The 115,343-nt window shown below is 44.8% G+C and carries 113 protein-coding genes (1 of these 113 running past the window's edge); 89 read left to right on the forward strand and 24 right to left on the reverse strand.

Translation table 11 applies throughout. The annotated features are described in order from the left end of the window. Both BLW60_RS16695 and BLW60_RS03515 read left to right on the forward strand, forming a co-directional pair. Positions 1 to 1,779: dockerin type I domain-containing protein (locus BLW60_RS16695; RefSeq protein ID WP_242872822.1), on the forward strand; the 1,779-nt coding region annotated here is incomplete at its 5' end. A gap of 26 nt (positions 1,780 to 1,805) precedes the next feature. Next, positions 1,806 to 2,645 (forward strand): dockerin type I domain-containing protein, encoded by an 840-nt coding sequence (locus BLW60_RS03515; RefSeq protein ID WP_074714511.1) that lies wholly within the window; start codon positions 1,806 to 1,808, stop codon positions 2,643 to 2,645. 210 nt (positions 2,646 to 2,855) lie between these two features. On the opposite strand, the gene BLW60_RS03520 is transcribed toward BLW60_RS03515, so the two are convergent. Continuing rightward, a complete protein-coding gene (locus BLW60_RS03520; protein ID WP_074714512.1) occupies positions 2,856 to 3,485 on the reverse strand; it encodes a metallophosphoesterase family protein in 630 nt (209 codons plus the stop codon). 100 nt (positions 3,486 to 3,585) lie between these two features. Next, positions 3,586 to 4,206, reverse strand: coding sequence for a hypothetical protein (locus tag BLW60_RS03525; RefSeq protein WP_074714513.1), 621 nt, complete (start codon positions 4,204 to 4,206; stop codon positions 3,586 to 3,588). Positions 4,207 to 4,421: 215 nt separating this feature from the next. Here BLW60_RS03525 and BLW60_RS03530 point away from each other — a divergent pair, with 215 nt between their 5' ends. Continuing rightward, complete coding sequence (locus BLW60_RS03530; protein WP_074714514.1) at positions 4,422 to 4,856, forward strand: RrF2 family transcriptional regulator; 435 nt, start codon at positions 4,422 to 4,424, stop codon at positions 4,854 to 4,856. 65 nt (positions 4,857 to 4,921) lie between these two features. Here the strand turns inward: BLW60_RS03530 and cysK are convergent, their stop codons facing one another. Beyond that, the gene (gene cysK / locus BLW60_RS03535) at positions 4,922 to 5,848 is read right to left on the reverse strand and encodes a cysteine synthase A (protein ID WP_074714515.1); all 927 of its coding nucleotides are present in this window, start codon (positions 5,846 to 5,848) and stop codon (positions 4,922 to 4,924) included. A 244-nt stretch (positions 5,849 to 6,092) separates the two neighbouring features. Beyond that, complete coding sequence (locus BLW60_RS03540) at positions 6,093 to 6,983, reverse strand: hypothetical protein (RefSeq protein WP_074714516.1); 891 nt, start codon at positions 6,981 to 6,983, stop codon at positions 6,093 to 6,095. Positions 6,984 to 7,427: 444 nt separating this feature from the next. On the opposite strand from BLW60_RS03540, the gene BLW60_RS03545 reads away from it, so the two are divergent. The 23 genes from BLW60_RS03545 (at position 7,428) to BLW60_RS03660 (ending at position 28,707) form a co-directional block, all read left to right on the forward strand. Further along, complete coding sequence (locus BLW60_RS03545) at positions 7,428 to 9,497, forward strand: cellulase family glycosylhydrolase (protein ID WP_074714517.1); 2,070 nt, start codon at positions 7,428 to 7,430, stop codon at positions 9,495 to 9,497. Positions 9,498 to 9,575: 78 nt separating this feature from the next. Beyond that, the gene (locus BLW60_RS03550) at positions 9,576 to 10,691 is read left to right on the forward strand and encodes a hypothetical protein (protein ID WP_074714518.1); all 1,116 of its coding nucleotides are present in this window, start codon (positions 9,576 to 9,578) and stop codon (positions 10,689 to 10,691) included. Between the two features lie 123 nt (positions 10,692 to 10,814). After that, a complete protein-coding gene (locus BLW60_RS17120) occupies positions 10,815 to 12,404 on the forward strand; it encodes a GDSL-type esterase/lipase family protein (protein WP_081348106.1) in 1,590 nt (529 codons plus the stop codon). A gap of 56 nt (positions 12,405 to 12,460) precedes the next feature. Continuing rightward, positions 12,461 to 13,378, forward strand: a complete 918-nt coding sequence (locus tag BLW60_RS03565; RefSeq protein ID WP_074714519.1) for a diacylglycerol/lipid kinase family protein — start codon at positions 12,461 to 12,463, stop codon at positions 13,376 to 13,378. 2 nt (positions 13,379 to 13,380) lie between these two features. Next, positions 13,381 to 14,364: a DNA polymerase III subunit gene (locus BLW60_RS03570; protein WP_074714520.1), complete on the forward strand. Its 984-nt coding sequence runs from the start codon at positions 13,381 to 13,383 to the stop codon at positions 14,362 to 14,364. Positions 14,365 to 14,384: 20 nt separating this feature from the next. Further along, entirely contained in the window at positions 14,385 to 15,248 is an 864-nt protein-coding gene (locus BLW60_RS03575; RefSeq protein WP_074714521.1) for a PSP1 domain-containing protein, read from the forward strand. A gap of 2 nt (positions 15,249 to 15,250) precedes the next feature. Further along, a complete protein-coding gene (locus BLW60_RS03580; RefSeq protein WP_074714522.1) occupies positions 15,251 to 15,874 on the forward strand; it encodes an epoxyqueuosine reductase QueH in 624 nt (207 codons plus the stop codon). A 213-nt stretch (positions 15,875 to 16,087) separates the two neighbouring features. Beyond that, positions 16,088 to 16,552, forward strand: a complete 465-nt coding sequence (locus tag BLW60_RS03585) for a GNAT family N-acetyltransferase (protein WP_074714523.1) — start codon at positions 16,088 to 16,090, stop codon at positions 16,550 to 16,552. 174 nt (positions 16,553 to 16,726) lie between these two features. Further along, entirely contained in the window at positions 16,727 to 16,957 is a 231-nt protein-coding gene (locus BLW60_RS03590) for a hypothetical protein (RefSeq protein ID WP_074714524.1), read from the forward strand. Between the two features lie 22 nt (positions 16,958 to 16,979). Further along, entirely contained in the window at positions 16,980 to 17,456 is a 477-nt protein-coding gene (gene ybaK / locus BLW60_RS03595) for a Cys-tRNA(Pro) deacylase (RefSeq protein ID WP_074714525.1), read from the forward strand. Positions 17,457 to 17,489: 33 nt separating this feature from the next. Next, positions 17,490 to 19,274 (forward strand): sensor domain-containing diguanylate cyclase, encoded by a 1,785-nt coding sequence (locus BLW60_RS03600; protein ID WP_074714526.1) that lies wholly within the window; start codon positions 17,490 to 17,492, stop codon positions 19,272 to 19,274. A gap of 132 nt (positions 19,275 to 19,406) precedes the next feature. After that, on the forward strand, positions 19,407 to 19,934 hold the full coding sequence (locus BLW60_RS03605; RefSeq protein ID WP_074714527.1) for a hypothetical protein: 528 nt from the start codon (positions 19,407 to 19,409) through the stop codon (positions 19,932 to 19,934). A 212-nt stretch (positions 19,935 to 20,146) separates the two neighbouring features. Further along, positions 20,147 to 20,572, forward strand: a complete 426-nt coding sequence (locus BLW60_RS03610) for an Hsp20/alpha crystallin family protein (protein ID WP_074714528.1) — start codon at positions 20,147 to 20,149, stop codon at positions 20,570 to 20,572. A 331-nt stretch (positions 20,573 to 20,903) separates the two neighbouring features. Further along, positions 20,904 to 21,725, forward strand: a complete 822-nt coding sequence (locus tag BLW60_RS03615; protein WP_175460878.1) for an HAD family hydrolase — start codon at positions 20,904 to 20,906, stop codon at positions 21,723 to 21,725. A 156-nt stretch (positions 21,726 to 21,881) separates the two neighbouring features. Next, a complete protein-coding gene (iorA, locus tag BLW60_RS03620) occupies positions 21,882 to 23,612 on the forward strand; it encodes an indolepyruvate ferredoxin oxidoreductase subunit alpha (protein ID WP_074714530.1) in 1,731 nt (576 codons plus the stop codon). A 114-nt stretch (positions 23,613 to 23,726) separates the two neighbouring features. Further along, positions 23,727 to 23,954, forward strand: coding sequence for a hypothetical protein (locus BLW60_RS03625; RefSeq protein WP_074714531.1), 228 nt, complete (start codon positions 23,727 to 23,729; stop codon positions 23,952 to 23,954). After that, a complete protein-coding gene (locus BLW60_RS03630; protein WP_074714532.1) occupies positions 23,932 to 24,327 on the forward strand; it encodes a hypothetical protein in 396 nt (131 codons plus the stop codon). Before BLW60_RS03625 ends, BLW60_RS03630 begins: the two co-directional genes overlap by 23 nt. Before the next feature lie 27 nt (positions 24,328 to 24,354). Then, a complete protein-coding gene (locus BLW60_RS03635) occupies positions 24,355 to 25,305 on the forward strand; it encodes a hypothetical protein (protein WP_074714533.1) in 951 nt (316 codons plus the stop codon). Between the two features lie 28 nt (positions 25,306 to 25,333). Further along, positions 25,334 to 25,909 carry an indolepyruvate oxidoreductase subunit beta gene (locus BLW60_RS03640; protein ID WP_074714534.1) on the forward strand — a complete coding sequence of 192 codons (576 nt, stop codon included), beginning with the start codon at positions 25,334 to 25,336 and terminating at the stop codon, positions 25,907 to 25,909. A 155-nt stretch (positions 25,910 to 26,064) separates the two neighbouring features. Next, positions 26,065 to 27,372 (forward strand): phenylacetate--CoA ligase family protein, encoded by a 1,308-nt coding sequence (locus BLW60_RS03645; RefSeq protein WP_074714535.1) that lies wholly within the window; start codon positions 26,065 to 26,067, stop codon positions 27,370 to 27,372. Between the two features lie 67 nt (positions 27,373 to 27,439). Next, entirely contained in the window at positions 27,440 to 27,664 is a 225-nt protein-coding gene (locus BLW60_RS03650; protein ID WP_072951881.1) for a hypothetical protein, read from the forward strand. A gap of 49 nt (positions 27,665 to 27,713) precedes the next feature. After that, entirely contained in the window at positions 27,714 to 28,148 is a 435-nt protein-coding gene (locus tag BLW60_RS03655) for an amino acid-binding protein (protein WP_074714536.1), read from the forward strand. Between the two features lie 124 nt (positions 28,149 to 28,272). Further along, the gene (locus BLW60_RS03660) at positions 28,273 to 28,707 is read left to right on the forward strand and encodes a zinc ribbon domain-containing protein (protein ID WP_074714537.1); all 435 of its coding nucleotides are present in this window, start codon (positions 28,273 to 28,275) and stop codon (positions 28,705 to 28,707) included. On the opposite strand, the gene BLW60_RS03665 is transcribed toward BLW60_RS03660, so the two are convergent. Then, positions 28,708 to 29,124: a putative ABC transporter permease gene (locus BLW60_RS03665; protein ID WP_074714538.1), complete on the reverse strand. Its 417-nt coding sequence runs from the start codon at positions 29,122 to 29,124 to the stop codon at positions 28,708 to 28,710. Between the two features lie 72 nt (positions 29,125 to 29,196). Here BLW60_RS03665 and malQ point away from each other — a divergent pair, with 72 nt between their 5' ends. From malQ to BLW60_RS03695, 6 genes are all read left to right on the forward strand, one after another. Further along, positions 29,197 to 30,669: a 4-alpha-glucanotransferase gene (gene malQ, locus BLW60_RS03670; RefSeq protein ID WP_074714539.1), complete on the forward strand. Its 1,473-nt coding sequence runs from the start codon at positions 29,197 to 29,199 to the stop codon at positions 30,667 to 30,669. Positions 30,670 to 31,016: 347 nt separating this feature from the next. Continuing rightward, positions 31,017 to 31,511 carry a hypothetical protein gene (locus BLW60_RS03675; protein WP_074714540.1) on the forward strand — a complete coding sequence of 165 codons (495 nt, stop codon included), beginning with the start codon at positions 31,017 to 31,019 and terminating at the stop codon, positions 31,509 to 31,511. A 310-nt stretch (positions 31,512 to 31,821) separates the two neighbouring features. Continuing rightward, the gene (locus tag BLW60_RS03680; RefSeq protein ID WP_074714541.1) at positions 31,822 to 32,208 is read left to right on the forward strand and encodes a hypothetical protein; all 387 of its coding nucleotides are present in this window, start codon (positions 31,822 to 31,824) and stop codon (positions 32,206 to 32,208) included. A gap of 373 nt (positions 32,209 to 32,581) precedes the next feature. After that, entirely contained in the window at positions 32,582 to 32,788 is a 207-nt protein-coding gene (locus BLW60_RS03685) for a helix-turn-helix transcriptional regulator (RefSeq protein ID WP_028516074.1), read from the forward strand. 11 nt (positions 32,789 to 32,799) lie between these two features. Beyond that, complete coding sequence (locus BLW60_RS03690) at positions 32,800 to 33,231, forward strand: hypothetical protein (protein ID WP_074714542.1); 432 nt, start codon at positions 32,800 to 32,802, stop codon at positions 33,229 to 33,231. A 20-nt stretch (positions 33,232 to 33,251) separates the two neighbouring features. After that, positions 33,252 to 33,677: a DUF2178 domain-containing protein gene (locus BLW60_RS03695; protein ID WP_074714543.1), complete on the forward strand. Its 426-nt coding sequence runs from the start codon at positions 33,252 to 33,254 to the stop codon at positions 33,675 to 33,677. A 552-nt stretch (positions 33,678 to 34,229) separates the two neighbouring features. On the opposite strand, the gene nifJ is transcribed toward BLW60_RS03695, so the two are convergent. Together nifJ and BLW60_RS03705 are read right to left on the reverse strand one after the other, a co-directional pair. Further along, a complete protein-coding gene (gene nifJ / locus BLW60_RS03700; RefSeq protein ID WP_074714848.1) occupies positions 34,230 to 37,757 on the reverse strand; it encodes a pyruvate:ferredoxin (flavodoxin) oxidoreductase in 3,528 nt (1,175 codons plus the stop codon). Between the two features lie 673 nt (positions 37,758 to 38,430). Next, positions 38,431 to 38,871, reverse strand: coding sequence for a SpoVA/SpoVAEb family sporulation membrane protein (locus BLW60_RS03705; protein WP_074714544.1), 441 nt, complete (start codon positions 38,869 to 38,871; stop codon positions 38,431 to 38,433). A gap of 151 nt (positions 38,872 to 39,022) precedes the next feature. Between BLW60_RS03705 and BLW60_RS03710 the strand changes: the two genes are divergently transcribed. Next, complete coding sequence (locus BLW60_RS03710) at positions 39,023 to 39,301, forward strand: sporulation transcriptional regulator SpoIIID (protein WP_074714545.1); 279 nt, start codon at positions 39,023 to 39,025, stop codon at positions 39,299 to 39,301. Between the two features lie 124 nt (positions 39,302 to 39,425). Here the strand turns inward: BLW60_RS03710 and BLW60_RS03715 are convergent, their stop codons facing one another. From BLW60_RS03715 to BLW60_RS03730, 4 genes are read right to left on the reverse strand one after another with little or no spacing between them, the layout of a single operon-like run. Then, on the reverse strand, positions 39,426 to 40,796 hold the full coding sequence (locus BLW60_RS03715; protein WP_074714546.1) for a DUF4340 domain-containing protein: 1,371 nt from the start codon (positions 40,794 to 40,796) through the stop codon (positions 39,426 to 39,428). Then, positions 40,796 to 42,301: a GldG family protein gene (locus BLW60_RS03720; protein ID WP_074714547.1), complete on the reverse strand. Its 1,506-nt coding sequence runs from the start codon at positions 42,299 to 42,301 to the stop codon at positions 40,796 to 40,798. Before BLW60_RS03720 ends, BLW60_RS03715 begins: the two co-directional genes overlap by 1 nt. Before the next feature lie 6 nt (positions 42,302 to 42,307). Beyond that, entirely contained in the window at positions 42,308 to 43,042 is a 735-nt protein-coding gene (locus BLW60_RS03725) for an ABC transporter permease (protein ID WP_074714548.1), read from the reverse strand. Position 43,043: 1 nt separating this feature from the next. Continuing rightward, positions 43,044 to 44,063: an ABC transporter ATP-binding protein gene (locus tag BLW60_RS03730; protein ID WP_074714549.1), complete on the reverse strand. Its 1,020-nt coding sequence runs from the start codon at positions 44,061 to 44,063 to the stop codon at positions 43,044 to 43,046. A 567-nt stretch (positions 44,064 to 44,630) separates the two neighbouring features. On the opposite strand from BLW60_RS03730, the gene BLW60_RS03735 reads away from it, so the two are divergent. The 16 genes from BLW60_RS03735 (at position 44,631) to spoVM (ending at position 61,085) form a co-directional block, all read left to right on the forward strand. Beyond that, entirely contained in the window at positions 44,631 to 47,219 is a 2,589-nt protein-coding gene (locus BLW60_RS03735; protein WP_074714550.1) for a glycoside hydrolase family 48 protein, read from the forward strand. Positions 47,220 to 47,449: 230 nt separating this feature from the next. Then, positions 47,450 to 48,328 (forward strand): YicC/YloC family endoribonuclease, encoded by an 879-nt coding sequence (locus tag BLW60_RS03740; RefSeq protein WP_074714551.1) that lies wholly within the window; start codon positions 47,450 to 47,452, stop codon positions 48,326 to 48,328. A gap of 6 nt (positions 48,329 to 48,334) precedes the next feature. Beyond that, the gene (locus BLW60_RS03745; RefSeq protein WP_028518629.1) at positions 48,335 to 48,592 is read left to right on the forward strand and encodes a DUF370 domain-containing protein; all 258 of its coding nucleotides are present in this window, start codon (positions 48,335 to 48,337) and stop codon (positions 48,590 to 48,592) included. Then, the gene (gene gmk / locus BLW60_RS03750; RefSeq protein ID WP_074714552.1) at positions 48,585 to 49,190 is read left to right on the forward strand and encodes a guanylate kinase; all 606 of its coding nucleotides are present in this window, start codon (positions 48,585 to 48,587) and stop codon (positions 49,188 to 49,190) included. The genes BLW60_RS03745 and gmk overlap by 8 nt, the downstream gene beginning before the upstream one ends. Beyond that, positions 49,183 to 49,392 (forward strand): DNA-directed RNA polymerase subunit omega, encoded by a 210-nt coding sequence (gene rpoZ, locus BLW60_RS03755; protein ID WP_074714553.1) that lies wholly within the window; start codon positions 49,183 to 49,185, stop codon positions 49,390 to 49,392. The genes gmk and rpoZ overlap by 8 nt, the downstream gene beginning before the upstream one ends. Then, positions 49,392 to 51,842: a replication restart helicase PriA gene (gene priA, locus BLW60_RS03760; RefSeq protein WP_074714554.1), complete on the forward strand. Its 2,451-nt coding sequence runs from the start codon at positions 49,392 to 49,394 to the stop codon at positions 51,840 to 51,842. The genes rpoZ and priA overlap by 1 nt, the downstream gene beginning before the upstream one ends. Before the next feature lie 17 nt (positions 51,843 to 51,859). Next, positions 51,860 to 52,330: a peptide deformylase gene (def, locus tag BLW60_RS03765; protein WP_074714555.1), complete on the forward strand. Its 471-nt coding sequence runs from the start codon at positions 51,860 to 51,862 to the stop codon at positions 52,328 to 52,330. Beyond that, entirely contained in the window at positions 52,327 to 53,256 is a 930-nt protein-coding gene (gene fmt / locus BLW60_RS03770; protein WP_074714556.1) for a methionyl-tRNA formyltransferase, read from the forward strand. The genes def and fmt overlap by 4 nt, the downstream gene beginning before the upstream one ends. 10 nt (positions 53,257 to 53,266) lie before the next feature. Beyond that, positions 53,267 to 53,941 (forward strand): zinc metallopeptidase, encoded by a 675-nt coding sequence (locus BLW60_RS03775; RefSeq protein ID WP_074714557.1) that lies wholly within the window; start codon positions 53,267 to 53,269, stop codon positions 53,939 to 53,941. Next, positions 53,941 to 55,233 (forward strand): 16S rRNA (cytosine(967)-C(5))-methyltransferase RsmB, encoded by a 1,293-nt coding sequence (rsmB, locus tag BLW60_RS03780; RefSeq protein WP_074714558.1) that lies wholly within the window; start codon positions 53,941 to 53,943, stop codon positions 55,231 to 55,233. Before BLW60_RS03775 ends, rsmB begins: the two co-directional genes overlap by 1 nt. A gap of 9 nt (positions 55,234 to 55,242) precedes the next feature. Next, positions 55,243 to 56,301, forward strand: coding sequence for a dual-specificity RNA methyltransferase RlmN (gene rlmN, locus BLW60_RS03785; protein WP_074714559.1), 1,059 nt, complete (start codon positions 55,243 to 55,245; stop codon positions 56,299 to 56,301). Continuing rightward, complete coding sequence (locus BLW60_RS03790) at positions 56,298 to 57,026, forward strand: Stp1/IreP family PP2C-type Ser/Thr phosphatase (RefSeq protein WP_074714560.1); 729 nt, start codon at positions 56,298 to 56,300, stop codon at positions 57,024 to 57,026. Before rlmN ends, BLW60_RS03790 begins: the two co-directional genes overlap by 4 nt. A 16-nt stretch (positions 57,027 to 57,042) precedes the next feature. After that, positions 57,043 to 59,433 carry a Stk1 family PASTA domain-containing Ser/Thr kinase gene (pknB, locus tag BLW60_RS16190; RefSeq protein ID WP_081348107.1) on the forward strand — a complete coding sequence of 797 codons (2,391 nt, stop codon included), beginning with the start codon at positions 57,043 to 57,045 and terminating at the stop codon, positions 59,431 to 59,433. Next, on the forward strand, positions 59,433 to 60,308 hold the full coding sequence (gene rsgA / locus BLW60_RS03815; RefSeq protein ID WP_074714561.1) for a ribosome small subunit-dependent GTPase A: 876 nt from the start codon (positions 59,433 to 59,435) through the stop codon (positions 60,306 to 60,308). Before pknB ends, rsgA begins: the two co-directional genes overlap by 1 nt. Further along, on the forward strand, positions 60,305 to 60,946 hold the full coding sequence (locus tag BLW60_RS03820; RefSeq protein WP_074714562.1) for a thiamine diphosphokinase: 642 nt from the start codon (positions 60,305 to 60,307) through the stop codon (positions 60,944 to 60,946). The genes rsgA and BLW60_RS03820 overlap by 4 nt, the downstream gene beginning before the upstream one ends. A 55-nt stretch (positions 60,947 to 61,001) precedes the next feature. Next, positions 61,002 to 61,085, forward strand: a complete 84-nt coding sequence (gene spoVM / locus BLW60_RS17375; protein WP_367267445.1) for a stage V sporulation protein SpoVM — start codon at positions 61,002 to 61,004, stop codon at positions 61,083 to 61,085. A 146-nt stretch (positions 61,086 to 61,231) separates the two neighbouring features. On the opposite strand, the gene BLW60_RS03825 is transcribed toward spoVM, so the two are convergent. From BLW60_RS03825 to BLW60_RS03855, 7 genes are all read right to left on the reverse strand, one after another. Next, entirely contained in the window at positions 61,232 to 62,548 is a 1,317-nt protein-coding gene (locus BLW60_RS03825; RefSeq protein WP_175460879.1) for an ABC transporter permease, read from the reverse strand. 14 nt (positions 62,549 to 62,562) lie between these two features. After that, positions 62,563 to 63,759 carry a transglutaminase domain-containing protein gene (locus BLW60_RS03830; protein WP_074714563.1) on the reverse strand — a complete coding sequence of 399 codons (1,197 nt, stop codon included), beginning with the start codon at positions 63,757 to 63,759 and terminating at the stop codon, positions 62,563 to 62,565. Positions 63,760 to 63,784: 25 nt separating this feature from the next. Next, the gene (locus BLW60_RS16195) at positions 63,785 to 64,975 is read right to left on the reverse strand and encodes a dockerin type I domain-containing protein (protein ID WP_081348108.1); all 1,191 of its coding nucleotides are present in this window, start codon (positions 64,973 to 64,975) and stop codon (positions 63,785 to 63,787) included. A gap of 66 nt (positions 64,976 to 65,041) precedes the next feature. After that, on the reverse strand, positions 65,042 to 66,319 hold the full coding sequence (locus tag BLW60_RS03840) for an adenylosuccinate synthase (protein ID WP_074714564.1): 1,278 nt from the start codon (positions 66,317 to 66,319) through the stop codon (positions 65,042 to 65,044). Positions 66,320 to 66,486: 167 nt separating this feature from the next. Beyond that, entirely contained in the window at positions 66,487 to 67,863 is a 1,377-nt protein-coding gene (locus tag BLW60_RS03845; RefSeq protein ID WP_074714565.1) for a GGDEF domain-containing protein, read from the reverse strand. A gap of 235 nt (positions 67,864 to 68,098) precedes the next feature. Continuing rightward, positions 68,099 to 68,980, reverse strand: a complete 882-nt coding sequence (locus BLW60_RS03850; protein WP_074714566.1) for a hypothetical protein — start codon at positions 68,978 to 68,980, stop codon at positions 68,099 to 68,101. A gap of 40 nt (positions 68,981 to 69,020) precedes the next feature. Beyond that, entirely contained in the window at positions 69,021 to 69,866 is an 846-nt protein-coding gene (locus tag BLW60_RS03855) for a ComEC/Rec2 family competence protein (RefSeq protein WP_074714567.1), read from the reverse strand. A gap of 198 nt (positions 69,867 to 70,064) precedes the next feature. Between BLW60_RS03855 and miaB the strand changes: the two genes are divergently transcribed. The 28 genes from miaB to BLW60_RS03995 all read left to right on the forward strand — a co-directional run bounded on the left by miaB (position 70,065) and on the right by BLW60_RS03995 (position 96,237). Beyond that, positions 70,065 to 71,441, forward strand: a complete 1,377-nt coding sequence (miaB, locus tag BLW60_RS03860; RefSeq protein ID WP_074714568.1) for a tRNA (N6-isopentenyl adenosine(37)-C2)-methylthiotransferase MiaB — start codon at positions 70,065 to 70,067, stop codon at positions 71,439 to 71,441. Between the two features lie 3 nt (positions 71,442 to 71,444). Next, positions 71,445 to 72,251 carry a hypothetical protein gene (locus BLW60_RS03865; protein WP_074714569.1) on the forward strand — a complete coding sequence of 269 codons (807 nt, stop codon included), beginning with the start codon at positions 71,445 to 71,447 and terminating at the stop codon, positions 72,249 to 72,251. A 2-nt stretch (positions 72,252 to 72,253) separates the two neighbouring features. Continuing rightward, positions 72,254 to 73,033, forward strand: coding sequence for a hypothetical protein (locus tag BLW60_RS03870; protein WP_074714570.1), 780 nt, complete (start codon positions 72,254 to 72,256; stop codon positions 73,031 to 73,033). A gap of 36 nt (positions 73,034 to 73,069) precedes the next feature. Next, positions 73,070 to 73,477 carry a YlbF/YmcA family competence regulator gene (locus tag BLW60_RS03875; protein ID WP_074714571.1) on the forward strand — a complete coding sequence of 136 codons (408 nt, stop codon included), beginning with the start codon at positions 73,070 to 73,072 and terminating at the stop codon, positions 73,475 to 73,477. 9 nt (positions 73,478 to 73,486) lie between these two features. Next, positions 73,487 to 74,095: a hypothetical protein gene (locus BLW60_RS03880; RefSeq protein WP_074714572.1), complete on the forward strand. Its 609-nt coding sequence runs from the start codon at positions 73,487 to 73,489 to the stop codon at positions 74,093 to 74,095. Positions 74,096 to 74,139: 44 nt separating this feature from the next. Beyond that, a complete protein-coding gene (gene mutS, locus BLW60_RS03885; RefSeq protein ID WP_074714573.1) occupies positions 74,140 to 76,758 on the forward strand; it encodes a DNA mismatch repair protein MutS in 2,619 nt (872 codons plus the stop codon). A gap of 162 nt (positions 76,759 to 76,920) precedes the next feature. Continuing rightward, positions 76,921 to 77,541, forward strand: coding sequence for a hypothetical protein (locus BLW60_RS03890; RefSeq protein WP_074714574.1), 621 nt, complete (start codon positions 76,921 to 76,923; stop codon positions 77,539 to 77,541). Between the two features lie 31 nt (positions 77,542 to 77,572). Next, positions 77,573 to 79,615 carry a DNA mismatch repair endonuclease MutL gene (mutL, locus tag BLW60_RS03895; protein WP_074714575.1) on the forward strand — a complete coding sequence of 681 codons (2,043 nt, stop codon included), beginning with the start codon at positions 77,573 to 77,575 and terminating at the stop codon, positions 79,613 to 79,615. 9 nt (positions 79,616 to 79,624) lie between these two features. Then, positions 79,625 to 80,317: a hypothetical protein gene (locus tag BLW60_RS03900; protein WP_074714576.1), complete on the forward strand. Its 693-nt coding sequence runs from the start codon at positions 79,625 to 79,627 to the stop codon at positions 80,315 to 80,317. Then, positions 80,301 to 81,254 (forward strand): tRNA (adenosine(37)-N6)-dimethylallyltransferase MiaA, encoded by a 954-nt coding sequence (miaA, locus tag BLW60_RS03905; RefSeq protein ID WP_074714577.1) that lies wholly within the window; start codon positions 80,301 to 80,303, stop codon positions 81,252 to 81,254. Before BLW60_RS03900 ends, miaA begins: the two co-directional genes overlap by 17 nt. Positions 81,255 to 81,352: 98 nt before the next feature. Next, positions 81,353 to 81,592, forward strand: a complete 240-nt coding sequence (hfq, locus tag BLW60_RS03910; protein ID WP_072951924.1) for an RNA chaperone Hfq — start codon at positions 81,353 to 81,355, stop codon at positions 81,590 to 81,592. Positions 81,593 to 81,603: 11 nt separating this feature from the next. Further along, positions 81,604 to 82,866: a biotin/lipoyl attachment domain-containing protein gene (locus tag BLW60_RS03915; protein ID WP_074714578.1), complete on the forward strand. Its 1,263-nt coding sequence runs from the start codon at positions 81,604 to 81,606 to the stop codon at positions 82,864 to 82,866. Then, positions 82,856 to 83,548 (forward strand): YggS family pyridoxal phosphate-dependent enzyme, encoded by a 693-nt coding sequence (locus BLW60_RS03920; protein ID WP_074714579.1) that lies wholly within the window; start codon positions 82,856 to 82,858, stop codon positions 83,546 to 83,548. Before BLW60_RS03915 ends, BLW60_RS03920 begins: the two co-directional genes overlap by 11 nt. 97 nt (positions 83,549 to 83,645) lie before the next feature. Continuing rightward, positions 83,646 to 84,116, forward strand: a complete 471-nt coding sequence (locus BLW60_RS03925; RefSeq protein ID WP_028518661.1) for a cell division protein SepF — start codon at positions 83,646 to 83,648, stop codon at positions 84,114 to 84,116. Beyond that, a complete protein-coding gene (locus BLW60_RS03930; protein WP_074714580.1) occupies positions 84,116 to 84,874 on the forward strand; it encodes a YlmH family RNA-binding protein in 759 nt (252 codons plus the stop codon). Before BLW60_RS03925 ends, BLW60_RS03930 begins: the two co-directional genes overlap by 1 nt. Positions 84,875 to 84,886: 12 nt before the next feature. After that, complete coding sequence (locus BLW60_RS03935) at positions 84,887 to 85,447, forward strand: DivIVA domain-containing protein (protein WP_074714581.1); 561 nt, start codon at positions 84,887 to 84,889, stop codon at positions 85,445 to 85,447. Positions 85,448 to 85,508: 61 nt separating this feature from the next. Further along, a complete protein-coding gene (gene ileS, locus BLW60_RS03940) occupies positions 85,509 to 88,286 on the forward strand; it encodes an isoleucine--tRNA ligase (RefSeq protein ID WP_074714582.1) in 2,778 nt (925 codons plus the stop codon). Between the two features lie 68 nt (positions 88,287 to 88,354). Further along, a complete protein-coding gene (gene lspA, locus BLW60_RS03945) occupies positions 88,355 to 88,864 on the forward strand; it encodes a signal peptidase II (RefSeq protein WP_081348109.1) in 510 nt (169 codons plus the stop codon). Beyond that, positions 88,857 to 89,771 carry an RluA family pseudouridine synthase gene (locus BLW60_RS03950; RefSeq protein ID WP_074714583.1) on the forward strand — a complete coding sequence of 305 codons (915 nt, stop codon included), beginning with the start codon at positions 88,857 to 88,859 and terminating at the stop codon, positions 89,769 to 89,771. The genes lspA and BLW60_RS03950 overlap by 8 nt, the downstream gene beginning before the upstream one ends. Positions 89,772 to 89,782: 11 nt before the next feature. Further along, positions 89,783 to 90,604, forward strand: coding sequence for a Cof-type HAD-IIB family hydrolase (locus tag BLW60_RS03955; protein WP_074714584.1), 822 nt, complete (start codon positions 89,783 to 89,785; stop codon positions 90,602 to 90,604). A 4-nt stretch (positions 90,605 to 90,608) separates the two neighbouring features. Then, positions 90,609 to 90,929: a hypothetical protein gene (locus BLW60_RS03960; RefSeq protein WP_074714585.1), complete on the forward strand. Its 321-nt coding sequence runs from the start codon at positions 90,609 to 90,611 to the stop codon at positions 90,927 to 90,929. A gap of 256 nt (positions 90,930 to 91,185) precedes the next feature. After that, entirely contained in the window at positions 91,186 to 92,025 is an 840-nt protein-coding gene (locus BLW60_RS03965) for a transketolase (RefSeq protein ID WP_028518669.1), read from the forward strand. A gap of 5 nt (positions 92,026 to 92,030) precedes the next feature. After that, the gene (locus BLW60_RS03970) at positions 92,031 to 92,975 is read left to right on the forward strand and encodes a transketolase family protein (protein ID WP_074714586.1); all 945 of its coding nucleotides are present in this window, start codon (positions 92,031 to 92,033) and stop codon (positions 92,973 to 92,975) included. 207 nt (positions 92,976 to 93,182) lie between these two features. Continuing rightward, on the forward strand, positions 93,183 to 93,569 hold the full coding sequence (locus BLW60_RS03975; RefSeq protein WP_074714587.1) for a hypothetical protein: 387 nt from the start codon (positions 93,183 to 93,185) through the stop codon (positions 93,567 to 93,569). Between the two features lie 27 nt (positions 93,570 to 93,596). Continuing rightward, positions 93,597 to 93,983 carry a hypothetical protein gene (locus tag BLW60_RS03980; protein WP_074714588.1) on the forward strand — a complete coding sequence of 129 codons (387 nt, stop codon included), beginning with the start codon at positions 93,597 to 93,599 and terminating at the stop codon, positions 93,981 to 93,983. Between the two features lie 315 nt (positions 93,984 to 94,298). Next, positions 94,299 to 94,814 carry a 50S ribosomal protein L10 gene (gene rplJ, locus BLW60_RS03985; protein ID WP_074714589.1) on the forward strand — a complete coding sequence of 172 codons (516 nt, stop codon included), beginning with the start codon at positions 94,299 to 94,301 and terminating at the stop codon, positions 94,812 to 94,814. A 95-nt stretch (positions 94,815 to 94,909) separates the two neighbouring features. Further along, positions 94,910 to 95,284 (forward strand): 50S ribosomal protein L7/L12, encoded by a 375-nt coding sequence (gene rplL / locus BLW60_RS03990; protein WP_019679085.1) that lies wholly within the window; start codon positions 94,910 to 94,912, stop codon positions 95,282 to 95,284. Between the two features lie 209 nt (positions 95,285 to 95,493). Then, the gene (locus tag BLW60_RS03995; RefSeq protein ID WP_074714590.1) at positions 95,494 to 96,237 is read left to right on the forward strand and encodes a CAP domain-containing protein; all 744 of its coding nucleotides are present in this window, start codon (positions 95,494 to 95,496) and stop codon (positions 96,235 to 96,237) included. Between the two features lie 37 nt (positions 96,238 to 96,274). On the opposite strand, the gene grcA3 is transcribed toward BLW60_RS03995, so the two are convergent. The 4 genes from grcA3 to BLW60_RS04015 all read right to left on the reverse strand — a co-directional run bounded on the left by grcA3 (position 96,275) and on the right by BLW60_RS04015 (position 100,414). Further along, positions 96,275 to 96,514, reverse strand: coding sequence for an autonomous glycyl radical cofactor GrcA3 (gene grcA3 / locus BLW60_RS04000; protein WP_019679089.1), 240 nt, complete (start codon positions 96,512 to 96,514; stop codon positions 96,275 to 96,277). Between the two features lie 91 nt (positions 96,515 to 96,605). Next, positions 96,606 to 96,824 carry a hypothetical protein gene (locus BLW60_RS04005; protein ID WP_074714591.1) on the reverse strand — a complete coding sequence of 73 codons (219 nt, stop codon included), beginning with the start codon at positions 96,822 to 96,824 and terminating at the stop codon, positions 96,606 to 96,608. Then, complete coding sequence (gene pflB, locus BLW60_RS04010) at positions 96,821 to 98,929, reverse strand: formate C-acetyltransferase (protein WP_074714592.1); 2,109 nt, start codon at positions 98,927 to 98,929, stop codon at positions 96,821 to 96,823. Before pflB ends, BLW60_RS04005 begins: the two co-directional genes overlap by 4 nt. 282 nt (positions 98,930 to 99,211) lie before the next feature. After that, complete coding sequence (locus BLW60_RS04015; protein ID WP_207645906.1) at positions 99,212 to 100,414, reverse strand: AI-2E family transporter; 1,203 nt, start codon at positions 100,412 to 100,414, stop codon at positions 99,212 to 99,214. A gap of 207 nt (positions 100,415 to 100,621) precedes the next feature. Here BLW60_RS04015 and BLW60_RS04020 point away from each other — a divergent pair, with 207 nt between their 5' ends. The 7 genes from BLW60_RS04020 (at position 100,622) to BLW60_RS04050 (ending at position 106,421) form a co-directional block, all read left to right on the forward strand. After that, positions 100,622 to 101,359 carry a vWA domain-containing protein gene (locus BLW60_RS04020; protein ID WP_074714594.1) on the forward strand — a complete coding sequence of 246 codons (738 nt, stop codon included), beginning with the start codon at positions 100,622 to 100,624 and terminating at the stop codon, positions 101,357 to 101,359. Between the two features lie 9 nt (positions 101,360 to 101,368). Next, complete coding sequence (locus BLW60_RS04025; protein ID WP_074714595.1) at positions 101,369 to 102,391, forward strand: PP2C family serine/threonine-protein phosphatase; 1,023 nt, start codon at positions 101,369 to 101,371, stop codon at positions 102,389 to 102,391. 234 nt (positions 102,392 to 102,625) lie between these two features. Beyond that, positions 102,626 to 103,969, forward strand: a complete 1,344-nt coding sequence (locus tag BLW60_RS04030; protein ID WP_074714596.1) for a hypothetical protein — start codon at positions 102,626 to 102,628, stop codon at positions 103,967 to 103,969. A gap of 210 nt (positions 103,970 to 104,179) precedes the next feature. After that, positions 104,180 to 104,413: a hypothetical protein gene (locus tag BLW60_RS04035; RefSeq protein WP_074714597.1), complete on the forward strand. Its 234-nt coding sequence runs from the start codon at positions 104,180 to 104,182 to the stop codon at positions 104,411 to 104,413. Continuing rightward, entirely contained in the window at positions 104,391 to 104,699 is a 309-nt protein-coding gene (locus BLW60_RS04040; protein WP_242872823.1) for an RNA polymerase sigma factor, read from the forward strand. The genes BLW60_RS04035 and BLW60_RS04040 overlap by 23 nt, the downstream gene beginning before the upstream one ends. A 10-nt stretch (positions 104,700 to 104,709) precedes the next feature. After that, positions 104,710 to 106,041 (forward strand): aminotransferase class I/II-fold pyridoxal phosphate-dependent enzyme, encoded by a 1,332-nt coding sequence (locus BLW60_RS04045; protein ID WP_074714599.1) that lies wholly within the window; start codon positions 104,710 to 104,712, stop codon positions 106,039 to 106,041. A 68-nt stretch (positions 106,042 to 106,109) separates the two neighbouring features. Next, entirely contained in the window at positions 106,110 to 106,421 is a 312-nt protein-coding gene (locus BLW60_RS04050; protein ID WP_242872824.1) for a DUF1292 domain-containing protein, read from the forward strand. A gap of 138 nt (positions 106,422 to 106,559) precedes the next feature. Here BLW60_RS04050 and BLW60_RS04055 read toward each other — a convergent pair whose 3' ends face one another. Both BLW60_RS04055 and pfkB read right to left on the reverse strand, forming a co-directional pair. Further along, complete coding sequence (locus BLW60_RS04055; protein WP_074714600.1) at positions 106,560 to 108,476, reverse strand: fructose-1,6-bisphosphatase; 1,917 nt, start codon at positions 108,474 to 108,476, stop codon at positions 106,560 to 106,562. 13 nt (positions 108,477 to 108,489) lie between these two features. Beyond that, entirely contained in the window at positions 108,490 to 109,389 is a 900-nt protein-coding gene (gene pfkB, locus BLW60_RS04060; RefSeq protein ID WP_074714601.1) for a 1-phosphofructokinase, read from the reverse strand. Positions 109,390 to 109,851: 462 nt separating this feature from the next. Between pfkB and BLW60_RS04065 the strand changes: the two genes are divergently transcribed. From BLW60_RS04065 to BLW60_RS04085, 5 genes are all read left to right on the forward strand, one after another. Continuing rightward, positions 109,852 to 111,240: an O-antigen ligase family protein gene (locus BLW60_RS04065; protein ID WP_074714602.1), complete on the forward strand. Its 1,389-nt coding sequence runs from the start codon at positions 109,852 to 109,854 to the stop codon at positions 111,238 to 111,240. Positions 111,241 to 111,265: 25 nt separating this feature from the next. Beyond that, a complete protein-coding gene (locus tag BLW60_RS04070) occupies positions 111,266 to 111,976 on the forward strand; it encodes a DUF4422 domain-containing protein (RefSeq protein ID WP_431768006.1) in 711 nt (236 codons plus the stop codon). Between the two features lie 119 nt (positions 111,977 to 112,095). Then, a complete protein-coding gene (locus BLW60_RS04075) occupies positions 112,096 to 112,992 on the forward strand; it encodes a glycosyltransferase family 2 protein (RefSeq protein ID WP_074714603.1) in 897 nt (298 codons plus the stop codon). 450 nt (positions 112,993 to 113,442) lie between these two features. After that, positions 113,443 to 114,567, forward strand: coding sequence for a glycosyltransferase family 4 protein (locus BLW60_RS04080; RefSeq protein ID WP_074714604.1), 1,125 nt, complete (start codon positions 113,443 to 113,445; stop codon positions 114,565 to 114,567). Positions 114,568 to 114,608: 41 nt separating this feature from the next. Continuing rightward, a protein-coding gene (locus tag BLW60_RS04085; protein ID WP_074714605.1) for a phospho-sugar mutase crosses the window boundary here: on the forward strand, positions 114,609 to 115,343 show its 5' portion. The gene runs 924 nt beyond the window's last position; the window shows 735 of its 1,659 coding nt (coding positions 1-735); its start codon is at positions 114,609 to 114,611; its stop codon lies beyond the right edge, outside the window.

Raw genomic sequence — 115,343 nt, forward strand, 5'->3', positions numbered from 1 at the left:
ACAAAGAAGACAACTTCAACTACAACTGTTAAGCCTACAGAAACAACAAAGAAGACTACTTCTGCAACAACTGTTAAGCCTACAGAAACTACTAAAATGACCACTTCTGTTACAATTGTAAAGTCTACCGAAACTACAAAGGAGTCAACTTCTACTTCTTTGTCATCGACTACAACAAAAACAGAGACAACAACAACTTCGACTTCAAAGACAACAAATACAACTACAACATTATCAAATACCACATCTACACAGACAGCAGGTACAACTTCCACAACTACAACATCTACAGTAACAACAACTTCAAAGCCTGTTGAGACAACTTCAACATCAACTACAACAGCTGCACAGTCAACAGAAACAACAAAGAAGACAACTTCAACTACAACTTTAGAGCCGACATCGGTAACTACTACAGATGTAACAACTACCGATCGTTCATACTGGACAGGTCCTAACGACTATGAGCTTACAACTTCCACAACAACTGTTAAGCCAACAGAAACAACAAAGAAGATAACTTCTATTGCAACTGCTGTGACCTCATCACAGACAACAACTACTACAATTACTGCCACAACAACTACATCTGATCCTCACGCACCATTTGCCAAGACAATAACAGGCGTTTTTGATCGCCTTGATTACAATGTTATCTGCATGACTGACGGCAGCCGTTATTCCTTTGTAACATCAGGCGTTCCGTCAGATGTTCTTGAGACACTTCATTCTCTGAAAAAAGGCGACAACATAAAGATAGAATGTATGATGACTGCACGCTGGAGCATAGTTATAACATCAATAGAAAGCATTGAAATAATTCCGTCTGCAACAACTACTACAGCTAAATCGACTGCCACAACTACAACTACAACAACAGTAACTTCTTCTAAGCCAACAGAGACTACAAAGAAGACGACTTCTACAACAACTGTAAAGCCAACAGAGACTACAAAGAAGACAACTTCTACAACAATTGTAAAGCCAACAGAGACTACAAAGAAGACAACTACTTCAACAATTGTAAAGCCAACAGAAACTACAAAGAAGACTACTTCTGCAACATCAACAAACACTACAACATGGATGATCTATACAACAACAACTACTGCTGCGATCACATCAACTACATCAACTTCAAAAACATCAATTGCATCTACTACTACAACTGCAAAGCCCGTAACAACAACTACTACAACAGAATTACCTACACTGACAACATCATCAACTTCAACAACAAATACAACAACTACTGCTACGATCACATCAACTACATCAACTTCAAAAACATCAATTGAATCTACTACTACAACTGCAAAGCCTGTAACAACAACTACTACAACAGAATTACCTACGCTGACAACATCATCAACTTCAACAACAACAAATACAACTACTACAACAACGATCATATCAACTACATCAACTTCAAAAACATCTATCGCATCTACTTCCAAAACAACTGTGACATCAACATCTACATCAACTGCAACAACAACACAGACAACTACAACAACACCTGACACAGGCAAGAGATATAAGCTCGGCGATCCTAACGGTGACGGTCTTATAGACTCAGTTGACGCTTCTGCAATACTGAAGATATATGCAAGATTATCTACTAACAGCTCAGAGCCTACAGAAAAGGAAAAGGCAACCAGTGATGTAAATAATGACGGACTTATCGACTCAGCAGACGCATCAAAGGTGCTTGCTTACTACGCATACATCTCAGCAAATGATACAATAGAGCTTGAAGCTTTTCTCAGCAGAAAATAAGCTTTTTACACAAAGGAGCATAAACAATGAACAAGTATATCAAAAAATTTATCTCAGTAACTGCCGCAGCAGTAATGCTCGTATCATCAACAGCTTTACAGGCTTTTGCAGATGCGGCCAAAGGCGATGAATACGACCTCGGCGGTCTTGATCTGTCGAAGGCAACTGTAAAGCCTACGATCAGTATAACTCAGGAGACCATTGCAGAGGGTGAATATAAAGCTCATCCTATCAGGACAATAGATGTTACTATAAGCGGTGCTACGGGAAAATACGACAATGCAGGATTCAGCGTAAAGGTAGATGACAGACTTAAATTAGTCAAGGACGACGAAGGCTATATCGCAGAAGCAGGTCCGGCTCTCAAAAGAAGTATGTTTGAATGTATTCCCGAAGGAGATAACGGTTTCAGAGTTATTATCGCAAGTGCAGGCGCGAAGAATGGTGACGGCGTAATGTTTTCATTTCAGGTCGAGCTTCCTGAGGGTATCAAATATGAAAAATTCCCTATTGAGATATACTACAATAAAGAAACCGATCTTTTCACTAATGAAGCAATGGACGAAGAGGGAAAGCTCATGGAAGCATGGACATTCACTCAGGGTATCGAGCATGGATATATAGAAGTATACGGTGATCTCTCACATGACCGTATCCCCAAGGGCGATGTGAACTACGACAGAAAGGTGGACTCTGTAGACGCTTCAATGATACTTGCTTTGTATGCCAAAATATCCACAGGCAAAACAGAGCCTACAGAAAAGCAGCTCACGGAATACGACTACAACGAGGACGGTGCTATAGACTCAGCAGACGCATCAAAGGTACTTGCTTACTACGCAGCAAATTCAACTTCAACTAAATAAACAGCAAGCCCCGAGGCATTGCCTCGGGGCTTGTCTTTTGAGCCATTAGCCGTTAGCCCAGTGTAGGGGCGAGTTCCGCTCGCCCGATAATAAAGCGGCGAAGCCGCTTCCTGATGACTAACGGCAAGATCAAAATTTTTTTAAATCACGCGATGATATCTACCTGATAATTCAGTGTCTCTCGCGGCTGTATTTTGTTTATCGGTATCATTATAGCGCGGAGCAAGGGTGCAGCGTCACGCTGCAATGCTCAAAGCTGACACCGTTTTCGTTAGCTTCGATCATAAGGAACGAAGCACCTTCCAGTCCGGAAGCCGAAACGGAAACTACATTTCCTTTCACGAAATTCTCGTGACAATGACCGACTACGACGAGATCGTATCCCTTTACTTCTTCGCTTTCACAAGCCTTATCGAACTCGCCGTTTTTCAAAGATGACAGCGGTAAGAACGGATAAGGCGCATTTACATCTAAAAACAGGAAATGCGAAAAACGTATTTTATACCCGTGACATTCGTTCTCATAAAGCAGCGGCATCTGCTTGATGAACTGCATCTGCTCGTCCGTAAGCTTTTCCCTGATACCGTCATAATAAGCTCTCAGGTGCTCAACATCGGGATCAACATCTACTCCATGCTCAGCATAAAGCTCGCAGTTGCCTTTCAGACAGACTATCTCACTTGCTTTTAAAAGCTCAAGACATTCTGTTTCTTCATTTCCGCGCTGAAAGATATCTCCCAAGAATACTGTCAGGTCGGGAGCTTTTTCCCTTATCTGTTCAAGCACTTTTTTCAAAGCTTTAAGGTTTCCGTGAATATCTGAGAATACTGCGATCTTCATAACTTATCCTTCTTTCTGTATCATGCTGTAAAAATAGAAAAACGCCATAGTGCTCATATCAGAAAACTATGGCGTAAAACTTTACGTTAACGGTTCGCTTTTACTTTAACACCGAAGCATCGGGTGCTGTGATCTTATCGGCAGTTATCTTATACTTGATAACTGTCTTTTTGTTGTTAGGATCCTTTCCTGTAGGGAAGAAGCATACATCAAATTCGTTCATTTCATCGCCCAGGATAAATCCTCCGATGATACCGCTGAACTGTCCGTTTGAAGGGATAGTGAACGGATCAACGAAATACTTGTCGTCCTTGAAATGGCTTCCTGCATAGAGCTGTGTGCGGACCTCTGAATAGAGCTTAGTGCCCTGAGGGAGCTGAATGTAGAAGTTGTTGAGTGTGCTGAGCTCGTATTCCTTATCGGTATTGTTGCGGAGAGTGATGTCAAAGTAGATGAACTTAGCATTATCATCGCGCATACCTGTATCGAGAACAGCGTTGAGAGTAAAGTCAGTATCGTTTGCGGATACCATAGTACCTAATTCGCCATTGATAACATCAGAACCCATAGAAGAAAGATCTACAGGAGACTTGTCCTCGTTAGAGCTTGTAGGACGCGGCTGAGATGTTACCGTAGACTTCTTTTTGCCAAGACAACCTGCGGAAACAGAAGCTGTCATAACAGCCGCAAGAAGTAATGCATAAAGCTTTGTTTTTTTCATTTTTCTATCCTCCGAATTGTTTGAAGCCGCTATACGGCGTATTTTTATTTATAACAACTATAGTATATCACATTTTACAGCGAAATGTCAAGATTAATTCGGATAAGCGAAAAATAATAAAAGATGCGAAAAAATCAAAAAAAGCACTTGCAAAACATAGTAAACCTATGGTATAATTAGCGTATATACAATGACCGCTTGAAAGGAGCGTACTAATGAAAATATCTACAAAAGGCAGATACGCACTCAGAATGTTGTATGATCTTGCTGTTCATCAGGAAGAAGGCTATGTATCTTTAAAGGATATTGCTGACAGACAGAGTATATCAAAAAAATATCTTGAACAGATAGTGCCTCTTCTTAATAAAACGGGACTTCTCAGGACTAATCGCGGAAACAGAGGCGGTTATATGCTTGCAGGAAAGCCAAGTGATATCACAGTGGGAGATGTGCTGAAAGCAACTGAAGGAAGTCTTGCACCTGTAGCGTGTCTTGATTTTGAGCCAAATGAATGTCCGAGAGTGAATGAATGCTGCACACTTTTTGTCTGGGAAGGGCTTAATAAAGCTATAAACGATTACCTTGACAATATAACTCTACAGACGATAATCGACCGAGGAACTGTTATGGGCGGAGACTATTGCATATAAGCATTTAATAATGACAAAAGCGGAGCTTTTAAGCTCCGCTTTTGCTGTATAATGGCATTTAAGAATTATTCAAACATAGGAGTTGATAGGTAACGCTCACCTGTATCAGGGAGAAGAGCAACGATGACCTTGCCCTTGTTCTCGGGGCGTTTTGCAAGCTGTATAGCAGCCCATACAGCTGCACCTGATGAGATACCAACGAGTACACCGTCGTTTCTTACGATGCTTCTGCCTGTTTCAAAAGCGTCCTCGTTTGAAACTGTGATGATCTCATCATAAATGCTTGTATTGAGTGTCTCTGGAACAAATCCTGCACCGATACCCTGTATCTTGTGAGGACCTGCTGTGCCCTCTGAGAGAACAGGAGAGCTCTTAGGCTCTACAGCAACAACCTTAACGTTAGGGTTCTTAGACTTGAGGTAAGCACCTGTACCGCTTAAAGTACCGCCTGTACCTACACCTGCGACGAATATATCTACCTTTCCGTCAGTATCGTCCCATATCTCAACACCTGTTGTCTTTTCGTGGATAGCAGGGTTAGCAGGGTTAGTGAACTGTGAAGGTATAAAGCTTCCCTTGATCTCAGCAGCGAGCTCCTCAGCCTTAGCGATAGCACCCTTCATGCCCTTTGAACCGTCTGTGAGGACAAGCTCTGCGCCGTAAGCCTTCATAAGGTTGCGTCTTTCGATACTCATTGTCTCAGGCATTGTGATAATGAGTCTGTAGCCTCTTGAAGCTGCAACAGAAGCAAGACCGATACCTGTGTTACCGCTTGTAGGCTCGATAATAACGCTGCCCTCGCGGAGTATGCCCTTAGCCTCAGCGTCGTCGATCATAGCCTTTGCGATCCTGTCCTTGACGCTTCCTGCGGGGTTGAAGTATTCGAGCTTAGCGAGGATAGTAGCATTGAGCTCGTGTGTTTTTTCAAGGTTTGTGAGTTCGAGAAGGGGAGTTCCGCCGATGAGATCAGTGATCTTCTTATAAGTTTTCATAATAATATCTCCTTTAATATATATTTAAATTTTCGTTTATTAAAAATAGCATTTCTTGCATAGGATATTCAACATCGTTTAGAAAGAATATCGTACATTCATCTCACTCCATTTCATTCCACTATATTTCCTATATGTTTGATATGATATTATTATAGCAGTAAAATTTACATTTGTCAATCCCTTTTTATGATTTTTTTGAGAAAAAAATAAAGCTCCCGATATTTCGGGAGCTTTTATACTTTTAGTTCTTTGGCTTTTCGCCTGTGGAAGCAGTAGCAGCGAACTTAGCAAATTCGCCTGAAGGGATAACGTCCTCAACTTCCATAGCGTTTGAGTCGAAGTATACCCATACGAGCATAGCAGCCATACCCGGGTTGTTCTTGAGGTTTATGCGGTAGCATACCTCTTCACCGGGCTTAGCGGAAACGTTGTCGCCGTATGCAACGAAGCCTGTTTCTGATGAAACGTCCTGAGCCTCGATGCTGCCGCCTACTCTGATATTACCCTGTATAACCTTATCGGGCTTGAGAGAATCGCCGCCGATAGTTGAGAAATCAGGGTTAAATCTTACAGCATAGTCCTTTTTCGGAATATTTTCCTTGAGCTTGAAGTATACCTCAATGAAGTCATCGTTGAACACATAGTCCTGATCCTTTGAGATATCGATCCACAGACAGTATCTGCTGTCTGTCTTGCTTACGTAGTTATCAACAGAAGCAGCTGTTGTAGCTTCTGCAGCCTTAGTAACGATCTGTGTGACTACCTGACCGTTAGCGTCTGTAGCCTTTTCACCGTTTGCCTCAGTAACTTCAACTATCTCTGTAGCAGGCTCTTTAGCAGCTGTAGGATCTTCGGCGTTAAGTGCTGTAGCCTCATCGGGAGCTGATGCGAGTCCGAGATCGGCAGGTGAACCTGACTGGAAAGGAGTTACGACAACATTGCCTTTTTCGTTGTCGATGTGCTCGAGAGTAGGAGCGTTGCTGTCCTCTGTTGCAGCGTCTGTAGCTGCGCTGCTGTCATTATTTCCGCTGCCGTTGTCTTTTTTATTTGAATCCATACATGATGCGGCAGATGTAAGCAGAACGCAGGCAACAGCTGCGATCGCGATCATTCTTTTTCTAAAATTACTCATATTTTGCGTCCTTTCATTTCATATAATGTTTTTATACGATTGAAAATGCGAAGCAGTGCTCTTCGCTAACCTTATAATAATTATACACGCGCCTTTAATATTTGTCAAGCCGAATAACAAATTGTAATCAATTCTTTGCATATTCACCACGGGGATTTCATCGTTCTGTCATTTTTGCCTGCAAGTGTAAAAACAGGTGATAAATTGGCAGATTAATAAATAAAGTCATACCAATTTATTGTTTATTAGTTCAAATCATGTATTGCAAAGAGTTCAAAGCCGTGTTATAATTATAGTAAGTGTTCTTAAAATCGATATCTGTATATTCCGCTTCTGTAAGATACACTATTATGACTCAAAACGATCAGCAGCGGAGCAGAGATATGGGGTATCGGTTGTGTTTGAGTTTTCGTGATCATCTATGATGAAGAGAGGAAATTTGAAATGAGGATAAGGAAGATCGCACTGATAGTTGCTGCGGCATTAGCCGTATCAGCAGTCGGCTGCGCGAAGGAAAAGGGGACTCCTGATGTATCCGAGAAAGAGAAGGAGACACAGGAGGAAATTACTACCGTTATTACCGAGGAGGAAACTACAGAGATGGCGACCGAGCATATCAGCCCAGTTGAGACCGTTTCAGCAACTCTTAATTCGCAGATAACCGTTAACAGGACTATCGGACGAGCTGAGGGAAGCAACACGATCAAGTTCCCCCTTGCCGATCTCATTGAGGACGGCGACAGGGTAAAGTCTTTTACTTTTACTATTTATTCAGGTGACGGCGGCGACATTGGCGGCTTTAAGGGAGGATGCGGCATTGCCGTTGACACCGATTGTCCTGCTGCAACGAATAAAGGTTGGTATCAGAGCCCTGATTTTTCAGCACCTACTCAGGGAAGCTATGGCGAGATAACATGGGAAGTACCTGACGAGCTGAAGGACTACATACACGCAGGGGGAGAAGTTCTGTTCGGATACTGGTGGGGCAATTGTGAGAGTATCAGGATAGAAAATGTTGTATGTACATACGAAAGAACGAGAGAAGTTCCCGTTGACGGCATGGGAGCAGCAGAGGTCGGCATCAGCGTGAACTATTCCGATCCTGACAATACTATCCATGTACCTCTTGATTTTATTCCCGATAAGGTAATACCTCAGGTCGTTACTTTCAAGGTAAGTGCGGCAGGAGGCTTTGGAAAATATACGGGAGCATTCGGCATAAACTCTTCAAAGGGCAAGTATCAGTCAGGTGATACTGCCGTATTCACAAACGATTCCAGCATAGAGCTGGTATGGTTCGTGCCTGATAAGGCTAAGGAGTGCATAGCTCAGAACAACGAGCTCGTGCTTGGCTACTGGTGGAGCGAACAGCCTTCCGTTACTCTTGATACTGTGTCTGTAAAGTACAGTCAGGGCGAGGGCTTTACAGGTGAATTCCCTGTGATGACAACTACAGCCGCACCCGAAGATAACGCTGCTGTCCAGACTGCAACAGTTGCCGCGGCAGAACGCGGCTTCCGTACAGCAGATGAGATAGTATCACAGATCAAGGTCGGCTGGAATTTGGGCAATACTCTTGACAGCTACAATACCGACAAGGAAGGCCTTGAAACCGAAATAGGCTGGGGCAATGTCAAGACTACAAAGGAGATAATCAAGTCAGTCAAGTCGGCAGGCTTCAATGCAATAAGAATACCTGTAACGTGGGCTGAGCATATGGACGGCGATACTATAAGCACCGAATGGATGAACAGAGTACAGGAAGTTGTGGATTATGCTTATAATGAAGGAATGTTCGTTATAATCAATATGCACCATGATGACTATATCTGGTTCGAGCCTCAGAAGTCGTCATATAACGGCGACAGCTTCAGGCTGAAAACCATATGGGAGCAGATATGCGAGCGTTTTGCCGATTATGATGACCGCCTTATATTTGAAGGCATGAACGAGCCGCGAACTGTAGGCTCTACAATGGAATGGATGGGCGGTACAAAGGACGAGCGTTCAGTCATAAACGATTACGCCAACGACTTTGTAAATACAGTACGCAAGAGCGGCGGAAATAATGCGGCAAGAACACTTATCGTAACTACTTATGCAGCTTCTGCCGACAGTATAGCACTCAACGATTTCAGAGTACCGACAGGCGGAAACATTATCCTGTCCGTGCATTATTATGCTCCGTGGAAGTTTGCGGAGGGCTCGGAAACAGCCTTTACCGAAAGCGGCAAGGACGAAGTAAGTGCAAAGTTCGCAGAGCTCAAAAAGAAGTTCATAGACAAGGGAACTCCTGTAATAATCGACGAATTCGGCTGCGTAAATGCAGCAAGTACTGCTACGCGCTGTGATTACTATAAATACTACATCAATAATGCAAAGGCTAACGGAATAAAGTGCTTTGTATGGGATAACGGAAAAATGAGCGGTGAATCAAGCTTCGGTATCTTCAACAGAGGAGCACTTACATGGGACGGCGACCTTCTCGGGGCAATAATGGAAGGCGCAAAATAAAGATCAGCTGCCTGTTCTGTTTGTAAAAGCGGAACAGGCAGAAATTATAATATCATCTTGATATAGGAGAAAAACACTATGTTATTCGGGGAAAAAAGAAACGATCTTGAACTTTATAGTTCTTACACTGAGATAGGTCCTGAGCAGATAGCATACCGCAGGATCACGGAAAGCGAGTATTTATCTCTGGCTTCAAAGCATAAAAGCCTTGCAAGAAGGCTTTGCTCGGGTTACGGCGCATTGGCGCTGTTCTGCTTAGTTTTCACAATAGGACTTATCATCTCTTTATTCACGGAAAAAGACATCGACCTGTCTATGAGATTATTTATATTCATACCTGTTACGCTTTTTTTGAACATCTGCGGTGTGTTCGGACTGCGCGCAGCAGTAAAGGAGCGTGTAACGCGTGAGTCGATGACAGTTCCTGGAGAGATAGTCGATAAACGTGAGATACGTGGTTACAGAGGCACAATAACCTGTATCATATACACGATAGCCATATTTGGCACAAAACAGCTTGTAAAGGTAAAATATCATCATTCGTATGCCGTTGGCAAAACAGTTCTTATTGTACGCGGTACATTAATTCCTTTTTTAGTGCCTATAGCAGAAGGCGCAGCAGAACATGATGTTGTGGGAAGCGTTTCAGCCGAATTTGCTTCAAGATCGGTAACAGTACCCGATCATCAGAATTATCGCAAGATAGGCTGTGAGGAGCTTTACAAGTACACCGCCACAGACGATGAGTATATGTCACTGCCCGAGGATATGCGCTCATGCAGACCTCTGGGACGCGGACTTGCAAGCGGCACATGGCTTGTTTCGCTTATAGTAACACTTGCCTGCATAGCAGGTATGATCTACAGCAGACATAAGGGCGACCTTACAATGGCTATAATGATCTTCGGTGTATTGTTCGTTTCGGGCATAATGCTGCTGCTTATGTGGGGAGCTGTGTTCAGAAGACCTCTTGCAAGAGGAACTACGACCTATGCCGACGGTATCATAATAGGCAAGGAGTATGACATGGGAGCGTGTATTTTTACTGTGATATTCCCCGAGTCGCAGCAGTATCTTCAGACGCTCAGGGTAGATAAGAAATATTTTGAACAGTTTGGCACAAACGAAAGAGTAAGGCTGTATTTCAACGAAAAATACAGAAAAGACTATGCTGTTTTTGTGCGCAGCATATAATTTTAGTTAATTTTTCCGCTTGACACGGATAAGATAATATTATATACTACATTTAGCTGCGGTTATATGATCCGCAGTTAAAAATGCAGTAATAAGTTCAATATTAAAACAGAGGAGGATCCTATGAAAAAGGTTTTATCAACATTACTTGCAGCGGCTTTAAGCGTTTCCGCTATCGCTGCAGTACCTTCCGCCGAGACTGAAAAGGCAGCTGCCGCAGCAAAGTCGGGAATGGTAATTCTTGGCGACAGTATCGCAACAGGATATACAAGACAGGGAGATGTTGCTCATAACTACGGCGAGATATGCGGCGATTATCTTGGCTGCAAGGTCTCAAACTATGCAGTTGTAGGCGATACAACAGATGATATGCTCGCACTTATCGACAAGATGTCTGCCGAGCAGAAAAAGAATATTTCCGATGCCGAATACGTTGTTATTTCCATAGGCGGCAACGATATCATGCAGTATATTGCAAAGGGACTTATTGATTTTGCCCTTTCAAAGCCCGATCAGAATTTCTTCAATGAAGGCTATACAGCAGCTGATATCCCGAAAAATCCGTCTATGAGCACATTGACTACGGTCCTTAATATAAACAGCATACTTTCCTATGCAAACAGCGGTATAAGAGCACAGATAGAGCTCAGCAGTCTTTTCGGTGATATCGGAAGCAACCTCAGCTTCAAGAACAAGAACTATGAGGGATACATCGAAACTCACATTATCCCTAACATAGAGACAGCAGCCGATAAGATAAAGGCTGTAAATCCCGATGCAAAGATAATGGTGCAGACCATTTATCAGCCTATACAGTTTGATCCTACATATATCCAGAAAACATACGGCACAAAGTCGAGCACCGCTACTTTCATCAGCCTTTTAAGATCTCAGATGGAGATCGTAATGGGAAGCTATTCAGAGCATATCAGTGCTGTTGACGGTATCGACGTTGTTGACGTAAAGACAGAATTTACATCATATGACGGAGAGCTTTCAACAGATACTCCCGGTAATACAAATTACTTCGTTGATGTTCAGACAGGCGGACTTTCAACTATGGACGTTCACCCAAATCAGAAGGGACATCTTGCTATCGCAGCTGCCATACTCAGCAAGATAGGCAAGCTCCACGTTGATGACGGACTTCTTACAGAGGTATACAACGGCATAAAGGATAAGGACAAGTATCCTGCAATTGCATATGCAACATACAAGAAGGTAGCAGGCGAGCCTAAGGTAACAACTACATCAACTACAACAACAACTACCACAACAACTTCCAAGACTACTACAACAAGCAAGACTACCACTACTACAACGACATCAAAGACTACTACCACAACATCAAAGACAACAACAACTACATCTAAGCCTACAACCACTACTACATCAAAAACTACAACAACTACATCTAAGCCGACTACTACCACAACTACAACAACAACTACTCCAATAAAACACGGCGATATAAATAACGACGGTCTCGTTGATTCCGTAGATGCTTCAGGTATCCTTGCAGAGTATGCAAGACTTTCATCAAACGATGCAAAGGGCAAGTTCACTACTGCTCAGGGTAAGGCAGCAGACGTTGACAATAACGGTCTTATCGACTCGGTCGACGCTTCAAAGGTACTTGCTTACTATGCATACGTATCAAATACAGACAATGCAAAGTCTATAGACGAATATCTCAAGACAGGCAAAAAGTAAACATAACGACAGCGGACAGGCAAAACTGTCCGCATCGTCATATAGGGAGAATATAAATGGAAAAGATATATTTTATAGTTAATCTTGTTGCGGGGAAAGCAGTTATCAGCAAGAAACTGGGGAAAATCATCGACGAATTCGTTAAAGACGGATATGAAGTGACTGTACATACTACTCAGAGCAGTGATGATGCCGTGGAGCAGGCTGCATATGCCTGTGAGAACGGCTTTGACAAGCTTGTTGTAGCAGGAGGCGACGGTACTCTCAGTCAGTGTCTGCAAGGGGTAATGGACAGTGAAAGAAAGATACCGATAGGCTATATACCTGCGGGTTCTACAAATGATTTTGCCAAGAGCTTGGGTATACCCTCGGATAAAATGAAGGCAGCAGAGGTCGCTGCTATAGGAGAGCCTGTGTTATGCGACGTGGGCGGATTCAATGGCAGGTATTTCTCGTATGTTGCAGCTTTCGGAGCTTTTACCAATATCACGTATGAGACCTCTCAGAGAGTCAAGAATGTATTCGGACACGCTGCTTATATAGCAGACGGTGCGACTCAGCTCGGCAGCATAAAGGCAAAGCCTATGCGCATAGAAAGCGGTGATACCGTGATAGAAGGCGACTTCATCTACGGTATGGTAACTAATACCGCTTCTGTTGCGGGAATGATAAAAATGAAGGATTTCATGCTCAATGACGGAGCTTTTGAGGTCACTCTCGTAAGAAAGCCGCAAAATCCTGCCGAACTCGGAAAAACAGCATTGTCACTTTTAAAGAATGATATGACGGATAAGAACATAATCTTTTTCCGTACTGACAATGTTACTATCACCAATCTTTCCGACGAGCCTTTTTCGTGGACAAGAGACGGTGAATACGGCGGAGAAGAAGTGGTCAACCGCATCTGCTGCCATAAAAAAGCAGTACCCTTTATTGTAAATAACAAGGACGGACTTCCCTTGGAAAAGGAATGAGTATGAAAAAAATTTACGGAAACAAGCAGCTTCTTGATACTCTTGCAGGTATGGCTTCAAGCGGCAGGACTGCACATTCTCTGCTGATATGCGGTGAAAAGGGCAGCGGCAGGAAGCTTATGGCAAGGTATTACACACAGTCGCTCATGTGCGAAGCTCCCGTGGGCGGAAAGCCCTGCGGTGTGTGCAACGCCTGCACCAACATAGAAAAGGGCATACACCCTGATGTCATATTCCCCGAAAAGACGGGAAAGCTCAATAATTTCAGCGTCAAAGAGGCGAGAGATGTCATAGCTGACGCATATGTAAAGCCCAATAACAGCAGCGGCTGCAAGGTGTATATTTTCGAGGACTGCCATAATGTTGATACCAGAACGCAGAACGCTCTGCTGAAGCTCATAGAAGAACCGCCCGATTATGCATATTTCATCTTTACCTGCGGTTCAAAGTCGGAATTCCTGCCGACTATCATATCAAGATGCGTGTGCTTCACCACATCGCCAGTTACCGAGGAAGAGGCTGCACAGTCTCTTGCCGAGAGTGGATTTGAGCCCGACGATATACGCAGGGCAGTCGATTGCTTTCACGGCTGTATAGGTATGTGCGAGCAGTATATAACAGATGAGGAACTGAGAAAGCGTGTGGATTTGACAAAAGCCCTCGCAGATAGTATAATAAAAAAAGATGAGTACGCTCTCAATGTGGGATTTTTCTCCCTCGGACGCGAACGCGATGACGTAAGAGAGGTGCTTTCTATGCTCGACAAGCTTGTGCGTGATGCAGCAGTACTTGGAAAAGACATAAACGGGCAGACTATAGGCTGTTTCCGTGAGGGGGCAGTGAGACTGTCGGAGCTTATCATACCGAGTCAGGCTGCAAGGATACACTCGTGTATCGAAAAGTCATGGGGCGCAGTCGAGAGCAATGTAAGTATACCGCTGGTGCTGACGGCACTGTGCGCTGAGATAATGGATATCATCGGATAGACCATAGATAGGAGCTTTCTATGAAAGAAATAGTCGGAGTACGCTTTAAAAGTGTAGGAAAAATATATTACTTCTCACCGGGAGATATAACTGCTCAGGTGGGAGATCATGTTATAGTCGAAACAGTCCGCGGAGTTGAGTGCGGAGAGGTAGTTATCGCAAATCGTCAGATAGAGGACGAGATGATATCGTCACCGCTGAAACCCATAATCAGACTTGCAGACGACAACGACATGAAAGTTGTTGAAAAGAATAAACAGCGTGAAAAGGACGCTTTCAAGATATGCGAGGAGAAGATAGCATTCCGCAAGCTCAGCATGAAGCTTGTAGATGTTGAGTGTACATTCGACAACAATAAGCTTCTCTTCTATTTTACAGCCGAGAACCGTGTAGACTTCCGTGAGCTTGTAAAAGACCTTGCGGCTGTATTCAGAACAAGGATCGAGCTCCGTCAGATAGGTGTCAGAGATGAAGCGAAGATACTTGGCGGACTGGGCATATGCGGCAGAGAATTCTGCTGTAAGGGATATATGGGCGATTTCCAGCCTGTATCCATAAAAATGGCTAAGGAGCAGGGACTTTCCCTTAATCCTACAAAGATATCGGGTACCTGCGGCAGACTTATGTGCTGCCTCAAGAACGAGCAGAACGCTTATGAGGAGCTTCTGAAAATAACTCCTAAGATAGGAGCTATCGTAGTTACTCCCGACGGCGACAAGGGCAAGGTGGAGGACGTTAACCTTATTACAGGAAAGCTCCGCGTAAAGACTGAAAAGTCGGAAGTGCCCGTAACTCTTGACAGAAGCGAGGTAAAGCTTCTTAAAGACGTTGAGATAAGAGTCAACCGTGAGGAGCTCAAGGCTCTTAAAAATCTTGAGGAATAATAATGGATAAGCAGCCTAAGACCAATTACGGTCTGCTTCTGGATAAGAAGCTTGCAGAGCTTGAAAAGAGCGGCGAAAAGCCGTCGCTGCTGCTTCATGCCTGCTGTGCGCCGTGCAGCAGCCATACTCTTACGGTACTGGAGAAATACTTCCGTATAACGCTGTATTTCTGTAATCCCAACATAGCTCCCGAGGAGGAGTTCGCTTTCAGATATGAAGAACTGAAAAGGCTGGTCAGGGAAATGGGACTTGATATCCCTATCATAGAAGAGCCTTATGACTCCGCACCTTTTTATGAGCTGGCAAAGGGACTTGAAGATCTTCCCGAGCGCGGAGAACGCTGTAGAAAGTGTATAGAGTACCGTCTGAGAATGGCAGGAAATAAGGCTGAGGAGCTGGGCTGTGACTTCTTCACGACCACTCTTACCATAAGCCCGCATAAGGACTGCACTTTCATAAACGAGTGCGGAGCGCGTTTGCAGGAAGAGTGCGGAGTGCCTTATCTGTTTTCTGATTTCAAGAAGCATGAGGGCTATAAGCACTCGATCGAGCTGTCAAAGCAGTATAACTTATACAGGCAGAATTACTGCGGCTGCGTCTTTAGCAAGAGAGCCGTTAGCCTGTAGGAACGGCGTTTTGCCGCTAAAGCAAAAATGTTCCGTAAGCGATGTTCAGCTCACATTTATGATAAATGTGAGCGAGCTTGCGAGCGACAACGTGGATAGGGGGCGCAGACACTGCGCTGTAGGGACGACCATTGGTCGTTAAACATTGAATGAATTTTTGGGCTGCCTTTGGCAGCCCGTGTCATATATACAGGCTGTAGGGGTAGAGATAGTATGAAAAGCTTTTATGTGTACAAAATGGAATACACAGGAGAGTGTGTAACGGCTGATAATGTGAAGCTGCTGCCGTTCAGCGATAAATACTACAGTCAGTATGAGCGCGTATACAATGAATGTTTCTATGATATGCGCAGGGCACTGGATATCGAGCCGTATAACTTCCTGTGTGATATTCGGCAGCTTAACGGTAAAAAGGAAAATATCTTCCTGCTCATAGAGGGTGAAACTATCATAGGCAGTGTGGGCTGCTTCGGTGCGGAAATAGATGACCTGATAGTGAATAAAAAGTATCGGGGAAAAGGCTTCGGAAAGCGGCTGCTCATATGGGCGATAGGGCATATCAGAGAATATACAGTTGAACCTATAACGCTCCATGTGGCTGAGTGGAATAAAAAAGCGGTGGGATTATACACGCAAAACGGCTTTGTGATAAAAAGCAGGGAGCTTATAAGCCGTTAAAGTATGACGTGCATTATGCTTTTTGTAAAAGGGCTGAAATGAGCCGTTTTTCAATGGAAAACCGTTGAATATTACAAAGATCAATCTTGAATTCTATGTTTTGAATAAAAAACAGAACACATATTTGTTGACTATTGAGGGCGGATAGTATCCGCCTGTATAAGAGGTGAACAGATGATAGATAAATTTACTTTTCAGCTTATTCTTTGCGGTATCGGCGACATACTGATATGGTTTGGGATATATTTCCTTTGTGCGAAAGCGCATATCCGAAGAGCAGAGGAAAACAATGAAGAACCCGATCTGAAAAGATTAAGGATATGTTTTATCGTTTCATGGCTGATAATTCATTCTTTTTTTGTGTGGCTCGGTATTGAGGTGACTAAATGGGGCGGACCGGATTAATAAAGTTTCAGGAGTGAAGATAATGGGAAAAGAACTAAAAACCAACGCAATGCGTTTTCTTGACAAGAGCAAGATAGATTATACCGTGCAGACCTATGAATGTGAGGAATTCATTGACGGTATACATACTGCCGAAAAGCTCGGACAGCCTCTTGAAGAGACCTTCAAGACACTTGTGGCTCAGGGAAAGAGCGGAAACTATTTCTGCTTCCTTATACCCGTAGCACTGGAGCTGGATATGAAAAAGGCTGCAAAGAGCGTGGGAGAGAAGTCCGTGGAGCTTATCCACGTAAAGGACATAACCAAAATAACGGGATATGTCCGCGGCGGCTGCACTCCTATCGGCATGAAAAAGCAGTTTATGACAGTGATACATAACAGTGCGGAAAATCTGCCGCTGTTTTACATAAGCGGCGGCCGCATAGGCACTCAGATACACCTTTCGCCGCAGGAGCTTGTAAAGGCTATACGCGGTAAATTTGAAGATATTATTCTTTGATATTTCTGATATAGTTATGGAAGGAGGCGGCATATGAACAGTGAGCTTATCGGTGAGGAGCTTTACAGCGTGGGCAGAGTTGTTGTGGATAAAAGCCTGCACACTCAGAGCGGCGATGAAGCTTTTTTCACTTTTTTCGGAAATGACGTTACCTATTCCATAAGGCGTACCATTGACGATGACGACTTTCCGAGACTTATGGAGTGTATAGAAAAGGTGTCTGTGGGCGAAGTCCGCAGGACTGTCATACGCATGAAAGGAATAAACGGAGAATACCGCTGGATACTGGCGGCTGTAAGGCTTTTCGGAGCAGGTGAAGCAGAGCCTCTTTACTCCATAACGTTCAGTGATGTGCTTTCTCTTGAGTCACTGGCATACAGCCGCGAGAGCAAGTCCGCGGAATATCGGAATGTACTTAGCCTTATCTCAGACCTTGCCTTTGAATACAGCTTCGAGACAAAGCGAATACGCATATATATGTTCGAGTGCTTCCGTGAGATAGTCCTCCTTGACGAGGAGCTTGAAAAATGGCGCAGTGACGCCATAGAAGCAGGCTATATCCTGACAAGATACATCGAGACATTCAATGCTCTTTGCAGGGATATCAGGAACGGAGTCTACCGCTTCGACCATGAGCTGGAAACCTCGATGTTCACTGAGGGAAAGACTCGTGAGACCTGCCTTTTCAGAGGCATAACCCGTTACGATATGCCTGATGCGAAAAAGGTCAGCGGTATAATCTCTGTTGTGAATTCGCGCAGCAAGACCAAGGACATAAACCTTGCGCTTGAAGCGAATAAAGACTCGCTTTCCTCACTGCTCAACAAACGTGCGGTCACTTCCTTTGCTCAGGAGATACTTGCGGAAAAGCCTTCGTATACCGTTGATCTTGTGATACTTGATATCGACAATTTCACGGACATCAATAACGGCTACGGACATCTTTTCGGAGATGAAGTCATATACAAGGTAGCTTCCATAATAAGGTCTGCCATAGGTTCACGGGGTATAGCAGGAAGAATAAGCGGAAGCGGCTTCCTTATCGTGCTTGAAAATACCCGTGACGAGGAGGACCTGCGAGGGATACTCCGCGCAATAAGGACTAATACCGAGTTTGCTTTTGCGGACAGGTCGGAAAAGATACACCTTACCTGCTCAATGGGTGTGGCTGCATATCCCGTGGACAGCGAAAGCTATGACGAGCTTTTCATGCAGGCGGATAAAGCTTTGTATATCGCCAAGGAAAAGGGACAGAACCGCTATGTCATCTATGATATCAATAAGCATGGTCCTGTGGAAAAGGATATGGAGAACAAGATAGCTTTCCTCAGCGGTAAGGGCGAAGCTTCCGAAAAGCTTGGCTTTGTAAGCGGACTTGCGGAAAATCTCGTGCTGGGCAGGATACCTGATATATCGGTGCTTCTGGAGCAGGTGCGCTCGCAGTTCGGCATAGATGATATATGCGTATTCTCGGGCAGCGATATGGGACTTATGCTCAGCTGCGGAAATGCCCCATCGAAAAATGCATCATATCTCCTTGAAAACAATTATACCGACCGCTTCTCGGGTGACGGCATATTCGTCATCGACAATGTGAACGAGCTTGAAGGACGCGATGACAACGCTTTTGCGAAGCTTACCGAGCAGAATATCGGCGGTGCAGTTCAGTACCTTATGACAGAGGAAAGCATGATAAAGGGCATGATATCTTTCTGCTATATTGGACGCTTCAAAAAATGGTCGGTGGCGGATATAAATTATTTTGCAGTCATAGGCAGAACTATATCCGCTCTTCTCAAAAAACAGGCGTATATCTGAGTTGTATTGGATATTACTTACTAAAAACGTACAACTCAATTGTGCAAGCATACAAAGTTTTGCCGAAAGTGCAACGAAATGGCTTCCTGAACGTACTTATATAGTAGAAATACTTTTTATAGGGGTGATACCATGGAACGTACATTAACTGCATTTTCGGCAATTATTCTTCTCATAGGCTGCTGCACAGGCTGCGGCAGGAACGTAAAGACTTCAAAAATAAAGATCCCCGATATAGCTTTTTTGTATTACAAAAGCTCCGAGGCGGGGCTGTCAGGCAAATTCTGTGTCAAAAACGGCAATTGCTACAGTGTATTGTCCAATGAGGTCAATTATTTGAAACCTGATGAGCTTATGGAACAATTTTCAGAGGGAAGTCTGGAAAAGGATATAAAGCTGTTAAAGACCTTTGATAAGGACGAGCTTGAAAAGATGTACATCAAGTTTGCAGAGGCTTTGGATAAGGACGATATCGGACTTGTCCTTCCTGAGGCAATGCCTGCTGTGGAAGCTCCGACAATGGCGTGGTATGGGGTGTATTACGATGAGAATGGCTGTGCTGAAAAAATATGCATACACGAAAATAAGTGTATGACAGGCATAAATTCGGGAAATAATGACATAAACGACGTTTACAGGTGGCTTTCTGATAAACTGTAAAGAAGAAATTAGCACTCTCATACAGAGAGTGCTAATTTTCATTATACTTTCACAAAGCTGTGATATTTCTTTCAAAAAACGGCAGTATCATATAGACAATGAAACGAAAGGAAGCGATACCAATGGAAAGTGCATATAATGAGGTAAACTGCATAGGATAAATATGAGGCTTGTCAGACGGACAGGCAAATAAATATTTGGAGGTATGGATCATGTATGGACTTACACCTTTCGGCGGCACAGGCTTTGGTCTGTGGGACGCATTCAATGACTTTGACAAAGACTTCTTCGGCAGCAAAATGCCGCTGAACAACTGTCGTACCGATATCCGTGATGACGGAGACAAGTACGTTATGGAGTCGGAGCTCCCGGGCTTCGACAAGGAAGATATCAAGCTCGATATCAACGGCTCGCAGCTTACTATAGCAGCTGAGCATACTGAAAAAAATGATGAAAAGGACGACAAGGGCAATTATATCCGCCGCGAGCGCACATTCGGCTCGTACAAGAGAAGCTTCAACATCGGAGATGTAAATACTGACGCTGTAAGCGCAGAGTACAAGAATGGCATACTCACCATTGAGCTCCCGAAGAAAGCTCCCGAAGCTCCTGTCACAAAGAGACTCGAGATCAAGTAAGGGAAACCTGCCATAATATAACACACACTTTGAGCCATGAAGGACCATAACCCTTCATGGCTCTTTTTTTGTTAGTGATCAGTAATTAGTGCTTAGTGATCAGTAGGGGAGCCCGCCCTCGGGCTCCCGACTGTGATGATGCGCATATTTGGGGAGGGCTGCTCACTAAACGCCGTGCTCTGCACGGCGTTTATGCATGATTAACATTCGGGAGAGCTCAATTCCGTCGGAATGTACAAATCGAATGGTTTGTACAAATAAAATCTTCACTTTTAAGTTGAAATATGTTATAATACATTTATGAGTATCTATCGGAGGTGAACAGCAAAAATTGAAAAGGCTCTACATCACAGACCTTGACGGTACGCTGCTTGATCCCAATGGAAAAATTACCGAAAAAACAGCAGATATACTGAACAGGCTCACGGCTGAGGGTATGCATCTCACCTTTGCCACAGCAAGGTCGGTATATTCCGCAAAGCCCATAACATCGGCTGTAAATATCAATGTTCCGTGTATACTCATGAACGGTGTCAGCATATACGACCTGAAAGGCGACTGCTATATCAAAAACGAGTACATACCCGTAAGTACTTCGGCACAGATAACGGAAGCCTTTAAAAAAGCAGGGGCGGAATGTTTCATGTACCGCTTCAATAACGGGGTGCTGACCTGTTATTATACCGAGATAACCAGCCGCGTGATGAAGGCTTTTGCAGAGGTGAGGAAAAACAACTACAACAAGCCCTATGTGCAGTGCAGCTCGCTGCTTGAAGCTGCCGATGATATGACGATATATTATACGGCACTGACCGACTATGAGAAGCTAATTCCCGTAAAGGAAGCTATCGACAGCATGGAAGATGCAGACTGCGCATTTTATAAGGACACCTACACGGGGAAGTGGTTTTTAGAAGCGTTTTCTGCAAAAGCATCAAAGTCTAACGGTATACGCTTCCTGCGTGAGAGGTACGGCTTTGATGAAGTAGTGGCGTTCGGTGACAATCTCAATGACCTGCCAATGTTCGAGCAGGCTGATATAAAAATTGCAGTAGGCAATGCAAGAGAAGAGGTAAAGGCTGCCGCAGACCATATCATCGGTACTAACGATGAGGACGGCGTTGCACGGTGGCTGCGTGATGAATTAAGTTGAGAGTTGAAAGTTGAGAATTGAGAGTTAATGTGTTCGCTGCGCTCACATTATTTGAATAATGCCGCCGCAGGCGGCACCATAACTGTCAACTCTAAACTCTCCACTCTCAACTGACATAGATATGATAATCTTTAACATGAAAGGAAAATACATAAAATGAAGAAATTAATGCTTGGAAACGAAGCTTTTGCAAGAGGCTTATATGAGGCAGGATGTCGCGTCGTATCAAGCTATCCGGGTACTCCTTCAACTGAGATAACCGAAGAAGTAGCTAAGTACGACGAAGTTTACGCAGAATGGGCACCTAATGAAAAGGTCGCTATGGAAACAGCTCTCGGAGCTTCTATAGCAGGTGCAAGAAGCTTCTGCGGAATGAAGCACGTTGGCCTCAACGTTGCCGCTGACCCGCTCTATACAGCAGGTTATACAGGCGTTAACGCAGGTATGGTCATCGCAGTAGCTGACGATCAGGGTATGCATTCATCACAGAATGAGCAGGACAGCCGCCACCACGCTATCGCTTCAAAGGTCCCGATGCTCGAGCCCTCAGACTCTACAGAATGTAAGGAGTTCGTCAAGCTTGCTTTTGAGCTTTCAGAGCAGTTTGACGCACCGTTTATAGTAAGAATGTCCACAAGAGTTGCTCACTCACAGAGCATCGTTGAAATGGAGGAGCGCAACGACCTTCCTCTCAAGGACTATGAAAAGACACCGAGCAAGTTCGTTATGATGCCTGCTTACGCAAAGGGCAGACACGTATTCGTTGAGGAGAGAACAAAGAAGCTCATCGAGTATTCCGAGACAACTCCTCTCAACAGAGTCGAGATATCAGACAAGGCTGAATTCGGCGTTATCACAAACGGCGCAGCTTATCAGTATGTCAAGGAAGCTCTCGGCGACAAGGCTTCCGTACTCAAACTCGGTATGGTAAATCCTCTCCCTGTAAAGCTCATTCAGGACTTCGCTAAGAAGTACGAGCAGGTATACGTTATCGAAGAGCTTGACGGCATTATCGAAGAGCACTGCCGCAACATCGGCGTGAACAACGTAAAGGGCAAGGAGATATTCGGCTATATCGGCGAGCTTCCTCAGTCTGTTATCGCAGAGAAGCTTCTCGGCGAGAAGAAGGATTACGCTGAGCTTGACGAGAATATCCCTGTACGTCCTCCTGTAATGTGCGCAGGATGTCCTCACAGAGGTCTGTTCTACTGCTTAAAGAAGCTTGGCGTTACAGTATCGGGCGATATCGGCTGCTACACTCTCGGAGCTGCTGCACCACTCAACGCTATTGATACAACTATCTGTATGGGTGCTTCTATTTCGGGACTCCACGGCTTCAACAAGGCAAGAGGAACTGAGTCCGAGCACAAGACAGTTGCAGTTATCGGTGATTCCACATTCATGCACAGCGGTATGACAGGTCTTGTAAATATCGCTTACAATAATTCAAATTCTACAGTTATCATTCTTGATAACTCTATCACAGGTATGACAGGTCATCAGCAGAACCCGACCACAGGCAAGAACCTCAAGGGCGATCCTGCTGCGGCTGTAAATCTTGAAGAGCTTTGCAAGGCTATCGGTATCAAGCGTGTCCGCGTTACTGATCCGTATAAGCTTGCCGAGACAGAGGCTGCTATCAAGGAAGAGCTTGCTGCTGACGAGGCTTCAGTTATTATTTCCCGCCGTCCATGCGCACTTCTCAAGTACGTTAAGCACAATCCGCCTGTAAAGGTGAACCATGACAAGTGCGTAGGCTGCAAGCAGTGTATGAAGCTGGGATGTCCTGCTATCTCAATGCGTGATGGCAAGGCTGTAGTTGACCATACTCTCTGCGTAGGCTGCGGCATCTGTCAGGAACAGTGCAAGATCGGAGCTATTGAATAATTAGAACTAAGAACTAAGAACTTAGAACTAAGATCTAAGAACTGAGTAGGGAATGACGTTCCTGAGATACAAACAACATTACATTTTAAATGCACTAACTAATGAGGTATTACTATGAAAGTAAGAAAAATAAACTGTCCCTACTGCAATATTATGATGAAGTACATAGGAACAAAACGTATACAGCTCGGTAAAAGCGGCTTGATATTCGAGCATCTCGACCAATGGGCATCGGGAGCTCTTACAGTAAGCATATACGAGTGTCCCGAGTGTGCAAAGCTTGAGTTTTTCAGATTTAAGAAAACAAAGAGGAAAAAAGATGATACAGTTACCAATATATGAGGAGTTCGCACGTTGGCTGGACGACCTTTTTGAAAATAACGATATGCCCGAGGAGACTAAGGCTTTCTGCTTTAATCTCTATGAAGAGTCCGATGAGGACCATATTTACGGAGCACAGCTCATAGCCGCAGGGGAGTTTGATCCCGATGACAAGGACGGCGAATGGGCTTGCGAAGAAGTGTGGAGCAGCGGAGAGAATATCTTTACTGTTGATACCTCAGATGAGGACGATACAGGGTGGAATCATGCGCTTGAGCTGTTTAAGGAAATGGCTGAAGAATACATGAAAAACGGTAAATACTCAGGAATTATCAAGGGGGCAAAGGGTGCTGCCATCGGTTTTGTTGACGGCGAACTTGAAATGTTATCCTGAGTGATGATGATTGGGAGGATATGAAAAATGGATGATTTAATGGGTGGTATCGGAAATTCCAACGGAATGGACGATATAGGTGATATGCAAAAGCTTGCTCAGCAGGCAGCTGAGGAAGCTGATAAGGCAGCTGCGCAGACTGCTCAGCAGTCTACAGGCTACAGCAATGCGCAGAGCGGCTACGGACAGCAGTCCACAGGCTACAGCAATGCGCAGAGCGGCTACGGACAGCAGTCCACAGGCTACAGCAACGCGCAGAACAGCTACGGACAGCAGTCCACAGGCTACAGCAAGACGCAGAACAGCTACGGACAGCAGTCCACAGGCTACAGCAACGCGCAGAACAGCTACGGACAGCGGTCCACAGGCTACGGCAATACGCAGAGCGGCTACGGACAGCAGTCCTCAAACTACAACAGCTATGACACAAGGAGCGGCTATCCTGCATCGGATACGGTGTACGGCAGCTACGGTAATGAATCAAAGCTCATGCCTATAGTTAAAGGTGTACTGGGAGCGCTGCTTGGAGCTATCCCCGGTATCATACTTATAATCCTTGTGGCAAGAATGGGCTTTATCGCTTCGATCTGCGGAGCTGTAATGGCTGTATGTATCTTCTTCGGATATAATCTGTTTACTAAGAACAGCGGACTGGAGGAGAAAACAGGTCTTATAATCTGTGCTGTCGTAATGATATTTGCAATTTATTTTGCAGTTCGTACATCATGGTGCCTGGAAATATCATCGTTCCTGCAAAAGGATCTCGGACTGAAACCGGGAGAAGTAGACAGCGAGATATTGCAGGAGTTTTTAGGCATAAGAGATGTTACTTTTTCCGAGATCTCATCAGACTTCGGAAATTTGCTGGAAAAATGTGAATGCAAGGGCAAATTTATCACCTCGCTGCTTGAAAATATTGCTTTTGCGGCACTTGGCGGCTTCGGAACATTTACTAAATTCGGCAATGTAAAAATATAATCAATAATCTTTTAAGGAGTAATATAAAATGGAAACAAAATCTATTATGATCGTAGGTGTCGGCGGACAGGGTTCGCTGCTCGCTTCGAGACTTCTGGGAAATGTGCTTCTTGCACAGGGCTATGACGTAAAGGTCAGCGAGGTACACGGAATGTCGCAGAGAGGCGGCTCGGTCGTAACATACGTAAAATACGGTGATAAGGTATACTCACCTGTAATAGAAAAGGGTGAGGCTGATGCAGTTATCTCATTTGAGCTTCTTGAAGCTGCAAGATGCCTGCCTTACCTCAAAAAAGGCGGAAAGCTCATAACTTCCACACAGCAGATAGACCCTATGCCTGTTATCACAGGTGCTGCACAGTATCCTGAGAATCTCGTTGAAAAGCTCAAAGCAGCAGGTGCAGAGATCGTTGCAGTCGATGCACTTTCACTGGCTGAACAGGCAGGTACTGCAAAGGCTTCAAACGTAGTCCTCATGGGCGTGCTTGCTTCACGTATGGACTATCCCGATGAGCTCTGGCAGAAGGCACTTGAACAGTGTGTACCGCCTAAGTTCCTTGAACTCAACAAGAAGGCTTTCGAGCTTGGCAAGAACGCTCAGTGATCAGAGCTAAGAACTAAGAACTAAGAGCTAAGAAAGCAGTAATTATAGTAGGGGCGGATATTATCCACTCCTACATTAAAAGCTAAGAGCTAAGAAAAATAAATCTTAGATCTGAGATCTGAGATCTTAGATCTGAAAAAAGGAGTAGAAGTCCAATGGAAAAGTATTGGAACAAAGAGATCGAATGTGCATCGCTGGAAGATATGAAGAAACTTCAGGACGAGCGACTTGTTGCACAGGTAAAGCACGTTTACGAAAACGTTAAGTATTACCGTGATCTTATGGACGAAAAGGGCGTAAAGCCTGAGGACATCAAGGGAACTGAGGATCTTCACAAGCTGCCGTTCCTCAGCAAGGCAGACCTCAGAGAGGCTTATCCTTACGGACTCCTTGCAAAGCCCCTCAGCGAATGTGTAAGGATACACTCCACAAGCGGTACCACAGGCAAGCGCGTCGTTGCTTTCTATACTCAGAACGACGTTGATATGTGGGAGGACTGCTGTGCGAGAGCTATTACAGCAGCAGGCGGCACTAACGAGGACGTAGTTCAGGTAGCATACGGCTACGGTCTGTTCACAGGCGGTATGGGACTCCACGGCGGCTCACACAAGGTAGGCTGTCTTACCCTGCCTATGAGTTCAGGCAATACAGAGCGTCAGATACAGTTCATGCGCGACCTCAATGCGACTATACTTTGCTGTACTCCGTCATATGCGGCATATCTCGGCGAAACTGTCCGCGATATGGGACTTACTCCCGACGATCTTAACCTCAAGGCAGGTATCTTCGGCGCCGAGCCGTGGACTGAGGAAATGCGCCGCAGTATCGAGCAGTCACTGGGTATCAAGGCTTACGACATCTTCGGACTTACAGAGTCGAGCGGTCCCGGTGTTGCATTTGAATGTTCAGAGCAGACAGGTATGCACATCAATGAGGACAACTTTATCCCTGAGATAATTGATCCCGAGACAGGAGAGGTACTCCCCGAGGGTGAGGTCGGTGAGCTTGTATTCACAAGCATAACAAAGGAAGCATTTCCGCTTCTCCGTTACCGTACACGCGATCTCTGCAAGCTCAGCAGAAAGAAGTGCTCATGCGGACGTACTCTCATAAAAATGGCTAAGCCTATGGGCAGAAGCGATGATATGATGATAATCCGCGGAGTTAACGTATTCCCGTCACAGATAGAAACAGTTCTCATTGAACAGGGCTATTCACCTAACTACCTCATCGAAGTAGACCGTGTAAACAATACCGATACTCTCGATATCAGCGTAGAGATGAATCCCAATCAGTTCTCAGATAAGGTTAAGGATATGCAGAAGCAGGAGCGCGATCTGGCAGTTGCCATTAAGACAATGCTGGGTATCAATCCTAAGGTACACCTTGTTTCACCTAAATCTATCACAAGAAGTGAAGGCAAGGCTGTAAGAGTTATTGATAAGCGCAAGCTTCATGATTGATTGTTTAGAGCAGGGGTATTGAGCTCCTGTGATATAAATTTCCAACTATTTTAAGGAGGTTTCATTTATGAAAATCAAAATTTTTTCCACAAATTATATGCCGGAGCAGGAGAAGTATCAGCGATTTGCTGCTTTTGAGAATGAGCTTAATCAGTTTATCTCTACAGTTAAGGTAATAGACATGAAGTTTTGTTCATCATCGGGACTTTGCCACGATGCACAGACCCATGTAAATGAGTATATCGACGAACATTCCGTTCTCGTTATGTATGAGGATCTTCCAAAGGCATGATTCTTCCTGCTGACGCAGTAAAATACAAACCACAAAGGAGGGAGATCATATGTCAAATGTAAGACAGATCTCGGTTTTTGTAGATAATAAGCCTAATCAGGCAGCAGGTGTCATGAGGATAATCAAGGAGAGCGGAATAAATCTCAGAGCTCTCAGTCTTGCTGATACTGCTGATTTCGGCATAATCAGACTCATCGCCAATGACACGGAAAAGACAGTGGATATTCTTAGAGCGGCTTCATATGCAGTAAATGTAACAGAGGTGCTGGCAATATCCATACCTGATTCTCCCGGACAGCTCAGCCGCGTGCTTGATGTGCTCGGTCAGGATAATGTTAACGTTGAGTATATGTACTCGTTCCTCGGTACTTCGGACAGGGCTGTATCCTTCGTTATCCGTGTTGATGACAATGCTCAGGCTTCAGAAGCACTGAACAGAGCAGGTATTATTCAGCTTACCGAAAATGATATAGCTGAAATGTGAGTATTGCACAAAAAGCGAGCCTGCACTTAAATTTATTATGAAAACACTTGACATAATTCCTGTTGTTGTTGTATAATAAAAATGCAATATTTAACGAGAAAATATTGAACAGGAGTGATTTAAGATGGGAATTCTCGATAAATTTAATGATGCAAGCAGGGGTGTATCTGAAAAGGCTAAAAATATCTCAGAAGCAAGCAACCTCAAAAGAAAGATCCTTTATGAGGAAGAGCGTATAGTTGAGATCTTTACTGATATCGGAAAGAAGTACTATAAAAATCAGGGTGAAGATCCGGCAGCTCTTAAAGTTCTTTGCGATGATATAGATACAAGACGCAGAAGGATCAAGAAGATGAGATATGAGCTTAACGGTATCAGAGGATATAAGATATGTCCTAAGTGTGATGCCGAAGTCAATGAACGTTTTCAGTTCTGTGGCCGATGCGGTGCAAGACTTCCTGATATTGATGATGACGATTTCATGTCGCTTGAATCCAACGACTACTATACAGAAAGCAGCAACAATTTCTTTGATGCTGATTCTAATAAGAACTATTGATCACATGGGCTGTTCTGAGACTATCGGAACAGCCTTTTTGTTACAAAACTGACGGCTTATGCGCTTGCACAGCCTGTTTGCCGGGATACAAAGTACGAACCAGAACGCCGAAAAGGGGATACATATCTGTCCGAGAAAATTAAATGGCATATCCGAGTAATCCCATACGTTCCAGTGCATAATAACATTGTCGAATATCCCTACAGTAAGCTCTATGGCGGTTATCATAAATGTACCGATGATACAGCTGCGTATGAGCGTCATGGTGCGGCGGCTGTTTATTGCATAGAGTATGGTAAGTACCATACCGCCCGTCAGCGACATTGTCCAGTGAGTGTAGCCGCGCATGACTATTTCTATAAGACTGTAGCAGAAATAGCCCATAAGAAATGAAAATAACAGCTGTGAAAGCTTCATACCTATCAACTCCTTTTGGTTTTAGTATGGCGTTTTTGCAGGGCTTTATACAGGAAAGAGAGTTGAATAAATATGAGAAAAAGCTGTATACTTATGCATATATCAAGTCTGCCGTCGGATTACGGTATAGGCAAAATGGGAAAGGCTGCCTTTGCCTTTGTGGATTTTCTGAAGTCCGCCGAGGTCAAATGCTGGCAGATACTGCCCCTTTCACCTACAAGCTATGGCGACTCGCCGTACCAGTCTTTTTCGGTAAAGGCAGGTAATCCATACTTCATAGACTTTGAAGTGCTTGAGTGTGACGGACTTCTTGAGCATCATGAGTACGCTTCCTTTGAATGGGGAAGTGACCCCGAAAAGGTGGATTACAGCCTTTTGTATGACCATTGCTATGATGTGCTGAGGATAGCGTTCAACAGGTTCAAGCCTGCAAAAGCACAGGGATATAAGGAGTTCTGCGATGCCAACAAGAAGTGGCTCGATGAATATGCACTGTTCATGGCATTGAAATTCCGCTATGACGGCAAGCCGTGGTATGAGTGGGACAGCGATATCTCCATGCATAAGCCAAAGGCTGTTGCAGCTGCTAAAAAGGAGCTGAAAAAGGACATCGCTTTTTATAAGTTCATACAGTATGAGTTCAACAGGCAGTGGAGCGAACTGAAAAAATACGCAAACACCAACGGTATCGAGATAATCGGAGATATCCCTATATACTGCGCTCTGGACAGCGTTGAGGCGTGGGCGACACCTAAGCTTTTTCAGTTTGACAGAAAGCGTCGTCCCGTAGCTGTTGCAGGCTGTCCGCCTGATGATTTCTCACCGCTGGGTCAGCTTTGGGGAAATCCGCTTTACAACTGGGACTACCATAAAAAGACGGGATATGAGTGGTGGATAGACCGTATCAAAGCGGCTTCCGAGCTTTACGACATCGTAAGGATAGACCATTTCCGCGGCTTTGAGAGCTATTACAGCATACCATTCGGCAACGAGGACGCTACTGTAGGCGAGTGGGAAAAAGGTCCGAATTACGAGCTTTTCAGACTTGCTGAGGAAAAGCTGGGCAAGCTGAATATCATTGCTGAGGACTTGGGCTTTATTACTCCCGAGGTCAGGGAGATGCTGGATAACTGCGGCTACCCCGGAATGAAGGTGTTGCAGTTCGGCTTCAGCGGCGGAGATAATGAGTATCTGCCACATAATTACAGCAGTACCAATTATTTCGCCTACACAGGTACTCACGATAACGAGACACTCATCGGCTGGGTGGATACTCTTGATAAGAAGTCACTGAAATTCGCCAAGCAGTATCTCTGCGTAAAGAAGAAAAAGGAGATACCTGCGGCAGTTATACGCGCTGCATGGGGAAGTGTTGCTGAGGTCGCAGCTGCACAGATACAGGATTTCCTCGACAGTCCAAAAGAGGGAAGAATGAATACGCCGTCTACTCTCGGCGGAAACTGGCAGTTCCGCACAAGCAAGGCGGACTTTACACCTGAGCTTGCGAAGAAGATCCGTAAACTCAACAGGCTTTATAACAGATAAAAGCGGACAATATTAAAGATAATACAGATATAGTTCAGCCCCGAGGCTTTGCCTCGGGGCTTGTTCATTTTGAACATTAGCCAATTGTATGGAACGCCGACCTCGGCGTTCCGCTAAGCTGTAGTGAGGTGCGCTGCGTTTTGTTGAAAGGGCAGATGGTATCCGCCCTTTCAATGGGACGTCGAGGACGCCGTCACCTACAAACTAACAACTAACCACTTATTAGTGACGAATGTCACTGAGAAAGTGACGAATGACATCTTCCAAAACTTCGTTTTATGCAGTATAATCATAATAACAAAGGAGAGAAAAAAGATATTGCGTAATGATTTTAAGGAGATGATCTTATGACAAAAAATGGTCAGATTTTTAAGTGGATATGCTTTGGCGGTATCGGCGTATATCTTGCCCACTGTGTCCATATTGCGGCAGATGACAAACTTCGTGCGCCGCTGTGGCATTACCTTGGACTCGGCTATACTTCTTCATTTGGAGTTATCCTTGTCCTTGCCATATTCGGACTTATAACTCTTGCAATTTCACACCATATCAAAAAGCGTAAAGTCACAGGTTTGCAGCCTATCTCCGGAAAATATACCATATCGTTCATAGTATCATACATACCATATGTTCTTCTTTTATTATACAGCCTTTATTGCAGCAAGTTCGGTTTCACTTTCTTTACAACGTCATACGGCTGGGAAGGCTTCTACAGCGCATTTATTATAATGGGATTTGTATTCTGTGTTATTCCCGTTTTGCCGTTCTGCATCTTCTGGCAGATACTGTATATAGTTAAGTGGGTCCGCAGCAGAAAAGCAAAGCAGGAAAAACATACCTGATCTGCTGAAAAAGTGTTTCAATAGCATTGATTTCAGTAATTTAGTGACAAATGTCACTATCAAAATAACAAAAAAGCCTTTAAATGTTCATATTTATAGTGTATAATTGTAATATCAGCTTTCTTCACTCATGATTTTTATGGTTGATTTGAGTTGTACTTTTACGCACAAACATTCAAGAGAGATGGACAAAAATATGAAATACGGAGGTGAAAATAGTATTTTTTATGTGGTGTTTCAGTGTAGGGGATGATGCTTCTTGCATCATATTGAAACATTTTGGAGATGATTTATTTTAGGGAGTGAGCGTATGAATAAAAAAATTATGAAAGAAGCTTTATTAGCTACAATTCTGGATATTATCTTTATCATTTCAATTGTTCTGTTGAATGAAAAACATTGTAATGCAATACTGATACTGAGCAATGTTGTTGTTGGCTGCACTGTTAAGGCAGCAGGTTTCTGGAATGATCTCGTTGCTGATAACAGCTACACACACCTCGGCAAACGTTTTGCCGTAAGCGCACTTGCTTTAGGACTCTTTGCAGTTGCAGCTATTGTTATGCTATGGGCAGGTACATGGTTCGTCCTTTATGCAGGAGTAGGTCTGTTTGCAGTCTTTGTTTATGATTGGATAGCATATTTCCTTTTCAAGACTTATGCACATTCAAGAAAGAATAAAAAGGTCAAAGCTTAAAACAGTATCATGGATAAGGTGTTTCGAGTCAGCAGCGATATTGCAGGCTAAGAAACGCAGCTATACTGTTAGGTACTGCGGTACTGTAAAACAGTGAAAGATATTATCATTGATATAAGAACAAGGCTCCCCGATATGATGTCGGGGAGCTTTTTATGTTAAAACATAAAAATATGTAAAGTGAACTTGACAAAAAATGTAAAGCGTGCTATACTATAATCACAGAAGAAGTAAAGCAAGCTTTACATCAAAGGAGGTAATTTTATGTTTGAATTAATAAAGGATTTTTTGGTTGGAGCATTGCCGTGGGTAGCATACAGTGTTGCAATTGCGTTCTTTGCAGTTTATAGTGAAAAGGATAAGGAGAAAGAGAATGAAAAATAAAATTCAGGAGCTGCGGAAAGCCCGAAAGGTCACGCAGCAGGAGCTTGCGGACGCTCTCAGCGTCACGCGGCAGACTATCATATCGCTGGAAAACGGAAAATACAATGCGTCCCTTACGCTTGCTCACAAGGCGGCGCAGTTCTTCGGAGTTACTATTGAGGAGCTGTTTATATTTGAGGGCGAAGAGAACTTATAAGGAGAATAATTATGGAAAATTTCAAGAAAAAATTACAGAGAAGATTTTATTTATGTCTTATGCTTTGCTGCTCAGGTTCGGCAGTATACTGGGGACTGAGTTATCTTATCAAAGATGTTCCCGATTTTTCACGTGGTATGATAGCAGGCGTTTATTTTGGCATAATAGTTGTTGCAGCGTTTTTGATGATAAAGTATCTTATACTGCTCAGAAATGAGGATAAACTGAAAGCAGAGTACATAAAAACGACTGATGAGCGCAACATTGAGATATCAAAAGCGACTATGAGAACATCTTCTGTCATAAGTCTTGTGGCTACAGGGCTTGCAGTTTTGATAACAGGCTTTTTCAGCAAGACAGTAAGCATAACACTTTTTATAGACATGACAGCAGGTGCTTTGATAACAGTACTTGTAAATCTGTATTACAACAAAAAAATGTGAATTTGTAAAGGAGGAACATTATGGAGAATTTCAGAATTACAATAAAGAAGAGGATATATTTTTTCATTCTTCTTGCGGTTATAATGGCTGCAGGTATAATCCTGCTTGCGGCATTCGGCAGAGCAAATGACGGATTTAACGCAACAAGCGGCATATTAGGTGCAGTGCTTGCCATCGCTATTGGCAATGTTGTAGCGTCGAAAATGGCGCTCGGCAATGAAGCTAAGCTGAAAGAAATGTATATCAAGCAAACCGATGAGAGAAGCGCTCAGATAAATAAAGAGGCTTCTGCAGCTACCTTTCGTATTATACTTCTTGGTATTTCTATTGCGACTATCATCGCAAACTTTTTGAGTGAGGTCGTAAGCTGTACGCTTTCGCTATGTATGGCGTTCATCTTTATGGTGTATATTTCGGTAAGCGCTTATTACAATAAAAAGATGTAAAACAAAACTCCCCGATACCTGTCCGTATCGGGGAGTGATTTTATATTCGTATGTGCATAATTCACGTTAAACTTCCGTAAGCGAAAGCAGACTGTCCGTTTTGCAGAGAGTAAGAGAGTTTACGAGCGTCAACGTTGAAGGGTGCAGCGTCACGCTGCAAAACACCTTGACAAAATAAATTTTGTGGTGTATAATGTAGGTGAAATGAATGAGAGAACATTTCATGAGTCATCTAACTCACGCAAAGAAAAACACCCGAAGCGGCTACTTCGGGTGTTTTTTCCGTTATAAACGGAAAGGGCTTTTGTCGGGCTACTTCCTGTCAAGCCACTTGCTTATGTAATTTGCGATCACACCAGCTGCGACAGAAACTATAAATGAGAGAAGAAAGGTCATCTAACTCACCTCCTTCCTGACGGAAGAAGCCGACAATTAATAATAGCATTTTTGTCGCATAATGTCAAACAAAACTCCCCGATACCTGTTCGTATCGGGGAGTGATTTTATATTCGTATGTGCACGTTAAGCGGAAATATTCCACTTAGCTAAAAATCACTTTTCAGCGAGCTTTGTGAGGTAAGCGTAACGATTTGTTGCAGTCTCCTCAGCCTTAGCAAAGAGCTCCTTAGCACGATCTGGGAATGAACGTGTGAGTGCGCTGTAACGAGCCTCGTTCATGATGAAGTCCTGATATGACTCTGTAGGAGCCTTAGAATCAAGCTGGAATGGGTTCTTGCCCTCAGCAGCCAGACGTGGATCATAACGGAAGTTGTTCCAGTAGCCGCACTTAACAGCCTTCTCCATCTCAGACTGACAGTTTGTCATACCGCCCTTGATAGAGTGCATCTCACAAGGTGCATAGCCGATGATGAGTGATGGTCCCGGATAAGCCTCAGCTTCCTTGATTGCCTTGAGAGTCTGGTTCATGTCAGCACCCATAGCGATCTGTGCAACATAGATGTAACCGTAGCTCATAGCGATATCAGCAAGACGCTTCTTAGCGATTGCCTTACCTGCTGCTGCGAACTGTGCAACCTGACCGATGTTAGATGACTTGGAAGCCTGTCCGCCTGTATTTGAGTAAACCTCAGTATCGAATACCATGATGTTTACATCTTCGCCTGTAGCGAGAACGTGGTCGAGACCGCCGAAGCCGATATCATAAGCCCAACCGTCACCACCGAAGATCCATACAGACTTCTTGGAGAGGTAGTTCTTGTTTGCAACGATATCTGCGCACTTATCGCACTTGTCAGCGCACTTCTCGAGCTCAGCAACGAGAGCAGCTGTTGCAGCTGTATTCTTTGCACCGTCGTTAACTGTTGCGAGGTACTCATCAGCAGCTGCCTTAACCTCAGCAGATGCCTTGTCGCTTGCAGCGATTTCCTTAACTTCCTCGATGAGTCTCTCACGGATAGCCTTCTGACCGAGATACATACCGAGACCGTGCTCAGCGTTGTCCTCGAACAGTGAGTTAGCCCATGCAGGACCGTGGCCGTTTGCATCAACTGTGTATGGTGATGTTGCAGCAGGACCGCCCCAGATTGAAGAACATCCTGTTGCGTTGGAAATATACATTCTTGAACCGAAGAGCTGTGTGATGAGTCTTGCATATGAAGTTTCAGCACAGCCTGCGCATGAACCTGAGAATTCAAGAAGCGGCTTCTTGTACTGGCTGGAAATAACAGTAGCATCTGTAGCTACATCTGTCTTTTCTGTAACCTTTGCAACACAGTAATCGAATACTGCCTGCTGTGGCTCCTGAGACTCTCTTGGAACCATCTTGAGTGACTTAGTTGGGCAGACACCGATACATACGCCGCAGCCCATGCAGTCCATAGCAGAAACAGCAAGTGTGTACTTGTACTCTGTCTTTACGATCGGCTTAGGAGCGATCTTGATGTTCTCAGGAGCAGCAGCTGCTTCAGCTTCTGTCAGAGCGAATGGACGGATTGTTGCGTGTGGGCATACAAATGAACACTTGTTACACTTTGCACATGTATCCTGATTCCACTCTGGAACCATAACAGCAACTCCGCGCTTCTCGTATGCGGAAGCACCCTGCTCGAATGTACCGTCAACATGATCTGAGAATGCAGAAACAGGGAGAGTATCACCGAGCATCTTGCCTACAGGGTTCATGATGCCGTCAACCATCTTGACGAGCTTCTCTGGGCCCTCGAGCTTAGCAGGTGCGGAATTATCAACAGCATTTGCCCACTCAGCAGGAACATCTACCTTAACGTAAGCATTTGCGCCTGCGTCGATAGCCTTCTCGTTCATCTGAACGATCTCGATACCCTTCTTCATGAACTTCTGAGCCTTCTCCTTCATGTAGCCGATTGCCTCAGCCTCAGGAAGAACCTTTGAAAGTGAGAAGAATGCAGACTGGAGAATTGTATTTGTACGCTTGCCAAGACCGATCTCCTGTGCAAGGTCTATTGCGTTAACCAGATAGAGCTGGATATTGTTCTTTGCGATATACTGCTTTGTGTCAGCTGTGAGGTGCTGGTCGAGCTCCTCTGGCTTCCACTGGCAGTTGATAAGGAATACACCGCCGGGCTTTACGTCGTTGACCATCTTGTAGCCCTTGAGGATGTATGATGGGTTATGACAGGCAACAAAGTCAGCCTTGTTTATGTAGTAAGGGCTCTTGATAGGCTTGTCACCAAAACGAAGGTGTGAGATAGTGATACCGCCTGTCTTCTTTGAGTCATACTGGAAGTATGCCTGAACGTACTTGTCAGTGTGGTCACCGATGATCTTGATAGAGTCCTTGTTTGCACCAACAGTACCGTCGCCGCCGAGACCCCAGAACTTGCACTCGATAGTGCCTTCTGCTGCTGTGTTAGGAGCATCTTCCTCAGCGAGTGAGAGGTTTGTAACATCGTCAACGATACCGAGTGTGAACTGTGGCTTAGGATCAGCCTTTGCGAGCTCTGCATAAACAGCAAATACAGATGCAGGAGGAGTATCCTTAGAACCGAGACCGTAACGGCCGCCGATTACCTTGATACCAGTTCTGCCTGTAGTATTGAGAGCAGCAACTACATCGAGGTAAAGTGGCTCACCAAGAGAGCCTGGCTCCTTAGTTCTGTCGAGTACAGCGATTGTCTTAGCTGTTGCAGGGATTGCCTCAACGAGCTTTTCAGCTGAGAATGGACGGAACAGGCGAACCTTAACGATACCGACCTTTTCACCCTTCTTGTTGAGGTAGTCGATAACTTCTTCTGCAACGTCACAGATAGAGCCCATTGCAACGATAACGCGCTCTGCGTCAGCTGCACCGTAGTAATTGAAAAGTTTATAGTCAGTGCCGAGCTTTGCGTTTACCTTGCCCATGTACTCCTCAACGATTGCAGGAACAGCATTGTAGTAGGAGTTGCAAGCCTCACGGTGCTGGAAGAAGATATCTCCGTTTTCGTGAGAACCGCGCATTGTCGGATTTTCCGGATTAAGAGCACGAGCACGGAATGCCTTTACAGCGTCCATATCGCACATTTCCTTCAGATCCTCGTAATCCCATACGGCGATCTTCTGGATCTCGTGTGATGTACGGAAACCATCGAAGAAGTTGATGAAAGGAACACGGCTCTTGATAGAAGCAAGATGAGCAACAGCAGCAAGGTCCATTACTTCCTGTGGGTTGGTCTCAGCGAGCATTGCAAAACCTGTCTGACGGCAAGCGTAAACGTCGGAGTGGTCACCGAAGATGTTCAGTGCGTGAGAAGCTACGCAGCGTGCAGAAACATGGAATACGCAGGGGAGAAGTTCACCGGCGATCTTGTACATATTTGGGATCATAAGGAGAAGTCCCTGAGAAGCAGTATAGGTTGTGGTCAGAGCACCAGCGTTCAGAGAACCGTGAACAGTACCTGCTGCACCAGCCTCAGACTGCATCTCTTCAACCTTAACGGTAGTGCCGAAAATGTTCTTGACACCCTGAGCTGACCACTGATCAACGTAGTCTGCCATAGGGCTGGAAGGTGTGATCGGATAGATACCGGCAACTTCCGTGAAAGCGTATGAAACATATGCAGCGGCGTTATTACCGTCCATTGTTTTCATTTTTCTTTTGATTGCCATAGGAATGACCTCCTAAAAAGTATTAAATTTAGGTTATAGGAATGTTTAACGGGACGAGCGTTAACCATGTATAACTACGTTATCTATTATATCACAAAACAAATTTTTTGTAAACACCTTTTTTTGCGCTTTGATACAAAGTTATCATGCGTATTTTGCGCAATTTGCCTATATTCCAAGGATTTGACAGTATTTTCACAATTGGAGCGCCGGTAATTTGTACAAGTGTAAGGGTTTATAAAATGATATTGTAAAAAATGTTGTACAGGTCATGGTCAAAGTTGTGCATAATTACAAAAGTTTAAGGATTTGCTTGACGTGAGGGCGTAAATAATGTATAATAACTATAGTGTTAAATAATTCTTAATTATTAACACTCGTTTTGTTGTCTCCTTTCTTTTGTTCTACACATATTTATTTTCATCTGTTTATCTAAGACAAGCAGGGCATATGCCCTGCTTATTTTTTTGGCAGCGTGACGCTGCACCCTAACCACGTTGGCGCTTGCAAGCTCGCTCACTCTTATCAAGACCGTTACTCGTACATCGCTTACGGCACTTTTTGTTTTATGTATGTTTATTAGTCACGGGCGGATACTATCCGCCCCTACATATTTTCATTCGTAATTTGTCGGCATGAGCCGACACGATCAATTATGCATTATGAATTATGAATTAAACAAATAGTAGATCAGTCCGTATACAGACGCGGCTGAGCAGCCGAAAAGAATGACGGGACCTGCTATGGTGAATATCTTTGCTCCTACGCCGAGTATAGGACCTTCTGATCTTGCCTCGATAGCGCATGAGCTTATGGCATTTGAAAAGCCTGTGATAGGTACGAGAGTTCCTGCACCTGCGTGTTTGGCAAGCTTTGCATACCAGCCAAGACCTGTGCATATGGAACTTAGTCCCACAAGTATAATGGAAGTCCATGTGCCTGCTTCTGTACGGTCGAGACCGTATGCCTGAAGCATTGAGAGTATTATCTCGCCCAGTGCGCAGATCGCTCCGCCCACAAGGAAAGCAAAAGTTATATTGACTTTGGAATTGGACTTTGGTGAAGCCTGCCGCGTCATATCGCTGTAAAGCTCAGGTGTAATTTTCATATTATCAGCTCCTTTGCTGTATTATGTGCTATTGTTCGTAAAATATTCCAAAGGCTCAAGAATGTGTTTTAGTCTTACTGTCGGTAAGGTATCATTTCTTTCTCTTCTTCGACATATACATTAGTAAATGCAAGAGAAAGAGGTGATATGTTTGAAAACACAGCCGGAAGGTCGTGCGGTCATGCTTGGAAGATATATTATCGAAAACAGGACTACTGTACGCGGAGCTGCCGGAAATTTCGGCATTTCAAAAAGTACGGTACATAAAGATGTAAGTGAAAGGCTGAAACAGGAAGATCCCGAGCTGTATGAAAAAGTGAAGGACATACTCGAAATAAACAAGAAGGAAAGGCATATCCGCGGCGGACTTGCCACAAAGCGGAAATATGCCGAAATAGCCTGCCGCAGGAAAAAGATACGGCATTTTTAACTGTGACGCTCATTTAGAGTTTATGCGTATTTTTCGGGCGAACGATGTTCGCTCTAACTACTCTCTAACTACTGATCTCTGTGAAATAACAACAAAGGGGCGGATATTATCCGCCCCTGCGCTTTTATATGCCTGCAAGTTTTTTGAATTTGATATAGAATTCGCTGAGCGAGTCTCTGCCTGTCAGCATACTTTCGTCAACATATGCGCCGATATACTTTCCGTCACGGAATACGTAATATTTTTCTTCTTCGCCCTTTACAAGGTCTATCTTAAGAGATGTACCGTCACTGAAGCTGTATTCGGCAGTCATGACAGGATCTTTCAGTTCGGGCTTTGCAGTAACATCTGTGCCCTTCAATTTCACTATTGCAAATGCATTGAAGAAATTGTTGAAAGCAACATAATTTTCTGTTGAGTCAAAGTCAACGTCCTTGCCGTTGTATTTGCACTGCATATTCTTGATATCAACTTCACAGGTGTCGTTGTTACCAAGGTAGCTGAAGTTGAAGCTGCTTACACTGTAAGAGTCAGCCGAAACGTAATTGCGTACGAGGTAATCATAGGGGAGAGCGTTTGCTATGGTAAGGTCTTCCCTGTAATAAAGCTCTACCTGCTCATCATCTACGAGTACGAAGCAGTATGTCGGATCATTATCATTTGCACTGATGATGATATGGTGCTCGCTGCCGTCGCTGCCCTTTACGACTATATCGCCGTATGGCTTATCGAAGCCGTACTTTGAAAGGTCGTCAAGCTTTTCGTCAAGCATTTCCTCTGCTTCAAGACGTACAAGATCGTTGAGAGCAGCTGTTACCGCGGTCTGGTCGAGTTCGAGCTCGGAGTACTCCTTGGGGAGTGACCATGCCTGAGTATCAGCATTAAATGAAAGGTCACAGAGCACCTTGCCGTCCTTGTATGTAGTTACCTCCTGCAGATCATAAAGTGAGTAAGGCACTATCATTTTATTCTTGAGGAGAAGTCTGTCGAGCTTGAGCACGCTTCCCTGCAGTGAGTCAACAGCGTAGACATTGCTTTTTCCGTCAACGGTAACATAGTAATAATCGCCTGTAGGGCTTTCGCTTCCTATGTATATGGTATGTGTGCCGGAAGGGAGAGTGATCTCCACCTTGTCGGGATCGTCAAGACCGTACATTGCCAGCTTTTCATCTGTTACGCTGCCGTAGTTAGTAACGGCTTTAAGGTCGGAAAGGTATGTGCATATGAGCTGGCAGTAGGTCTGGTCAAGCTTGAATTCGCCATTGGTTAGAGCCCATTCATCTTCTGTTTTCTCGGCAGTATAAACTTCATCGCCCTTGGAGAAAACTATTTTTGTAGGGCTGTACGGATCGAAGCTGAACAGCACATTGTCTGCAAGCTCCTGTTTTGTCTGCTCTTTTTCCTTGTCCTTATTATGCTTGGCAGCAAGGTAAAAGCCTATGGAAGCACCGGCAAGGAAAACAAGAGCGATAAGTCCGATAATTAATTTTTTCATCAGGAATTTCTCCTTTTAAGCCATACAGCGACACCGACGATAGCAAGAAGTGCAGGGATAACGTAAACTATGACCATAACACTTGTTGCTTCTTTTCTGTCCTTGAAGGTCATGTGGTCGTAGGAGTTGAACTTGTTTCCTATACCAAACTGGATATCACTGTCATACAGCCATGTATTACTGAATGTTGCAAGCATATTAGAGCCGCTTATAGAAGGAGCGATAGCATCGCTGTCGATTATGGAAGTAGTACCGAATACTACCATTTTTCCGCCCGATACCTTATTGTAAGAGTAATAGCCGAAGTCAAGATCAAGACCTGTGAGGAGCTCATCTGCCTGCTGTGCGGTGATCTCGTCGCCGCCCATTGACTTGCTGACTGTTGTATATTCACCTGAAGCAGTTGCAACATTCTTGATTATAGATGAACGCTCTGTATAAGATGCGCCCGGGAAGCTGTCCTCGGGTATCTCGGTAAGGCTTCTTGTGTTGGCGATACCTGCGATATATGAACCTTCGCTTATGAGTTCGTTAAGATCGGAGGTGAGGTCCTGAGTGAATTCGTCATTGTATCTTGAACCTGCGGGATACTCAACGCGGAAGAAATTCTCGACCTGTTTTGAGTTCCTGTCCTGAAGCTTGTTGGCATCAAGAGACTCTGTAACATAGTTATAGTCGAGGATAAGTCCGAATTTTTCCATAACGTTTTCTATGTTGTAGAAACGTCCCTCTGTGTCGCATGGATCGATAAGGAATGAGAGAGAACCGCCGTTTTCGGCGTACTCGTTAAGGAGGTCTTTCTCCTTGTCTGTTATATCCTTCTGAGGACCTGCAAGGTAGATTATCTTTGCATTATCGGGGATAGCTCCTGCCTTGTCGAGGTCGAGCTCCTGAACATCGTAGTCCTTGGACTTGAGCTGATCTGCGTATATCGAGAAGCTGTCGTTTATGGACTTCTCTCCGTGGCCTGTAAGGAAGTATACAGTCGGGAGAGAACCGCTTGTACAGATCGAGATAGCTGCTGCGAGAAGCTCTTCGCCTGCATACTGCTTCTGTCCCTGTGAGCCCTGGAATATCTTTGCGCCGCTTATCTTCTTGGTGACATTGTTGCACTTTACGAAGATATCACATTCCTTTGTACCAAGGTTGCCTTCGGGATCAAGGCTGCTTGCGAGTGCGGCGTTTTCGTTAGGATCGAAGCAGGTGAGGTCGATATTGTCGAATTCATCGAGCTGTGTGAGTGTGTGATAAAGGGGGAGGAATTCCGAAGCATCAGCTTCATTGAAGTATGCAAGCTTTGAGAGATAGTAAACATCTATATGCTTGTCGGAATTGTCAGCGATGAGCTGCTTTGTCTTTTCGTTAAGTGTGTACTTCTTTGAAGGAGTCATATCGAAGCCCCTGTCGTAAAAGCTTACTATAAGGTTTATCGGTATGAAGATGACAAGTACGAGTATCGCCATTATGAAGGCGATAGTATTGGTGAAATTCTTTTTCTTCTTCATTTCGGCTTACCCCCTGTTCCAGCGTCTCTTCTCGATGGCGATATATGTCCATGCGAGGAAAACTATTATTACAGAACCGAAGAATACCATATCCGAAAGACGAATGAAGCCTTCTGAGAAGTATGCAAATCTTGGCTGTGCTGCAAATGAATATATCACTGACTGTACTTTTGGGTACTGTGAGATGAAGGCTGTGTTTGAGAAGTCATCAACGAAGAGGAGTATGAACATTATTACCTCACCGATGATAGCTGCAAGTATGGACGATTCGGTAAGTGATGAGATGAACATACCTACTGCGATGTACATGGTTCCCCAGAAGAAGATGCCTATGTAAGCGCATATGAGCTGGCTGACTATGACTTCGCCCTTGATCGCTGTAAGGATAGGGAAGAATGCAGTACCTAAAAGCATGAAGATGTAAACAGTAACGTTTGCGAGGAACTTTGCGATAACTATTTTCAGAACGCTGACAGGAGATGTCATCAGCAGGACTTCCGTACCGTTCTTGCGCTCGTCCGCAAATGTCCTCATGGTGAGGAGCGGTATGAGGAATATGAAGTAGAGGATAACGGAATAGAACATCTCGGTGAAGGAGAATGCCCATGTGTTTGAGCCCTCGAGCTTAGCGATACCGCTTGAAAAGCTCAGGGAGAACAGCAGCATGAAAAGTGCTGCGAAAGCGTAAGCGAAAGGAGTGTAGAAGAATGATTGCAGCTCCTTTTTATAAATAGGAAACATCTTACTCTTCCTCCTTTTTCTCAGTGTTTTTTTCTGACTCATCAGGCATCTCGTCAAGAAGCTCCTGTAGTCCGTTCTTCTTTACGGGGCGGTTGATGAGCTCGATGAATACGTTTTCAAGGTTAGGCTTGTCCGTATACATTTCAAGTATGCTTATGCCGCTTTTGAGACATTCGGACATGATAGAATCTCTGATAGTATCAGTATCGCCTTCGAGAGAAACGGTGAATGAGTAGATATCATTGCCCTCATCGTCTATCTTCTTTATCTCGCTGACGCCCTTGGTCATACCTATTATAGAAGCAGCCTTTTCCTTGTCGCCCTTTACCTTGATGTGAAGTATAAACGATGTGGCAAATGACTTTTCAAGGTTCTCGATAGTGTCGATAGCTCTTATGTCGCCCTTGTTGATGATGATTACTCTGTCGCATACCGCACTTACTTCACTGAGGATATGTGAGCTGAATATAACGGAGTGCTCTTTTTTCAGATCCTTTATAAGAGCACGTACCTCTGCTACCTGATTTGGATCGAGACCAACTGTAGGCTCGTCGAGGATAAGGAATTTAGGGTTGCCGAGAAGTGCCTGAGCAAATCCCACACGCTGTTTGTAACCCTTTGAAAGATTGCGGATAAGCTTTCCCGAAACGTCCTTTATTTTAAGAAGTCCCATAACGCGCTCTATTTCGCTCTTGCGCTTGCCTGCTGGCACTCTTTTAAGACCTGCACAGAATGAAAGGTATTCCTTTACCTTCATATCGGGGTATACGGGAGGTATCTCGGGGAGGTATCCGATATTGCTTTTTGCTTTTATCGGATCTTTGGTTATGTCTGCACCGTAGATGGTAACAGTTCCGTCTGACATGGGCAGGAATCCCGCGATCATGTTCATGGTAGTTGATTTTCCCGCACCGTTGGGCCCGAGAAAACCGAGGATCTCATTATCGTTTATTGTAAAGCTTATATGATTTACAGCACGGTTGCTGCCGTAATACTTTGTAAGGTTTTCAATAGTAATCATGAGCTGCTCCTTTCCGATCAATAAATCAATTTTATCAAAAAACAGGTGCTATTATCTCATCATAGCATACTGCTATATTATCGCAGAATAATATTAACACAAGATGAATAAAAAATGAATAAAATGTTAATTCACAAGAGAGACAGTTTTGCGAAACGCTGTTTCGCAGGCAAAGCGACAGGTAAATCTTATAGCGAAAGTGTGAGGATTTTGTGAGAGTTTATTGTGGGTAAGATGAATGTTGATACGATTTGTTTTATAATGCAACTTATTAACACTTAGTTGATATATCCGATTTTTAGCTGTTTTCAGCGGTAGACAAAATGTACAAAAAAGCAATTGGCTTTGTGTGCATTGCAACAAAAATGACTTTGCTCAGGAGTAAACTGTTGACACGCATTGAATTGTAGAATATAATAATCTTGAAAATAGTTTGAGAATTGTGTGCAGTCTGCGTGAAAATGCACACAGTGTACGAAGTATTTTCGTATGCACCCCCGAAAGTGCGAACCTTAGGGGGCAATCCATTTTTTAACCACTATATTATTACGAGAGGGGTAAAAACAAATGATAAGCAAAAAGAATAAGGCTCTCGCAGCTGGCGTTCTTGCAGCTGCAATGTCCGCAACCGCAGTTCTTCCTACATTTGCTTCAGCTGCTGAGACTTCCAGCTATGCAAAGGAAACAACTTACGCTGAGATGTTCTCGTCACTTTATGATGACGTTGTAACAAACGGTGTAGAGAACGGCTACCTTAGCAAACAGACAAATGGTTCTGGCTTCGGTATTCCTTATCATTCAGTAGAAACATTCATCGTTGAGGCTCCTGACTATGGTCACGAGACAACATCAGAAGCTATGTCATACATCGTATGGATGGCTGCTATGCACGATGTTCTTGCTTCAAAGAATGTTATCAGCGGTTCTAAGGGCGACCTCAAGAAGGCTTGGAACACAATGGAAGCTATGATCCCTGGTTGGTCAAAGGCTCACGGCAGATCAGATATCGATTACAGTTCATTCTGGACACAGACAAAGGTTGAGGCTGACTCATCAGAAGAGTGCGATCAGCCAAGTGATTATCCTGCAAAGCAGGAAGGCGGTAAGGCTGCTAACCCACTTTATGAGACATTCAAGTCTGCATACAGCAAGGACGCAGGTTACTACCTCATGAACTGGCTCGCTGACGTTGACGACTGGTACGGCTTCAGCAAGGGCACAGACGGCGAAGGCAAATTCACATTTATCAATACATTCCAGAGAGGCGAACAGGAGTCTTGTTTCGAGACAGTTCCTGCTCCTTGTCTTGAAGAGCTCCTTTGGGGTATGGAAAGCAAGGATAAGGATAACGGTAACGGTATCAAGGCTATCTTCAATGGTAAGGACAAGGTTCCTTCACAGTACTCATTCACAAACGCTCCTGACGCTGAGGATCGTGCTATTCAGGCTGTTTACTTTGCAAACCAGTACAATGCAGGTGATTCTTCTGTATCTGCTCTCGCAGGTAAGATGGGTGACCAGTGCCGTAACGACATGTTTGATAAGTACTACAAGAAGATCGCTGAGGATACAAAACTCACAAGCTCTGCTGAGTCAGGCAACGGCGGTCAGCACTACCTCATGGGCTGGTATACTGCTTGGGGCGGAGCTCTTACTGCAAGCTACGGCAACTACGGCTGGGCATGGCAGATCGGCTGCTCACACTCACATCAGTTCTATCAGAACCCACTTGCTGCTTATGGTCTTCTCTATGATTCAGCAATCAATTCTGGTATGAAGTCTAAGGGCGCAAGCGATGACTATACAGAGTCTCTCAAGAGACAGATTGAAATGTATCAGTGGCTCCAGTCTGTAGACGGTCCTTTCGCTGGTGGTTGTACAAACAGCTGGAGAGGTCGTTACGAGACATATCCTTCAGGCCATGCTACATTCTATAAGATGGCTTACGTTCCACATCCTGTTTACGCTGACCCGGGTTCAAACCACTGGATCGGTAACCAGGTATGGTCAACACAGCGTCTTGCTGAGCTTTACTACTATGTAGTAACAAACGGCGACAAGTCTAACCAGACATACGGCGGTCTCGACCTCGAGACAGCTCTCGATAAGCTCCTTACAAGATGGGTTGATTGGTTCGAGAAGAATACTCAGTTCGACTATGTTGACGATGCAGGCAATACACATACATATGCTATCCCTTCAACTCTTGACTGGGGTTCAAGCGATACAGACTATACTTGCACACCTGATACTTGGACAGGTGAATACAACGAGAACGGTAACCAGAAGCTTACTTGTAAGATCGGCGGTTACGGTCAGGGAGACGTAGGATGCGTATCCTCACTCTGTAACTCACTTATGTACTATGCTAAGGCTAAGGGCGTTGATCCTTCATTCGCTACTAAGGAAGGCTCATCTGTTGAAGAAAAGGCACTTTACCTTGCTAACAGACTCCTTTCAGCTCAGTACTATGAGGGACGTGACGCGATCGGTATCACATTTACTGATTCTAACCCAAGCCTCAAGAGAGTATATGAGGAGAAGGTATATATTCCTGATTACTATAAGGGCGAAATGCCTGATGGTTCTAAGCTTGAGCCAGGCGCAACATTCTCATCGATCCGTAAGAGCTACGAGAAGGATAAGATGTGGCAGGAGTGCAAGAAGTACTACGATGGCGAAGGTACAGATAACAATGGCGATGGTACGGTTGACTGTGGCGACTACCAGTTCCAGTATCACAGATTCTGGCACGCTGGTGACGCTGTAGTAGCTTACGGTACAATGGCACTTCTCTACCCAGAGGTTAAGCCGATCGTTCCAGGTACTACAACAGCTGCAACTACAACTACAACTACAACTACAACAACTACAACAGTTACTACAACTGTTTCTGATAAGACTCCTACAGTTACTGTATGGGGCGACGCTAACTGCGACGGCGATGTAGATATGTCTGATATCGTTCTTATCATGCAGAGCCTTGCTAACCCGAACAAGTATGGCATCGGCGGTACAGACGCTACAGCTATCACTGCTCAGGGTCAGGCTAACGCTGACGTTGATACATCAAGCAAGGGCATCACAACTCAGGACGCAGTTCGTATCCAGAACTTCCTCCTCAACAAGATCTCTTCACTTGATCCAACTAAGTAATTATTACTTATAATTAAGTAGATCTAAAGCTGCACGGTCATACCGTGCAGCTTTTTTATGCCCAATTCGACCATGAGACGTAAAGTCATGGCGGACGAGGGTGTTCGCCTCTGCAAAATTGAAATCCGCGATATTTTCCGAAAAAAGCTTGCATTTTGCTTTAAATAATGATATAATATTATAATAGCATTTTTATGCGAAAAAATATTCCTAAGAAAGCAGGCGATAGGGTGCTTAGAAGTATGACAGGCTACGGAAGAGCGCAGCAGATACTTAATGGACGCGATATCCTTGTGGAGATCCGTTCAGTTAACCATAGATATTATGAATATTCGTCAAGAGTTCCCAGGACCTACAGCTATATAGACGAAAAGCTGAAGGCTCTGCTCAAAACAAGCATTTCCCGCGGTAAAGTTGAAATAGCCGTAACGATCAATAATATCGAAGGCAAAGATACCGAGATCGCTGTTAATAAGGGTGCAGCTGAGGGCTATGTAAACGCTCTCAGAAGCATTGCCGATGAGCTCGGTGTGGAGGACGACATCACACTTTCAAAGCTTATGAAGCTCCCCGATATATTCAATATACAGAAAACTCCCGATGACGAGGAACAGGTCTGGGAGGACGTTTCAAAGGTAGCCTCAGAGGCTATCGGCAAATTCGTTGAAATGCGCCAGACAGAGGGTGAACGCCTTAAAGCCGATATAATCGAAAAGGCTGAGGGTATACTGAAAATGGTAGCAAAGGTTGAGGAGCTCTCACCGCTTACCGTTGAAAACTACAGGAACAGACTTTACAAGAAGCTCAGCGAAGTCCTTGAAGGCAAGGATATAGACGACCAGAGAGTTCTTACAGAAGCTGCTGTTTTCGCTGAGAAAATAGCCGTTGACGAGGAGACTGTAAGACTCCGCAGCCATATCTCTCAGCTTGAGAATATGGTATCGGGAGATGATGCAGTGGGCAGAAAGCTTGACTTCATCGTGCAGGAAATGAACCGTGAGGTAAATACTATCGGTTCAAAGGCTCAGGATCTGAACATTACAAAGGTCGTAGTCGATATGAAGGCTGAGATCGAGAAGATACGCGAACAGATCCAGAATGTTGAGTAATTTACCATGAAGCTTATAAATATAGGTTACGGAAATATGGTGTCTGCTGACAGGATAGTTACTATAGTAAGCCCCGAGTCAGCTCCCATAAAACGCCTCGTTCAGGAGGCTCGCGACGACGGCAGAGCCGTTGACGCTACCTACGGAAGAAAAACAAGAGCCGTAATGATAATGGACAGCGGTCATATTATCCTTTCATCACTCATTACAGAGACTCTTGCTGCAAGAATAAACGGTTCAGGAGGAGCTGACGACGATGAATAAAGGCAGACTTATTGTATTTTCCGCTCCGTCGGGCTGCGGAAAAGGTACAATGCTGGAGGAGATACTGAAGGACCAGCGTTTCGCAGTATCTGTTTCGGCAACTACAAGAGCTCCCCGAGAGGGTGAAAAGGATGGTGTGAATTATCACTTCCTTACCCGTGAGGACTTTGAACAGCGTATCGCTGACGGCAAGTTCATTGAACACGCTGAGTACTGTCAGAACCTTTACGGAACTCTTTCCAGCGAGGTTGACGGCAGACTTGAAAAGGGACTCAACGTAATACTTGAAATAGAGCCTCAGGGCGCAATGAAAATACGCGAAAAGCGTCCCGATGCACTGTTTATATTCATAGTTCCGCCTTCAATAGGTGAACTCCGCCGCAGACTCAAAAAGCGCGGCACAGAGACCGATGAGGTCATAGAAGAGCGTATTTCAAAGGCAGCATGGGAGATATCTCAGGCTGAGAAATACGATTACATCATTGTCAACGACGCCCTTGAGGACGCTATAAGCGACTTCTTCGCAGTTATACGCGGAGAGCAGCTTAAAAAAGAGTTTTCGGGCGATATTATAGAAGAGGTGCTTAAAAATGCTTAGACCTGCAGTAAATCAGATCATCACAAAGAATGAGAGCTGTTATTCACTCGTTATTGCTGTTGCAAAGCGCGCAAGACAGATCTCAGAGGAGCTTTACGAGAACGGCGAGACTCTTGAAGAGAAGCCTGTAAAGACAGCTGTTGAGGAGCTTGCAAGCGGAAAGTGCAAGATAGTAAGCACTGTTCCACAGAGCAACGAGTAATGCCCCTTATTGCGGAGACCGCAGTCAGCGGAACAGCCTATTCGTTTGATATGCTGTTCAGCTATGCTGTTCCCGAAAAGCTGAAAGCGGATATCGCCTGCGGATGCAGAGTGCTTGTACCTTTCGGTAAGGGGAACAAACGCAGGATAGGAGTGGTCATGAAGCTCTCCGAGGGCGATAAAAAGGGACTTAAATCCCTTGTGTCACTTGTGGACGCAGAACCTGTCATTTCGGAGGAGCTTCTCAGACTTGCCCTGTATATAAGAGAGCATACCTTCTGCACATATTTTGATGCAGTAAAAGCCATGCTTCCGCCTGCAATGAGCGTGAGCGCAAAAGAAACGTTCAGGCTTGTTAAGAATTTCACGGATATATCTTCTCTCAGTAATGAGGCTGCCGAGTTTCTGGAAATACTTTCGGGTACGGCAGGGAGCAAAGAGCTGAATGAGCTGATAGAGAAGCATATAATAGATAAGGGCAGACATCTTCCCGATGAGCTGTGCGACGCAGGTGCACTGGACTCGGACAACGTTTTCAGGCAGGCTGTGGGCGATGCAGCAGTGAGAATGGTGCGCCTGACAGAAAAGTATATGAGTGCTCCCGAGGGCTTCGAGCTTACTCCGAAGCAGAAAAAGGTAGCTGATTTCCTTGAGGAATTCGGCTCTGCTGCCGTAAGGGAAGCTGCGTATATGTGCGGAGTTACCGAAGCGGTAGTGAAGCGTCTTTGCGCAAACGGAGCAGCCGAGGAATACGAAGCCGAGGTGCTGAGAAGAGTAGAGGGCGATACGGACGAGAAAAGAAGTCCGCAGGATATAGTCCTTTCAGATGAACAGCAGAAGGCTCACGATACCGTGCTTGCTCAGCTTTTTGAGAGAAAGCCTGCGGTGTTCCTGCTTCACGGTGTAACGGGAAGCGGCAAGACCTCGGTATTTGAAAAACTCATAGACGATACTGTAAAAATGGGACGGCAGGCAATGCTGCTCATTCCCGAAATAGGTCTCACTCCGCAGATATTGAAGCGATTTCGTTCGCTTTTCGGTGAGAGGGTAGCTGTAATACACAGCGGTCTTTCCCTCGGACAGAGACTTGACGAATACAAGAGAATAAAACGGGGCGACGCGGATATCGTAATTGGTACGAGAAGTGCTGTATTTGCTCCGCTGAGTGATATCGGACTCATCATTATAGATGAGGAGGGCGAGCGTTCCTATAAATCGGACAGTTCGCCGAGATATTCCACACATGATATCGCCAAGCAGCGATGTGCTTACCATAAGTCTGCACTTCTGCTTGCTTCGGCTACACCTTCCATCGAGAGTTATTACCTCGCCGAAAGGGGAGTATACAAGCTTCTCGAAATGAAGGAGCGTTATCAGAATTCGCCGCTTCCCGAGGTGAGTATCATTGATATGAACCTTGAGCGTGAGGCAGGCAACCGCACTGAATTCAGCCGCAGACTTGCGGAGGAGATAAGCCTTAATCTGAAAAACGGCGAGCAGTCCATACTGCTTCTAAACAGACGAGGCTATCACACTATCATAAGCTGCTGCGACTGCTATCAGCCTGTGTACTGCCCGAATTGCTCGGTACCGCTGACATACCACAAGAAAAACAACAAGCTGATGTGCCACTACTGCGGCTACGTCAGTGACCCTGTGGAGGAGTGCCCCTCCTGCGGCTCGAAGCACCTTAAAAATATGGGCTTCGGTACGCAGAAGCTTGAAGAGGAGCTTTCCACATTCTTCCCGACTGCGCGTATACTTCGCATGGACGCGGATACAACATTCTCACGGTATTCCTATGAGAAAAGCTTCAGGGATTTCCGCGAGGGGAAATACGATATAATGATAGGTACTCAGATGATAGGCAAGGGACTGGATTTCCCCGATGTTACGCTGGTAGGTGTACTGTCGGTGGATAAGGCTCTGTATGCAGGGGATTTCAGAAGCTATGAACGCACCTTCTCACTTATCACTCAGGTGGTGGGACGAGGCGGACGCGGTGAGCGCAAAGGCAGGGCAATATTGCAGACCTTCATTCCAGAGCACTACATCATGAATCTTGCTGCCGCGCAGGACTACAAGGGCTTCTACAATGAGGAGATAGCCATACGCCGTGCAATGATATTTCCGCCGCTGTGCGATATGTGCATTTTCTGCTTTGCAGGCGGTGAGGATTTTTCAGTCAAGGTGGGTGCGGACGCTGTTCTGGGACTTATGAACTGTAAGCTCAGGGAGCTTCAGCCGAAAACTCCCGTGCGTGTGCTTGGTCCCGTGAGATGCTCTTACGGCAGGATAAACGGCAAGTACCGCTACAGGATAATAATGAAATGCAAGAACAACGCCGAAATGAGGGACTATATAAGCGGAGTCCTTACAGAGTCGGCAAAGCTGAAAGAGATGAAAGGTATTGCCCTGTATGCCGATATGAACGGCGATGTGGGCGTATGAGAAAAGGATAGGATAAAATGGCACTTAGAAGAATTTTAACCGATAAGGACGAGGTGCTCCACAAGGTTTGCAAGCCCGTGGAGAAGTTTGATGAAAAGCTTGCGCAGCTTCTTGACGATATGCACGAGACTCTCGACAAAGCCGAGGGTGTTGGTCTGGCTGCTCCGCAGATAGGCTTGTGCCGCAGGATATTCATCATGCACCTTGACGAAAACGATATAGTCGAGGCTATAAATCCCGAAGTTACCAAAAAAGAGGGCAAACAGCGTGTGCAGGAGGGCTGCCTTTCATGCCCGAATGTATGGGGCTATGTTACAAGACCTCTGAGCTGTCACCTTAAAGCTCAGGACAGGAACGGAAACTGGTTCGAGCGCGATTTCACAGATCTCGGAGCACAGTGTACCTGCCATGAGAACGACCACCTTGACGGTCATATATTCACAGAAATAGTCGAAGAATTCTTTGTACCAGAGGAGCCTAAAAAATGAAAATAGTATTTATGGGAACACCTGATTTTGCTGTACCGTGCCTGCGTACTCTTGCAGAGAGCGGACATGAGATAGCAGCAGTTTTCACTCAGCCCGATAAACCAAAGGGCAGAGGTTATAAGCTCATACCTACGCCTGTAAAGGCTGCTGCCGAGGAGTACGGCATACCTGTTTATCAGCCGCTTTCACTGAGAAAGGGCGATGACGCAGAGGAAGCTATGAAAACTCTCCGCGATATAGCACCCGAGCTTATAGTCGTTACCGCTTACGGACAGATACTTCCTAAGGAAGTCCTTGAGCTCCCAAAGCACGGCTGTGTGAATATACACGCTTCACTTTTGCCAAAGTACAGGGGCGCAGCTCCTATAAACTGGGTAATACTCAACGGCGAAAAGGAGACAGGTGTTACTTCCATGCAGATGAGCGAGGGACTTGACACAGGTGATATGCTCATCAAGAAAAGCACCGAAATAGGCGAGAATGAGACCTATGAGGAGCTTTATGCAAGACTTTCCGATATGGGCGGCGAAGTCCTTGCAGAAACTATAAAAGCTATTGAAAGCGGCGATCTTCACCCCGAAGTACAGGACGACAGTCTCAGCTGCTACTCACCTATGATACGCAAGGAGATGAGTGCGCTGGACTTTTCAAAGTCTGCTGCGGATATACACAATACTATCCGCGGAGTTACGGGTTTTGCAATGCTTGAGGGCAAACGCCTTAAAGTGTTCAGATCAGAGCTTTCGGATAAAAAGTACCCCAATGCTGAAAACGGGGCTGTTGTCGATACAAAGAGCTTTGCAGTAAAGTGCGGCGACGGCGGTGCGGTAATATTCCGCGAAGTTCAGCCTGAGGGCAAAAAACGCATGAATACAGAGGACTTCCTCAGAGGCAAGAAGCTGACTGAGGGAGAGATACTCAGCTAAGGAGGAAAATATGGGTATAATAGGACTTTTAATTATGATCTTGCTGCCGCTCATCGCACAGATAAATGTAACGACAACTTTCAACAAGTACAGCAAGGTAAGCAATTCAAGAGGACTTACTGCTGATGAAGTTGCAAGAAGGATACTCGATGCAAACGGTCTTTCTCATGTTGGTATCGAGCATATCAAAGGCAGCCTCAGCGACCACTATGATCCAAGAGCAAATGTTGTAAGACTTTCAGATTCATGCTACGGCAATACTTCTGTAGCTGCTATCGGCGTAGCTGCTCACGAGTGCGGTCATGCCTGTCAGCACGCTGAGAACTATACTCCTATTGTAATAAGAAGCAAGATAGTTCCTGCTACAAATATCTGTTCACGTTTCTGGTATTTCGTACTGATCATCGGTGTTCTTCTTAGCCAGATGGCTATTGGTACTACTCTTATATATGTAGCTATCGCTATGTTTGCGGCAGTAGTTCTTTTCCAGATCGTTACTCTTCCATGCGAGTTCAACGCAAGCGACAGAGCTTTAAAGACCCTTGAAAATGACGGTATCCTTGAAATGGACGAAGTTCCAAAGGCTAAGAAGGTACTCACAGCAGCTGCTATGACATACGTTGCAGCACTCGTAGCATCGATCATACAGCTTCTCAGACTTCTTGCAACTGTAAGAAGAAGATAATGACAGACCCGAGATACCTTGCTGTAAAGCTTCTCGATAAGACATTCAGCGGCGGAAGCTACTCGAATTTGCAGCTGGACAGCGGTCTTAAAGCCTCTGATCTCGACGACAGGGGAAAGAAGCTGTGCTCGGCTGTTTACTACGGAGTTATAGAGCGCAGGCTGACTCTTGACCATATCATCGGCGGACTCAGCTCACGTCCCATTGCAAAGCTTGACAGCATTATCCTTAATATACTGCGCTGCGGTATCTATCAGATAATGTATATGGACAGTGTCCCCGATAACGCAGCCGTAAACGAAAGCGTTGCACTTGCGAAGAAATTCCGCAAGACAAGTGCTTCGGGCATGGTAAATGCAGTACTGCGCAATTTTATCCGCAGCGGCAAGGAGATAAAGCTGCCGAAAAACAGCGCGGAAGCAATGTCTGTGAAGTATTCCGCACCTGCCGAACTTGTGAAAAGTCTCACCGATGATTACGGTGCAGAAAAAGCAGAGGAATTTCTTGCAAATTCTCTTGAAAAGAGTGTCACATATCTGCGTTTGAATGCGTTATTATGTAATGAAAAAGTGTTTTATGAGGCACTTGGGGGCATAAAAGCGGAAAAGCTGAGAGAGTGCTGCTACACCGTGGAAAGCGGTGACCTGACAGCAACGGAAGCTTTCAGAAAGGGATATTTCCACGTACAGGGGCTTGCATCACAGTTTTGCTGTGAAGCCCTTGCTCCAACCGAGCAGGACAGAGTCCTTGATATATGCGCAGCTCCCGGCGGCAAGACCTTTACTATGGCGGAGCTGATGAACGGTAAAGGCGAGATATACGCCTTCGACCTTCACGAAAAACGTGCCGAGCTCATACGCAGGGGTGCGGAGAGGCTCGGTCTCACCAATATAAAAGCGGCAGCAGGGGACGCGACAGTATTCGATCCCGACCTGCCGAAATTCACTAAGATACTCTGCGATGTCCCTTGTTCGGGACTGGGAGTCATTGGCAGCAAGCCCGAGATAAAGTACAAGAATATCTCAGACTTTGCAGGGCTCCCCGATATACAATATAAAATAGTGTGCAACGCGCTGAACTATCTGGAAGAGGGAGGTACTCTCGTATATTCCACCTGTACAGTGCGAAAAGCCGAGAACGAGGAGGTCTGTGAAAGACTTCTCCGCGAACACCCCGAGCTGGAGGCAGTTGAGCTTCCCGAGATGCTGGGAGAAAATTTCGGCACTATGGCTACACTTATGCCGCCGAAATTCGGCAGCGGTTTCTTTATTGCAAAATTCAGGAAAAAGTAAGGTGATAAATTGGAAAAAATCGATATTCTCAGTCTTGATCTTGACGAGCTTGCAGAGATACTGACGAGCATCGGCGAGAAGAAATTCCGTGCAAAGCAGATATTTCAGTGGCTGCACGTGAAAAGAGTCCTTGATTTCGACAAAATGACTGATATATCTGTCCAATTACGCCGCAGCCTGAACGAAATTTTTTGTATAAATGGACTATTTGTGCAGAAAAGGCTTGAATCTGCTATAGATAATACGGTAAAATATCTTTATAGGCTTTCTGACGGCAATTTCGTCGAGACTGTTCTCATGGAATACAGCTATGGCTACAGCATCTGCGTGTCGACTCAGGTGGGCTGTAAAATGGGGTGCAACTTCTGCGCTTCAACTATAGCAGGCTATGTCAGAAGTCTTACTGCCTCGGAGATTTTATTGCAGATCTACGAGGCTGAACGTGATTCAGGCAAACGTGTCTCGGGAGTGGTGCTCATGGGCATCGGTGAACCCCTTGACAATTTCGACAACGTTATGAAGTTCCTGCATCTGCTGTCACATAAGGACGGCAATGATATGAGCCTTCGTCACGTTTCGCTTTCTACCTGCGGTATCGTACCGCGTATATATGAGCTGGCGGACAAGAAATTGCAGCTTACCCTTTCGGTATCCCTTCACTGTGCGGATAACGAGGGACGAAGCGAGATAATGCCCGTCAATAAAAAGTACGATCTTCCGAGCCTTATCGAGGCTTGCAGATATTATATCGATAAGACGGGACGGCGTGTCACCTTTGAATATGCCGTTATCGACGATGTCAATTCCTCGCCCGCAGATGCCGATAAGCTGGCAAAGCTGCTTAGGGGAATGAATTGCCATGTTAACCTTATACCCGTTAATAAGGTAAGGGAACGAAATTATCATACAGCCCGCTCAGGCGTTGCGGAATTCGCAAAACTGCTTGGCAGGCGGGGAATAAACGCTACCGTAAGAAGAACTCTCGGCAGCGATATCGAAGCAGCGTGCGGTCAGCTTAGACGCGATGCTGCACAGCAGAATGAAAAGAATGGGGGTGCGGATACTTGAGATTTCGCTTTGGCACGGATATCGGTCTCATGCGCGAGGAAAACCAGGACGCAGTGAGATGCGAATATTTCGGCCATAATGTTCTCGCCGTAGTATGTGACGGTATGGGAGGCGAGCGCGCAGGCAAGGAAGCCAGCGAGCTTGCAATAGAAGAATTCTTCCAGCGTTTTTCGGCGGATTACAAAGAGAGTCTGAGCGATGAAGAGATCCGTAAGCTCCTTATCTCCTCGATCTCGGCAGCTAATTCCGTGATATATACACGGGCAAGGTTCGATTTCAAGAATTTCGGCATGGGAACGACCTGTGTTGCTGCCTTTGTCAACAAGAAAACAGCTTTCATAGCCAATGTCGGTGACAGCAGAGCGTATCTTATAACGGATACGGGGCTCGTAAGGATCACTACCGATCATAACGTAGCCGCTCTCCTCTTTGAACAGGGCAAGATCACCGAGGAGGAAATGGAAGTTCACCCTCAGAAGCATATGCTCGTCCGAGCGGTAGGCGTAGAAAAAACAGTGCTTACAGATACATTTATGCTTGATTATGAGGATAATAAAATAAGCCTGCTGCTTTGCTCTGACGGACTTTCGGGTTATTGCAGCGACGATGAGATATACAGCGTCATACTAAACTCAGATTTTGATGATGTTGCAGACGAACTTATTAAATTAGCTCTCGCAAAGGGCGGCCGTGACAATGTAACTGTTGCGGTAATTTCTGACTAACGCAGGAGGAAAGGAAATGGATAAAAACATTGGCAAAAAGCTCGACGGAAGATATGAGATAACCGAGCTTATCGGCGTCGGAGGTATGGCTGAGGTCTACAAGGGCGTTGATGTTATCGACAACAAAACGGTAGCAATAAAAATACTGAAAAAGGAATTTGCAGAAAATGAAGAGTTCCTGCGTCGTTTCAGAAACGAGTCAAAAGCGATAGCAGTACTTTCTCATCCTAACATCGTAAAGATATACGATGTGGGCTTCTCTGAAAAGATACAGTATATCGTTATGGAGTATATCGACGGTATCACACTTAAAGAGTATATTGAAGAGGAAAAAGTACTTTCATGGAAGGACACAGTTCATTTCGTTATACAGATACTCCGTGCTCTTCAGCACGCTCATGACAAGGGTATAGTCCACCGCGATATAAAGCCGCAGAACATTATGATGTTCACTGACGGCACTATAAAGGTCATGGACTTCGGTATTGCCAAGTTTGCTCGTGAAGAGGGCAAGACTGCTACAGATCAGGCAATAGGAAGCGTTCATTATATCAGCCCCGAGCAGGCAAGCGGCAACGTTACAGACGCTAAGAGCGATATCTACTCGGTAGGCGCAATGATGTACGAGATGCTCACAGGCAGAAAGCCGTTCGACAGCGATAACCCCGTTGCTATCGCAGTTATGCATATGCACGATATCCCCGAGCGTCCAAAGCAGATAAATCCTGATATCCCTGACGGTCTCGAAGAGATCGTACTCAGAGCTATGGAAAAGGCTCCCGAGGACAGATATCAGACAACTGCCGAAATGATAAGCGATATCGAAGCATTCAAGGCAGATCCTCACATCTCCTTCGGTTACTATGCCGAGGAGGACGACGAGAGCGAGCAGGAGATGCTTGACTCTTCCGTTGAAAACAATGTACAGTCAGAGAGCAGACAGGAAGTAGCTAACGCTTACGCTGCAAAGGCTGCATCTTCATCAGTTGGAGCACCTGCTTATGCAGGAGCAGCAGCTGCAATGGCAGCAGGCGGCAGAAACGCAGGCGCAAACGGCAGCGGTACTTCTGTTTCTCAGAGATACAATGACGCATACACCAATAACTATAACAATAACGGCGGTTATGAAGATGACGAGGACGAGGATGAGGAGGAAGAGCGTTCTTCACTGGTAGTCCCTGTTCTTACGGCAGTAGTTGTCGTTGTTATCATCGTTGCAGTATTCTTCGTTGTAACGATGCTGCGTAACCTTATCACAAACAACTCCATGAAGGGCGGCAATAAGATGCCTGAACTTTATGGTATGGACTACTATGAGGCAGAACAGAAATGGGGAAACAGCATCAAGTTCCAGATCGAGGGTTCTGAGTATAACGAAAAAGATGAAAACTGCATTATCAAGCAGAGTATCGAAGCAGGCTCAGTATTCAAGAAGGGTGATGTCTGCAAGGTAACTATCAGTAAGGGTATGGAGACTGTTGATGTTCCTCATGTTGCAGGAATAAACGCAGACCTTGCAAAGCTCCAGCTCAAGGACAGAGGTCTTGAATGTAAGATAATCAAGCGTTCGGACGCTAATGTAAATCCTAACTATGTAATCAAATCCGAGCCTGAAGAGGGTACGGAAGTATATAAGGGCTCTACAGTCGTTCTCTACGTAAGTATGGGCGCAAATGCAGAGCAGTTTGAGCTTGAGGACTATACACACATGAGCATTGATGACGCTGTTATCAAGGCAGGATATAAGAACCTCAAGGTCGAGACAGTTTCAGAGCCTTCATACGAGAAGAAGGATACAGTATTCAAGCAGGATCCTGAAAAGGGTACAAAGGTAGAGGGCGGTTCTACAATTACTCTCTATGTCAGCGACGGTACTATCCCTGACGGTAAGGTAAGCATTGACATACCGCTTCCGGGTGATGCAGACGGACGTTTCAGCATCGACTTTATCCTTACAGACGAAAAGGGCCACTCAAAGGCTGAGACAACAGGTCTTATCGTTTGCCCGGGTATGTCAACAGCATCAGTATCTATCGACGGTTCAGGCAAGGGCGTTGAAGTAAAGGCTTACCTTTACAATATGACAACTTCACAGAGAGCTCTTCTCGGAACATACAGCTTCGACTTCTCAACAAATTCTTACTCAACTATATCTGAGGATATCGGAGGAGCATTCAGCGCAGTAGGCGGATACAAGCAGCCAGAGACAGAGCCTCCGACGGAAGCTCCTAAGCCTACAGAGGCTCAGCAGCAGCCGACAGATCCGCAGCCAACTTCACAGGACGTTAACAGTGATAGACAGCCGGGCTTAAATGGTATCTATGATGAAAATCAGAACTGGATCCCATACAAGGAATACGAAAACGGCGACTGGGAAGGTCCCGGAAATACTTGGCGTTTCTATTGATGAAAGATAGTAACAGCGGAATTATTATAAAATGCTTAGGGGGACTCTACAGTGTAGAGTCCCCTGACGGTATATATGAGTGTAAGGCGAGAGGAGTTTTCCGCAACAGGGGTATCAGTCCCTGTGTTGGCGACAGAGTTACCGTAGAGGACGGGGTAATAACCGAGATAGCCGACCGAAAAAACTGTATCATAAGACCTCCTCTTGCAAACCTTGACCAGCTTATATTCATAGTCTCCACCTGTGAGCCTGCACCTAATTATCTTATACTGGACAAGTTCATCGCTATAGCAGAGTATAAGGGCATAACTCCCGTTGTGGTCATCACAAAGACCGATCTGGGCGACAGCAGTCCCATACATGAGATATATGGCGGCATCGGCATAGATGTAGTGGAAGTCAAGTACGACGATGAAGCATCTGTAGAAGCCGTAAGGAAGCTTCTTACAGGGAAAATAAGCGCATTTACGGGCAATTCGGGTGCAGGAAAGTCAACACTGCTCAATGCTGTCGATCCTACGCTGAATATCGCAACAGGCGAGATAAGCAAAAAGCTGGGCAGAGGACGGCATACTACGCGCCACGCGGAGCTTTATAAGCTCAGCGGCGGCGGATATATAGCTGATACTCCGGGTTTCTCCACATTCGAGACAAACAGATACGATATAATCCGCAAGGAAGAGCTTGCAGGCTGTTTCCGTGAATTTGAGGGGCTTACCGATAAGTGCCGTTTCAGAGACTGCGCACACGTATGTGAAAAAGGCTGTGCGGTAGTAGAAGCGGTGGAGCGCGGCGAGATATCGAAAAGCCGCCATGAAAGCTATAAAACTATGTATGAAGAGGCTAAACAGCTGAAGGAGTGGGAATTGAAATGAAAAAATGCGCTATATTCGCAGGCGGAGATGTGCCTGAAAATAGTACTGAAAGGCTTCTTGAAAGGCTGAAGGAAACAGACCTTGTGATATGTGCGGACTGCGGCTATAATCATGCCAGAAGGCTTGGTGTAGTACCTAATATAATCGTAGGCGATTTCGATTCCTATACGGAAGAGCTGCCGTCAGGTATCGAGATATTGCAGAGCGTCCCCGACAAGGACGACACAGATACTCTTATGGCTGTAAAACACGCAATAGAGCTTGGCTACTCAAATATCGACCTGTACGGCGGTCTGGGAGGCAGCAGATTTGAGCACAGCTTTGCTAATATCCAGACTATGATTTATGCCTATCAGCAGGGCTGTACACTTAATATGTACGGCGACAGCGACCTTACGATACAGGGAGCAGATGACGGAGAGGTAGTTTACCGCAGCAGAGATAACGGCGTTTATATCTCTGTATTTGCCCTTTCGGAAAGCCTTGGCATAGATTATTTCCGCGGAGTCAAGTATCCCCTTGAGGATTACTGCATGGTGCAGTCCTTCCCCATAGGAGTAAGCAACGAGATAACCGAAGGCAAAGCAAGACTGCGTATCAATAACGGACTTGCACTTATTATAATCACCAATAAGTAACAAAAACGCCTTTGATGAATATAATAGAGTATATCATCAAAGGAGGGATAACATCTTGAAGATAGTTGTCATAAAAAGTCCGAAATTCGTATCAGGTTTTCTGCGTATGATATTCGGTATCAAAAAAGAAGAGCAATAAAAAAGGCTGACTCATGCGAGTCAGCCTTTTTCCTAATATTGCGTAATTTTATATCACTGCAATATATTTTTATTTTTTAATTATTGGATAATCAATGCTTTTCCGTTGAAAAATACTGTTTTTGTGCCCATTTATAGGAGACGTTTTTATGATTTATTCTTGTTGAAATACTGTCCAACAGCTTCGCTTCCGCAGAGTATGAAGAAAACAACGACAGTGAGTATGAGCGATACCGCATAGAGCAGTATAGCAAGACCTGAGCTGCCCTTATGCTGGTTTATCATAAACAGTCCGGGGAACAGCTGTATAATTCCGAAGAGCAGAAACACAAAGGAAGTCAATGACTTTATACCACCTATTCCTGTCATGAGAAGAAGTGAGAGCAGACCAGCTGCACCTGCGATATATACTGCTGAATTTTCGATTATCTTGCTTATGCCGCTGAGACCGTCCTTGTATTCAAGTCCGAGCTGACCTGAGTAGAGCAGGAAGAAAACAACGGCTGCAATAACGCCCAAAACAGCGATCACGATAGTTATCACGAAGCCCTTCTGTGCTTCTCTCTGGCGAGCTTCTTCCTTGAGGGCAAGCATCATCTGGAGACTTGCCTTTGAGTCTTTCTGGTCAGATGTGAGGTTTGCGGATGTCCTTGCTTGTGACTTAGCGCGCTGAAGGTCCTCGTCAACATACTTAGGCTGATATTTTGGCGGCTCAGGCTCGTCATCGAGGATAGGAGCAGTTATAGGTGCCTGCGGCTGCGGCTGCTTAGGCTCTTCCTGTTTCGGTGGGGGAGTGTAATTGTCCTCATCGAGTACAGGTGCACTGACCTGCACAGGAGGAGCAACTGCGCCCAGCTGAGTTCTTCTCATGTCGATTATCTGCTGCTGCTTATCAGCAGGAAGCGCGTCAAAACGAGCTTTCAGGTCAGGTGTAAGACCTGCGATTATGTCATCGTCTGAAAGTACGAGCTTTTCATGAGTATAGGGTGCGCTGTTATCGTCAAGCACAGGAGCGGAAACGCCTGTAGGAGCACCTTTCTTCTCATATGTCTGACCGTACGCTGTATTATCATCAAGTACAGGAGCGGATACGCCTGTAGGAGCACCCTTTTTCTCATACGCTTGACCGTAAGATATATTATCATCAAGGACGGGGGCTGATATTCCCGAAGGAGCACCTCTTCTGTCGTCTGCCTGACCGTAACCCATACTGTCATCAAGCACAGGAGCTGATATGCCTGTTGGAGCGCCTTTTTTCGCGCTGTCTGAAACAAAGCTGTCCATATCATCGAGTACAGGAGCAGATACTCCTGTAGGACCGTCTTTCTTTGGTGCGGGAGCTGCATATCCGAAATCATCGAGGACAGGGGCGGTAACACCTGTAGGTCCTTCTTTTCTGGAAGCCTCGGGAGTATAGGTTATCTCCTCGGGGAGTCCTCCGATTGGATTGTTTTCATCGTACATAATCAACACCTCGTTTAATGAGAATTAATAAAATCCGTAATGCTTATATCTTTGCCGTTGGATACTGTGGAATAGTAAGACAGGACAAGAGAAGCGTCAACAGAGTCTATAAGATCATCGCCGTTCACGTCGGCATATTTTGTCTGTTCAGAGCTGAATGAGCGTGTACCGTTTCCTGATGAGATACGCGCATATTCAGCAAGTATCATGGAAGCATCGACAGAGTCCACGAACTTGTCGCCGTTAAGGTCGCCCAGCGAATAGGTTGGCGGTTTATATTCGTACTGAGAAATAGGATAAGCCTTTTTGAACTCCTCTGAATTGTAGTCGGGGAATGAAAGCCCGTTGTCATTGCGGGGGATATGGGTTATATTAGGGCTTACAGAGTCGAAATCGTCCGAGCCTTTCAGAAAATACAGGAAATAATGTCCGTTATATCTCAGATCCCATGTAGGATCGAGGAGATAGTACTTTTCGCCAAGCTTTACTATGAGCCATACATGGTTGCCGTCGGGGTTCGCACCGCTGATATCGTGGGATATACCTGCGATAACACGGCAGGGTATCCCCGAATCGTTATACATCTTATAAAGAAGCTGTGCAACGCCCTGACAAACGGCATTGCCGTTTATTACAGCATTGTAGGCTGAATATATGTATTGATCCTCTAAATCGGTGGAGTAAGAGACCTTTTCCGTGACGTACTTATATATGGCACGTATTTTTTCGTAGTCGGATTTCTGATCGAGAGAAAGTGCACCGAGTATACGGTCGACTTTATCATCGAGCATGGCTTCTTCCTCGGGAGTTGTATAATACATGACTCTATAGGTGAGTTTTCCCGGATTTTTAAAGTTTACCAGACATTCGTATTTTTTTACAGCAAAGCGGAGATAGTCGCCTTCATCGCCGCTGCCTGTTTCTTCAAAGGCTTTGAATATAAGCGACTGAGATAAAGTTTCCGCTTCTTCTTTTGCCTTGCTTTCATCGCCTGAGAATTTTACATTATCCACGAATATGGTGAATTCGGCAGAACGTGCTTTGAGATATCCTCGTATCTGTGCAGCTGCGTCATTTGTCGGCAAAGAAACGTTCTCTGATGTTATATCAGGAACAGAAGATCGTGCAGCAAAAGCTGATGTTGGTATAATGCTGCCTGTAAGAACGACAAGAGAAGAAAGCGCAGCCAGTATTTTTAACGAGTATTTCATTTTATGCCTCCTTTGCAAAGGAAGTTCACTTTTTGCTTACATAATCGCTCAGAGTTTTGTTATCCGAGCTTATTGACTTGTATGCATAGTATGAAAGGATAATAGATGTATCCACAGAGTCGATCTGACCGTTTTTATCAATATCAGCGGCATTTTTCTGACCTGCCGAGAATATTCCGCATTTGTCCGAAGATGAAAGCCTTGCGTATTCCGCAAGTATCATGGAAGCGTCAACGGAGTCTATAAGACCGTCGCCGCTGACATCGCCGAATTCAAACTTCTTGTCGTAAGAATACAGTGCTACACCGTTTTGTTCAGCAAGCTTGTTCAGAGACAGTCCCTGCTTTTCAACAGCTTTTTTATACTCTTCGGAACTGTCGAGATCGTTTGTGCCTTTCAGCAGGAACTTATTATCTCCGTTACCCAAAATGAAATCAGATACAGGATCGCATAGGTAATAAGTACCGTCAATGCATACTGCCGGAATGAAGTGAGAACCGAGTTTACCTGTCAGATCAATTGAGGTAAACATAACTTGTGAATCAATGCCTATTTCGGCAAGAGTGCGGATAAACAACTGTACAAAGCCGATGGAGTTTGCTTTTTTATTTACCAGTACCGAATAAGCCGAATAAAGTGAGAGATCATTTTTATCCTCTACGTGATCGACATTTTTCATAAGTTTTACAAAATAATCGTAACCCTTAGCGACTTTTTCTGCATCAGGAAGGTCTTTGTAATTTTCTCCCAATATAAGAGGCATTGCACTGACGAGTTTTTTTATTTGAGTGTCGAGCTCTGTTTCCTGATCGTATGTGGTCATATACGATAACTCAAAATCTATTTTGAATATATCATCATCAGCAGAGGTCTTGACATTGATATTGCGGACACCTAAAAAAAGATAGCTTCCCTCTTTAGGATTGCCTGTACTATCGAATATCTTTGTCAGGAGCATATCATTGTAATTACTTGATTCTGCTACGCTTACACCTTTTAATGCTACCGTAAAACTCTCGACCCTGTTACGCATCTCACTGCGTATATATTTCAGCATTTCCTCATCGGAAGTGAATGTAGGAACCTTTACATTGTCATTGGATGTGACTACAGCAGACGACGGAATATCCGTAAAAGCTGCGTTTACAGGAGCGGCTGAACATACAGCAAGAGAGGCTGTAAGAATTGCTGCAATTGTTTTTGTGAAAATCTTCATAAATGATCTCCCCTATATCTATTAATTATAAGAACAGCCGCCGAAGCGGCTGAACTGTGTATTTTCTTATCTTTCCAGTATCTGTGATCTGTCAGGACCGATACCTACCATGCTTACGTGGCAGCCTACCAGCTCTTCGAGACGAGCGATATAGTTCTTGCAGTTTGCAGGGAGCTCATCAAAGCTTGCACACTTTGAGATATCCTCGGTAAATCCGGGGAATTCCTCATATATAGGCTGGCAGCCTTCGAGCTCTTCGAGTGTCGGCGGGAACTCCTTGATAATGCTTCCGTCAGGCTTCTTGTAAGCTACGCACATTTTGAGTGTGTCGATATTAGCAAGAGTATCGAGCTTGTTGATAGCAAGGCTGTCAAGACCGTTAACTCTTACAGAATGGCGGACGATTACAGCGTCGAACCAGCCTGTTCTTCTTGGTCTGCCTGTAGTTGTACCGAACTCGCCGCCTACGTTTCTGATCTGATCGCCTGTAGCGTCGTCAAGCTCTGTAGGGAATGGTCCCTTGCCTACACGGGTAGTATAAGCCTTTGCAACACCGATGATGTTTGTGATGACCTTAGGACCTACACCTGTACCTACGCACACACCTGCTGAAAGTGGGTGTGATGAAGTAACATAAGGATATGTGCCGAAGTCGATGTCGAGGAGAGTAGCCTGTGCGCCCTCGAACATGATAGTTTTTCCTGCCTTGTGAGCCTCGAATGTGAGAACAGAAACATCGTCCATGTAGGGGAGAAGTCTCTTTCCGTACTCTGTATATTCCTTTGTAACAGCGTCAAGGTCGAAAGCCTCACCGCCGTATACCTTAGTGATTATCTCATTTTTGAGCTTGCCTGTAGACTGTATCTTTTCAGCAAGTACTTCAGGGTGAACGAGGTCGTACATACGTATGCCGCATCTCTCGTATTTATCCATGTATGTAGGGCCGATACCTCTCTTTGTAGTACCGATGTCCTTGCCGCCGCGGAATGCTTCGGAAAGACCGTCAAGAGCGATATGCCAAGGCATAACGATCTGAGCGCGTGGATCTACCTTGAGGTGACCTACAGTCTTTATACCTCTCGACTCAAGGTTGTCGAGTTCACCGATGAAGTCCTTAGGATCAAGAACTACACCTGCACCGATAAGGTTGAGGGCATTTGGGTAAAGGATACCCGATGGTACAAGGTGAAGCTTATATACTTCGCCGTTATTTACAACAGTGTGTCCTGCGTTGTTTCCGCCCTGTGAGCGAACTACAACATCTGCGCGGGAAGCAAGGATATCAATGATCTTGCCCTTTCCTTCGTCTCCCCATTGTGTTCCGACTACGATATTTGCAGGCATTTGTTTTCCTCTTTTCATAATATTTATTTGTGCAGACAGTTCTGCATCTGTCTAAATGCACACTTACAATTAATTATATCACATTCTTTCGCAAAAAGCAACACTGCAAGTGAAAGATTTGTCAATACCGCAAAAAATGACAAAGGCGCACAAAGTGCGCCTTTTGTTTACAGACTGTTTTTCCTCTGGTAATAGAGTTCTTTGTCTTTTTTCATATTTTTTCTTGCTTCGATGAATACATGACGGTAATTCTCGTGCTTGTCGGGAGCATAGGAAGAAGTTCCCTTTGCAATGCCGAGGATATGCTCCGACTTCTTTGAATTATTGAACTCATTCAGTTCCTCATCGAACTGCTCAAAGAGCAGACTCATTCGGGCAGGGCTCGTTTCTTCCATTATAGCGATGAATTCGTCACCTGCAACACGGAATACATTTTCTTTCCCGAATACATTTTTGAGTATCCTTCCTGAATTGAACATGAGCACATCACCTGCTTCAAAGCCGTAATGCGCATTTATGCTCTCAAGACCGTTGAGGTCGAAGAAAGCAACGGAAAAAGTCATATCCTCCGTTTGGAGCTTTTCATCGAGAGCCTTGATAGTATTTTTATACGCGGCTTTGTTGTATGTATTGGTAAGCTCGTCCTTATACATATTTGCATCTACATAGCTTACGTATTTATCCAGCTTTTTGTATACCGATCGGAGATTTGCGGTAACTTCATCATAATCGTCACGCAGTAAATCATTGCCGCTTTCACCGTTTGCCAGAGTTTTTATCATTTCGCTCTCGCTGTCAGGCAGGAAATCCAGTTTCTTTATACAGGTATTCATAAGCTGCTCATTTATTCGATGAGTAGCCAGATCAAGCTGATCGACCTCTTTGAGCATTGCTGTGAAACGTTTTCTGTTCTGCGACATGATTATGAATGAGAGTACTATACCTATGGTCATAGCGATCATGAGTATGACAATGGATATGACTCTGTTATTGCTGAGCTTGCCGTCATACCAGTTCGCATCGAAATCCACTCCGACGATGCCTGCTATCTTACCTTCGGAATTGAAAACAGGGCTGTATGCCGAGTAGAAGCGTCCCCATTCGTCGGTGTATGATTTTTTATCAACATCGGCTACGCCATTGGCGGCGTTTCTGAGTGCTTCGGTGGAGACGATCGGAGCACCGAATTCACCGGGAGCATCTTCGGCAGGGTCAATAGTAAAGGTAAACGAGCCGTCTGCTTCCTGTCTTATACCGTAAATATAGTCGAGCTCAATGTTTTTCTGAAAGGCTCTGAGGGTATCAAGTGCTTTATCATAGCTTTCTGTGCCTTTATCTGAGGCTTGCAGTTTTTCAAGCTCGTCACCGTTTAGCATATATGCCGCAGTATTGGAAATATCCAACATTCTTTGCTCTATCTGCTCGCGCAGATTTTTCTTGGCAAGCATGGAAAGTATCATAGCCATGAGAATATTTGTGGTCAGAAGCAAGATAAGTGCAAGAATGAAATTGCGTTTACTTGATCTAAATCTTTTTTCTTTCATATAACGCCCCCCCTAAAATAGTAATATAAAAATATTTTATCTCTATATAATAATTATATCATCTGATGAGTGTACTGTCAATAAAAGACAAAAATATAACTTGCACAAAAAAATCATTAATAATTCTACGTTTGCTGAATATCCTCATAAAAAGAAAAAAGGCAGCTCATGCTGCCTTTGTATTCGTGTTCAAATGATATTATCAAGCTGGCTGCAATGAGCAGCAGGCGGATATTTAATTTCGCTTTTTGATGCAGTATTCTGCATCTTTTGATCTCCAGCTGATATCATTGTTGTCGAGCTTGGTTTTCAGCTTTTTGATATTCTTAGAGCATACCGTATAGTAGCGTTCGTCTTTATCGTGTCCCGTGTATGTGTACTCTACGAACATATCCTTTATTATGACAACGTCCTTGATAGTGCCGTCATCAAGACAGCGTTCAAAGGATTCATATGTAGTCTTGGGATACTCAAGGTAATAGGTGTTTTTATTGATGTCGTAGATCCTTAATATTGAACTGCATAAGTAATATATAGCTACACTGTAGAGCAGAATACATATTGTCAGCATTATTGAGGACTTTTTCCTGTATTTTTTCTGCTTTTCTTCGGGTACTATATTCCTTATGAAATTCAGCTGTTCCTCGGTACACAGGCTTTTTTCAATGGATATATTTCTGTTCAGCGCAAAGAAAAGTGCCAGACGTCTTGAGTCTTCCATGTAACGTTCAGCCTTGCTGTAATCGTAGGTCGTGTTAAGTGTGGGAGATTTTATATTTACACTGTCGGAGTAAAATGTATACGTAACAAGGTCCTCATTTTCGGCGTGTATCTTCTTGTAGCCTTTTTTCACAAGAAGCGGTGTGATAATGCGGTCTTTCACAGTGTATGCAAGTAAAAGTAACGGAATGACGAGGGCTGAATAAAAAGTAGAAACAGGATTGAATATCAGCATCAATATGAATACGATGACCACTATAACGCAGATGATACTCAGTATTTTATAGATCAGAAATTGTATTTTCAAATGGTCGCTGTACAGCGGCTTTGTGTAAAAATATTCGGGTTTGCGAAAATCAAAGCGGCAAATTATTTCTTTTTCGTTGTTATCCTGCATTTTTTAGTTCCCCTTCTGAATTTTTCTCTGTTTGATATATTTATCTTTCGGTCTCAAAGGTTATTTCCGCACCGTTGCTTGTGGCAGTGATATCGCCGTTATAGCAGGTCGCATAGGATTTTATCTTCAATTCTTCAAGAGCCTTTTGGGTCTTGTTTGAAAACTCTGACGTTGAAGTGCAGGTAACGGCGCATTTAGGCTTTACATTTTTCAGAAAAGCTTCGAGATTATCAAGCTTTCTGCCGTGATAAGGTACTTTCAGCAGTGTACACTGACCTATATCCATTATCTCGTCAAGCCTTTCCTCCATAGCATCGCCTGTGAAGAGCAGGGTGTTCTTGTGGTGGACTGCCTTTGTGACGAGAGAGAAGTTGTTCTCGGCACTTTCATCTTCGCCGTAGAAGTCTTTTTTCGGAACATAGACAGTGTATTTTACGTCGTCAAGAGTAAATGACAAATTATCGGTGAGCTTCTGCGGCTGTATACCAAGTGAGTCTATAGTCTTGACGTATTTCTTGTATTCATCGTTGTTGCCCTCATAGTTGGGAGTTATAAGGTTCTTGACCTCGATGCTGTTGAGTACTTTCGGTGCTCCGCCTACATGATCCTGATCGAAATGAGTGATTATCAGGTAATCAATAGATGTCCTGCCGCTTTCCTCAAGGAGATTGACGATTTTTTTACCGTCACCCTTTTCACCGCAGTCTATGACAACAGTGCCTGTTTCCGACTGTAAGACCATAGCGTCAGCCTTGCCTGCTTCGAGGAAAGTTACCTTGAATTCCTTTGCATCGACAGGAGGTCCGTCATCTGAACATGAAAACAGTGATACGGCTGTGATTACTGAGGCAGCAAAAGCGGCTGCGAGTTTTTTTATCTTAAACATATTTCAATTTCTCCTTTCTTCGGGAGAATACACTCCTACAGTTTATATTATATTTCCCGAAACTTAAAATAATCTTAAAATGAGCAGTAAGCATAATGAGTTTTTTGCTGCATTGTGGCAAATCAATACTTGAAATATACTATATTATATGGTATAATTATTTATTACAGGATTTTTACAGAAGGCGAGGTACTGCAATTGAACGACAATACCGCAGCGATAAAAGAGATAAATGAACTCCTCGGAGACAGGGAGCGCAAGGCTTATGTCAGGAGCTTTGGCTGTCAGCTCAATGTTTCCGACGGTGAAAAAATAAAGGGACTCCTCAAAAAAATGGGCTATGTCTTTACTGAGGACGAGCATGAAGCCGACCTTATCATACTCAACACCTGTGCGGTGCGAGAGAGTGCCGAGGACAGAGTTTTCGGCATAGTTGGCAGCATGAAGAAGCTCAAGGAGCTCAGACCATCACTCATTATCGGTATAGCAGGCTGTATGACTGCACAGAGCCATATTGCGGAGAAGATAAAAAAGTCATATCCGCAGGTGGATATAGTTCTGGGAACTTCCGCTATAAACGCTCTGCCGAAGCTGCTTCTGGAAGCTCTTCACGGAGCTCGTTTTTCGGCTGATATCAGTGAATATGACGATTTCTCGGAAGCTGCGGAGCAGGTGCGTGACAGCAGTTTCAAGGCTTCTGTGCCAATAATGTTCGGCTGCAACAATTTCTGTACCTACTGCATAGTGCCTTATGTTCGCGGACGCGAGCGCAGCCGCCTTGCCGAGGATATAATCGAAGAGGTGCGCGGACTTGCAGCAAGCGGCTACAAGGAGATAATGCTTTTAGGACAGAATGTGAATTCCTACGGCAAAGACCTTGAAAACGGCATGAGCTTTCCGCAGCTCCTCCGTGAGCTCGACAGCATAGAGGGGGATTTCATAATAAGATTTATGTCATCTCACCCCAAGGACGCTTCAAATGAGCTTATCGACACTATCTTTGAATGTGAAAAAGTCGCAAAGCATCTGCACCTTCCCGTTCAGAGCGGAAGCAGCGATGTGCTCCGCAGAATGAACAGGCATTACGATATAGAAAAATATCTGGGCATAGTGGACTATATCTACAGCCGAGATCCTGATTTTTCGCTGACTACCGACCTTATCGTGGGATTTCCCGATGAGAGCGATGAGGAATTCAGAGAGACTCTGGAGCTGATAAAAAAGGTGAGATATGACAATATCTATTCCTTTATTTACTCGAAGCGTTCGGGAACTAAGGCTGCGGAAATGCCCGACAGCATATCCGATGAGGAAAAGGGACAGCGCATGAGAGAGCTTCTCAGCGTACAGCGTGTTGTGTCATCAGAGCATTACAAGCGTTTTATCGGAAAGACTATGAGAGTACTTGTTGACGGTGTGTCAAAGAAAAAGCAGGGATATCTCACAGGAAAGAGCAATGAATTCATAATAGTGGAATTCGAGGGAGAAAGCTCACTTATCGGTCAGTTCGTTGATGTTGAGATAACCGACGCTATGAACTGGGCTGTTTCGGGAAGAATAAAGAAAGGACAGTAATAAATGAAAAAAGCGATCGCAGTATCATGCCTGGCAGCACTGCTCCTTGCAGGCTGTACCAAGCCGAATAATAACAACGATGACAATAATAACAGTACTACAGAAAATACGACAGCGGCAGTGACCACGGAGGCAGCTGAAACGACTACTGAAGCCGAGACGACTACAGCGGTCAGAAAAACAGAGCCGCCTACTACAGCAGCTCACCCCGAGACTGAAACTACTACATTTGCAGAGTCAGATGAGAACTTCAGACAGAGGTATGACGGCTTCTTTGCTGATGTAAAGCCTATGCTGAGCTCGTATTTTGATCACCTGCTTGAGGAAAACGGCGGTCATGCATATATGGAGTATGCTATCTATGATGTTGACAAGTGCGGTGTTCCCGAGATCATCATCAAGAGCGGAAACAGCGAAGCTGATTTCACCACATATGTATACAAAGAGGACGGCTTTGACGGAATGTATCAGATAGGCGAACTGGGCGGCAGCCACACAGCTTACTACCATGATGGAACTGACGGATTTGTTATCGTATGGGCTCAGATGAGCACAATGAGTATCAATTATACGGGAATTGAGGACTATAAGCTGAAAGAAACAGAAATAGTCCAGGAGATCATTGCAGACGATCACGGCTACGATGATATAATCAAGGAGAATGGTCTGACAAAGCTCCCGTATGTGTCGGTATACAAGGCTGATGAGGAGTCAGCAGGTTATTCCTATATTTATTCTGCCGACGGCACAGAGGAAAGAAAAGAAGAATTGTATTTTGAATACAAGGACTTGATCGAAAGGAAGAATTAAATATGAAAAGAATTATTGCATTATCATGCTTTGCGGCAGTCGTGCTTACAGGCTGCGGCTTGATAGGACAGAAGGACGGCAAAGCAAATAATGAAGCTGCTACAGCGGCTACAGAAGCTTCAACTACAGCTGCTGAGGAAACAACTACAGAGGCTGAAACTACTGCTGAGGCGACTACAAAAGAAGCAGTTACAGACCCTGCTGCAACGACTACAGAGCCTGACGGCAATGTGTCCGCAGGCGGATTGATGGATATGTATCCCGCTATCTATCAGAGCGTTATAAAGGACGTTTTCGATAAGACAGCTGCCGAACACGACGGTATGGCAAGTATCGAATTCGGATTTCGTGATCTCGATACAGACGGTATCCCCGAGCTTCTGCTGAAATACGGCAGCTGCGAAGCGGATTTCCAGATACATTTATACAAAATTGATCCCGAGGACGGTGCAGATGATCTTGGTGTTATCGGCGGAGGTCATACATCTTTCGCATATGACGAGAATACAGGTGATCTCGTTATCGTGTGGGGGCACATGGGTGCTGCAAGTATAAATTACTTTAAATGGGAGAATGATAATTTAAAGTCATCAGGCAGCTATGATTTCAATATTGATGAAAAAACGCCTTCTTACGAAGCGGTGCTTGAAGAAAAGGGCATCAGATATATGGACGTTGTATATGCTACAAAGTACTCAGACGGAAGCGTAAAATCATATTTCTCTCACCCAAATGGCGAATCTGAGGAATTTGACGAGCTTTACCTGGATTATATGGGTTAAGTCTGAAATAAAATTTATTTAAGGAGAATGTTTAAAATGGATATTATGGAAATGACAAGAGAGCTTGGAAAGGCTATTCAGCAGGACGACAGATATGTAGCTTATATGCTTGCAAAGCAGGCTAACGATGAGGATAAGGAGCTTCAGGAGGACATCGCTCACTTTGAAGACCTTCGTATGAACTTAGGTACTGCTATGAGTGCGGAAGAGCCTGATTCGGAAAATATCAAAGCACTTGATACAGAGCTCAAGACTGTATACAACAAGATCATGAAGAACCCGAAGATGATAGTTTTCTCAGGCGCACAGCAGGCTCTTGAAAAGCTCGTTTCAAACGTACAGCAGATAATCAGCCTCTGTGCAAACGGTGAAGACCCCGAGACTTGTCAGATACCTGAGACAGGCTGCACGGGAAGCTGTGCATCCTGCGCAGGCTGCCACTGATAAAAAGCTATGGCTAACAATATTAACAACAGACTGCTTGAAAAGATATCAGCCGTAAATGAGATAATAAACTCTCCCGATGCAGGAGAGCCGTCCTACAGCTTCAAGCTGAGATACTGTGCTGATACTGTTGCACAGACGAAACAGATAGGCTATTGTACAATAGCCTGCGGAGCTCTTATACTTACCCGTTCTATGCTCCGTAATGCAAGCTATCAGACAGCAGGACTTATATTTGCGTTTGTTGCAATATTCTATGCCATATACTGTATGGTATATGCTTCAAAGATAGAAAAGACCGAAATAGCCGAGGTAAGCGGCGACAGTATCATCGTCAAGGGCAGGACCTACAGCTACAGCGAGATATCGGAGATAAGCGGTGCTGCTTTCAATGGTCTTAGAATAATGTCGAACGGCACTAAGGTAGCAAGCCTCAACAAGGCTTGTGACGGCTGCGGCGATCTTGTAAAGTGGGCTAAACAGCACAATATCCCTGTAAACGATAGCAATACGGGGAATTTGCAGTCGATACAGAAAAGAAACTCGGTGATCGTGGCAGTTATGATAATAGCAGCTTTGGTCATAGGTTTTTTGATGGCATTTCTGAAAAGAATGTGACGTTGTGCGAGAGCACAGTATTTTAAATAAAAGGAGCTAAACCAATGGAAATCGACAGAAGTAAAATATCCCCCATGATGCAGCAGTACTTCGAGGTCAAGGACAAGTACACGGATTGTATACTTTTCTTCCGTCTCGGCGACTTCTACGAGATGTTCTTTGACGATGCCGTAACGGTCTCAAAGGCTCTGGAGCTTACGCTCACAGGCAGGGACTGCGGTCTGGAGGAACGTGCGCCTATGTGCGGAGTACCTTATCATGCGGCGGATATGTACATAAAGAAGCTCATAGATCTGGGCTTCAAGGTGGCTGTCTGCGAGCAGCTCACAGACCCTGCCGAGACCAAGGGCATAGTAGTGCGTGATGTTATCCGCGTGGTAACTCCGGGTACGCTCACAGAGAGCAGTATGCTCGATGACGGCAGCAATAACTACATATGCAGTATCTTTTACGATAAGGATACGGATTCCTGCGGTGTTGCTTCTGCGGATATTTCCACAGGTGATGCGGCTCTCAGCTTATTCGAGGGCAAGGACCTTGAAGCAGGCGTTATCAACGAGCTTTCACGATGCAGACCTGCGGAGATAATATTCCCCGAGAATTTCCTTTCGCTGAAAAATGCAGCGGATTTCGTAAAGGTTCGTCTTTCATGCGCAGTTACACTGAGAGATACAATATGCTTCACTCCGTCAGCCAGACGAGATACGGTAACAGCCGTTTTCGGCGTAAAATCCGTGACAGAGCTTGGCATAAGCGAGGACGGAGCAGACTGTGCGGCAGTGTGCGGACTTTTCGATTATATAAACGATACACAGAAAACCTCGGTATCCCGTTTTACTGCCATAGATATACTCAGCGGAGATCAGTTCATGGGACTTGACCTCAATGCAAGGCGAAATCTTGAGCTTACAGAGACTCTCCGCAGCAAGGAGAAAAAAGGCTCGCTGCTGTGGGTGCTGGACTCCACAAAGACTTCAATGGGACGCAGACTCCTCAAAAACTGGATAGAGCAGCCATTGAAGAGCCCTGCAAGGATAATCGAGCGTCTTGATGCTGTTGAAGCTCTTTACCGCAAGAGCGTTGTGCTCGCTGACCTTACAGACCTGCTTGACAGAGTTTACGACCTTGAACGTCTTATGACAAAGGTAATGTACAAAAGCGCAAATCCACGCGATCTGAAATCCCTTTCTGCTACGGCTATGCAGCTGCCCCTTATAAAGCAGGAGCTTGCAAAGCTGTCAGACTCAAAGCTCCTTGCGCGATATAACGATGAGATATCCACTCTTGATGAGCTTGTTAACCTTGTGGAGAATGCTATCATGGACGAGCCGCCTATATCCGTAAAGGACGGCGGTGTCATAAAGGAAGGCTTCAACAAGGAGCTTGACAGCCTCCGTCATATTATGAACAACGGACGCAGCATCATTGACGAGATAGAGCAGCGCGAAAAGGAAGCTACAGGCATCAAGAACCTGAAAATAGGCTTCAACCGTGTGTTCGGATACTATCTTGAGGTTACACGTTCCTACTACGACCTTATCCCCGAGGGCTGGATACGCAAGCAGACTCTTGCAAATGCCGAGCGTTTCATTACCGAGGAGCTGAAAAATGCCGAAAATGCTATACTGGGTGCAAAGGACAAGGCTCTTGCCCTTGAAGCCGATATATTCTCGGAGGTGCGCGATTTCCTTGCTACAAAGCTTGAAGCTGTACAGAAAACAGCCTCTGCGGTGGCTTCCGTGGACGTGCTGTGCTCATTTGCAGATGTGGCTCTGCGAAATCAGTACGTAAAGCCTGATATCGTTCTTGACGGAGCTATAGATATCAAGGCAGGCAGACACCCTGTTGTTGAGCTCATGCTCACAGATGAGGTGTTCGTGCCGAACGATCTTCATATCGACAACAAGTCCGACAGAATGTCCATAATCACAGGACCTAATATGTCGGGTAAATCAACATATATGCGTCAGAACGCGCTTATAGTCCTCATGGCGCAGATAGGAAGCTTTGTACCTGCCGACTCCGCAAGGATATCGGTAGTCGACAAGATCTTCACCCGTGTGGGAGCTTCCGACGACCTTACAGCAGGACAGTCCACATTCATGGTGGAAATGAGCGAGGTATCGGATATCCTCAAAAATGCCACAAAGGACAGCCTTGTCATACTTGACGAGGTGGGAAGAGGTACTTCCACATTTGACGGTGTAAGCATTGCCCGTGCTGTTGCGGAGCATATCTGCACCTCGAAAAAGCTGGGCTGCAAGACTCTTTTTGCTACCCACTATCATGAGCTAATAGGACTTGAAAACGAGCTTGAAGGCGTTAAGAACTACAGTATCGCCGTAAACAAGCACGGCGGCACTATACGCTTTCTGCGAAAGATAGTCCGCGGCGGAGTTGACGAGAGCTACGGTGTGGACGTTGCAAAGCTTGCAGGACTTCCTGCAAAGGTGGTAAGCCGTGCAAGAGAGCTGCTTGAAGAAATGGAAAAGGCTCACGAAAACGAGCGTACTGTAATAAAGAATGACGATTTCGGACAGATAAGCTTCGGAAGTCTGGGCAGGGAAGCTGCTCTGGATATGCTTGAAAAGACCAATATCGACGAGCTCAGCGACAGCGAATGCCGCGAGCTGCTGAAAGATATGCTCAAAGCTATGCAGTAGCCCTTAGCATGGAACGCCTGCGGCGTTCCGCGTATAACATTAAAAATTTAGAGGCGGATATTATCCGCCCGTGTATGACTTTCAACTCTCAACTCTAAACTCTCAACTTAAAATGCAGGGAATGGCTCTGCATTTCATAAATATATAATCGGAGGTAAAAATATGCCTGCATATATCTCAATGACATTTGAATACAGCCGTCTGGAGCTGGATTACGATAATATGAAGGAGCTTCTTGCTTACATCAAACACGCAGGGCTCGAATTCAAAAGCGGAGTCGGCAGCTGCGAAAACGAAACTATCGAGGATATACTTGAGTACAACCAGAAGAAGCTGGAGCAGAACTTCGTCCTCGGCAGTGACGAGAGCCGCGAAAATGACTATAAGCAGATGATATTCGGCTATGAAGGCTTTTCCGAGATACGCGGATATATCAGCAATAATTACCCTGCCGACAGGGAGTACAGCTTTACACTGCTGTTCAAGGAGGAAGAGGTCATTGCAGAGCGCGGCGTATACAAGACGGAAGCTATCGCAAAGATGAAGAATATTGCAAGCCTTTTGTGGATACTCCCGAAAACACGTACTGTACAGACCGAGCTCGAAACAAGTGACGGCATACGTACAGAGCAGGAGATAAAGGACGGTGCTGCACCGTCTGTCTGTCCGTTAGCCATAGTATCCGAAAAGCAGTTCGGACATATGGACACAGCAGCATATACCGACGACCATATTTATGCAGGCGGAGTCCTCATAATGCATAAGGATATCAAGCTGGTCTGAACCGCGTTCCATATCAGAAAGGAAGTAAGCAATGCCTCCAATAAACGTCCTAAGCAAGGAAATATCCGAACTCATCGCCGCAGGTGAGGTCATCGAGCGCCCCTCATCGGTCATAAAGGAGCTTGTGGAGAACTCCATAGACTCAGGGGCGACTCATATAACCGTGGAGATAAAAAACGGCGGAACTACATATATGCGCGTCACAGATGACGGCTGCGGAATGTCCTTTGACGATGTACCAAAGGCTTTTCTTCGTCATGCCACAAGCAAGATAAGTGCCAAGGAGGATCTTGAAAATATCCTTACTCTCGGCTTTCGCGGTGAAGCTCTTGCGTCTGTAGCGGCAGTTGCCCGTGTGGAGATAATGACAAAGCAGAAGGAAGAGCTTTACGGCACTCTCTACACTATCGAGGGCAGTACCGAAAAGACTCACGAGCAGAGCGGCTGTCCCGACGGCACTACCATAATTATCCGCGATCTTTTCTACAATGTGCCTGCAAGACGCAAGTTTATGAAAAAGGACGTTACCGAAGCAAATGCGGTGAGCAGTATACTCCAGAAGATAACTATGTCACACCCTGACATAGCTTTTCGCTTTATACGCGACAATCGCACCGAGTTCAATTCCAGCGGTGACGGGGAGCTGTTTTCGGCTGTATACGCAGTCTACGGCAGAGATTTTGCCCGTGACCTCATGCCTGTGGACTATGAATATGAGGGAGTCCATGTGGGCGGATACGTTATAAAGCCACTGTACTCCAAGAACAACCGCGCTTTCCAGAACTTCTTCGTAAACGGAAGATATGTCCGCTCAAGGCTTTGCTCTGCGGCTTTGGAAAATGCTTACACAAACATGATAATGACAGGCAAATTTCCTGCCTGCGTACTTCTCATAGACCTGCCGCCCAGCACTATGGACGTAAATATCCACCCCACGAAGGCGGAGGTGCGCTTTACCAACGAAAAATCCGTATCGGACGCGGTATATTTCGCTGTGAAGAACGCCATGATGAAGGACGGTCTTATATATGAGTTCGAGCTGAAGCCCCATGCGGACTGGACAAAGCCTGTTCCCGAGCAGGAGGAGATGATACAGCAGGAATTCCTGTTCACTCCCGTTGACAAGATAGAGGAGACAGAGAAAAAGCTTGCAGAAGCTCCTGCGGCTGTATCTGCGCCTGTTCAGCCTGTGCGCAGAGAGATCGAGGAAACGCCTTATACTGCGGATATAAAGCCAAGTACCGCATATGACCAGCCAAAGCCTGTGCAGGTGGCAGCTCCTGTATACGAAAAGCCCGAGCCTGTACGCGAAGCCGAAGAAGCTCCGAAAGAGGAGCAGGTGACTGAGAGCGTAAAAGCTCCCGAGCCCGTTTCGGTCAGCGAACCCGAGCCTGCACCTGTTGAGGGATTCAGCTATATCACTCAGCAGGCATTTACTGCCGCACAGCCTGTAGTTTCTCAGCCTGCCGAGGAGAAGAAAGAGGAGTCTGTATGGACGGAAAAGCCTAAGATACGTGTTATCGGCGAAGCCTTCGGGCTTTACATCGTTGCCGAAGTGGGCGATGATACCATGATAATGATCGACAAACACGCTGCCCATGAGAGAATAATATTTGAGCGTCTGAAAAGCCGCAACTGTAGGCAGTACAGTCAGCAGCTCCTTACGGGAGTTCGTGTGCTGCTCACAGGTGACGAGATAAGCGCACTTGAATCAAATCAGGAGCTTCTTGCGGACTTAGGTTTTGCTTTTGACTTTTCAGAGAAGCCCTGCGTGGTGGCAACGGCTGTCCCCACATTTATAATGGAGCTTGACATGGAGGACATAATCTCCGAGATAGCCAATAATCTTCGTATGTACAGCCACGACCCACAGTCTCATATGCTGGACGATATGCTCCATACAGTTGCCTGCAAATCAGCGATAAAGGGCAATGACAAGAACGATATCGCTGAGCTGCAATCTCTTGCGGAGCAGGTGTATTTCGACGAGCGCATACGCCATTGTCCTCACGGCAGACCTGTAATGTTCACCATGACCAAGAGCAATATCTCTCATCAGTTCAAAAGGACGTAAGGAGTAACTATGAAACGAGCTGTTAAAGCATTCATCGCAGTATATTTCACAGTAATAATGTGCTTTATTGGCGGTATGACCGCTTTTGCATGGGACGTTGATACACTTCGTCAGAATATAACACTGAAAAACGCTCCCGAAGGCACGGCATTTGCGGATATTCTCGTAAAGGACAAGAAAAATGACAAGTATGCCGTTGATTTCAATGAGGAGAACGGAAAGCTCCTCGGAGTCGGCAAAGACTGCGGACTTGCAAAATATGAAGAAGGCGGCTACACAAGTATGCTCCTGCGTCATAACTGTGCCGTCTTTGAAAAGTCGGATATGGAAAATATGTATGTGATGTTCGGGCTGAAAGAAGAAAACGATGAGATATTCAATCATTTCAGTCAGGTGAAAGTTGCTTACTGCGATAAGGACGGCAATATCCTCGGAGTTACCAATGCGTCTGCGTTTGAAACAGTGCATTTTTTCAATACTCCTGCTGCATATACCATTGAGACTAACGGCGAGGGGATATACTGCCGTGTAAGTACAGGACCCCCGTATTTTATGATGTTAGTCGTGCCTGTACTTGTTTTAGTGCCTTCTTTTGGCATTGCATTGGGTGTAATAGCTAAAAGGCTGAGAAAAAAGGCTCAGACAGCAAAAATGATAAAGCGTATACAGTCGGGAGAAGTTGATAATGAACGAAAAGAATAAAAAGCCCTTTGTGCTTGCAGTTGTCGGTCCTACGGCATCGGGCAAGACATGGCTGGGCGTAGAGCTTGCAAAGATTTACGGCGGAGAGGTCATCTCCGCCGATTCCATGCAGATATACAAGGGTATGGACATAGCTTCGGCAAAGCCTTCGGAAGAAGAAAAACAGGGGATACCTCATCATCTTATGGATCTCCTGGACAGAGATATCAGCTTCAGTGCTGCGGACTATGTTCAGCTGGCAAATGAGAAGATACAGGAGATACTCTCACGGGGAAAGCTTCCTATTATAGTAGGCGGCACGGGACTTTACATCGACTCGCTCCTTGAAAACGTGAAGTTCTCCGAGGGCGGCAGCGATGAGGCTTACCGTGAGGAGCTATACGCATTTGCAAAAGAACACGGCAACGAGGCACTCCATGCAAGGCTTGCGGAGATTGACTCGGAAGCCGCAGAGGGTATACACCCCAATAATCTGGTGAGAGTAGTCCGCGCACTGGAGGTCTGTCACGTTACGGGCAGGAAGTTCAGCGAGCTGAAACGTGAGAGCAAAATGGTGGAAAGTCCGTATAATTCCCTTATTATAGGGCTGAACTATGAGAACAGACAGACTTTATACGAACGCATAGACCTGCGCGTTGACGAAATGGTAAAGGCAGGACTTGTCGAAGAAGCTCGGCAGCTCTGGCTTGAAAGCGGCATGAAAACGGCTGCGAATGCCATAGGCTATAAGGAGCTTATCCCATATTTCAAGGATGAAAGAGCTCTTGATGACTGCATTGCGGATATCAAGCAGGAGACAAGACATTACGCCAAGCGTCAGCTCACATGGTTCAGAAGAAACCCTCGCATAGAGTGGATAATGCCCGATACATTTAATAAAAAAATTGAAATATTAGAAAAATGCAAAAAAACTATAGCCAAACACTTTGAAGTGTGATATAATGTAATGTGTGTATTTCTACGCGAGTTATTTGGAAAATAATTTTACCCGTTCAGATGTACACGTAAACAAATAAATCAGATAGGAGAATGTGTATGAACAAAACTATCAATCTGCAGGATGTTTTCCTTAATCAGTGCAGAAAAGACAAGATCATGGTAACTATTATCCTTACTAACGGATTCCAGTTCAAGGGTATGGTAAGAGGCTTTGACAGCTATGTAGCTATCTTCGACTGCGAAGGCAAGCAGCAGCTGGTTTACAAGCACGCTATATCAACGATCATCCCGGCAAGAGCAGTTTCTATTCTTGACGCTTCGGAAAAGAACGACTAAGGGTGATCTGAATGCGATTTGCCAGATCGGAAAGCAGCTTCATGGTCAAGCTCCTGAGGAACATTGTCCTTGTGCTGCTTCTGATAATTTTTATCAGCATAGTCTATAATTTCCGCAACAGAGAGAGCAATACCGTCTCGGCTCTGATGGCTTCCGCTGTATCCTCAAAGGAATACAAGGGAGTATTCATCAGGGACGAGGAGATAATCCTCTACAGCGGAAACGGTGTTCTCAGCTATAATGTGTCTGACGGCGGAAGAGTCGGCAACGGCACTGTCATCGCGGAGGCTTACCCCTCTGATGAACAGCTGAGCATAAAGCATGAAAAGGCTAAGCTGGAAAAGGAACTCGCTGTCCTTCAGAAGATACAGAACCCCGGTACTCTCGAATCCGCACAGCCTGCAAATCTGTCGGAAAGTATCGCAGAGAATTACCGCAGGCTTATATGCAGCAGGGATACGGGTGATTTTGAGACTCTTGACGAGGTCAGTGAGGAGCTTCTCGTAAAGCTCAGTACCTATCAGATAATAACAGAAGAGGTACAGGGCTTCAGCCAGAAGATCTCGGACATAAAGGCTGAGATAGCAAAGCTCGATGCAAAGGCAGTAGCACCGCAGGAAACTATATCCGCGAAACGCTCTGCTTACTTTGCAAGCTATATCGACGGCTATGAGGACAAGCTCACTACAAAAAACCTTGACAGTCTTACAGTCTCTATGCTTGAAGGGATAACTGACAGGAAATCCACAGCACCTAACGTGGTCGGAAAGCTTATAGACGGTTACGGCTGGTATCTTGCACTGGTTGCCGATAACTCAAAGAAAGAGTACGCTATCGGCGATGAAGTAAAGCTGAGATTTGATTCGTCAGCAGAAGCTTATCCTGCTCAGATCACGGATATCCGTGACGAAAGCAAAAATAAAAGTATCATCATAATATCATGTGATAAGTTCAATTACGAGCTCGTACAGCACAGAGCTGAGATCGTGGAGCTTATCAAGGGCGAGCACAATGGTCTTAAAGTTCCCCGTGAGGCTATACGTTTTGCCGATGTAAAGACAACGTACACCGATGAAAACGGAAACGAAGCAGAAAAGGTGCTCACAAGCAAGGGTGTATATATCCGTAAGGGCGAGCAGATACTGTTCAAAAAGATAAAGGTAGTCTATGAGGGAAGCGATTACGTTCTCTCTGAGGTGAATGACGATCCCGAGTATCTTGCGCTTTACGATGATATTATGATCGAGGAGGTCGAGAAAGAGAATGAAAAGTAACGATCTCGCTTATATCGACGAGAATTTGCACATAATAAGAGAGAGATGCGCAGAAGCCAAGGCAAAATACCGAAAGCCCGAAGATACTGTCCGCATCATGGCTGTAACGAAAACTGTTGCTCCCGAAGCCATTAACCACGCCATAGAGCTTGGTATTGACCTTCTCGGAGAAAACAGAGTACAGGAGTATCTCTCAAAGGCTGACTTCTATGACAAGTCGGCTGAGGTGCAGATAATTGGTCATTTACAGACAAACAAGGTAAAATATATCATAAATTCGGTAAGTATGATACAGTCTGTTGACAGCCTTAAACTGGGACAGGAGATAAGCCGCCTCGCTGTGAAGAACGGCAGGACGATGGATATCCTGTGCGAAGTCAATATCGGCGGTGAGGACTCCAAGAGCGGAGTCGCTCCCAATGAGCTGAATGAGCTGATCGAAGGACTGAAAGAGCTTGACGGAATAAGGATAAGGGGGCTTATGACTATCCCGCCGCCGGGCGAAAGCGATATCTTCCTCGGACGTATGAAGGAGCTTTACGACAGCGTAAAGGCTCAGTACCCCGATATGGATACGCTCTCTATGGGTATGACTCATGATTATGCCGAAGCCATAAAGTACGGCTCTACGCTGGTGCGTATAGGTACGGGGCTTTTCGGCGCAAGAGACTACTCAAAGTAACTCACAGCGGAATGCTGGATATCAACACGGGATGCTCCGCATTGATCCTGTGAAGAGAAATATATATAAACAAATAATGCGGAGAAGGAGTATTAAGATGAAACTTTTTGACGGTATTAAAGATTTTTTCTTTGCTGCAGATGATGATGATTTTGAAGCTGATGTACCAGTACGTCATGAGCGTGAAAGAGGCGGTTTTCAGCCTTCCGATCAGGACGATGCTCCTGTAAACGAGACAAGTGCTCCGGGAACAGGCAGAAGAAACAAGGTAGTTAATATCCAGACTACTGCACAGCTCCAGGTGGTTCTCGTAAAGCCTTCTGCTTTTACAGACGCTAAGCAGATCGCAGATCACCTTATCGCAAAGAAGACAGTAGTTCTTAATCTTGAAACAGCTTCTCCTGAAAATAAGAGAAGAATAATCGACTTCCTTGTAGGTGTTGCTTATGCAAACGGCGGAAGCCTCAAGCCTGTTGCTAATCTGACATATATCATTACTCCATATAATGTCGGCTTTATCGGCGAAGACCTTGTTGGCGAGCTGGAGAATAACGGCGTATTCATCTGATGAACGATCAGTCGGATAAGCTGTTTGCTGCAAGGCTGGGGGATATGGTCTCGCTCTGTGAAAGAGACGTGACAGCTCAGTTCTCATCATTTCTCGACGAGCGTCAGTGCGCTGCGGCTGAGATGTGGTGCAGGAAAAACACTGGTGGGCTAAGGTATATGCTGTGGGGCGGATATGAGAATGCCAGAAGAAAGATACTTGCTGTATACCCCGATTACTGTGAGGAGTATATCAAAGATGACTTCCCTATGAAATGCCTTACCTTCAGCTATCGCAAGGAGGACAAGCTTACGCACAGAGACTTCCTCGGCTCTTTTATGGCTCAGCAATTGAAGCGCGAAGCCATTGGCGATATCGCCGCGGAGGAGGGAACTGCACAGACCTTCGTCACTGAAGTTGCGGCAAAGCTTATCATGTCTGCGGTCTCTAAGATAGGCAGGGTCGGAGTTAAAATATCCGATGACAAGCCCTTTGAGCTGGAAAACGCTCAGAAATTTCAGGATATCAGCGGAACTGTCGCATCGCTGCGCCTTGACTGCGTAGTAGGGGCTGCGGCAAATGTCAGCCGTGAAAAGGCTGCTGCTCTTATCCGTTCGGACAAGGTGGATATAAACCACTTTCCCGTTTCTTCCGTATCCCATGAAGTCAGAGAGGGGGATATCCTCTCGGTTAGAGGCTGCGGAAGGTTTATTCTTTCGGGTATTAACGGCTCGACCAGAAAGGGCCGCATACACATAAATCTGAGAAAATATATTTAGAGGTGAATTGAAATGATAACTTCAAAGGACGTTAGAAATAAGAGATTTGAAAAAGCTGCTTTCGGCTATAAGCAGGAGGAAATAGACGAATTCCTTACACAGCTCGAGGCTGAGCTCGACGAAATGGAGCGCGAGCGTGCAGAGGCTAACAGTAAGATACAGGTGCTTGCCGACAAGGTAAGAGAATATATGAGAGACGAGGACGCTCTCAAGGACGCACTTCTCGGTGCTCAGAAGCAGGGTCATCAGGTGCTCAACGAAGCTAACGAAAAGGCTGAGCAGATACTTGCTGAGGCTAAGGAAAAGGCTGCTGCTCTTGAGGACGAGGCTGTACGTCAGCACGCAGAGGCTATGGAGAAGAACCGCGCTGAGATCGCTAAGGAGAAGGAAGCTCTCATCGAAGCTCAGCAGCAGGTAGCTGACTTCAAGAAGAGCCTCTTTGATATGTATAAGAGCCACCTTGAGCTCATCTCTTCTATGCCTGAGACATTCGATGATGCCGAGACAGAAGAGGAAGAGCCTCAGACAGCTGAAGAGATAGCTGCTGCTGTAGCTGCTGAGACAGAAGAATAATTATATCAAAAAAGATCGAAAGGAGGATCTCTCAGAGCTTTTAAATGAGAGATCAGATAGTATGGCACAGGATTATAACAGTACCCTTAATTTACCGCAGACAGAATTCCCCATGCGCGGAAATCTGCCTAAGAGAGAACCCGAAACTCTCAAAAAATGGGAAGATGAAAGACTCTATTACAAGATGATAGACAAGAACAAGGGCAAGCCTTCATATGTTCTCCATGACGGACCTCCATATGCAAACGGCGAGATCCACCTGGGACACGCTCTTAACAAGTCTCTCAAGGATTTCATCGTAAAGTATAAGAATATGAGCGGATTCTGTGCTCCTTACGTTCCCGGCTGGGATACTCACGGACTTCCTATCGAGCTGAAAGCTATGAAGGCTATCGGCGTTGAAAACGGTGCTATCCCTGCGGTAGACCTGAGAAAGCACTGCCGTGAATACGCTATGACTCAGGTCGCTAACCAGATGAAGGGCTTCAAGAGACTCGGTTCACTGGGCGATTATGAATATCCTTACCTTACACTTCGCCCTGAGTATGAGGCAAAGCAGGTGGAAGTATTCGGCTCAATGGTAAAGAAGGGCTATATGTACAAGGGCTTAAAGCCTGTTTACTGGTGCCCTGACTGTAATACCGCTCTTGCTGAGGCTGAGATAGAGTATTCCAACGATCCTTGCTATTCGATCTATGTCAAGTTCAACGTAACTGATGATAAGGGTATCTTCAAGGGACTTGGACTCGATCTTTCAAAGATATATTTCGTTATCTGGACAACTACTACATGGACTATTCCGGGCAACCTTGCTATCTGCCTTGGTCCTGAGTATAACTATACCCTCGTTCACGTAGGCGATGAGTACTACGTAATGGCTGAGGAGCTTGTAAAGACTACTATGGAAACTGCCGGTATCACAGAGTATACCACAGAGCATATCTTCACAGGTGCAGAGCTTGAGGGAATGAAAACAAAGCATCCGCTCTACGACCGTCTTTCACCTGTCATCGTAGGTGACCACGTTACTCTTGAAAGCGGTACGGGCTGCGTACATACAGCTCCCGGCTACGGTGTAGAGGACTTTGAGGTTTGCAAGAAGTACGACGATATCGGTATCATCGTATGCGTTGACTCAAAGGGTAAGCAGACTGCCGAAGCAGGTGAATTCGAGGGCATGGACACAGATCAGGCTAACAAGGCTATCGCTGCAAAGCTCACAGAGCTGGGCGCAATGCTGGCTACACAGAAGATCGTTCACCAGTACCCACACTGCTGGAGATGTAACAGCCCTATCATATACAGAGCTACAGAGCAGTGGTTCTGCTCAGTAAACGGCTTCAAGGACGATGCTATCAAGGCTATCGAGTCTGTTCAGTGGATCCCTGAGTGGGGCGAGGACAGAATAAAGGGCATGGTACGCGACAGAAGCGACTGGTGTATCTCACGTCAGAGAACATGGGGCGTTCCGATACCAGTTGTTTACTGTAAGGACTGCGGCAAGCCTATATGCAATGACGAGACTATCAATGCTATCTCTGAACTCTTCCGCAAGGAAGGCAGCGATGCATGGTGGACTAAGGATACAAGCGAGTTTATCCCTGCAAGCGTTAAGTGCGAGTGCGGCTGCGGTGAATTCACTAAGGAATACGATATCATGGACGTATGGTTCGACAGCGGTGTATCTCATACCTCTGTTATGGAAGGAAAGGACTTCCCGAGCCTTACATGGCCTGCTGACCTTTATCTCGAAGGTGCAGATCAGTACAGAGGCTGGTTCCAGTCATCGCTCCTTACATCTGTTGTATACAAGGGACAGTCTCCTTACAAGGCTGTTTGCACCCACGGCTGGGTCGTTGACGGCGAAGGCAAGGCAATGCACAAGTCACTTGGCAACGGTATAGATCCAAGCGAGATAACAGACCAGTACGGTGCTGATATCCTCAGACTCTGGGCAGCTTCTTCGGATTATCACAGTGATATCCGTATCTCAAAGCCTATCCTCGGTCAGCTCTCCGATGCTTACAAGAAAATAAGAAATACTGCTCGTTTCATTCTGGGCAACCTCGGAAACGGTGCAGGCTTTGATCCCGATAAGGACAGTGTGTCCGACGATCAGCTTACAGAGCTTGACAAATGGGCACTTATGAAGCTCGATAATCTTATCGACACTATGAAGAAGGGCTATGATGCATTCGATTTCCATATCGCACTTCACGCTCTTCACAACTTCTGTGTAATAGATATGTCAAACTTCTACCTTGACATCATCAAGGACAGACTTTACTGTGAGAAGGAAGATTCCGTTCTCAGAAGAGCAGCTCAGACTGCTATGTATCGCATAATCAGTGCTATGACAAGACTGGCTGCACCTATCATTTCATACACAGCCGAGGAGATATGGCAGTTCATGCCTCATTCGGCAGCAGACGACAAGGAAAGCGTATTCCTCAACCAGATGCCTGAAAAGAGCGGCATCGAGTTTACAGCTGAGTTTACAGACAAGTGGGATTTCATCTACAATACCCGTCTTGCAGTAAACAAGGTCCTTGAGGACGCACGTAACGAAAAGACTATCGGTAAGTCACTTGAAGCTAAGATCATCATCAAGAGCAGCGATGCTGACTATGACAGATATGCTTCACTGGCTGACCAGCTCAAGGATATCCTCATCGTATCAGGCGTTGAGGTCGAAAAGAGCGGTGCCGAGACTTCATTCGTTGTTGCTAAGGCAGAGGGCGAAAAGTGCGAACGCTGCTGGTGCTTCAGCAAGTATGTCGGCACAAACCATAATCACCCGACACTGTGTGAGAGATGCGCAGTGGCTGTAGAAGCTTAATAATTAGTACTATATTGCCTGTCGGCTGAAAAAGTCGGCAGGCTGTCTTATTGAAAGGATAAAACAACGTGGCTATACTTCTTGTACTGATGGCAGCGGCTCTTGTAGGAGCTGACCAGCTTGTGAAATACTGGGCAATACATGAACTCAAACCCGTGGGCACTAAGGAATTCATACACTTCGGCGATTTTAAGATAATAGACCTTACCTATCTGGAGAATGACGGTGCTATCTTCGGAAGTATGTCGGGACAGAGGTGGTTCCTCGTAGGCTTTACGAGCCTTGTGGTGATAGGCGGTATTATCCTGCTCTTCAAAGTATTTCGACGTTCAAAGCTATTGAATATCGCGCTCACACTGTTCATAGCAGGTGGCATCGGCAACCTTATAGACCGTTTCCGCTTCTCATATGTTGTGGATATGTTCGAGGTAAAGCTCTTCCACTTTGCTATATTCAATGTGGCAGATATCTGCGTAACTGTGGCTTTTGTGCTGCTTCTCATCTACGGTATCTTCATTGATCCAAAGATAGAAAAGGCAAAGAAAGCTGAGACAGAAAAGGCGGCTGAAAATGAATGAGCAGGTAGTCCTTACAGCTTCTGCCGAGGACGCAGGAAGCCGTATCGACAAGTATATTTCGGACAATATTGCTGAGCTGACACGTTCGGCAGCACAGGGACTTATCGAAAAGGGCATGGTCACATCGGGCGGCAAAGCCGTAAGCAAGAACATGAAGCTCAAAGGCGGCGAGGAGATAGTCGTTGAGATACCCGAGCCCGAGCCTATGGACGCTGTTCCCGAGGATATACCGCTGGATATCGTCTATGAGGACGATGACCTGCTTGTGGTGAACAAGCCAAAGGGCATGGTGGTACACCCTGCTCACGGTAATTACACGGGTACACTTGTCAATGCTTTGCTTCATCACTGCGGAGACAGCCTTTCGGGCATAAACGGCGTTATACGCCCCGGTATCGTACATCGTATCGACAAGAACACAAGCGGACTTCTCATCGTTGCGAAGAATGACGCTTCTCACTTAAAGCTTGCGGAGCAGATAAAGGTCCACAGCTTTACAAGAGAATACGAGGCAGTTGCCTGCGGATACTTCAAGGAGACTGAGGGAACTGTTGACGCTCCTATCGGGCGGCATAAGACCGACAGGAAGAAGATGTGCGTGACTACCGAAAATTCGCGCAATGCTGTTACTCATTACAGCGTGATAAAGCAGTACAGCGGCTATGCACACGTAAGACTAAGACTTGAAACGGGCAGGACTCATCAGATAAGAGTCCACCTCAGCTATATCGGACACCCCGTACTGGGAGATGATGTCTACGGAAAGCCATATAAGGGACTTGAAGGACAGTGTCTTCATGCGCGTAAGATAGGCTTTATCCACCCGTCAACAGGTGAGTATATGGAGTTTCAGAGCGAACTGCCCGAATACTTCACTGCTGTCCTGAGAAAGCTTGAGAAAATGTAGGAGTGATACCTTTGTTTGAAGATATATCGAAAGTCGTACTGCTCAGCGATATGGACGGAACTCTCCTAAATTCGCAGAAGGAGATAACCGCTGCTGACAGAGCTGCAATTGAGCATTTCACGCAGCTGGGCGGACGGTTTACTGTAGCTACGGGACGTACAATACAGTCTTTCACACAGTTCCGCAGCACACTCGGACTTAAATACCCTATCATAATGTATAACGGAGCGGCTATCTATGATTATGTCAGCGGAGAAACGCTCTATACCAAGCCTCTGACCACTGCGGCTAAGGATTATACCCGAAAGCTCCTTGAGCTTATGCCCCAGGCAGGCGGAGAGGTGCTGAAAACCGACGGCACTTACGTTTTCAGCAATACGGATTATCAGCAGCTCCACACGAAGCTGTGCAATATCGTGCCGAATTATGCCGAGCTTGATGAAATATCCGACGGCGGCTGGCTGAAAGTGCTTTTTTCGCTTGCTCCCGAAGATGTTGATTATATGCAGATACTGACAGGCAAGCTTGACTTTGAGGACGTTGATTTCGTAAAGTCATCGGATATATTCCTTGAAATGCTCCCGAGCGGAGTAAGCAAGGGCTCGGCACTTAAAGAATACAGAAAGCTCAGAGGAATGGAGGGCTGCACCTTCGTTTCTGTCGGCGATTTCGACAATGATATAGAGATGATAGTCGAAGCCGATGTGGGAGCTTGCCCTGCAAATGCACAGGACAGCGTAAAGGAGAAGGCAGACCTCGTTTTAAAATGTACCAATGAAAACGGTGCGGTAGCTGAGCTTATAGACTACATAATCGAAAGGTGCAGCAAGTAGAACAATGAAAAAAAAGGCGGCAATAACAACATACATAATAATGATACTGATCATGGTCGGACTTCTGGCTATGCTGGTATACGGAACGCTCTACGGAAGAAGCTCGTCATCAACGGCTGACTTCACTATGAGCGATGCGGCAACTCTGGGACTGGCGATATGGGCGATACCTATGTGGATATCATCGCTCCTGCTTATGAAAGCATTAAGGCTCAGAGGGACTTTACATGAGAAACAGAACAAGATGCTCATTGCATTTCCTGCCATAGCTTGTACGGGATTTCTCATATTTTATCTCATCGTACTTGTGATGATGATATTCTGATGAATATAAACCGCAAGAAAAGTCTTGCAATGATACAATTTTTGCGGTATAATAAATACATAGCTTTTTTTGCAGGGGCGGGCGGCTGTCTGAATAATTAATAATTATTGCTATTGCTTTTTGTACCTGCGACAATATTATGAGCCATTGAAAAGTTAGGTACATGAGCAATATTAGGGGGCGACCGAGTCACCCGCCTTCTGCTGTCAAACAAATCACGGCGTTATGCCGTTAAATAAAGATCATGGAGGTCAATATGGACGCAAATATCAAAAAAGAATTGCAGAAAACAGCCTGCAAGGTTAGAATGGGCGTTATCGAAGGCACATATAACGCTAAATCAGGTCATCCGGGCGGCTCGCTCTCGATAAGCGATACCCTGACTTACCTCTACTTCAACAAGATGAACAACGATCCTAAAAATCCTGACGCTCCCGACAGAGACCGTCTCGTACTCTCAAAGGGACATACAGCTCCTGCTCTTTACTCTGTACTTGCACAGAAGGGCTATTTTTCTGTAGAAGAGCTCAAGTCTCTCCGTCATATCGGTGCGCTCTTACAGGGACATCCATGTATCCATATCCCAGGTGTTGATATGTCAAGCGGTTCGCTTGGACAGGGAATCTCTGCTGCCTGCGGTATGGCTCTTGCAGGAAAGATCGACGGCAAGTCATATAAGGTATACACTATCCTCGGCGACGGCGAGATCGAAGAGGGTCAGGTATGGGAAGCAGCTATGTTTGCAGCTCACAAGAAGCTCACAAACCTCGTTGCTATCGTAGACAACAACGGACTCCAGATCGACGGTCCTATAACTGAGGTATGCTCGCCTGAGCCTATCACAGATAAATTCGCAGCTTTCGGCTGGCACGTTATCACTATGGACGCTCATGACTTTGACGATATCGACAGAGCTTTCACAGAGGCTGAGTCAGTAAAGGACAAGCCTGTTGCTATCATTCAGAAGTCTGTAAAGGGCAAGGGCGTTTCATTCATGGAAAATCAGGTAGGCTGGCACGGTACAGCTCCTAACAAGGAACAGTACGATCAGGCAATGTCAGAGCTGAATGCGCAGTTAAAGGAATTGGAGGACTAATTATCATGGCAGATGTAATCAAAAAGGCTACCAGAGAAAGCTACGGCGAGGCTCTCAAGGAGTATGCCGAGGAATATAAGGATTTAGTAGTTCTCGATGCAGACCTTGCTGCTGCAACAAAGACAGGTATATTCAAGAAGGCTTATCCCGATCGTTTCTTCGACTGCGGTATCGCAGAGGCTAACATGATGGGTGTTGCAGCTGGTCTTGCAGCCTGCGGCAAAATACCTTTCGCAAGCACATTCGCAATGTTCGCAGCTGGAAGAGCTTTTGAAATAGTAAGAAACTCTATCGGCTATCCACATCTCAACGTAAAGATCGGTGCTACACACGCAGGTATCTCTGTTGGTGAGGACGGTGCTACACATCAGTGCAACGAGGATATCGCTCTTATGAGAACTATCCCGGGCATGACTATCATCAATCCTTGTGATGATGTTGAAGCTAAGGCTGCTGTAAAGGCTGCTCTCGACTTCAACGGTCCTGTATATATGCGTTTCGGCAGACTTGCTGTTCCTGTTATCAATGACGCTGCAACTTACAAGTTTGAGCTTGGCAAGGGTGTTGTTATGAAGGACGGTAAGGACGTTACTATAGTTGCTACAGGTCTTATGGTAAATGAGGCTGTAGAAGCTGCAAAGACTCTCGAAGCTGAGGGTATCTCTGCAAGAGTAGTAAATATCCACACTATCAAGCCTCTCGATAAGGAGCTTATCTGCAAGTGCGCTAAGGAGACAGGTCTCATCGTTACTGCTGAGGAGCACAGCATCATCGGCGGACTCGGTTCAGCAGTAGCTGAGGCAGTAACTTGCTGCTGTCCTGTTCCTGTTATAAAGATAGGTGTAAACGACGAGTTCGGACATTCAGGTCCTGCTGTTGATCTCCTCAAGGAGTTCGGCCTTTCAGCTGAGAACATCGCTAAGACAGTAAAGGCTGCTCTTAAAAAGTAATATAAAATTTGATCTAAGATAGTGAGTCCGCAAAGGCAATGGCCTTTGCGGACTTTTTTTATCATAATTACTGTTTACTCCTGCTTTGTATTGCTTCACTCCTTTTTTATTGAGAAAAAGCTGAAGGTGGGTATAATAATAACTGTAAGATGAATACGGCAAAAAGCCGCAGAGAATAAAAAACATATAATGAAAGGAATTTTTTTAATGAACACAAAGTATAACGCAGCAGCACTTGCATTTGCACTTTTAGCAACATCATCAGCAGCAATGAACGCAGACACAACTTCATCAACACCTGTTCTTACAGCTAAGGCAGCCGCAGCAGATGATAATGTCAAGGCAGTAAACCCTGTTAAGAATGAATTTTACAGATTATTCCGTGTAAGAAAGAACTTTATTGCATTTAAAGACGGTATTGTATGGAAGCTGGCAGATGATGTTAAGCTTGCTAATATTAACCTCATAAACCAAAAGGCAAGAATATACAAGGTCGGTGAGACAGTAGCACTTAATAGCAAGGGCTATGACAAATACGGTTTTAACCTCAGACCATATCTCGATTGCCTTATGGCACTTAAAGCAGCAAAGTGATCTTGAATTTGAAAGGAAATATATATAATGAAAAATAATATTATCGGTGCAGTCGCAGCACTTTCACTTTTAGCATCATCATATGCAGCATTGACAAACGGCACATCAGATCCGACATTGACTGCCAAGGCAGCAAATGCAAATCTTCAGGTCGTCGAGAACGGTGCTAATGTCGTAGTATGGAACGGACAGTTTAAATTAAAGTTTTTTGGCGAAGGCAGAAGATTTGTGGCAAATGGAAAAACACTGGTCAAAGGCGATGATCTAAAAGTATACTACGCAAATCTTGACGGGCTCATGCACGCAAATCCTAATTATATAGACAGAGAGAACATCTTCCTTGTTGTAAATACAAGGACAAACCAGAAGAAAATATTCTTTAATGTAAAAAATCCCAAAGTTTACCAGGTATGATCTGAACTGATCGTTACAGGATAACCCCCCCTTTTTGAATAAAATAGTATAGAGAAAAAGAGTATCGCAAGGTGCTCTTTTTTCTTTGATTTTTTTGAAGAAAATGCTTGACAAACGGGAAATTATATGGTATAATAATCAAGCTGTGAAATAACAGTATCGTATTCTAAAGACAGCTGGCAGAGCGAAAGCTCAGTAAGTCCCGCCGAGGAATAGCAATTGATAGAATTATCATTGTCCATTCTGCGCTGTCGGAATGGGCTTTTTTATTGCTCTCTGAATACGATGAATTTCATTCGGAGGTGAATACAAACTATGCCAAGCAATGCTGTACTCGAAGCAAAGAAGGCTAAGGTCGAGAAACTCACCGAGGTCATCAAGAATTCCGTTTCAGGCGTTCTCGTTGACTATAAGGGTATCACTGTTGAAGAGGATACTAAGCTCAGAAAAGAGCTCCGTGAGGCTGGCGTTAACTACTTTGTAGAAAAGAACACAATGCTTCTCCGTGCTTTCAAGGAATGCGGTATCGAGGGATTTGAAGAAGCTCTCAACGGTACAACTGCTCTTGCCGTTTCTAACGATGACCAGACAGCTCCTGCAAGAATCCTTGGTAAGTTCGCTGAGAAGGCCGGCGATGAGAAGTTCAATCTCAAGGCCGGATACGTTGAAGGTGAGGTCTACGATCAGGCTGGAGTTATTGCTCTTTCCAAGATCCCTTCAAAGGACACTCTTCTCGCACAGCTCGTTGGCTCTCTGCAGGGTCCCCTTCAGAAGCTGGCAGCTACACTCAACGCTGTTGCAGACAAGAAGAAGGAAGAAGAGGCTGCATAATAGCAGTAACATTCTTCATCACACATTTGCGGAGATATGCTCCGCAGCTTAAATCAGCCCAATAAGGGCAAATATAATTAAAGGAGATTATTATCATGGCTTCTGAGAAGATCACAAAATTTGTTGAAGATATCAAGACTCTTTCAGTTCTCGAGCTTTCTGAGCTTGTAGACGCAATCCAGGAAGAATTCGGCGTAACAGCTGCTATCGCTGCTGCTCCTGCTGCTGGCGGTGCTGCTGGCGGTGCTGCTGCTGCAAAGACAGAGTTCGACGTAATCCTTGCTTCATTCGGTGACGCTAAGATGGCTGTTATCAAGGTTGCTAAGGAAGTTCTCGGTCTTGGCCTTAAGGAGGCTAAGGAAGTAGTTGAGGCTGCTCCTAAGGCTATCAAGGAAGGCGTTTCTGAGGCTGAGGCTAACGAGCTCAAGGCTAAGTTTGAAGAGGCTGGCGCAACAATCGAGATCAAGTAATTTATATTACTATCGAGCATCAAGGCTGTACCGATTGGTACAGCCTTTTGTTTATTGTGATGTTTAAAATACTTCCGGATTGTGCATAATGTATATTTTAGAATTGATTTGTTGACTTGCACAGTAAAATATGCTATAATTATTTTGGGATATGTTTTCGCTTTCGTTTTGATAACGTTCGGCAATTGTGTTATTATGGAGGTATCATTATGAAAAAAACAGCTGCGATCCTGACTTCTTTAGTAATTGCAGGTCTATCATGTATTCCGACTGCTGCATCGGCAGCTACTTCTGAATTTATCGTGTCACCTGTATCAGACGAAACTGTAACTTCCTCAAATATGAGCACTTTTCCTTTCGAGGTTATGAAGCTTGTAAACAAAGAGCGTACAAGCAGGGGACTGCCTGCTTATAAAGTGCTGCCTGAGCTGATAAGGGCGGCAGATATACGTGCTAAGGAGACTGTAAAGCTATGGGATCATACTCGTCCCGATGGCAGAAATGGTCTTTCTGTAGTCGATGACCTCGGGCTTGACTGGAACTATCTTGGCGAGAATATCGCTCAGGGACAGACGACTCCTGAATCGGTAATGAACGGCTGGATGAATTCCAACGATCACAGAGCAAGTATACTGAGCACGAATTTCCAGTATATAGGCGTTGGCGTTGCTTATTCGGGGGGCAGATACTACTGGACACAGGTGTTCCTCGGCAGCTCGGCTAATTTCCCTGTGGCTTATTATCCCGAGCACTACGGCGATACTAACAATGACGGAAAGATCGACTCCATTGATGCGTCACTTGTGTTGAAGGAGTATGCCGCAACTTCGGTTGGAAAGCCGTATACACTGAAATCCAGCGAGAGAGCACGTTCTATGGTCAACGGCGATAACGTGGTGGATTCGGTAGATGCGTCCATAATTCTTCGTATCTACGCTAAAAACTCAACATGATAAAAAGGCTGTACCATTGGTACAGCCTTTTGTAATATCAAAGTGAAGAGTGGAAAGTTCTTGAGATAACATCGTCCTGCTGTTCTTTTGTGAGCTTGACGAAGTTAACTGCGTAGCCCGAAACTCTTACGGTGAGCTGTGGGTACTTCTCAGGGTGAGCCTGAGCGTCGAGGAGAGTTTCGCGTGTGAAAACGTTTACGTTAAGGTGGTGTCCGCCTTTTTCAACGTAGCCGTCAAGTAATTCAATGAGGTTATCGACCTGTTTCTGGTTATCCATATATATCCTCCTTTTTATAATTGGTAATTCTTAATTCATAATGCATAATTGTGGTATCGCCTTACGGCGATTAGTTTTAATTATGAATTGATCAAAATTCGTCGTCATCGTCGGGTTCAAGTTCGGTGGGCTGACAGCAAGCACCCTTTGTGCCACATATGTCGGTACTCTTTACGGTGTTGACTTTCAGTTCCGAGCCGTTTTCCGAGACTATATTCACATGACCGCTGCCCTGTTCCATGAGCTGATCAATAAGGTCTGCAAGCTCTGACGGATCATCGGTCTTGCCGAGCATATCGGGAGTTATCATTTTTCCTCTCCTCTGAGCTTGTCAAGATCAAGTTCTCCTGCGAATACTTCCATATCCTTGCCGAGAGCATTAGGCACGATTGAGAAAGTATTGGAGATACCGTCCTGTGCGTGTCTGAACGGCAGTTTTGCAACAGATGAGAGCGAAGCTACAGCACCGTGAGTGTCTCTTCCGTGCATGGGGTTAGCTCCCGGAGCAAGCGGTACTCCCTGTTTACGTCCGTCAGGAGTATTACCAGTCTTTTTGCCGTATACAACGTTTGAAGTGATTGTCAGGATAGACATTGTAGGTACGCCGTCACGATATGTGTGATGCTTTCTTACGCAGTCCATAAATCTGCGGACAACTTCAACAGCAAGCTTGTCTACGCGGTCGTCATTGTTGCCGTATTTCGGGAAATCGCCCTCGATCTCGTAGTCAACTACAACGTTCTTTGCAACGCTTGTGACATTACCTGCCTTGTCCTTTATTTCGATATCCTTGCGGATAGGCTTTACCTTAGCGTATTTGATAGCTGAAAGCGAGTCTGCAACAACGGAAAGTCCAGCGATACCTGTTGCGAAATAACGCTTTACATCTCTGTCGTGGAGAGCCATTTGCAGTCTCTCATAGCAGTACTTATCGTGCATATAGTGGATAACGTTGAGGGTGTTGACGTAAAGTCCTGCCAGCCACTCCATCATATCCATGTACTTTTCCCATACGTCATCGAAGTTGAGGTACTCAGTGTCAACAGGTCTGAACTTAGGACCTACCTGGAGTCCGAGACGTTCGTCCACACCGCCGTTTATAGCATAGAGCAGGCACTTTGCAAGGTTTGCTCTTGCGCCGAAGAACTGCATTTCCTTGCCAACGACCATTGATGATACGCAGCAGGCGATAGCGTAGTCATCACCGTGGATAACTCTCATCATGTCGTCGTTCTCGTACTGTATAGACGAAGTCTTGATCGACATTTTAGCGCAGTATTCCTTGAACTTTCTCGGGAGCTTGGTTGACCAGAGTATAGTCATATTCGGTTCGGGAGCAGTTCCAAGGTTTTCGAGAGTGTGGAGGTAACGGAAGCTGTTTTTTGTTACCATGTGATTACCGTCAACGCTTACGCCGCCGATAGACTCTGTTATCCATGTCGGATCGCCTGAGAAAAGGGAATTGTACTCAGGTGTACGTGCGAACTTGACGATACGGAGCTTCATGATGAAGTGGTCGATGAGCTCCTGCGCCTGTTCCTCTGTGAGTATGCCTTTTTCGAGATCACGCTGTATATAGATATCGAGGAATGTTGAAGTACGTCCGAGAGACATAGCTGCACCGTTCTGCTCCTTGACTGCTGCAAGGTAGCCGAAGTAAAGCCACTGGACAGCTTCCTGCGCGTTTGATGCAGGTCTTGAGATATCGAAGCCGTATATCTTGCCCAGTTCCTTGAGCTCGCCGAGAGCACGTACCTGCTCGGAAAGTTCCTCGCGGAGACGGATATTCTTTGAAGTCATTCGTACTAATGATGTCTCGATCTGATGCTTCTTGTCCTCAATGAGAAGGTCGATACCGTAGAGAGCAACTCTTCTGTAATCGCCGATGATTCGGCCTCTGCCGTATGCATCAGGGAGACCTGTGAGTATAGCGGAGTGACGTGCAAGTCTCATTTCGGGAGTATAAGCATCGAATACGCCCTGATTGTGAGTCTTTCTGTACTTTGTGAATATCTCAACTACCTCGGGATCGACTTCGTAGCCGTACTCCTTACAAGCCTGCTGAGCCATGCGGATACCGCCGAAAGGCTGCAATGAACGCTTGAAAGGCTTGTCTGTCTGGATACCGACTATCTTTTCCAGATCCTTGTTGAGATATCCTGCTTTATGTGATGTAATTGTGGAAACGATCTTGGTGTCCATATCCAGAACACCTCCGGCTTCTCTTTCCTGTCGGGAAAGATCCATGACCTGCTCCCAGAGCTTTTTTGTTGCTTCTGTAGGTGGTGCGAGGAAGCTCTCGTCACCATCGTAAGGAGTGTAGTTCTTCTTGATGAAGTCTCTAACGTTTACGGAAGTGGTGCTCCAGCGGCCTTCTTTGAAGCCGTCCCATTCCTTTGGCCATGTATTGATCATAACACATTACTCCTTTTAACATAAATATTATCCATAGATATATTATCACATTGATTAATTTTTGTCAATCTCTGTATATGCCTATATGGGCTAAAAAACGGTGTTTTTGGTTTTATCAGATTACAAAACATCTTTCCGATGTGAAAACCGCCTTTTGACTTCATCGGTTTATTGAAGTGTTTGGGCGGTCGGGGCTTTTGGAATATAAAAATGTTGTGAACTTGTTAGGGCAATTTGTGCATTTGACAGATTTTGCAGTAAGAAACAGTGTTTCGTGGGATATTACTTTTTCTTTTTAGTTTTTACAGCTTTTTGAGGCTTGTTTTTCGGCTTCTTCACGGGCTTTTCATCAACGGGAGCTATACCGCGCTCGGCTTCCGCGCTTTCAAGCTTTTCAAAGGAGAGCTTATACAGCGTTCCTGCAAGTGGGACTCCAAGAAGCATTCCGAGGATACCGAAAAGTCCGCCGCCGATAGTAACTGCGGCAAGAGTCCAGATACTTGGAAGTCCGACTGTTCCGCCGACAACTTTGGGGTAGATGATGTTTCCCTCAAACTGCTGTAAGATCAGCAGGAAGATGATGAATATAAGTGCCTGCATGGGATTTTCCGTAAGGATAATGAACGCGCTAAGTCCTGCACCTATGAATGCACCGACTATAGGGATAAATGCGGTAACTCCCACAAGAGTTCCCGACATAGCGGCGTATGGCAGCTTCAGGAGCTTCATGCCGATGAAGCAGAGCGTTCCGAGGATTATTGCTTCTATGAACTGTCCTACAAAGAAGCTCTGGAAAGTCTCGTTTGCTGTCTGCATGAAGTGAGATGTTTTCTGATTGATGCTCTCGCTGAACCATAAGCGTCTCAGACGGTTTATGTCGCGTATGAGCTTATCCTTGCGGAGAAGCATATATATTGCAAAGATTATACCGAGTATAATGTTGGTTAAGGTTGAGGTCACTCCGCCTATTATTCCCCATGCAGAGGATAATATGCCTGCAACTCCCGAGGTAAGGACTTTTGACAGCTTGCCTGCAATACTTGCCCAGTCAAATTCGAGATTTTCTATTTTTTTCTGTATTTCGGGGTATTCGTTCAGCTTGTCTGTAGCGAATTCCTTAACTTTGGTAAAGGCAGGAGGTATCTCATCGTACAGTACGCCGAATGCCTTGACTATCTCGGGGACAATTATATAACTTATCAGTATTATTGCCGCCACAGCTATCGTGAAAGAAAGCACAAGGCAGATCGGACGGCGCGTTTTGACGACGAAAGGCGAAGTGCTCTTTGGGAGATAATGCTTTTCAAAGGCTTTCATTACGATATTGAAGATATATGCTATGAAAAAGCCTATGAGCAATGGTTTGAGTGCTCCTAAAAGTATTGACAGGAGCTTTGTAAATACGTAAAAATTCTGTACGATGACGCATACCATTACAGCAAGAAGAGCTATGAAGATATAGCGTCTGATCTCTTGTTTATTCATATCCGGCTGTAAATAAGCCATATCCCTCCGATCTGATCTCTATAATCTCATTATACATTATATGCAGGCATATGTCACGGGGATAAATGTTAAATTTGTGTGAACATTTGCGTACTTGACCGCAGGCATATTTCATGATATAATATAATGTATAGATGTAAAACTGTTAATTATTTTATGTTATTATAATGAACGGAGGTATATATCATGCCAGGTTTAGATGATTACGCTCCTGCTGTCAGAAAGGTCATGACACTTTTCTATGTCATAGACACTTCCGGAAGTATGCAGGGCAGCAAGATAGGACAGGTAGAATCTGCTCTCGAAGAAGTTATGCAGACTTTACAGGAGATAAGTGACGAAAGCGATGACGCTGAGATAAAGATTGCGATCCTTGAATTTTCCACAGGTGCTTCATGGGTAACTCCCGAGCCTGTATCCCCTGAGGGATACCGCTTCAAGACATTTGAAGCCTGCGGTGTTACAGACCTTGGTGCTGCCTGCAAGGAGCTTGATAAAAAGCTTTCAAGAAATGAATTCCTACAGACTGCCGCAGGTGCATATCCGCCTGTAATACTCCTTTTCAGTGACGGCGGTCCTACTGATAACTGGGAGAGCGGACTTGACGCACTCAAGAAGAATAACTGGTATAAGCGTTCCATAAAGATAGCATTTGCTATCGGCGATGATGCAGACAGGGACGTTCTTGCACGTTTTTCGGGAAGCTCTGAGACTGTTCTCGATGTAAAGAACAAGGATCAGCTCAGACTTATGATAGAAAAGGCAAGCGTTATCACAAGTGTTTTCGCAAGCCATTCAAGTACTGTTGACAGCGATACAGACCCTGTTGAGATATCAAAGAAGCTGGCTGAGGACGTTCAGACTCAGACAAATGATGCTCTCAGCGATGCTAATACTGCCGACTGGGACGAATCCGACTGGTAAGGTGAGGTTATGGAGAGATTTTCTTCCTTTGCTCAGACAAGTATCGGTGCATCGCACCTGAGCCGTGAGCTTATATGTCAGGACAGCTCTCTCTGCGGTGATTTCGAGAAATATTCATTTGCAGCAGCTGCTGACGGTCACGGAAGTCTCTGTTATCTGCGTACAGACAGAGGCTCACGCTTTGCTGTTGAGTGTGCTGCGGAATGTGTAAAGGAGTTCCTTGAGGGGCTTGAAGATGCTGATGAGATACTGAAAGATGAACGTCAGCGCGAGCAGCTCTTCAATCAGCTCTGGCGCAGCATCATTGCACGCTGGCACGACCTTACGGAAAAGGATTTTCTTGATAACCCTTTTACCGAGGAGGAGCTTGACCGTATACCCGAAAAGTTCGCAGGATATCGTACAAGATACGAGGAGGGCGATTATTTGGGAGCTTACGGTACTACTCTTGTGTTTGCGGCAGTTACCGAGAATTATGCTTTCGGTGCGCAGATAGGCGACGGAAAGTGCGTGATAATCGACGGCGACAGCAATGTTTATGCTCCTATCCCAGAAGATCCGCGCTGTTATGATAATGTTACAACTTCTATGTGTCAGGACGACGCTGCACTTTCGGCAAGATTTTTCTATCTTCCCAAGGGGCTTATGCCTGCGGCTGTATTCCTCTGCACGGACGGAGTTGAGAATTCATACTGGAACGAGGAACAGCTTTTCGGCTTCTTCCGCGGACTTGCTCTTACTCTTGTTGAGAACGGCATGGAAGAGGGAGTGCGTCAGCTTGGTGAATTCCTGCCTGCTATGACTCGCAAGGGCAGCGGCGATGACGTTACCTGCTCGGGTATAATCGATATGAGGAGACTTTGTGCCTGCTCGGACGGTATACGCGAGGACCTTGCAGCGGCAGTTCCTGTTGTTGATGAGAGTATAAACGATGAGGATATCGTTTATGTTGACGAGTCTCAGCCACAGGTAGTCACTGATGCGGCGGCTGATAATGCAGAAGCTGTTGAAGAACCGACAGATGAGCAGTAATAATTGATAAGCATGGGCGGATAATTTCCGCCCTTTTTTATTTGGCTGAGCCAATAAAGTTGAAAAAAATGACAAATGTCACTATCTTAATGACAATCATCATCTTGTTATATTTAAATAATAATGTTAATATAAATACAGATTATTGGTGCGGATTAATTTTTGGGGTGGTAAAAACGTTCAGCGCGCGGAATGTTTTATATGATCTTGTATTTTTTTAGGAGGTTTTTTGATATGAGAGTATTTATGAAAAAAGCAGCGTGTTTACTTTCTTCCGCAGTCCTTTTATGCGGAGCAACAGCTATTTCCGCAAGTGCAGCAAATCCTGCATCATTTGTGGGAGTAACAAGCACTCAGAGTATGAGCGTATTAGGAGTGAATTTTTATCTTGACAGCGCAAGCTTTGAACTGGCAGACGGTGCATCTAAAACTGTTACGGTAAAGCGTTGTGATGACATGATCCTGCCCGCAAATTCCACAGTATCATATCAGTGGTACAAGGACAGCACAGTTATCAACGGCGCAACAAGCGCAAGCTATCCGATTAAAGCCATAGGAAAGTATTACTGTAAGGTAACGGTAAAAACACCTCACACTCTCATAAACAGGAGAACAGGAAAGAAAACAATATATACCACAGAGGAATATGATACTTCGGCTATAACTGTTACACAGGCACTTACAATTACAGACCAGCCAGAGGGCGGAACAATCGACAGTGACAAGGGTTATTTCGATATGTTCGTTTATGTTAAGGGCGGAACGGCTCCGTATAAGTTTAAATGGTACTGGAACGGCAAGGAGACTTCTCTTACAGGAAATGGCATGAGAGTTTATAACGCAGGAACAGGATATTGTGTTATCACCGATGCTAACGGAAAAACGGTTACGACCAAGACTGTCAAGGTCACAGCAGCTCCGTTAAAGATAGCATCACAGCCAAAGAGCGGATATATCTGCACAAGCGACGGATATTATGATACCTATGTAAGTGTAAACGGCGGTGTAAAGCCATATACATATAAGTGGATGTGGAACGGAAATGAAACATCAGTAACAGGAAGCAGCATAAGATTTTACGGCACAGGAACAGCTTATTGCGTGATAACAGATGCAAGAGGAAATAAAGTAACGACTAATACAATAAATATAAAAAAGACAGATGAACTCAAGATAACAAAGGATATTACCGAGTGCGATAACAGAGAGATACTTTATGATTCCAAAACGGGTGAATATCGTGCAACAGCAATAAAAAACACTCAGGACGTAACACTCAGCATAAAAGTTGCAGGCGGTACGGGCAGATATAAATATGAATGGGAGTGTACTGATTATGACGGTTACTCCGAAGAGTGGATATCTACAGGCGGCAGTAGTAATGTAATCAACATTAAAGACTTTGATGTATACGATAGTTATATATACTCTTGGAGTACTAATTATAAAACTCGAAATTATAGAAAATATCGCTGTAAAGTGAGCTGTCTTGACGATTATGGCAATGTTCTTTCAACTGTTACATCAGGTGTAGTAAGAGTTGAAGGATACGACAGCTATGGCTTCGGAGGATTTTAAACAACAGCAAAAAGGAACTGCAATTGCAGTTCCTTTTTTTGTCGTATAGTGTCGAAACGAAAAAAATTTGAAAAAGCTCTTGACAAATCAGAACAGATGTTCTATAATATGATTACAAGGAATAGAACATTAGTTCGCAAGCTATCTTATCAAGGGTGCAGCAATATGCTGCTCGTGCGCTCTTTTATTTACTATTAGGGGGCGAATACTATGACTAAGCTTATCAACGATTACACCAAGAGCTGTTTTATGGTGAAACAGCGTATCTCCGAGCTTACCGAAATGCGAAATACTCTCATTGAAAGTGGTGACGAAACGAAAGTCAGGGAGCTTGACCTTGACCGCCGCATACATCTGCTCTATATCGAGCACGGAGAGATGCAGGAGGTGATCTCTCATCTTACAGCGTATAAGAGGAGGCGTGAAGGCTTTGTCGAAACGTAACTCTTATACCGATACTTTCACGGGCGAGGCTGATAAGGGCATTAGAATGATACTGGGCTGCAATAACGATGAGGAGGGAAATGCACAGAGACTTCGCCGAGTACTGTTAAAAGTTATTAATAATGAGCTTACCCCGAGACAAAAAGAGATAATTATGCTATACTATTTTAAGGACGTTGATATCGTTTCTATCAGCAAAAGGCTGGGAGTGTCGCCGCAGGCTGTTTCCGCGGTGATGTCCCGTGCCAGAATGAGAATGTTTAGGATACTGCAATACTACATCTGAGGAGGGGACTATGGATACACCTTTGTATGACTTTCTTGTGAAGTACGCTTCGTCGGGGACTCTTCGCGCTCATATGCCGGGGCACAAGGGAAAAGCTCCCGTAAAGGAGCTTGAGGAGCTGTATTCACTTGATATAACCGAGATAAAAGGAGCTGACAGCCTTTTTGAGGCTGAGGGAATAATCGCCGAGAGCGAGAGAAATACCGCAAAGCTGTACGGAAGTGAGGCTACTGCTTTTTCGGCAGGGGGCTCGACTCTGTGCATACAGGCTATGCTGGCTATAATGAAAACCGAGGGACGGAGAGTTATCGCCGCAAGGAACGTTCATCGCGCTTTCCTCAACGCGGCTGCGCTTTTAGGACTTGATGTAACGTGGATAATGCCGCAGTACAGCGGCGGTATACTTTCGGGTGAGCTTGCTGTTTCCGATGTGGAGAGGGAGCTTTCAGCAAGCCGTGAGCCTGCCTGCCTTTACGTAACATCTCCCGATTATACAGGCAGGACTGCCGATATTGCTGCACTTGCGGAGCTTTGTCACCGTTACGGAGCAAAGCTTCTCGTGGATAATGCTCACGGTGCGCATCTTGCCTTTTTCGAGAAAAACCTTCACCCCATAGCTCTCGGAGCTGACCTGTGCTGCGACTCTGCACATAAGATGCTTCCTGCACTGACAGGAGCAGCGTTTCTGCACACTTCATGCAGTGAATATGCGCCTTTGCTGAAACAGGCGATGAGCTTTTTCGGCTCTACAAGTCCGTCTTATCTTATCATGGCTTCTCTTGACCTGTGCAATCGTTACATTGCTGACAGCATACGTGATGATATCGCAGCGGCTCTGCCGCAGATAATCGCGCTCCGCGAGAGCTTCGGCGGAAGGCTTATATTCGCGGAGGGAGAGCCTTTTCACATAACTGTGAAAGCCGCTGAAAGCGGCTATGACGGTACAGAGCTTGCGGAGCTTCTTCGCGGTGAGGGCGTTGAATGTGAATATGCCGATAGTGAGCTTGTGGTGCTTCTCATGTCGCCTTTTTCTTCCGACCTTGACTTTGTGCGGCTTCGTGCCGCTCTTGAGAGCGCGGTGGCGGGAGCTTCACGGAAAGACTGCGCAAGACCGATAGTAAAGCCGAAGCTCCCGCGAAAGGTTCTCGCCATACGTGAAGCCGCATTCGCTCCGTCTGAGGAGATACCCGTAGATGAGGCTGAGGGGCGCATCTGCGCGTCGGTGAAAGTACCCTGTCCCCCTGCGATACCCATAGCTGCAAGCGGAGAGATAATAGACAGGGATTGTATAGAGCTTTTTAAAGCTTATGGGATAAATACAGTGCTTGCAGTGAAAAAATAGGCAGAGCTATTGCAATTTTGAATGATATGTGTTAAAATGAGGTATATTATTTATGCGGAGGTGTCTGTATGAGCGACATGAACGAAAAAGAACTCGATGAGCTTGAAGAAGAGGAAGCAGCAGAAAACTATATCACGCTCACCGATGATGACGGTAACGAGGTATCATTTGAGATAATCGGCACTGTTGAATATAAAGAGCATCTTTATGCGGTGCTTCTTCCTTTCGATGACGAGGACGATGAAGTAGTTATTCTTGAGGTTATCCCCGGTGAGACTCCCGAAGAGGACGACTTTGTATCAGTTGATGATGATAAACTTCTCGGAGAGGTATTCGAGGAATTCAAGAAAAACTACGACGGCGAATACGAATTTGAGTAAGCTTCATTTTGTCATTATTCTTTTATAGGTAAATAGGAAAGGACGGAGTAAATCCGTCCTTTTTTGTTTCTGATGAATGTTTTTATTGAGCGCACTATATAAAGTCGGGCTGATGTGGGCATCAGCCCCTACAAAGGGCTATTTGATCGCACCTGCTTTATAGGCTTCAAGGAGCTGACGCAGGTCGTTTATTTTGTCGACTATCTCCTCGCCCTTGTCGGTGTCGGAGATGTTAGCGCGTCTGTCAAGCTTCTCAACAAGGTGTATCGTAGGAGTATTTCCGCTTTCACCTGCCACAAAGGGCTTATGCTCGGCAAGATTGAGGCTGTGAGAGTCGTATATCAGCGTATAGCCTGCAATACCCGTGGTGGACTGGTATGCCTTTGATATGCCGCCGTCTATGACGAAGAGCTTTCCGTTGGCTTTTACGGGGCTTTCTCCGTTCTTTATCTTTACGGGAACATGACCGTTGATGATATGACCTTTCTCGGGATCAAGTCCGAATAATTCCAGAAGAGTCATGCATACCTCTGCACTTTCCGAGAAAGTATAGTAAGCATTGTAATTTTCGGTGTGAAGTGACTTGTCTGCAAGGAGTCCGCGCTCAAAGAATGCCATTTTGTCCTTTCCGTAGAGAGGGGACTTTGCTCCGCACCAGAGATACCACATATAATCACTGGCGAAGTCCTTATCCGCACCGCTGCCGAAATATGCCTGATTTACCAGTTCTCCAAGCTTGTCAAGGAGTGCCTTGCCCGAGTACTTCTGACCGCTTATATTTACGCTTTGGAGCTCACCGTTTTCGTCCATAGGTATACAGCCGTGGAACAGGAGATTGTTGTTGCAGGTCTTGTACATAGCGCCCTTTGCGTAAATGAAGCGGATATGACGCTGTAATTTCTCACTGTGGCGGAAGGAAGCTCCGAGGACTTTCATAAGCTCTGCTTCGCCCTCTGAGAGTTCAAGAGGAGACTCAGGGTCAACAGTAGGGAAGCTCTTGTCGAGAAGCTCGTGTACCTTTCCGTTTATGGTAACAGTGCCGTTTCTGAAATCAGTTCTGCCGAAGATATCACGCTCCTGCATTTCCCATTCGGGGTGCTTGGCAATGAGCTGACCTTCAAGCTTCATTTGTATAACGGTTATAGCCTTGTGCATTTTTGCTGCAAGGTCAAGGTCAACGGGGTCGTAGATATTGTCATCGAGAGTGCTTGGAGTATAGCGTTTGCAGTCGTCATGTGCGTAGGTCTCGCCTGCGAATACGGCAAGTGCTCGGAGATTGAGTCCGTAGCCGTCCTCAAGCACATCGAAGTTGTTATATCGCATGGCTATGCGGATAACATTTGCGATAAGTGCGGGATTGCCTGCTGCTGCGCCCATCCATGAGATATCGTGGTTGCCCCACTGTATGTCAACATCGTGCATCTTCATAAGCTCGTCGAGGATAATGTCAGCTCGAGGGCCTCTGTCGAAGATATCACCTATGATATGGAGCTTGTCTATGCATACGGACTGTATGAGCCTGCAAAGGGAGATTATGAAAGTCTCGGCAATGCCTGTGCTGATGATAGCACTGATTATCTCATCGTAATAGTAGTCCTTGTTTACATCGTCGGTAACGTTGAGAAGCTCGTCAAGTATGTACACCATATCGCTGGGTATGCGCTTTCTGATACGTGAACGTGTATACTTTGCGGAAACAGCTTCGCATACAAGTATGAGCCTGTAGATACTGAGTCTTTTCCATTCGTCGGACATCTCGCCGCTGTTGGTAAGACGTGATATCTCCTTTTCGGGATAGTATATAAGCTCAGCAAGCTGCTCGCGGTCACGGGCAGAAACGGTCTTGCCGAGTACAAGGTCTATCTTTATCTTTATCATGCCTGAAGCACTTCTCAGCATATGCAGGAAAGCTTCGTATTCGCCGTGCATATCGCTGAAAAAGTATTCCGTACCCTTTGGGAGACTGCGTATAGCCGACAGGTTTATTATCTCACTGGCAGCACTTTCGATAGTGGGGTACTCCTTTGCAAGAAGTCTGAGATATTTTATATCCATAGATGCCCTCCCTTCAAAGCTGTTCCATAAGCTTGTCTATGAGTTCTTTCTTTGCAAGTCCGTCGGAGAAAGCTGTTGCACCTCCGCAGGCTGTGCCGAGTTTAAGTGCATAGTCGTAATTTTCACCGTCAAAGCCTGCGATAAAGCCTGCAAGCATTGAGTCGCCTGCGCCTACGGAGTTCTTTACTGTACCTGAGCAGGCTCCGCATTTATAGAGCTTTCCTCTCTCGTCAAGAAGTACAGCTCCTTTTTCAGCCATTGATACGAGCACATTTCCTGCACCCATAGCCTGAAGCTTTACGGCGTGTTCGACTATCTCGTCGTAAGTTGTGATATTTACGCCGAATATCTCGCTGAGCTCGAAATTGTTGGGCTTTATAAGGAAAGGACGGTATTTGAGTATGCTTGTGAGAAGTCCCTTTGCTGTGTCGGCAACTACTCTTATATCACGGTCGGAAAGCTTTGAAAGTATCCTTTCGTATATGTCATCGGGGAGACTGTTGGGGATACTTCCTGCAAGTACAAGAGTATCGCCGTCTTTTATTTCGTCAAGCTTGTCCATTAACTGGTCTATGTATTCGCTGTCGATATGGGGACCTTGTCCGTTTATCTCAGTCTCTTCATCGGCTTTAAGCTTGACGTTTATACGGGAATTGCCGCTTTTCAGTTTTACGAAATCGGCGTCTATGCCCATTCCCTTTACGCCCTGCTCTATAGCTTCGCCGGTAAAGCCTGCTATAAATCCAAGAGCCTTGCTCTTTACGCCAAGCTCGGCAAGTACAGCAGAAACGTTTATACCCTTGCCGCCGAAGAATATCTCCTCAGACTCGGAACGGTTGACACAGCCCGTCTGTATTCGGTCGGTGTGCAATACGTAGTCTATTGCCGGATTAAATGTGACCGTGTATATCATTTATAAGACTCCTTTTTAATTTCAGATCTGTGTTCAGATTAAAAAGAAAAAGCGTTTACCAATGGTAAACGCTTCTTTGGTGCGAGTAATGGGACTTGAAAGTATTAGCTTATATGCTGTGATCGTCTTGTGGTCAGAAAGCAGAAGATAAGCTGTATCAGGTAAAATCTCATTTACGTTTACCTGAAATATTATATCATATTCTTATAATTTTGTCTACTGCTTTCGGAATTAAAGAAAAGGCGGACTTTTACTGACTGTAAGCGCATGAAGCGAACTGCTGCGGTTTACAAAGCGCGTTCGTTATATTCCTCACCGAGAGACTTACAATGTTTGATTTGCTAAGCGCAACGTTTTTGAAAAATGAAAACATTTTGTGCTGCGCTTGATTTTTTCATAAAATAAGAGTATAATATAATAATAGTTTTGATATAAATGAATAAAAAATTTAGGAGAAATTGTATGGAAGAAATAAAAAATAAAGTATCTGATATTCTTGAAAAAATCACATCCGAAAGATTTTTTTATTACTACATAATATCTGTAATGCTTGCTCTCCCTATCACGGAGATCTTTGACGAGTTTCACTCACAAGCTTTTGCAAGTCAGCCGATAATTGTCGAAATGGCAGGATATTTTGGAATATTTGCATTTATCACACACTTTCTCAGACATCAGAAAATAAAATACTATTTGTCCGATCTGCTTTATTTCCTGTTGTTTATATTTGCACTTTTATCAGCCGTTTTTTCTATAAATAAACAGGAAACATGGCATGGATTCAACTATGATGAATGGCTGTTCAATTTTGTGGGATATTTTAGTCTTATGCTTGCGGGCACTATGATACAGAGCAAACAGCTGAGGAAAAATATTCTCAGTGTATTTGTAATAGTTACTATTATCCAATCAATTGTGGCGGCTTTGCAGACAGTCGGCATCTATATTGTTGAAGCTTATTTTGATACTACTACTACTATGGAAAACAAAATAACATATGGTCTTATTCAGAACTTCAACTGGTATGCTGGTCTCAGTGTTCTTCTTTTCGCTTGTACTTCGGGCGTGTTCCTATACACAAATAATAAGGCTGTAAGAAATATAACTTATGCAGTATCTATGCTGAGTTTTTATACATTGTTATCGGCAAATTCAAGGCTTGCCTGGGTAGGCGTTGCAGCGTATCTGGTTTTCCTGTTTGTTTCAATAGCTGTAATGAAATTTAAAGATCTTGATAAGGAAAAGCATAAGAGTATAATAAAAAGATTTTCACTTCTTATCATAGGAATGTGTGCTGTACTGGCATTTGCTATATTGGTATGCGGAAGAGTCGTAAACAAGATCGCTCAGATAAGCGCAGAGATATCAAATGCCAAAAAAGATAATGATGTAAAAGATCTTGGTTCTCACAGAATACATATCTGGAAATATGGTCTGAAATCCGTTCCAGATCACTGGGCTTTCGGTATTGGTCTTGATAATTATAAGGACGTATTCTTAACAAGTCCCGATTATGATCCTAAAATGTTCGTTCAGGCAAAGGGACATAACGAGTATATCCATTATCTCGTAACACAGGGCGTTTTTCAGTTGATTACCTATTTAACGCTCCTCGTTTATACAGCTGTTACAGGTATAAGAAATGTTATACATAACGAGGACAAAGAGGAAAGATTTATAACATGGATATTCCTCGGAATGTTCTTTGGATATATCGCACAGGCAATGTTCAACAGCAGTATTGTAAATGTTGTGCCGTATTTCTGGATAACTATAGGTATGTGTCTTACACATAAAAATCAGCGCTGTTTTGGATATTCCAAGCAAAAAAAGGAAAAAGGTATATCCTGAGATATACAGACATTTATAGAAGGGTGTGAGCTTTCAGACTATGATGAAGGATAAAAAAGCAGTTGTCGTAATTGCAGCGCATAAAGCATATAAAATGCCGCATGATGCTATGTATCTGCCTGTTCACGTAGGAGCTGAGGGCAAGGATACGGATCTGGGGTATACAAAAGATAATACAGGTGAAAACATCTCGGGAAAGAATTCGTCATACTGTGAACTTACGGGGCTTTACTGGGCATGGAAGAACCTTGATAGTGCATATATCGGCTTAGCGCATTACAGAAGGCATTTTTCACTTTCCAAAAAGTCGCGTGAGCCATTTGACAATGTTCTTAAATATTCGGAACTGGAGCCGATGCTGAATAAATATAAGGTATTTATACCTAAAAAGCGAAAATACTACATCGAAACACTTTATTCCCATTATGCACATACCCATTATGCGTCTCATCTTGATGAAACACGTAAGATACTCAGGAATTTTTATCCTGAGTATCTTAATAATTTTGATGCCGTAATGAAAAGACGCTGGGGATATATGTTCAACATGATGATAATGGAGAAGAAACTGGTCGATGACTATTGTACATGGCTCTTTAATATCCTTTTTGAACTTGAAAAACGTGTCAGCAAGGAAAACGAAAATCTGTCTGCTTTTCAGGGACGCTTTTACGGAAGAGTAAGCGAGCTGCTGTTCAATGTATGGCTTGAGCAGAAGATACTTGAAAAAAGATAAGAAGATCGGAGATAAAAGAACTGGATTATGTCTATATGGAAAAGATAAATTGGAAACGCAAAGCAGTTTCTTTTCTGAAAGCAAAATTCGGACACAAAAAGTATGAGGGGAGTTTTTAAATGAAAAGAACTGCTGCAATTGTAGTTACATATAATCGAAAAGAATTATTGAAAGAAAATATAGAAAAACTTCTTGCGCAGTCATTCAAAAGCCGCTTGGATATTATTATTATCGACAATGCAAGTACAGACGGTACTAAGGAGTATGTAGGCTCTTTCATTGATAAGAAAGAAATAAAATATATCAATACAGGAGAAAATCTTGGCGGCGCAGGCGGTTTCCATTACGGTATTAAGTATGCAGTGGAAAACAATTATGATTTCGTTTGGGTCATGGATGACGATTGCATGCCTAAAGAAAAGGCTTTGGAAGAGTTTTATCGATGGGATAAAAAGCTAAACGGGAAATATGGCTTTTTATCCAGCAAAGTTTTGTGGAAAGATGGCAGTATTTGTACTATGAATGTGCAGAAAGAGACCAAATGGAAACGCTTGAAGAACTTCGACAGAATTAGGCAGATACAATATGCATCATTTGTTTCGTTATTTCTTAAATCCGAAACAGTCAGAAAAGTTGGTCTCCCATATAAGGATTTTTTTATCTGGGCAGACGACTGGGAATATACCCGAAGAATATCCAAACGAGAGAAGTGCTATTTTATTCCGTCAAGCATAGCAGATCACTTTAGCGGAAGTAATGTCGGAGCTGATATAATAACATCTCCCAAAGACCGCATAGATCGTTTCAACTATATGTACCGCAATGATGTGGTGCTTTACAGACAGGACGGAATAGAAGGAAGGATTTACCTCGGAATAAGGAACATGGTTCATAGGCTCAGGATCATATTAAAAGCCAAGGATAAAAAGAGAAAATTTGAAATAATCAGAAAAGGAACTAAGGAAGGTAAGAAGTTCTTTCCTGAGATCGAATATCCAAATTTGAAAAGGGACTGAAAAAATGAGAATACTCGAGATAACGGGTGAGCCGATATTACATGGCGGTCAGGAAATATACATTCATAATGTTCTTTGCGGTTTAAAGGATAATGATCTGCAAATAGATGTACTGACTCCGCGTAACGAAGACTACGGTCGGCGGAGATATAGACCTTAAAAATCAAGTGAAGCCTTGAAACAACGTAAAATAGACACTTTTGAGTGGCTTTTGTTACATAGGTGGGGATATGCAAAATTTTCAATGTGTAGATTGATTAGAGAGGTATAGAACAAGAACGGGTATTCTTGATTGTTAATGTTATAGAATAGATAGCTTCTGTTGAACACAGAGTCTGTTTATTGTTAAGGTGATATGAAAGTTCTAAGATTATTGTTTCGACCATAATGATGGTTGTTAGGAATTAGAACGGATAATGCGAATATAATGAAAAGGTTGGAGTGTATCAAGTGTCGAAAATAATATTGCATGTTGTGGAAGCTCCTGGAGGGGTAGAAAGATACTTGGTTACATTACTGACCAAGATGAAGAAATATCCAGAGTTTGAACATATTCTGGTATGTTCAGACTCCCTTGATTTGAATAAGTTCAAAGGTATTGTGAAAAATGTAGAAGTCATACACACTATGCATAATGCAATTAATCCCTGTAATGACTTTAAGAGTATATTAGCTGTAAGAAAGCAGATAAAAAAATACAAGCCTGATATTTTGTATTGTCACAGCTCTAAAGCTGGTGCAATAGGAAGGGTAGCTGATATTGGTTTAAAGAATAAGGTCATCTATAATGCACATGGTTGGTCTTTTAATATGAAAGGCGCAAGTAAAAAGAAATTGTTTGTTTATAAAATGATTGAGAAAATGCTTGCTCCTATTACTGATAAGATTATTTGTATATCTGATTATGAGAAAAAGAGTGCTTTGGACCACAAAATTTGTAAATCTGAAAAATTAGTTGTTATCAATAATGGTATTGATTTGGATGAATACAAGGATTTAAAACCTAAGAGTAGAGAAGAGTTGGGCATTCCAAAAGAGGCGTTTGTAGTTGGTATGATTGGGCGTATCACGCCTCAAAAAGCACCGGATGTGTTTGTTAAGATGGCTGCCTTAGTAAAGCAACGGATTCCTAAAGCATTTTTTATTATCGTTGGAGATGATATTGGTGGTGATCAATACAAGCAAGAGACAGAACAACTAATTGAGTCGCTTGGTATGAGTAAGAACATTTTGATTACGGGCTGGGTTGATAATCCATTAGATTATGCGGATTGTTTTGATGTTGCTGTCTTACTTAGTAGATGGGAGGGGTTTGGATTAGTTCTCCCTGAGTATATGCTATTGGGAAAGCCAATCGTTGGAAGTAGGGCAGATGCGATTCCCTATGTTGTAGGAAATGCGGGCGTATTAGTAGATATAGATGATTATGAGGCGGCTGCTGACGCTGTAATCATGTTGAATAAGGACAAGATACTTAGAAGTAAAATCATAGAGAAAGGTAAACAGAGAATCAAAAAATTTGATTCTCAAATAACTGCGTTTCAAACGAAAGACTGTTTTATGTCTTTGTGTTAGATAGTTATACGTTTAATCAAATTCGCATAAGGAGAGCTAGAATGGATTACAAATCAGAGTACAACAGATGGCTTGAAAATGTTACAGAAGCTGATTTGCAAGAAGAACTGAATGGCATGGATGACAAAGCGATGGAAGATGCTTTTTATCGCGATTTGGCATTTGGTACGGGTGGCCTTCGCGGTACGATTGGTGCTGGTACAAACCGAATGAACGTCTACACAGTTTCTAAAGCAAGCCAAGGACTCTCAAATTACCTTGGTTCTGGTGCGAGTGTTGTCATCGGTTATGATAGCCGCATTAAGAGCGATGTGTTTACAAAGGTTGCTGCTGGTGTATTTGCAGCTAATGGTATTAAGGTTCATATCTGGTCAGAACTACTTCCTGTTCCTACTGTCAGCTATGCAGTAAGGGCATTAGGCGCTTCCGCAGGTATTATGATCACCGCAAGCCACAATCCCAGTAAGTATAACGGCTACAAGGTCTATGGTGCTGACGGCTGTCAGATCACCACGGAGGCTGCGGCAGCTATTCTTGCTGAAATTGAAAAGCTTGATATTTTTGCCGATGTAAAGAATTCCTCATTTGAGGATGGACTGAAATCCGGTATTATTGATTATATTGATGATTCCGTACTTACTTCATTCATTGAAGAGGTTAAAAAACAGAGTGTACTTTTCGGTGATGAGATCAACAGAGATGTTGCTATTGTGTATAGCCCGCTGAATGGTACTGGTTTAAAGCCAGTTACAAGAGCCTTAGAGGAAAGCGGCTTC

Origin of the sequence: Ruminococcus flavefaciens (genome assembly GCF_900108555.1) — a bacterium.
GTDB classification, from domain to species: Bacteria; Bacillota; Clostridia; order Oscillospirales; family Ruminococcaceae; genus Ruminococcus; species Ruminococcus flavefaciens_P.

Bases quoted from the DNA above. Each gene is read 5' to 3' on its own strand.
- BLW60_RS03515 (WP_074714511.1), top strand. From the start codon at position 1,806: ATGAACAAGTATATCAAAAAATTTATCTCAGTAACTGCCGCAGCAGTA.
- BLW60_RS03520 (WP_074714512.1), bottom strand. From the start codon at position 3,485: ATGAAGATCGCAGTATTCTCAGATATTCACGGAAACCTTAAAGCTTTG.
- BLW60_RS03525 (WP_074714513.1), bottom strand. From the start codon at position 4,206: ATGAAAAAAACAAAGCTTTATGCATTACTTCTTGCGGCTGTTATGACA.
- BLW60_RS03530 (WP_074714514.1), top strand. From the start codon at position 4,422: ATGAAAATATCTACAAAAGGCAGATACGCACTCAGAATGTTGTATGAT.
- cysK (WP_074714515.1), bottom strand. From the start codon at position 5,848: ATGAAAACTTATAAGAAGATCACTGATCTCATCGGCGGAACTCCCCTT.
- BLW60_RS03540 (WP_074714516.1), bottom strand. From the start codon at position 6,983: ATGAGTAATTTTAGAAAAAGAATGATCGCGATCGCAGCTGTTGCCTGC.
- BLW60_RS03545 (WP_074714517.1), top strand. From the start codon at position 7,428: ATGAGGATAAGGAAGATCGCACTGATAGTTGCTGCGGCATTAGCCGTA.
- BLW60_RS03550 (WP_074714518.1), top strand. From the start codon at position 9,576: ATGTTATTCGGGGAAAAAAGAAACGATCTTGAACTTTATAGTTCTTAC.
- BLW60_RS17120 (WP_081348106.1), top strand. From the start codon at position 10,815: ATGAAAAAGGTTTTATCAACATTACTTGCAGCGGCTTTAAGCGTTTCC.
- BLW60_RS03565 (WP_074714519.1), top strand. From the start codon at position 12,461: ATGGAAAAGATATATTTTATAGTTAATCTTGTTGCGGGGAAAGCAGTT.
- BLW60_RS03570 (WP_074714520.1), top strand. From the start codon at position 13,381: ATGAAAAAAATTTACGGAAACAAGCAGCTTCTTGATACTCTTGCAGGT.
- BLW60_RS03575 (WP_074714521.1), top strand. From the start codon at position 14,385: ATGAAAGAAATAGTCGGAGTACGCTTTAAAAGTGTAGGAAAAATATAT.
- BLW60_RS03580 (WP_074714522.1), top strand. From the start codon at position 15,251: ATGGATAAGCAGCCTAAGACCAATTACGGTCTGCTTCTGGATAAGAAG.
- BLW60_RS03585 (WP_074714523.1), top strand. From the start codon at position 16,088: ATGAAAAGCTTTTATGTGTACAAAATGGAATACACAGGAGAGTGTGTA.
- BLW60_RS03590 (WP_074714524.1), top strand. From the start codon at position 16,727: ATGATAGATAAATTTACTTTTCAGCTTATTCTTTGCGGTATCGGCGAC.
- ybaK (WP_074714525.1), top strand. From the start codon at position 16,980: ATGGGAAAAGAACTAAAAACCAACGCAATGCGTTTTCTTGACAAGAGC.
- BLW60_RS03600 (WP_074714526.1), top strand. From the start codon at position 17,490: ATGAACAGTGAGCTTATCGGTGAGGAGCTTTACAGCGTGGGCAGAGTT.
- BLW60_RS03605 (WP_074714527.1), top strand. From the start codon at position 19,407: ATGGAACGTACATTAACTGCATTTTCGGCAATTATTCTTCTCATAGGC.
- BLW60_RS03610 (WP_074714528.1), top strand. From the start codon at position 20,147: ATGTATGGACTTACACCTTTCGGCGGCACAGGCTTTGGTCTGTGGGAC.
- iorA (WP_074714530.1), top strand. From the start codon at position 21,882: ATGAAGAAATTAATGCTTGGAAACGAAGCTTTTGCAAGAGGCTTATAT.
- BLW60_RS03625 (WP_074714531.1), top strand. From the start codon at position 23,727: ATGAAAGTAAGAAAAATAAACTGTCCCTACTGCAATATTATGATGAAG.
- BLW60_RS03630 (WP_074714532.1), top strand. From the start codon at position 23,932: ATGATACAGTTACCAATATATGAGGAGTTCGCACGTTGGCTGGACGAC.
- BLW60_RS03635 (WP_074714533.1), top strand. From the start codon at position 24,355: ATGGATGATTTAATGGGTGGTATCGGAAATTCCAACGGAATGGACGAT.
- BLW60_RS03640 (WP_074714534.1), top strand. From the start codon at position 25,334: ATGGAAACAAAATCTATTATGATCGTAGGTGTCGGCGGACAGGGTTCG.
- BLW60_RS03645 (WP_074714535.1), top strand. From the start codon at position 26,065: ATGGAAAAGTATTGGAACAAAGAGATCGAATGTGCATCGCTGGAAGAT.
- BLW60_RS03650 (WP_072951881.1), top strand. From the start codon at position 27,440: ATGAAAATCAAAATTTTTTCCACAAATTATATGCCGGAGCAGGAGAAG.
- BLW60_RS03655 (WP_074714536.1), top strand. From the start codon at position 27,714: ATGTCAAATGTAAGACAGATCTCGGTTTTTGTAGATAATAAGCCTAAT.
- BLW60_RS03660 (WP_074714537.1), top strand. From the start codon at position 28,273: ATGGGAATTCTCGATAAATTTAATGATGCAAGCAGGGGTGTATCTGAA.
- BLW60_RS03665 (WP_074714538.1), bottom strand. From the start codon at position 29,124: ATGAAGCTTTCACAGCTGTTATTTTCATTTCTTATGGGCTATTTCTGC.
- malQ (WP_074714539.1), top strand. From the start codon at position 29,197: ATGAGAAAAAGCTGTATACTTATGCATATATCAAGTCTGCCGTCGGAT.
- BLW60_RS03675 (WP_074714540.1), top strand. From the start codon at position 31,017: ATGACAAAAAATGGTCAGATTTTTAAGTGGATATGCTTTGGCGGTATC.
- BLW60_RS03680 (WP_074714541.1), top strand. From the start codon at position 31,822: ATGAATAAAAAAATTATGAAAGAAGCTTTATTAGCTACAATTCTGGAT.
- BLW60_RS03685 (WP_028516074.1), top strand. From the start codon at position 32,582: ATGAAAAATAAAATTCAGGAGCTGCGGAAAGCCCGAAAGGTCACGCAG.
- BLW60_RS03690 (WP_074714542.1), top strand. From the start codon at position 32,800: ATGGAAAATTTCAAGAAAAAATTACAGAGAAGATTTTATTTATGTCTT.
- BLW60_RS03695 (WP_074714543.1), top strand. From the start codon at position 33,252: ATGGAGAATTTCAGAATTACAATAAAGAAGAGGATATATTTTTTCATT.
- BLW60_RS03705 (WP_074714544.1), bottom strand. From the start codon at position 38,871: ATGAAAATTACACCTGAGCTTTACAGCGATATGACGCGGCAGGCTTCA.
- BLW60_RS03715 (WP_074714546.1), bottom strand. From the start codon at position 40,796: ATGAAAAAATTAATTATCGGACTTATCGCTCTTGTTTTCCTTGCCGGT.
- BLW60_RS03720 (WP_074714547.1), bottom strand. From the start codon at position 42,301: ATGAAGAAGAAAAAGAATTTCACCAATACTATCGCCTTCATAATGGCG.
- BLW60_RS03725 (WP_074714548.1), bottom strand. From the start codon at position 43,042: ATGTTTCCTATTTATAAAAAGGAGCTGCAATCATTCTTCTACACTCCT.
- BLW60_RS03730 (WP_074714549.1), bottom strand. From the start codon at position 44,063: ATGATTACTATTGAAAACCTTACAAAGTATTACGGCAGCAACCGTGCT.
- BLW60_RS03735 (WP_074714550.1), top strand. From the start codon at position 44,631: ATGATAAGCAAAAAGAATAAGGCTCTCGCAGCTGGCGTTCTTGCAGCT.
- BLW60_RS03745 (WP_028518629.1), top strand. From the start codon at position 48,335: ATGAAGCTTATAAATATAGGTTACGGAAATATGGTGTCTGCTGACAGG.
- gmk (WP_074714552.1), top strand. From the start codon at position 48,585: ATGAATAAAGGCAGACTTATTGTATTTTCCGCTCCGTCGGGCTGCGGA.
- rpoZ (WP_074714553.1), top strand. From the start codon at position 49,183: ATGCTTAGACCTGCAGTAAATCAGATCATCACAAAGAATGAGAGCTGT.
- priA (WP_074714554.1), top strand. From the start codon at position 49,392: ATGCCCCTTATTGCGGAGACCGCAGTCAGCGGAACAGCCTATTCGTTT.
- def (WP_074714555.1), top strand. From the start codon at position 51,860: ATGGCACTTAGAAGAATTTTAACCGATAAGGACGAGGTGCTCCACAAG.
- fmt (WP_074714556.1), top strand. From the start codon at position 52,327: ATGAAAATAGTATTTATGGGAACACCTGATTTTGCTGTACCGTGCCTG.
- BLW60_RS03775 (WP_074714557.1), top strand. From the start codon at position 53,267: ATGGGTATAATAGGACTTTTAATTATGATCTTGCTGCCGCTCATCGCA.
- rsmB (WP_074714558.1), top strand. From the start codon at position 53,941: ATGACAGACCCGAGATACCTTGCTGTAAAGCTTCTCGATAAGACATTC.
- pknB (WP_081348107.1), top strand. From the start codon at position 57,043: ATGGATAAAAACATTGGCAAAAAGCTCGACGGAAGATATGAGATAACC.
- rsgA (WP_074714561.1), top strand. From the start codon at position 59,433: ATGAAAGATAGTAACAGCGGAATTATTATAAAATGCTTAGGGGGACTC.
- BLW60_RS03820 (WP_074714562.1), top strand. From the start codon at position 60,305: ATGAAAAAATGCGCTATATTCGCAGGCGGAGATGTGCCTGAAAATAGT.
- BLW60_RS03825 (WP_175460879.1), bottom strand. From the start codon at position 62,548: ATGTACGATGAAAACAATCCAATCGGAGGACTCCCCGAGGAGATAACC.
- BLW60_RS03830 (WP_074714563.1), bottom strand. From the start codon at position 63,759: ATGAAATACTCGTTAAAAATACTGGCTGCGCTTTCTTCTCTTGTCGTT.
- BLW60_RS16195 (WP_081348108.1), bottom strand. From the start codon at position 64,975: ATGAAGATTTTCACAAAAACAATTGCAGCAATTCTTACAGCCTCTCTT.
- BLW60_RS03840 (WP_074714564.1), bottom strand. From the start codon at position 66,319: ATGCCTGCAAATATCGTAGTCGGAACACAATGGGGAGACGAAGGAAAG.
- BLW60_RS03845 (WP_074714565.1), bottom strand. From the start codon at position 67,863: ATGAAAGAAAAAAGATTTAGATCAAGTAAACGCAATTTCATTCTTGCA.
- BLW60_RS03850 (WP_074714566.1), bottom strand. From the start codon at position 68,980: ATGCAGGATAACAACGAAAAAGAAATAATTTGCCGCTTTGATTTTCGC.
- BLW60_RS03855 (WP_074714567.1), bottom strand. From the start codon at position 69,866: ATGTTTAAGATAAAAAAACTCGCAGCCGCTTTTGCTGCCTCAGTAATC.
- BLW60_RS03865 (WP_074714569.1), top strand. From the start codon at position 71,445: ATGAAAAAAGCGATCGCAGTATCATGCCTGGCAGCACTGCTCCTTGCA.
- BLW60_RS03870 (WP_074714570.1), top strand. From the start codon at position 72,254: ATGAAAAGAATTATTGCATTATCATGCTTTGCGGCAGTCGTGCTTACA.
- BLW60_RS03875 (WP_074714571.1), top strand. From the start codon at position 73,070: ATGGATATTATGGAAATGACAAGAGAGCTTGGAAAGGCTATTCAGCAG.
- BLW60_RS03880 (WP_074714572.1), top strand. From the start codon at position 73,487: ATGGCTAACAATATTAACAACAGACTGCTTGAAAAGATATCAGCCGTA.
- mutS (WP_074714573.1), top strand. From the start codon at position 74,140: ATGGAAATCGACAGAAGTAAAATATCCCCCATGATGCAGCAGTACTTC.
- BLW60_RS03890 (WP_074714574.1), top strand. From the start codon at position 76,921: ATGCCTGCATATATCTCAATGACATTTGAATACAGCCGTCTGGAGCTG.
- mutL (WP_074714575.1), top strand. From the start codon at position 77,573: ATGCCTCCAATAAACGTCCTAAGCAAGGAAATATCCGAACTCATCGCC.
- BLW60_RS03900 (WP_074714576.1), top strand. From the start codon at position 79,625: ATGAAACGAGCTGTTAAAGCATTCATCGCAGTATATTTCACAGTAATA.
- miaA (WP_074714577.1), top strand. From the start codon at position 80,301: ATGAACGAAAAGAATAAAAAGCCCTTTGTGCTTGCAGTTGTCGGTCCT.
- hfq (WP_072951924.1), top strand. From the start codon at position 81,353: ATGAACAAAACTATCAATCTGCAGGATGTTTTCCTTAATCAGTGCAGA.
- BLW60_RS03915 (WP_074714578.1), top strand. From the start codon at position 81,604: ATGCGATTTGCCAGATCGGAAAGCAGCTTCATGGTCAAGCTCCTGAGG.
- BLW60_RS03920 (WP_074714579.1), top strand. From the start codon at position 82,856: ATGAAAAGTAACGATCTCGCTTATATCGACGAGAATTTGCACATAATA.
- BLW60_RS03925 (WP_028518661.1), top strand. From the start codon at position 83,646: ATGAAACTTTTTGACGGTATTAAAGATTTTTTCTTTGCTGCAGATGAT.
- BLW60_RS03930 (WP_074714580.1), top strand. From the start codon at position 84,116: ATGAACGATCAGTCGGATAAGCTGTTTGCTGCAAGGCTGGGGGATATG.
- BLW60_RS03935 (WP_074714581.1), top strand. From the start codon at position 84,887: ATGATAACTTCAAAGGACGTTAGAAATAAGAGATTTGAAAAAGCTGCT.
- ileS (WP_074714582.1), top strand. From the start codon at position 85,509: ATGGCACAGGATTATAACAGTACCCTTAATTTACCGCAGACAGAATTC.
- BLW60_RS03950 (WP_074714583.1), top strand. From the start codon at position 88,857: ATGAATGAGCAGGTAGTCCTTACAGCTTCTGCCGAGGACGCAGGAAGC.
- BLW60_RS03960 (WP_074714585.1), top strand. From the start codon at position 90,609: ATGAAAAAAAAGGCGGCAATAACAACATACATAATAATGATACTGATC.
- BLW60_RS03965 (WP_028518669.1), top strand. From the start codon at position 91,186: ATGGACGCAAATATCAAAAAAGAATTGCAGAAAACAGCCTGCAAGGTT.
- BLW60_RS03970 (WP_074714586.1), top strand. From the start codon at position 92,031: ATGGCAGATGTAATCAAAAAGGCTACCAGAGAAAGCTACGGCGAGGCT.
- BLW60_RS03975 (WP_074714587.1), top strand. From the start codon at position 93,183: ATGAACACAAAGTATAACGCAGCAGCACTTGCATTTGCACTTTTAGCA.
- BLW60_RS03980 (WP_074714588.1), top strand. From the start codon at position 93,597: ATGAAAAATAATATTATCGGTGCAGTCGCAGCACTTTCACTTTTAGCA.
- rplJ (WP_074714589.1), top strand. From the start codon at position 94,299: ATGCCAAGCAATGCTGTACTCGAAGCAAAGAAGGCTAAGGTCGAGAAA.
- rplL (WP_019679085.1), top strand. From the start codon at position 94,910: ATGGCTTCTGAGAAGATCACAAAATTTGTTGAAGATATCAAGACTCTT.
- BLW60_RS03995 (WP_074714590.1), top strand. From the start codon at position 95,494: ATGAAAAAAACAGCTGCGATCCTGACTTCTTTAGTAATTGCAGGTCTA.
- grcA3 (WP_019679089.1), bottom strand. From the start codon at position 96,514: ATGGATAACCAGAAACAGGTCGATAACCTCATTGAATTACTTGACGGC.
- BLW60_RS04005 (WP_074714591.1), bottom strand. From the start codon at position 96,824: ATGATAACTCCCGATATGCTCGGCAAGACCGATGATCCGTCAGAGCTT.
- pflB (WP_074714592.1), bottom strand. From the start codon at position 98,929: ATGATCAATACATGGCCAAAGGAATGGGACGGCTTCAAAGAAGGCCGC.
- BLW60_RS04015 (WP_207645906.1), bottom strand. From the start codon at position 100,414: ATGAATAAACAAGAGATCAGACGCTATATCTTCATAGCTCTTCTTGCT.
- BLW60_RS04020 (WP_074714594.1), top strand. From the start codon at position 100,622: ATGCCAGGTTTAGATGATTACGCTCCTGCTGTCAGAAAGGTCATGACA.
- BLW60_RS04025 (WP_074714595.1), top strand. From the start codon at position 101,369: ATGGAGAGATTTTCTTCCTTTGCTCAGACAAGTATCGGTGCATCGCAC.
- BLW60_RS04030 (WP_074714596.1), top strand. From the start codon at position 102,626: ATGAGAGTATTTATGAAAAAAGCAGCGTGTTTACTTTCTTCCGCAGTC.
- BLW60_RS04035 (WP_074714597.1), top strand. From the start codon at position 104,180: ATGACTAAGCTTATCAACGATTACACCAAGAGCTGTTTTATGGTGAAA.
- BLW60_RS04045 (WP_074714599.1), top strand. From the start codon at position 104,710: ATGGATACACCTTTGTATGACTTTCTTGTGAAGTACGCTTCGTCGGGG.
- BLW60_RS04050 (WP_242872824.1), top strand. From the start codon at position 106,110: ATGAGCGACATGAACGAAAAAGAACTCGATGAGCTTGAAGAAGAGGAA.
- BLW60_RS04055 (WP_074714600.1), bottom strand. From the start codon at position 108,476: ATGGATATAAAATATCTCAGACTTCTTGCAAAGGAGTACCCCACTATC.
- pfkB (WP_074714601.1), bottom strand. From the start codon at position 109,389: ATGATATACACGGTCACATTTAATCCGGCAATAGACTACGTATTGCAC.
- BLW60_RS04065 (WP_074714602.1), top strand. From the start codon at position 109,852: ATGGAAGAAATAAAAAATAAAGTATCTGATATTCTTGAAAAAATCACA.
- BLW60_RS04075 (WP_074714603.1), top strand. From the start codon at position 112,096: ATGAAAAGAACTGCTGCAATTGTAGTTACATATAATCGAAAAGAATTA.